The 115,343-nt window shown below is 74.3% G+C and carries 51 protein-coding genes, 1 tRNA gene, 3 pseudogenes and 1 riboswitch (2 of these 56 cut by a window edge); of the genes and pseudogenes, 29 read left to right on the top strand and 26 right to left on the bottom strand.

Annotated features, from left to right (window positions below):
• Nucleotides 1-13,553: the 5' portion of a type I polyketide synthase gene (locus tag ACLJT4_RS15545; RefSeq protein ID WP_411123179.1), read on the bottom strand. Its footprint begins 6,799 nt before the window's first position; only the first 13,553 of its 20,352 coding nucleotides appear in the window; its start codon is at nt 13,551-13,553; its stop codon lies beyond the left edge, outside the window.
• 252 nt (nt 13,554-13,805) lie between these two features.
• On the opposite strand from ACLJT4_RS15545, the gene ACLJT4_RS15540 reads away from it, so the two are divergent.
• Nucleotides 13,806-14,996 carry a cytochrome P450 gene (locus tag ACLJT4_RS15540; RefSeq protein ID WP_411122910.1) on the top strand — a complete coding sequence of 397 codons (1,191 nt, stop codon included), beginning with the start codon at nt 13,806-13,808 and terminating at the stop codon, nt 14,994-14,996.
• 425 nt (nt 14,997-15,421) lie between these two features.
• Here the strand turns inward: ACLJT4_RS15540 and ACLJT4_RS15535 are convergent.
• The 8 genes and pseudogenes from ACLJT4_RS15535 to ACLJT4_RS15500 form a co-directional block, all read right to left on the bottom strand.
• Nucleotides 15,422-22,084: pseudogene (locus ACLJT4_RS15535) on the bottom strand (SDR family NAD(P)-dependent oxidoreductase); the annotation flags it as partial.
• Nucleotides 22,085-22,124: 40 nt separating this feature from the next.
• The gene (locus ACLJT4_RS15530) at nt 22,125-27,506 is read right to left on the bottom strand and encodes an SDR family NAD(P)-dependent oxidoreductase (RefSeq protein WP_411122909.1); all 5,382 of its coding nucleotides are present in this window, start codon (nt 27,504-27,506) and stop codon (nt 22,125-22,127) included.
• Between the two features lie 11 nt (nt 27,507-27,517).
• Entirely contained in the window at nt 27,518-56,014 is a 28,497-nt protein-coding gene (locus tag ACLJT4_RS15525; protein ID WP_411122908.1) for a type I polyketide synthase, read from the bottom strand.
• Nucleotides 56,015-56,365: 351 nt separating this feature from the next.
• A complete protein-coding gene (locus ACLJT4_RS15520) occupies nt 56,366-57,073 on the bottom strand; it encodes a LuxR C-terminal-related transcriptional regulator (RefSeq protein WP_044373465.1) in 708 nt (235 codons plus the stop codon).
• A gap of 346 nt (nt 57,074-57,419) precedes the next feature.
• Entirely contained in the window at nt 57,420-60,128 is a 2,709-nt protein-coding gene (locus tag ACLJT4_RS15515) for an AAA family ATPase (protein ID WP_411122907.1), read from the bottom strand.
• A 3-nt stretch (nt 60,129-60,131) separates the two neighbouring features.
• The gene (locus tag ACLJT4_RS15510) at nt 60,132-62,924 is read right to left on the bottom strand and encodes an AAA family ATPase (RefSeq protein WP_411122906.1); all 2,793 of its coding nucleotides are present in this window, start codon (nt 62,922-62,924) and stop codon (nt 60,132-60,134) included.
• Nucleotides 62,925-62,940: 16 nt separating this feature from the next.
• Nucleotides 62,941-65,838, bottom strand: coding sequence for an AAA family ATPase (locus ACLJT4_RS15505; RefSeq protein ID WP_411122905.1), 2,898 nt, complete (start codon nt 65,836-65,838; stop codon nt 62,941-62,943).
• Between the two features lie 396 nt (nt 65,839-66,234).
• The gene (locus tag ACLJT4_RS15500) at nt 66,235-67,263 is read right to left on the bottom strand and encodes a GDP-mannose 4,6-dehydratase (protein ID WP_016577845.1); all 1,029 of its coding nucleotides are present in this window, start codon (nt 67,261-67,263) and stop codon (nt 66,235-66,237) included.
• 374 nt (nt 67,264-67,637) lie between these two features.
• On the opposite strand from ACLJT4_RS15500, the gene ACLJT4_RS15495 reads away from it, so the two are divergent.
• From ACLJT4_RS15495 to ccrA, 3 genes are read left to right on the top strand one after another with little or no spacing between them, the layout of a single operon-like run.
• Entirely contained in the window at nt 67,638-69,446 is a 1,809-nt protein-coding gene (locus ACLJT4_RS15495; RefSeq protein WP_411122904.1) for an ABC transporter ATP-binding protein, read from the top strand.
• Entirely contained in the window at nt 69,424-71,232 is a 1,809-nt protein-coding gene (locus ACLJT4_RS15490) for an ABC transporter ATP-binding protein (protein WP_411122903.1), read from the top strand. The genes ACLJT4_RS15495 and ACLJT4_RS15490 overlap by 23 nt, the downstream gene beginning before the upstream one ends.
• A gap of 42 nt (nt 71,233-71,274) precedes the next feature.
• Nucleotides 71,275-72,624, top strand: a complete 1,350-nt coding sequence (gene ccrA / locus ACLJT4_RS15485) for a crotonyl-CoA carboxylase/reductase (protein ID WP_411122902.1) — start codon at nt 71,275-71,277, stop codon at nt 72,622-72,624.
• Nucleotides 72,625-72,702: 78 nt separating this feature from the next.
• Here ccrA and ACLJT4_RS15480 read toward each other — a convergent pair whose 3' ends face one another.
• Nucleotides 72,703-73,914, bottom strand: coding sequence for an FAD-dependent monooxygenase (locus ACLJT4_RS15480; protein WP_411122900.1), 1,212 nt, complete (start codon nt 73,912-73,914; stop codon nt 72,703-72,705).
• A 207-nt stretch (nt 73,915-74,121) separates the two neighbouring features.
• On the opposite strand from ACLJT4_RS15480, the gene ACLJT4_RS15475 reads away from it, so the two are divergent.
• Nucleotides 74,122-74,195, top strand: a tRNA-Met gene (locus ACLJT4_RS15475).
• Nucleotides 74,196-74,250: 55 nt separating this feature from the next.
• Here the strand turns inward: ACLJT4_RS15475 and ACLJT4_RS15470 are convergent.
• The 6 genes from ACLJT4_RS15470 to ACLJT4_RS15445 form a co-directional block, all read right to left on the bottom strand.
• The gene (locus ACLJT4_RS15470; protein ID WP_411122899.1) at nt 74,251-75,261 is read right to left on the bottom strand and encodes a DUF418 domain-containing protein; all 1,011 of its coding nucleotides are present in this window, start codon (nt 75,259-75,261) and stop codon (nt 74,251-74,253) included.
• A 124-nt stretch (nt 75,262-75,385) separates the two neighbouring features.
• The gene (locus ACLJT4_RS15465; RefSeq protein ID WP_411123178.1) at nt 75,386-76,021 is read right to left on the bottom strand and encodes a response regulator; all 636 of its coding nucleotides are present in this window, start codon (nt 76,019-76,021) and stop codon (nt 75,386-75,388) included.
• A 71-nt stretch (nt 76,022-76,092) separates the two neighbouring features.
• The gene (locus ACLJT4_RS15460; RefSeq protein WP_411122898.1) at nt 76,093-77,313 is read right to left on the bottom strand and encodes a sensor histidine kinase; all 1,221 of its coding nucleotides are present in this window, start codon (nt 77,311-77,313) and stop codon (nt 76,093-76,095) included.
• Between the two features lie 98 nt (nt 77,314-77,411).
• The gene (locus tag ACLJT4_RS15455) at nt 77,412-77,933 is read right to left on the bottom strand and encodes a universal stress protein (RefSeq protein ID WP_411122897.1); all 522 of its coding nucleotides are present in this window, start codon (nt 77,931-77,933) and stop codon (nt 77,412-77,414) included.
• 16 nt (nt 77,934-77,949) lie between these two features.
• A complete protein-coding gene (locus tag ACLJT4_RS15450; RefSeq protein WP_411122896.1) occupies nt 77,950-79,194 on the bottom strand; it encodes an SLC13 family permease in 1,245 nt (414 codons plus the stop codon).
• A 165-nt stretch (nt 79,195-79,359) separates the two neighbouring features.
• Nucleotides 79,360-80,397, bottom strand: a complete 1,038-nt coding sequence (locus ACLJT4_RS15445; RefSeq protein ID WP_411122895.1) for a DUF5954 family protein — start codon at nt 80,395-80,397, stop codon at nt 79,360-79,362.
• Between the two features lie 146 nt (nt 80,398-80,543).
• Here ACLJT4_RS15445 and ACLJT4_RS15440 point away from each other — a divergent pair, with 146 nt between their 5' ends.
• From ACLJT4_RS15440 to rodA, 8 genes are all read left to right on the top strand, one after another.
• Nucleotides 80,544-81,062, top strand: a complete 519-nt coding sequence (locus ACLJT4_RS15440) for a nucleotide triphosphate diphosphatase NUDT15 (protein ID WP_411122894.1) — start codon at nt 80,544-80,546, stop codon at nt 81,060-81,062.
• 94 nt (nt 81,063-81,156) lie between these two features.
• Nucleotides 81,157-81,873, top strand: coding sequence for an N-acyl homoserine lactonase family protein (locus ACLJT4_RS15435; RefSeq protein WP_411122893.1), 717 nt, complete (start codon nt 81,157-81,159; stop codon nt 81,871-81,873).
• Nucleotides 81,874-81,944: 71 nt separating this feature from the next.
• The gene (locus ACLJT4_RS15430; protein ID WP_411122892.1) at nt 81,945-82,583 is read left to right on the top strand and encodes a C39 family peptidase; all 639 of its coding nucleotides are present in this window, start codon (nt 81,945-81,947) and stop codon (nt 82,581-82,583) included.
• Between the two features lie 46 nt (nt 82,584-82,629).
• Entirely contained in the window at nt 82,630-82,782 is a 153-nt protein-coding gene (locus ACLJT4_RS15425) for a hypothetical protein (protein ID WP_411122891.1), read from the top strand.
• Between the two features lie 97 nt (nt 82,783-82,879).
• Nucleotides 82,880-83,098, top strand: a complete 219-nt coding sequence (locus ACLJT4_RS15420; RefSeq protein WP_411122890.1) for a hypothetical protein — start codon at nt 82,880-82,882, stop codon at nt 83,096-83,098.
• Nucleotides 83,099-83,281: 183 nt separating this feature from the next.
• Complete coding sequence (locus ACLJT4_RS15415; RefSeq protein ID WP_411122889.1) at nt 83,282-84,931, top strand: APC family permease; 1,650 nt, start codon at nt 83,282-83,284, stop codon at nt 84,929-84,931.
• A 290-nt stretch (nt 84,932-85,221) separates the two neighbouring features.
• Entirely contained in the window at nt 85,222-86,034 is an 813-nt protein-coding gene (locus tag ACLJT4_RS15410) for a class I SAM-dependent methyltransferase (RefSeq protein WP_411122888.1), read from the top strand.
• A 160-nt stretch (nt 86,035-86,194) separates the two neighbouring features.
• A complete protein-coding gene (rodA, locus tag ACLJT4_RS15405) occupies nt 86,195-87,391 on the top strand; it encodes a rod shape-determining protein RodA (RefSeq protein ID WP_411122887.1) in 1,197 nt (398 codons plus the stop codon).
• A 50-nt stretch (nt 87,392-87,441) separates the two neighbouring features.
• On the opposite strand, the gene ACLJT4_RS15400 is transcribed toward rodA, so the two are convergent.
• Nucleotides 87,442-87,885 (bottom strand): hypothetical protein, encoded by a 444-nt coding sequence (locus ACLJT4_RS15400; protein ID WP_411122886.1) that lies wholly within the window; start codon nt 87,883-87,885, stop codon nt 87,442-87,444.
• 283 nt (nt 87,886-88,168) lie between these two features.
• Between ACLJT4_RS15400 and ACLJT4_RS15395 the strand changes: the two genes are divergently transcribed.
• The 5 genes and pseudogenes from ACLJT4_RS15395 (at nt 88,169) to ACLJT4_RS15375 (ending at nt 95,085) form a co-directional block, all read left to right on the top strand.
• Entirely contained in the window at nt 88,169-88,609 is a 441-nt protein-coding gene (locus ACLJT4_RS15395; RefSeq protein WP_411122885.1) for a hypothetical protein, read from the top strand.
• A 57-nt stretch (nt 88,610-88,666) separates the two neighbouring features.
• Nucleotides 88,667-90,151 (top strand): annotated as a pseudogene (locus tag ACLJT4_RS15390) (caspase, EACC1-associated type); the annotation flags it as partial.
• A 258-nt stretch (nt 90,152-90,409) separates the two neighbouring features.
• Nucleotides 90,410-90,904: pseudogene (locus ACLJT4_RS15385) on the top strand (FtsK/SpoIIIE domain-containing protein); the annotation flags it as partial.
• 13 nt (nt 90,905-90,917) lie between these two features.
• The gene (gene eccCb, locus ACLJT4_RS15380; RefSeq protein ID WP_411122884.1) at nt 90,918-94,106 is read left to right on the top strand and encodes a type VII secretion protein EccCb; all 3,189 of its coding nucleotides are present in this window, start codon (nt 90,918-90,920) and stop codon (nt 94,104-94,106) included.
• A gap of 217 nt (nt 94,107-94,323) precedes the next feature.
• Nucleotides 94,324-95,085 carry a GNAT family N-acetyltransferase gene (locus ACLJT4_RS15375; RefSeq protein WP_411122883.1) on the top strand — a complete coding sequence of 254 codons (762 nt, stop codon included), beginning with the start codon at nt 94,324-94,326 and terminating at the stop codon, nt 95,083-95,085.
• Here ACLJT4_RS15375 and ACLJT4_RS15370 read toward each other — a convergent pair.
• Together ACLJT4_RS15370 and ACLJT4_RS15365 are read right to left on the bottom strand one after the other, a co-directional pair.
• Nucleotides 95,072-95,806 (bottom strand): DUF4389 domain-containing protein, encoded by a 735-nt coding sequence (locus ACLJT4_RS15370; protein ID WP_411122882.1) that lies wholly within the window; start codon nt 95,804-95,806, stop codon nt 95,072-95,074. The two genes, ACLJT4_RS15375 and ACLJT4_RS15370, sit on opposite strands and share 14 nt — an antisense overlap.
• A 190-nt stretch (nt 95,807-95,996) precedes the next feature.
• The gene (locus tag ACLJT4_RS15365) at nt 95,997-97,445 is read right to left on the bottom strand and encodes a glutamate decarboxylase (protein ID WP_411122881.1); all 1,449 of its coding nucleotides are present in this window, start codon (nt 97,443-97,445) and stop codon (nt 95,997-95,999) included.
• 602 nt (nt 97,446-98,047) lie between these two features.
• On the opposite strand from ACLJT4_RS15365, the gene ACLJT4_RS15360 reads away from it, so the two are divergent.
• Nucleotides 98,048-99,088 (top strand): alcohol dehydrogenase, encoded by a 1,041-nt coding sequence (locus tag ACLJT4_RS15360; RefSeq protein WP_411122880.1) that lies wholly within the window; start codon nt 98,048-98,050, stop codon nt 99,086-99,088.
• Nucleotides 99,089-99,121: 33 nt separating this feature from the next.
• Here the strand turns inward: ACLJT4_RS15360 and ACLJT4_RS15355 are convergent, their stop codons facing one another.
• Entirely contained in the window at nt 99,122-100,078 is a 957-nt protein-coding gene (locus ACLJT4_RS15355; protein ID WP_411122879.1) for a GlxA family transcriptional regulator, read from the bottom strand.
• A gap of 100 nt (nt 100,079-100,178) precedes the next feature.
• On the opposite strand from ACLJT4_RS15355, the gene ACLJT4_RS15350 reads away from it, so the two are divergent.
• Nucleotides 100,179-100,493: a cupin domain-containing protein gene (locus ACLJT4_RS15350; protein WP_038517683.1), complete on the top strand. Its 315-nt coding sequence runs from the start codon at nt 100,179-100,181 to the stop codon at nt 100,491-100,493.
• A 261-nt stretch (nt 100,494-100,754) separates the two neighbouring features.
• Nucleotides 100,755-102,047: a cytochrome P450 gene (locus ACLJT4_RS15345; RefSeq protein WP_411122878.1), complete on the top strand. Its 1,293-nt coding sequence runs from the start codon at nt 100,755-100,757 to the stop codon at nt 102,045-102,047.
• 106 nt (nt 102,048-102,153) lie between these two features.
• Here the strand turns inward: ACLJT4_RS15345 and ACLJT4_RS15340 are convergent, their stop codons facing one another.
• Together ACLJT4_RS15340 and ACLJT4_RS15335 are read right to left on the bottom strand one after the other, a co-directional pair.
• Nucleotides 102,154-102,666, bottom strand: a complete 513-nt coding sequence (locus tag ACLJT4_RS15340; RefSeq protein ID WP_411123177.1) for a GNAT family N-acetyltransferase — start codon at nt 102,664-102,666, stop codon at nt 102,154-102,156.
• A gap of 535 nt (nt 102,667-103,201) precedes the next feature.
• The gene (locus ACLJT4_RS15335) at nt 103,202-104,599 is read right to left on the bottom strand and encodes a DUF5685 family protein (protein ID WP_411122877.1); all 1,398 of its coding nucleotides are present in this window, start codon (nt 104,597-104,599) and stop codon (nt 103,202-103,204) included.
• A 293-nt stretch (nt 104,600-104,892) separates the two neighbouring features.
• Between ACLJT4_RS15335 and ACLJT4_RS15330 the strand changes: the two genes are divergently transcribed.
• Nucleotides 104,893-105,309 (top strand): hypothetical protein, encoded by a 417-nt coding sequence (locus tag ACLJT4_RS15330; protein WP_411122876.1) that lies wholly within the window; start codon nt 104,893-104,895, stop codon nt 105,307-105,309.
• 6 nt (nt 105,310-105,315) lie between these two features.
• On the opposite strand, the gene ACLJT4_RS15325 is transcribed toward ACLJT4_RS15330, so the two are convergent.
• Together ACLJT4_RS15325 and ACLJT4_RS15320 are read right to left on the bottom strand one after the other, a co-directional pair.
• The gene (locus ACLJT4_RS15325) at nt 105,316-106,185 is read right to left on the bottom strand and encodes a bifunctional 5,10-methylenetetrahydrofolate dehydrogenase/5,10-methenyltetrahydrofolate cyclohydrolase (RefSeq protein ID WP_411122875.1); all 870 of its coding nucleotides are present in this window, start codon (nt 106,183-106,185) and stop codon (nt 105,316-105,318) included.
• 27 nt (nt 106,186-106,212) lie between these two features.
• Nucleotides 106,213-106,300: riboswitch (ZMP/ZTP riboswitch) on the bottom strand.
• Between the two features lie 69 nt (nt 106,301-106,369).
• A complete protein-coding gene (locus ACLJT4_RS15320; RefSeq protein ID WP_411122873.1) occupies nt 106,370-107,446 on the bottom strand; it encodes a hypothetical protein in 1,077 nt (358 codons plus the stop codon).
• Nucleotides 107,447-107,620: 174 nt separating this feature from the next.
• Here ACLJT4_RS15320 and ACLJT4_RS15315 point away from each other — a divergent pair, with 174 nt between their 5' ends.
• A complete protein-coding gene (locus ACLJT4_RS15315) occupies nt 107,621-108,019 on the top strand; it encodes a hypothetical protein (RefSeq protein ID WP_016575582.1) in 399 nt (132 codons plus the stop codon).
• A 75-nt stretch (nt 108,020-108,094) separates the two neighbouring features.
• On the opposite strand, the gene ACLJT4_RS15310 is transcribed toward ACLJT4_RS15315, so the two are convergent.
• Nucleotides 108,095-108,526, bottom strand: coding sequence for a hypothetical protein (locus tag ACLJT4_RS15310; RefSeq protein ID WP_411122872.1), 432 nt, complete (start codon nt 108,524-108,526; stop codon nt 108,095-108,097).
• 156 nt (nt 108,527-108,682) lie between these two features.
• Nucleotides 108,683-109,303, bottom strand: coding sequence for a TetR family transcriptional regulator (locus ACLJT4_RS15305; protein WP_411122871.1), 621 nt, complete (start codon nt 109,301-109,303; stop codon nt 108,683-108,685).
• Between the two features lie 143 nt (nt 109,304-109,446).
• Here ACLJT4_RS15305 and ACLJT4_RS15300 point away from each other — a divergent pair, with 143 nt between their 5' ends.
• The 6 genes from ACLJT4_RS15300 to ACLJT4_RS15275 form a co-directional block, all read left to right on the top strand.
• A complete protein-coding gene (locus ACLJT4_RS15300) occupies nt 109,447-110,637 on the top strand; it encodes a cytochrome P450 (RefSeq protein ID WP_411122870.1) in 1,191 nt (396 codons plus the stop codon).
• 5 nt (nt 110,638-110,642) lie between these two features.
• On the top strand, nt 110,643-110,861 hold the full coding sequence (locus tag ACLJT4_RS15295) for a ferredoxin (RefSeq protein ID WP_411122869.1): 219 nt from the start codon (nt 110,643-110,645) through the stop codon (nt 110,859-110,861).
• A 342-nt stretch (nt 110,862-111,203) separates the two neighbouring features.
• Complete coding sequence (locus tag ACLJT4_RS15290; protein ID WP_016574133.1) at nt 111,204-112,253, top strand: hypothetical protein; 1,050 nt, start codon at nt 111,204-111,206, stop codon at nt 112,251-112,253.
• A gap of 56 nt (nt 112,254-112,309) precedes the next feature.
• On the top strand, nt 112,310-113,578 hold the full coding sequence (locus ACLJT4_RS15285; protein WP_411122868.1) for an FAD-dependent monooxygenase: 1,269 nt from the start codon (nt 112,310-112,312) through the stop codon (nt 113,576-113,578).
• A 115-nt stretch (nt 113,579-113,693) separates the two neighbouring features.
• Nucleotides 113,694-115,145 (top strand): MFS transporter, encoded by a 1,452-nt coding sequence (locus ACLJT4_RS15280; RefSeq protein WP_411122867.1) that lies wholly within the window; start codon nt 113,694-113,696, stop codon nt 115,143-115,145.
• A 44-nt stretch (nt 115,146-115,189) separates the two neighbouring features.
• On the top strand, nt 115,190-115,343 hold the beginning of the coding sequence (locus ACLJT4_RS15275; protein ID WP_411122866.1) for an FAD binding domain-containing protein. It continues 722 nt past the right edge of the window; only the first 154 of its 876 coding nucleotides appear in the window; it begins with the start codon at nt 115,190-115,192; its stop codon lies off the right edge, out of view.

The raw sequence follows: 115,343 nt of genomic DNA, 5'->3' as shown, positions 1-115,343 counted from the left end.
TGCACGGACTCCATCACGGCCGCGGCGTCGGCGGGGGGTGTGACGAGGACCGTCGCCGGCACGGTCGGGCCGGTCAGGTCCGCGAGGGTCCGCAACGGCTCGCCCTGCGGTCCGGTGCCCGGTTCGATGCGTTCACCGGTGAGCGGGACGGGGACCCAGTCGACCGTGAAGAGGCTGTCCCGGTCGGCGGCCTGTACCTGCGCGGCCGAGAGCGGACGCGCCACCAGGGAGTCCACGGAGGCGACCGGGGCACCGGAGGTGTCCGCGAGCACCACGGACATGCCGTTCGCGGTGGTGCGGATCCGGACGCGGAGGTGGGAGGCCCCGGAGGCGTGCAGGGCGACTCCGCTCCACGAGAAGGGGACGCCGGTCACGTCCCCGTCGCCGGCTGCCGCCGCGTGCAGGGCGGCGTCGAAGAGCGCGGGGTGCAGGCCGTAGGTGCCGCCGTCCGTGCCCTCCGGGAGGCTCACCTCGGCGTAGACGTCCGCGCCGAGCTTCCAGGCGGCCCGCAGGCCCCGGAACACCGGGCCGTACGTGAGCCCCGCGTCGGCGAGCGCGTCGTAGCAGTCCGCAGCGTCCACCGGCTGGGCGCCCGGCGGGGGCCAGGCCGCGACGTCGAAGGCGACCGCTCGGGCCCCCGAGGTCACCGCACCGTTGGCGTGCAGGGTCCAGGGGCCCTCGGTCTGCCGGGCGTGCACCGACGCCGAGCGGCGGCCCGACTCATCCGGTTCGCCCAGCCACACCTGCACCTGCACTCCGCCGCCCGAGGCGGGCAGTACCAGCGGGGCGGCCAGCGTCAGCTCCTCCAGCAGGTCGCAGCCGACCTCGTCGGCCGCCCGGAGCACCAGCTCCACCAGCGCCGTTCCGGGCACCACCACCGATCCGAGCACCACGTGGTCCGCCAGCCACGGATGGGCGGACGACGAGAGCCGTCCGGTGAACAACAGCCCCCCGGAACCGGCCAGTTCGACCGCGGCGCCGAGCAGCGGGTGCGCCGGGGAGTCCAGGCCCGCGAACCGCACGTCGCCGGAGCGCGCCACCCGACCCGACGGCCAGAACCGCTCGTGCTGGAACGCGTACGTCGGCAGGTCCACCCACCGCGCACCCGTACCGGCGTACAGCGCCGCCCAGTCGACGCCGGCGCCGTGGACGTGCAGGTGCGCCAGGGCACCGAGCAGCGCCGTCTCCTCGGGCCGGTCCTTGCGCAGGACGGGGGCGAGCACCACGTCGTCCGGCAGTGACTCCTCGGCCATCGCCGACAGCACGCCGTCCGGACCGAGTTCGAGGAAGCGCGTCACGCCTTCCTGGTGCAGCGCCGCCACCCCGTCCGCGAATCGCACCGCCTCGCGCACGTGCCGGACCCAGTAGTCGGCCTGGCGGAGCTGTTCGGGCTCGGCCGGGCGGCCGGTCAGGTTCGAGACGACGGGGAGCGTCGGCGCGCCGAAGGACAGCCGCGCCACCACGGCGCGGAACTCGTCGAGCATCGGTTCCATGAGCGGCGAGTGGAAGGCGTGCGAGACCCGAAGCCTGCTGGTCTTGCGGCCCTCCCCTTCGAAGTGCGCGGCCACGGCCAGCACGTCGTCCTCCGCACCGGAGACCACGACCGACGACGGACCGTTGACCGCCGCGATCGACACCTCCGGCGTCAGGTGCGGAAGGACCTCCTCTTCCGTCGCCCTGATCGCCACCATCGCCCCGCCCGTGGGCAGTTGCTGCATCAGGCGACCCCGGGCCGCCACCAGCGCGCACGCGTCCGGAAGGGAGAAGACCCCCGCCACGTGTGCCGCGGCGACCTCGCCGATCGAATGGCCGGCCACGAAGTCGGCGCGCACGCCCCACGCCTCCGTCAACCGGTACAGCGCCACCTCCAGCGCGAACAACCCGGCCTGGGCGTAGGCGGTCTGGTTCAACAGGTCCGCGTCCTCGCCCCACACGACGTCCCGCAGGGGACGGTCCAGGTGCTCGTCCAAGGCGGCGCACACCGCGTCGAACGCCGCCGCGAACACCGGCTGACTGTCATACAACTCCCGTCCCATGCCGAGGCGTTGGGACCCCTGGCCGGAGAACAGGAAGGCCGTCCTGCCCGCGCCGGTCGTGCCCTCCACCAGGCCGGCGTCGGCCTCGCCGACCGCGAGGGCGGACAGGGCGAGCACCAGCGCCTCGCGGTCCTGGCCCCACACCACCGCGCGGTGGGGGAAGCTCGCCCGTGCGGTCACCAGGGAGTGGCCGATGTCCCGCGCGGAGCGCGCGTCGCGGCCGGCGACGTGGGACAGCAGACGGGCCGCCTGGCCGCGCAGTGCGGCCTCGCTCCGGCCGGAGAGGACCCACGCCAGCGCGCCGGGCTCCTCCTCGGCGACGTCAGGTGCGGCGTCGTCCGCGATCGGTTCGGGCTGCTCCAGGATGACGTGCGCGTTCGTCCCGCTGACGCCGAAGGAGGAGACGCCCGCGCGGCGCGGGCCCTCGCCCTGCGGCCACTCGACCGCGGAGGCCAGCAGCTCCACCGCACCGGCGCTCCAGTCCACATGGGACGACGGCGCGTCGACGTGCAGCGTCCGCGGCAGCACACCGTGCCGCATCGCCAGCACCATCTTGATGACACCCGCCACACCCGCCGCGGCCTGGGCGTGACCGATGTTCGACTTGATCGAACCCAACCACAACGGCCGGTCCACCGACCGATCCTGCCCGTAAGTCGCCAGCAGCGCCTGCGCCTCGATCGGGTCACCCAACGTCGTGCCCGTACCGTGCGCCTCCACCGCGTCCACGTCCGCAGCCGACAACCCCGCACTGGCCAACGCCTGCCGGATCACCCGCTGCTGCGACGGACCGTTCGGCGCCGTCAGACCATTCGACGCACCGTCCTGGTTCACCGCGGAACCCCGCAGCACGGCCAGCACCCGGTGCCCGTTGCGGCGCGCGTCCGACAGGCGCTCCAGCACGAGCATGCCCACGCCCTCACCCCAGCCGACGCCGTCCGCGCCGTCGCCGAACGACTTGCACCGTCCGTCCGCCGCCAGGCCGCGCTGCCGCGAGAACTCCACGAACATCGTCGGGGTGGAGAGCACCGTCACGCCGCCGGCCAGGGCCAGCGAGCACTCGCCCGAACGCAGCGCCTGCGCAGCGAGGTGCAGCGCCACCAGCGACGACGAGCACGCCGTGTCGACCGTCACCGCCGGGCCCTCGAAACCGAAGGTGTAGGACACCCGGCCCGAAGCGACGCTGGCCGCGCTGCCGTTGCTGCGGTAGCCCTCGAACTGGTCGGCGACCAGGAGCTGTTCGTAGTCGCCGTACATCACGCCGGCGAAGACACCGGTCCGGCTGCCGCGCAGCGACGTCGGGTCGATGCCCGCCCGCTCGATGGCCTCCCAGGTGGTCTCCAGCAGCAACCGCTGCTGGGAGTCCGTCGCCAGCGCTTCCCTGGGGCTCATCCCGAAGAACCCGGGGTCGAACTCCGGTGCCTCGTGGAGGAAGCCGCCGGAGTGGCTGTACGAGGTGCCGATGGCCTCGGGGTCGGGGTTGTAGAGGGACTCCACGTCCCAGCCGCGGTCCGTCGGGAAGTCGGACACCGCGTCCGTGCCCTCGGACACCAGGCGCCACAGGTCCTCCGGGGAGGCGACGCCGCCCGGGTAGCGGCAGCTCATGCCGACGATCACCACCGGGTCGTCGGCCGCTGCCAGCGGGTTCGGGCCCGCGGGCACCGGCGCGTCCTGGTCGTGGGCGCCGAACAGCTCGTCCAGGAGGAAGTCGACGAGCACGCCCGCCGAGGGGTAGTCGAACACCGCGGTGGACGAAAGGCGCATGCCGGTGGCCGCGTTGAGCCGGTTGCGCAGCTCGACGGCGGTCAGGGAGTCGAAACCGAGGTCCTGGAAGGCACGGTCCGGGTCGACCGTCTCCGGGCCCGCGTGGCCCAGGACGACCGCGACCTGGGCGCGCACCAGGTCCAACAGGGCCTCGCGCCGTTCCACCGTGCCCAGCGCCGACAGGCGCTCCACGAGGCCGGCGACCGCGGCGGAGCCGGCCACCGTCGAGCGGCGGACCCGGGTCCTGACCAGGCCGCGCAGCACCGCCGGCACGTCGTCCTGCTTCCGCAGTGCGGCCAGGTCGAGGCGGACGGTCAGGACGAGCGCGTCGTCGGCGGCCAGCGCGGCGTCGAAGAGCGCGGCGCCCTCCGCGGGGCTGAGTGCGGGCATGCCCGCACGGGCGATCCGCTGGAGGTCGGCGTCCGTCAGCGTGCCGGTCATGCCGCCGTCCTGCGACCACGGGCCCCACGCCAGGGACGTGGCGGGCAGTCCGGCCGTGCGGCGGTGGTGCGCCAGGGCGTCCAAGAAGGTGTTGCCCGCCGCGTAGTTGGCCTGTCCGGCGCCGCCCCAGAGGCCGGAGACGGACGAGAAGAGGACGAACGCGGCGAGGTCCAGGTCCTTGGTGGCCTCGTGCAGATGCCAGGCGGCATCCACCTTGGGCCGCAGGACCGCCGCCAACCGCTCGGCCGTCAACGACCCCACCACACCGTCGTCGAGAACACCCGCCGTGTGCACCACCGCACCGATCCGATGCCCGGAAACCAACGCCCCGACAGCACCCCGATCCGACACATCACACGCCACGACCGAAACCTCGGCACCACACCGACCCAGCTCCGCCACCAACTCCTCAACACCCTCGGCATCCGGACCCCGCCGACTGACCAACAGCAGACTCCGCACCCCGTGCTCAGCCACCAAATGCCGCGCCACCACACGCCCCAGACCACCGGTACCACCAGTGATCAACACCGTCCCGGCGGCGTCCCAGGGGGCGCCGGTCCGGGCCCGCGTCACCGGCGCCCGTTCCAGCCGCGCCGCCAGCACCGCGCCGTCGCGCAGCAGGAGCTGCGGCTCGTCCGCGGCCAGGGCCCGCGGCAGGACCGCGGGGTCCGCGTCGGGGCCGAGGTCCACCAGGCCGAACCGGCCCGGGTGCTCCGACTGCGCCGACCGCACCAGGCCCCACACGGTGGCCCCGGTGAGGTCCGTGCCGTCCACCGCGCCGCGCGTGGCGAACACCAGCCGCGAGGTGGCGAACCGCTCGTCCGCCAGCCAGGACTGGACCAGCGCCAGCGTCTGGGCGGCGGTGGCGTGCGCCGCCTCCACCACGTCGTCGGGGGCGGCCGTCACCGGCACCACCACCGCGCCCGGCAGCTGTCCGGCCTCGGCCAGGGCCGCCAGGTCCGGGTAGCTGTCGAACGGTGCGCCGGGCAGGGAGCCGAGCAGGGCCACGGACTCCGCGGCCCCGGCCGGGGGAAGCCGGACCGGGTTCCACTGCAGGCGGAACAGCGCGTCACGCCCGATCCGGTCCGCGGCGCCCGCCGACTGCTCGGTGGCGGGCGCCCGCAGGTCGAGGGTGCCGATGGAGGCGACCGGCTCGCCGGAGGTGTCGGCGACCTCGACGGACAGCGTGTCGCCGCCGTGCTGGACGATCCGGGCGCGCACGGCCGCGGCGCCGGAGGCGTGGAGCGAGACGCCCTCCCACGAGAAGGGCAGCACGCCCCGGTCCAGGCCGTCGAGGGCCCAGGCGTGCAGGGTCGCGTCCAGGAGCGCCGGGTGCAGACCGTACGCGGACGCGTCGCCCTCGGCGACGTCGGGCAGGGCGACGTCGGCGAACACCTCGTCGCCCCGGCGCCATGCGGCGCGCAGGCCCTGGAAGTGCGGTCCGTAGTCGTATCCGCTCGCGGCCAGTTGCGGGTAGAGGCCGGTCAGGTCGACGGGTTCGGCGCCGGCGGGCGGCCAGGACTCGGCCTGGAAGTCGTAGCCGGCGTGGGCCGCCTGCTCGCCGGGCGTCAGCACGCCGCTCGCGTGCTGGGTCCACGGCCGGTCGCCGTCGCCTTCCGGACGGGAGCGGATGGTGACCGGCCGGCCGCCGGCCTCGTCGGCGGGGCCGACGTGCAGTTGCAGCTGCACGCCGCCGTGCTCGGGCAGCACCAGCGGGGCGGCCAGGGTGAGTTCCTCGATCCGGTCGCAGCCCGCCTCGTCGGCGGCCCGGACGGCGAGTTCGACGAAGGCCGTTCCCGGCAGCAGCACCGAGCCGTTCACCGCGTGGTCGGCCAGCCACGGGTGCGACTGGAGCGACAGGCGTGAGGTGAACAGCAGCCCGGCGCCGTCGGACAGTTCCACGGCGGCGCTCAGCAGCGGGTGCCCGGCCGCGTCGAGGCCGGCCGCGCCGAGGTCGCCGGTGGCGGTGCGGTCGGGGACGGGCCAGTAGCGCCGGTGCTGGAAGGCGTACGTCGGCAGGTCGACGGCGTGCGCGTCGGTGCCGGCGAAGAGCGCGGCCCAGTCGACCGCGGTGCCCTGCGCGTGGAGCTGGGACAGGGCCGCGAGCAGCGTCGGCTCCTCGGCGCGGTCCTTGCGCAGCGCGGGGACGACCGTGGTCTCGTCCGGCAGCGACTCGCGGGCCATGGCCGCGAGGGTGCCGTCGGGGCCCAGCTCCAAGAAGCGCGTCACGCCCGCGTCGTGGAGGGCGCGGATGCCGTCCGCGAACCGTACGGCCTCGCGGACGTGGGTGACCCAGTAGTCGGGGGTGCGCAGGTCGTCCGGGGTGGCCGGGGCGCCGGTCACGTTGGAGACGACGGTCAGGTGCGGCTCGTCGTACGTCAGGTTCTCCGCAACGGCGCGGAAGTCGGCGAGCATCGGTTCCATCAGCGGCGAGTGGAACGCGTGCGAGACCCGCAGCAGGCTGGTCTTGCGGCCCTCGCCGGCGAAGTGCGCGCGGACCGCCTCGACGGCGTCCTCGGCCCCGGAGACGACCACGGACGACGGGCCGTTGACGGCCGCGATCGCGACGTCGTCGGTGAGCCGCGGGCGGACCTCGTCCTCGGTGGCCCGGATCGCCGCCATGGTGCCGCCGGCCGGCAGCGCCTGCATCAGCCGTCCGCGGGCCGCCACCAGGGCGCAGGCGTCGGCCAGTGAGAACACGCCGGCCACGTGGGCCGCGGCGATCTCCCCGACCGAGTGCCCGGCGACGTACTCCGGCCGCACTCCCCAGGACTCCACCAGGCGGAACAGCGCGACCTCGACGGCGAACAGTGCGGCCTGGGCGTGGCCGGTCTGGTTCAGCGGTTCCGGGTCCTCGCCCCACACCACGTCGCGCAGCGGGCGGTCCAGGTGCGCGTCGAGGCCGGCGCACACCGCGTCGAACGCCGCCGCGAACACCGGGTGGGTGCCGTACAACTCCCTTCCCATACCGAGGCGTTGCGCCCCCTGGCCGGAGAAGAGGACGGCGTCCTTGCCGTCGTGCGCGGTGCCCGTGGTCAGTGCGCCGTCGGCGCCGCCCTCGGCGAGGGCGGCCAGGGCGCGCACCGCGGTCTCGTGGCTGTCGGCCGCGACGGCGGCGCGGTGGCCGAAGGCCGTCCGCCCGGCCAGCGTGAACGCGAGGTCCGCGAGCCGCGCTTCGGGCGCACGGTCGAGGTGGGCCAGCAACCGGGCCGCCTGGTCCCGTACCGCACGGTCGGACTTGCCGGACAGCAGCAGGGGGACCGGCGTCACGGGGGCGACCGACGGCGTCTCGTCCTCGGTCGGTTCGGCCTGCTCCAGGATCACGTGCGCGTTGGTGCCGCTGACGCCGAACGCGGAGACGCCGGCGCGCCACGGGCGGTCCGTCTCGGGCCACGGCAGCGGCTCGGTGAGCAGCTCGACGGCGCCCGCGGTCCAATCGACGTGCGGGGTGGGCGCGTCGACGTTCAGGGTGCGGGGCAGCACGCCGTGGCGGAGGGCCAGGACCATCTTCATGACGCCGGCCACGCCGGCGGCGGCCTGGGTGTGTCCGAAGTTGGACTTCAGGGTCCCCAGGAGCAGCGGACGGTCCTGCGGACGGTCCTGCCCGTACGTGGCGAGCAGTGCCTGGGCCTCGATGGGGTCGCCGAGCCGGGTGCCCGTGCCGTGCGCCTCGACGGCGTCGACGTCGGACGCTGCCACTCCCGCGTTGGCGAGTGCCTGGCGGATGACGCGCTGCTGGGACGGGCCGTTGGGCGCGCTCAGTCCGTTGGAGGCGCCGTCCTGGTTGACCGCCGAGCCGCGGACGACGGCGAGCACCTGGTGCCCGTTGCGCCGGGCGTCCGAGAGCCGCTCCACGAGCAGCAGTCCGACGCCCTCGGCCCAGCCGGTGCCGTCGGCCGCCGCCGCGAACGGCTTGCAGCGGCCGTCCTCGGACAGGCCGCGCTGCCGCGAGAACTCCACGAACGTCTCCGGCGTCGCCATCACCGTCACGCCACCGGCGAGCGCCAGCGAGCACTCGCCCGACCGCAGCGACTGCACCGCCATGTGCAGGGCCACCAGCGACGACGAGCACGCCGTGTCGACGGTGACGGCCGGGCCTTCGAAGCCGTAGGTGTACGACACCCGGCCGGAGACCACGCTCATCGAGTTGCCGGTGAGCGAGTGGCCGGTGACGTCCTCCCGGCCGGCGTTCAGCACCGAGCGGTAGTCCTGGGTGTTGGTGCCCACGAAGACGCCGGTGCTGCTGCCCCGCAGGGTCTCCGGGTCGAGGCCGGCCCGTTCGAGGACCTCCCAGGACGCCTCCAACAGCAGCCGCTGCTGCGGGTCCATGGCGAGGGCCTCGCGCGGCGAGATGCCGAAGAACTCGGCGTCGAAGTCGGCCGCCTCGTAGAGGAAGCCGCCCCCGCGGGCGTAGCTCGTGCCCGGGTGCTCGGGGTCGGGGTGGTAGAGCCGGTCGAGGTTCCAGCCCCGGTCGTCGGGGAGGACGGAGATGGCGTCCCGGCCCTCGGCCAGCAGCTCCCAGAGGTCTTCGGGCGACTGCACGCCGCCGGGGAACCGGCCGGCCATGCTCACGATCGCCACCGGCTCGTCGAAGGCGGCGACGGTCCGTTCCACGACGGCCGTGGTCTGTTCCGTGCCCAGGACCTCGGCGAGCAGGTACGCGGTGACCGCGCTGGGCGTGGGGTGGTCGAACAGCAGGGTGGTGGGCAGGGCGAGGCCGGTCACCGTGGCCAGGCGGTTGCGCAGCTCGACCGACATCAGCGAGTCGAAGCCCACGTCGCGGAAGGCCCGCCGCGCCTCGATGCCGTCCGCCGAGTCCAGTCCGAGGGTCTTCGCGGCCTCCTCCTGGACCGTCTGCAGCACCACTCGTTCCCGCTCGTCGGCGGAGAGCGCGCCGAGCCGGCCGCCGAGCGGGGAGGAGTCCGCGCGCGCGGACTCGGGCGCGGCGGCCAGGACGCGGCGCGCCTCGGGCAGGTCGGCGAGGAGCGGACTGGGGCGGACCGCGGTCAGGGCGGGGGCGTACGCCGTCCAGTCCACGTCGGCCACGGTCACGTTCGTCAGCCCCTGGGCCAGTGCCTGGCGGAGGGCGGCGAGCGCGGAGGCCGGGGCCATGGGGATCAGTCCGTCGCGGCTCACCCGGTCGGCGACGTTGCTCTGCGTCGCCATGCCGAGGTCCGCCCAGGCGCCCCAGGCCGTCGCGGTGGCCGGCAGTCCCTGCGCGCGCCGGTGCTCGGCGAGCGCGTCGAGGAAGGTGTTGGCGGCGCTGTAGTTGGCCTGCCCGGCGTTGCCCAACGAGCCGGCGATCGAGGAGAACAGCACGAACAGTTCCAGGTCGAGGTCCCGGGTGAGTTCGTGGAGGTTCAGGGCGGCGGTGGCCTTGGGGCGCAGCACGGCCTCGAAGCGTTCGAGGGTCAGCGCGTCCAGCATGCCGGCGTCCATGACGCCGGCGGCGTGCACGACGCCGGTGAGGGGCGTCTCGGCGGGGATGTCCGCGAGGACAGCGGCCAGGGCGTCGCGGTCGGCGGCGTCGCAGGCGACGATGGTGACCGGGGTTCCCCGGTCGGTGAGTTCGGCCGCGAGTTCCGGTGCGCCGGGGGCCGCCAGACCGCGGCGGCTGGTGAGCACCAGGTGTTCCGCACCGGCCTCGGCGAACCAGCGCGCGAGTTCGGTGCCGAGCGCACCGGTGCCACCGGTGATCAGCACCGTGCCGTGGGCGGTCCACCCGGCGCCGGAGTCGCCGCCGGGGGCGATCCGGGCCAGGCGGCGGGCGAAGGTCCCGGCGGCGCGGATCGCGACCTGGTCCTCCGCCCCGGCGAGCACGTCGAGGAGGCCGGAGACGGCCCGGGCGTCCGGGGTTTCGGGGAGGTCGACGAGTCCGCCCCAGATCCGCGGGTACTCCAGCGCAGCCACCCGGCCGAAGCCCCAGAGCTGCGCCTGGAGCGGGTTGGTGAGCGCGTCCCGGTCGTCGACGGCGACGGCGCCGCGGGTCGCGCACCACAGCGGGACCTGCTTGCCGGAGCCTTCCACGGCGCGCAGCAGGGCGGTGGTGGCGGCCAGGCCGCGCGGTACGGAGGTCAGGTGGGGGTGCGGGCGCTCGTCCAGGGCCAGCAGCGACAGCACGCCGTCGATCGGGCCGTCGGGCCAGGCGAGGGGCTCGGACGGGTCCTCGGTGCCGGTGAGCACCAGCACCTCGGTGTGCAGCCCCTGAGCGCGCAGCGCGTCGAGGAGCCGGGCGGTCCACGGGTCGTCGGTGACGCTGTCGGGCAGCGCGACGAGCCAGTTCCCGGTGGCGGTGAAGCCGGTGCGGGCGGTGACCGGGGTCCAGCCCGCCCGGTAGCTCCAGCCGTCCGCCACCGCCTGGGTCCTGCGCTGCCTGCGCCATGCCGAGAGCGTGGGCAGGAGGCTGCCGAGCGAGTCGACCGTGCTGCCGTCGATGGCCAGGACGGCCGAGAGTCCTTCCAGGTCCTCGCGTTCGACGGCTTCCCAGAATCCGGCCTCGCCGGCCTCGGCGGCGTCGGCGACGGCATCGGGTCCGCCGGTGGCCGCGTCGGCGGCGTCCAGCCAGAACCAGCGGCGCTGGAAGGCGTAGGTCGGCAGCTCGACACGGTGGGCGTCGAGCGGGCCGAGCAGAGCGGTCCAGTCGACGGGGACGCCGTGCGCGGACAGGGCGGCGACGCCCTCGGAGAGGGACTGGGCCTCGGGGTGGCCGCCGCGCAGGAGGGACAGCAGGAGCGGCCGTTCGAGGGTGGTCAGGGAGTCCTGGACCATCGTGGTGAGCACGCTGGTGGGGGCGAGTTCGACGAACGAGGTGACGCCCTCGGCCTCCAGGGTGCGCACGGTGTTGCAGAAGCGGACGCCCTCCCTGATCTCCCGGACCCAGTAGTCGGGGGTGCGCAGGTCGTCGTCGACGGCGAGTTCCCCGGTGACCGTGGAGACGACCGGGATGCGCGGGGCGTGGTACTCCAGGGTCTCGGCGACCCGCCGGAAGTCCTCCAGGATGCTGTCCATGCGCGGGCAGTGGCCGGCGACCCGTACCTTGATCCGCTTGACCCGGCGCCCCTGGCCCTCCCAGTGGGCGGCGACGTCGGCGACGACGTCCTCGTCGCCGGCGATGACCTGGGCCTGCGGTCCGTTGACCGCGGCGATGGTGGCGCGGTCCTCCTTGCCGGCGAGGGAGGCCCAGATCTCCTCCTCGGTGGCCTGCACGGCCACCATGGCGCCGCCCGGGGGCAGCGTCGCCATGAGGGCGCCACGGGCCGCGACGAGCTTCGCGGCGTCCTGGAGGGAGAGGATGCCGGAGACGTGGGCGGCGGTGAGCTCGCCGACGGAGTGGCCGGCGACGAACTGCGGTGTGACGCCCCAGGATTCGACGAGCCGGAACAGCGCGGTGGCGAAGGCGAAGAGCGCGGGCTGGGTGTAGTCGGTGCGGTCGAGCAGGGCGGCCTCGTCCGTGCCCTCCTCGGCGAAGACGATGTCGCGCAACGGCCGTTCGAGGTACGGGTCGCATGCGGCGCAGACCGCGTCGAAGGCCGCGGCGAACACCGGGTATGCGGCGTGCAGTTCGCGTCCCATGCCCGTCCGCTGGGGGCCCTGGCCGGTGAACAGGAACGCGGCCGGCGCCTGGGCGGCGACGCCGGTCACCAGCCCCGCCGCGGTGCGGCCCTCGGCGAGGGCGTCCAGGCCGCGGAGGAAGGCGTCGCGGTCGCCCGCGACGACGGCGGCGCGGTGCTCCATGAGGGACCGGGTGGTGACCAGGGAGTGGGCGACGTCGGCCGGTTCGAGGGCGGCACGGGCGCGGACGTGGCGGCCGAGTTGCGCCGCCTGGGCCCGCAGGGCCTCGCCGGTCCGCGCGGACAGGACCCAGGGCAGCACGCCCGGCCGGGCGGCCGGCGCGGGCGCCGGCTCGGACACGGCCTCGGGCTCGGGTGCCTGTTCCAGCACGACGTGGGCGTTGGTGCCGCTGATGCCGAAGGACGAGACGGCGGCGCGGCGCGGGCGGTCCGACTCCGGCCAGGGCTCGGGCTCGGCGAGGAGCTTGGCGTTGCCCTCGCTCCAGTCGGCGTGCGGGGTGGGCGCGTCCATGTGCAGGGTCTGCGGCAGCACGCCGTGCTGCATCGCCAGGACCATCTTGATGACGCCGGCGATGCCCGCGGCCGACTGGGTGTGCCCGATGTTGGACTTCATGGAGCCGATCAACACGGGCCGGTCCGCCGGGCGTTGCTGTCCGTACGTGGCGAGCAGGGCCTGCGCCTCGATGGGGTCGCCGAGCCGGGTCCCGGTGCCGTGGGCCTCCACGGCGTCGACGTCGGCGGAGCCGAGCCCGGAGTCGGCCAGTGCCTGGCGGATGACGCGCTGCTGGGACGGGCCGTTGGGGGCGGTGAGCCCGTTGGAGGCGCCGTCCTGGTTGACGGCCGAGCCCCTCAGCACCGCGAGCACGGGGTGGCCGTTGCGCACCGCGTCGGAGAGCCGCTCGGCGACCAGCAGGCCGACGCCCTCGCCCCAGGCCGTGCCGTCGGCGGCCGCGGCGAACGGCTTGCAGCGGCTGTTGGCGGCCAGGCCACGCTGACGGGCCAGGTCCACGAACATCTGCGGGGTCGACATGATCGTCGCGCCGCCGACCAGGGCCAGGTTGCACTCGTCCCGCCGCAGCGACTGCGCCGCCAGGTGCAGCGCCACCAGCGACGAGGAGCACGCGGTGTCCACGGTCAGGGCGGGGCCTTCGAGGCCGAGGACGTAGGAGATCCGGCCGGAGGCGACGCTGATGAGGTTGCCGGTGAGCAGATGCCCGCCGGTCTCCTCCGTCCGCTGCGTGCTGTCCGCGTCGTAGCCGGCGTGGTTGGTGCCGACGAACACGCCGGTGTGGCTGCCCGCGAGGGACTGCGGGGCGATGCCGGCGCTCTCCACGGCCTCCCACGCGGTCTCCAGCAGCAGCCGCTGCTGCGGGTCCATGGCGAGCGCCTCGCGCGGCGAGATCCCGAAGAATCCGGGGTCGAACTCGCCCGCGTCGTAGAGGAATCCGCCCTCGTGGGCGTACGTGGTGTCCTGGCGCTCCGGATCGGGGTCGTGGAGCCCGTCGAGGTCCCAGCCGCGGTTCCCGGGGAAGGCGCCCATCGCGTCGACTCCGCCGTGGAGCAGCTCCCACAACTCCTGCGGCGACCGCACGCCGCCGGGGAAGCGGCAGGCCATCGACACGATCGCGATGGGTTCGCGCTGCTTCTGCTCCGTCTCGTCCAATTGCTGGCGAGTCTCTTGGAGGTCCGCGATCGCGCGCTTGAGGTACTCGCGAAGCTTCGCCTCGTTCGACATCAGAATGCCAACCCCTCATGGAATGCCGGTTCTGGGGCACAGAGCGACGACACTCACGTCTGACCCACTGTTCCCGGTCATCCTCAACCGAGGCGTACTGCGGGTTTCCGTAGTCTCACCGGCGCGACGGCAGATCCGCGCCACGGCGGCCAAATAGCGCTAAGAGATTCCGGGTCACCTGGCCACTAGCGTCGCGCTTCCGCGCGTACACGCACCGTGCGCGGCGCTCTACCGCACTTCTGAAAGGGATCTTTCATGACCGCCCCCCACCGTGATCTGCCGTCCCTCGACCTCGAACCGCCCGGCTTGCTGCGCGTCAGCCCGCTCCTGCGCGACCTCCAGGAACGGGGGCCGGTCTGCCTGGTGCGTACCCCCGCCGGGGACGAGGGCTGGCTGGTGACCCGTCACACCGTGCTCAAGCAGCTGCTGAACGACGAACGCATCGGCCATTCGCACCCGGACCCGGCGAACGCGGCACAGTACGTGCGCAACCCGTTCCTGGACCTGATGATCGCCGACACCGACGCCGAGACCGCCCGCCGCACGCACACCGAGTCCCGCCGGCTCCTGGCCCCGATGTTCTCCGCCCGGCGGGTGCGCGAGATGGAGCCGCGGGTAGCGGCGGTCGTGGACGCCGTGCTGGACGACTTCACCGCCCAGGAGCCGCCCGCCGACCTGCACGGCGGGGTGTCCGTGCCGGTGGCGAGGACGGTGCTCTGCGACATCATCGGCGTGCCGCCGCAGGGCCGCGAACACCTCACGGCGCTGCTGTCCCAGACGGCCGTGCTCGGGGACCGCGAGGGGGTGCAGCGCACGCAGCGCGACCTGTACGCCTTCGTCGGGGAGCTGGTCCGGCGCAAGCGGGCCGAACCGGGCCAGGACATCATCACCCGCCTGACCGAGGGCGGGCTGTCCGACGAGCGCGTGACGCACCTGGCCGTGGGCCTGCTGTTCGCCGGGTTGGACAGCGTCGTGACCATCATGGACCACGGCGTGGTGCTGCTGGCGACCCACCCCGAGCAGCGGGCGGCGGCGCTGGCGGACCCGGACGTGATGACGCACGCCGTCGAGGAAGTGCTGCGGGCCGCGAAGGCCGGCGGGTCGATCCTGCCGCGCTACGCCACGGAGGACCTGACGGTCGGCGGAGAGACGATCCGGGCCGGGGACCTGGTCCTGTTCGACTTCAGCCTCCCCAACTTCGACGAGCGGGCCTTCGACGTGCCGGAGCGGTTCGACGTCACCCGGAGCCCCAACCCGCATCTGACCTTCGCGCACGGGATGTGGCACTGCATCGGCGCGCCCCTGGCGCGGATCGAGCTGAACACGGTCTTCACCCAGTTGTTCACGCGCCTGCCCGACCTGCGACTGGCGCTGCCGGCGGGCGAACTGGCGGAGAACGAAGGCCGGTTGTCCGGCGGGCTCAGTGAGCTGCCGGTGACCTGGTAGTCGACGCGACGCAACGGCGGGCGGCCCGGTGGGCCGCCCGCCGTTGCCGTGTCACGGCGCCGCCGTCACTCGCCGAAGGTCGCCGCGAGCCAGTCGTCCGCGATCTGGGAGGCCGCGGAGGCGTCGGACCGGACGATGGACAGGTGGTCCGCGTCGAGCTTGACGATCTCGGCCGACGGGATCATCTCGCTCAGCCCTTCGCCGCCGGCCGCGATGCCCGGGTACAGCCGGGTCGCCTGGATGCTGAGCACGGGGGTGTTCATCTGGGGCACGTCGATGCTGTTCAGCAGGTGCATCCACCGCCCCATCGCGGACAGGTTGGCGTTGAGGATCCGGACCTGGGTCGCCTCCGACGCCAGGAAGTTCGCCTTCAGCAGGCCGCCGTAGTCGATGTCCTCGTTCTCCTCGTGCCGGATGCTGAGGGTGTCCAGCAGCACCAGTCCCGCGGGCTTGATGCCCCAGGTGTTCTCCAGCACGCCCGCGGCCGCGTAGGAGAACGCGCCGGCGGAGGAGTGTCCGACCAGGATGAAGGGTTCGCCGTCGCTGGCGCGCAGCGCGCTCTCCGCGATCGTCCGGGCGGCGCACTCGGCCGTGGCCGGCTGCCGGTCCCCCGGGGCGAAGCCGACCAGCGGCAGGGCGCAGACGTTCCGTCGGCCGCGGAAGCGGGCGGCGAACCTGGCGTACTCGTGGACGCCGCCGTTGGCGGTGGGCGTGCTGATGCAGATCAGCCGCGGTGACGCCGGGCCCTCGGCGAGCGTGGTCGGCAGCGGCAGGTCCTCCAGCTCTGCGGTGTTCTCGTAGGACGGGCCGACGCCGCCCATCGCCGACACCAGGCGCCGCGCCTCGCTGATCCGGTCCTCCCTGATGGAGGTGAGGAAGTGCTGCACCAGCCAGTCGTCCTGGTCGCCGGTGCCCGAGCGGGCTCCCCCGGCACCGGCGGGCGCGGCGACCCCGCCCGGCCGCGCGACGAGTTCGCCGTCCAGCCAGGTGGCGAGCTTCTCGGTGGTCCTGTTCTCGAAGACCACGGTCGCGGGCAGTTGCAGACCGGTGGCCGCGGCGAGCCGGTTGCGCAGTTCGACGGAGGTCAGCGAGTCGAAGCCCAGCTCCAGGAACTCCCGCTGGGTCTCGATGCCCTCCGGCGAGGCGTGCCCGAGCACGGCGGCCGCCTCGGTCCGCACCAGGTCGACCAGGACGGCCATCCGCTCGTCCTCGGCCCGGTCCGCGAGCTGCGCGGCGAGGTCGCCCGCCGAGTCGGCGGCGGGCTTGCCGGCGGCGCGCCGGCGGGTGGCGACCAGTCCGCGCAGTACGGGCGGCACGGGGCCGTCGATGCGCAGCGGGCCGGCGGTCCGGCCCAGTGCGACGAGGTGGGCCGCGTCGCACACCCCGGCCGCGTCGAACAGCGCCATGCCCTGCTCGACGGTGAGCGGCTTGGCTCCGTACGCGGCGATCCGCTGGAGGTCGGCGTCGGTCAGGTCGGCGGTCATGCCGCTGCCCTGGGCCCAGGCACCCCACGCGAGGGACTGCGCGGGCAGGCCGTCGGCCGTGCGGAGCCGGGCGAGCGCGTCGAGGAAGACGTTGCCCGCGGCGTAGTTGCCCTGGCCGGGGGCGCCGGTCACGCCCGCGATCGAGGAGTAGAGCACGAACGCGGCCAGGTCGAGGTCCTTGGTGACCTCGTGCAGGTGCCAGGCGGCGTCCACCTTCGGGCGCAGCACGGCCGCCAACCGCTCCGGCGTCAGCGAGGTCACCACGCCGTCGTCGAGGACACCGGCGGTGTGGATCACGGCGGTCAGCGGGTGTGCGGCGGGCACCGACGCCACGGCGGCGGCGAGCTCCTGGCGGTCGGCCACGTCGCAGGCGCGGACGTCGACCTCGGCGCCGTGGGCGGCCAGTTCGTCGCGCAGGGCGTCCGCGCCGGGGGCGTCGGGGCCGCTGCGGCTGAGCAGCAGCAGGTGGCGCACGCCCCGCTCGGTCACCAGGTGGCGGGCCAGCTCGCGGCCCAGGCCGCCGGTGCCGCCGGTGATCAGGACGGTGCCGTCCGGGTCCCAGGCGCGCGGCATGGTCAGCACGGCCTTGCCGGGGTGCTCGCCGCGGTGCACCGCGTCGAACGCCGCGGCGCTCCGTCGGACGTCCCGGGCGGTGACGGGCAGCGGGTGCAGCACGCCCCGGTCGAACAGCGCCAGCAGTTCCTCGAACGTCTCCTGGACGCGCTCCGGGTCGGCCGCGGCGACGTCGACGGTGCGGTGGCGCACGGCGGTGTCCGGGCCGGGCTCGGGGGCGTCGCCGCCGAGGTGCAGGAAGTGGCCGTCGGGTGCGGTCAACCGCAGGGCGGCGGCCGCGGGTTCGCCCGTCTGGGCGGTCAGCACCACGTCCACGCCGCGGTCTTCGGTGGCCGCCCGGAAGCGCTGCTCGACGTCGGTGGTCAGGGCGGCGGCGATGCGGTCGGGCGCCACGCCCAGCTCCCGCAGGGGCGCGCCCCGGCCCTCGTCGGCGACGGCGAACACCTCGGCGCCGAGGTGCCGGGCCAGTTGGACCGCCGCCAGGCCGACGCCGTCGGCGTCCACGTGCACGAGGACCGACTGGCCCGGTTGCAGCCCGGCGAGGTCCTTCAGTGCGTGGTGGGCGGTCAGGAAGGCCAGCGGTACGGAAGCGGCCTGCTCGGGGGTCCAGCCGTCGGGAATGCGGGTCAGCAGCCGCCCGTCGGCGACGGCCACCGGCCCGAAGCCGCCGGGTACCAGGCCCATCACGCGGTCCCCGGGGCGCAGCCGGTCCGCTCCGGGGCCGGTCTCGGTCACCACGCCGGCGGCCTCGACGCCCAGCGGGGCGGTCGCGTCCCGGTGCGCGCCCAGGGCGTTGTCCACGTCCCGGACGTTCACGCCGGCGGCCTGGACCTGGATGCGGACCTGTCCGTCGGTGAGCGGTTCCAGGGCCTGCGGGCACGGCGCGAGCACCAGGTTGGCGAGGCTGCCCCGGGCCGCGGTGTCCAGCCGCCACGGCCCGGCGGGCGGCAGCAGTCCCGCGTCGCTGCCCAGGAGCGCCAGCCGTCCCACCTTGATGACCCCGTCGCGGAGCACGAACTGGGCGTCCTCGGTGGCCAGCAGGCCCGGGAGTTCCGCGAGCAGCGTGGCGAGGTCCCCGTCGGTGTCGTCGAGGTCCAGCAGCGCGATGCGCCCCGGGTTCTCGGTCTGTGCCGAGCGCACCAGGCCCCACACGGCGGCCGCGGCCACGTCCCGCACGGGCTCGCCCTCGGCGGTGGAGACGGCACCCTGCGTGAGGAACACCAGGCGTGCGGAGCCGGACGCCTGCTCCTCCCACTCGTGGAGCAGACCCAGCACCTTGGCGGTCAGCGCGTGCGCGGCGGCGGGCACGTCCTCGCCCGTCCCGGACACGGGGACGATCACGAGGTCCTCGTCGCCGGTCAGTTCCGCCAGGGAGGCGACGGAGGCACCCACGCCGATGTGGTCGGCGCCCAGGGCCACGCTGCGGACGGCGGCGGGCTGCACCTCGGGGGCGGTCACCCAGTCCAACGACAGCAGCGCGTCGTGCTCCGGGCTGCGCCGGGTGGCCACCGGGGCCGCCGCGCCGGCCAGTTGACCGCGCAGTACCAGGGCCTCGGCGGACAGGACGGGGGCGCCCTCGACGTCGACGGCCGCGATGGACACCGCGTCGTCACCGGTCTTCACCACGTGGGCGCGCAGCACCGAGGCGCCGCCGGCGTGCAGTGAGACGCCCTGCCAGACGAACGGCAGGAGCTGGTCGTCGTCGGCGCCGACCCCGGCCATCCGGTGGGTCTGCAACACCGCGTCCAGCAGCGCCGGGTGCAGGCCGTAGGACGCGGCCTCGTCCGCGACCTGGGCCGGCAGTGCGACCTCGACGAACGCCTCGTCGGCCCGCCGCCACACCGCGCGCAGGCCCTGGAAGGCCGGGCCGTACCCGGTGCCGTCGTAGAAGCCTTCCAGGTCGACGGCCACCGCGTCGCGGGGCGGCCAGACCGGGGCACCGAAGTCGGCGATCCGCTCGGTGGTGGTCAGCGTGCCGTTGGCGTGCTGGATCCACGGCTGGTCGGGCGCGTCGGCGGAGCGCGAGTGGACGGAGATCGTCCGGGTGCCCCGCTCGTCGGGGGCGCCGATCAGCACCTGGACCTGGGCGGCGCTCTCCTCCGTCAGCACCAGCGGGGCGAGCAGGACGAACTCCTCGACCCGGCCGCAGCCGACCTGGTCTCCGGCGCGCAGGGCCAGCTCCAGGAATCCGGCGCCCGGGAAGAGAACGTGGTCGCCGATGGCGTGGTCGGTCAGCCACGGGTGGGTCCGGAGCGAGAACCGGCCGGTGAACACGGCCTCGTCGGAGTCCGCGAGGGTGAGTGTCGCGCCCAGCAGGGGGTGGTGCGCCGGGAGCAGCCCGACGCCGGTCACGTCCCCGGCCGAGACGGCGGGCCGGGGCCAGTACCGCTCGTGCTGGAAGGGGTAGGTGGGCAGGTCCACGCGGCGGGCGCCGGTCCCGGCGAACCACTCGGCCCAGTCCACCGGCACGCCCGTGACGTGCAGCCGGGCCAGGGCGGTGAGCAGGGCGGTCTCCTCGGGACGGTCCTTGCGCAGCGCCGGGACGACGACCGCCTCCCCGTCCAGGGTGTGCTGGGCCATCGCCGACAGCACACCGTCCGGTCCCAACTCCAGGAACACCGAGGCGCCTTCGGATTCCAGCGCCCGCACGCCGTCGGCGAAACGCACCGTCTCCCGCACGTGCCGCACCCAGTAGTCCGGCGAGCACAACAATTCCGCGGCGGCGACCTCACCCGTCACGTTCGACACGACAGGGATCCGCGGAGCCTCGTACGACAGCCCCAGAACCACCTGCCGGAACTCCTCCAACATCGGCTCCATCAGGGGCGAGTGGAAGGCGTGGCTGACCTGGAGCCGCTGCGTCTTGCGACCTTCGTCCTTCAACTCCGCCGATATGCGGAGCACTTCGGCTTCGTCACCGGCGAGGACGACCGCTTCGGGGCCGTTGACCGCCGCGATCGACACCCCGTCCACCAGCCGCGGCCGCACCACCTCCTCGGACGCCTGGACGGCCACCATCGCACCACCGGTCGGCAACGCCTGCATCAACCGCGCCCGCGCCGCCACCAGCACACAGGCATCCTCCAACGACAGCACCCCGGCCACGTGCGCCGCCGTGATCTCGCCGATCGAATGCCCGGCGACGAAGTCCGGCCGCACGCCCAGCGACTCCGCCAACCGGAACAGCGCCACCTCGACGGCGAACAACGCCGGCTGGGTGGACCCCGTCTCGTCCAGGCCGTCCGCCGTGCCGAACATCACCTCCCGCAGCCCCTGGTCGAAGTGCGCCAACACCTCGTCCAACGCCGCCGCGAACACCGGGAACCTGGCGGCCAACTCCTTCCCCATACCGGCGCGTTGCGCGCCCTGCCCGGAGAACAGCACCGCCACCTTGCCGTCGACGTCCTGGGCGAGGCCGCGCGCGACCTCGACGGTCCCGTCGTCCCCGGCCAGCAACACCGCACGACGCTCCAGGTGCGCGCGGGAGGTGGCCAGCGAGTAGCCCAGGTCGACGGGGGCGTGGTCGGTCAGCGCGGTGATCTGCTCCAGTTGCGCGGCCAGTGCCTCCTCGGTGCGCGCGGAGACCGGCCACGGCACGGTCGACGGCGCAACGGCCGGCGCCGCGGGCACCGCCTCGCCGTCCTCCTCGTCGCCCTCCCCGGCGACCGGCGCCTGCTCGATGATGACGTGGGCGTTGGTGCCGCTGATCCCGAACGACGACACGCCCGCCCGCCACGGCCGGCCGGCCTTGGGCCACTCCTGAGGCTCCGTCAGCAGGCGTACCGCGCCGGACGACCAGTCGACGTGCGACGACGGTGCGTCCACGTGCAGGGTCGGCGGCAGCACCCCGTGCCGCATCGCCAGGACCACCTTCAGGATGCCCGCCACGCCCGCGGCCGCCTGCGTGTGGCCGAGGTTGGACTTCACCGAACCCAGCAGCAGCGGGCGCTCGGGGTCACGGCCCTGGCCGTAGGTCGCCAGCAGGGCCTGGGCCTCGATCGGATCGCCGAGGGTGGTGCCGGTGCCGTGTGCCTCGACGGCGTCCACGTCATCCGTCGACAGTCCGGCGTTGGCCAGTGCCTGCTGGATCACCCGCTGTTGGGAGGGGCCGTTGGGCGCCGTCAGACCGTTGGAGGCGCCGTCCTGGTTCACGGCCGAGCCGCGCACGACGGCGAGGACCTCGTGCCCGTGCCGGCGGGCGTCGGACAGGCGCTCCAGCACCAGCAGGCCCACGCCTTCGGACCAGCCGGTCCCGTCGGCCGCCTCGGCGAACGCCTTGCACCTGCCGTCCGCGGCCAGTCCGCCCTGCCGGCTGAATCCGGCGAAGCTCATCGGCGAGGACAGCACCGTCACGCCGCCGACGAGGGCGAGCCCGCACTCACCGGAGCGCAGCGCGTGGGCCGCCAGGTGCAGGGAGACCAGCGAGGAGGAGCAGGCCGTGTCGACGGTGACGGCCGGGCCCTCCAGCCCGAAGGTGTAGGACAGTCGCCCGGACAGGACGCTGCCCGCCAGGCCGGTGCTGGCGTGTCCTTCGACGTCCTCGCGGGAGTTCAGCACGACGTTGGTGTAGTCGACGCCGTTCGTGCCGACGAACACACCGGTGTCGGTGCCGCGCAGCGAAACCGGGTCGATGCCGGCGCGCTCCAGGGCTTCCCAGGAGGTCTCCAACAGGATGCGCTGCTGGGGGTCCATGGCCATGGCCTCGCGGGGCGAGATGCCGAAGAAGCCGGCGTCGAACGCGGCGGCGTCCACGAAGCCGCCCTCGGCCGTCGTGCTGCTGCCGCTGCCCCCGCCGGTGAGCGAGCTCAGGTCCCAGCCGCGGTCGGCGGGGAACTCCGCGATGCCGTCGCGTCCCTCGCTGAGCAACTGCCAGAGGTCTTCCGGCGAGCGCACTCCGCCCGGCAGGCGGCAGGACATCCCGACGATGGCGAGGGGCTCCTGTTTGGCGGACTCGGCCTCCCGGAGCCGTTCGCGGGTCTGGTGCAGGTCGTTGGTGACCCACTTCAGGTAATCAACGAGCTCGTGGTCGTTCGGCATGACGAGGAACCTTCCGTGTGAATGGGGGCCGGGTTCAGCGGTCGCTGTGACGCCCGAGTTCGTTGTCGATGAAGGCGAGGATTTCCACCGCACTGGCGGATTCGAGACGTTCGGCGACCCCGGAGCCGTTCTCCTGCGCCGCGGTCCCCCGCCAGGTGTCCAGGAGTTGCGACAGGCGGTTGGCGACGGCGGTCCGCGTGCGGGAGTCGGGCGCGCCGGCCGCGAGTGCGGCGTCGAGCCGATCGATCTCCGCGAGCAGGGCCGGGCCCGCCGCTGTCCGGGCTTCGTCCACGAGCTGCGGGACGAGGTGTGCGGAGAGGGCGAGGGGGGTGGGGTAGTCGAAGACGAGGGTGGCGGTCAGCCGCAGTCCGGTCGCGGTGGCCAGACGGTTGCGGAGCTCGACGGCGGTCAGCGAGTCGAAGCCCAGGTCGTGGAACTCCCGCCGGGCGTCCACCGCCTTGGCCGAGGTGTGCCCGAGTACGGCAGCGGCCTCGGTCCGTACGAGGTCGGTCAGCAGCCGGACCCGGTCCTCCGGCCGTGCCTGCGCCAGGTTCCGGGCGAGCTCGGCGGGGGCGTCGGCGCCGGGGGCGGAGCTCGCGGCGGTCCGCCGGGCGCCCTTGATCAGGCCCCGGAGCACCGGCGGAACGGCGCCGCGGACCCGGGTTCCGGCGGCGACCGGGCCGATCGGGACGAGGTGGGGTGCGTCCGTCGCGGTGGCGGCGTCGAACAGCGCCAGGCCCTGCTCCGCGGTGAGCGGCGGCACGCCGGTCGCCGCGATCCGCTGCATGTCCGCGTCGGACAGTGCCCCCGTCATGCCGCTGGCCTGTGCCCACGCGCCCCAGGCGAGGGACTGGGCGGGCAGGCCCCGGGCGGCGCGGTGCCTGGCCAGGGCGTCGAGGAAGACGTTGCCCGCGGCGTAGTTGGCCTGGCCGGCGCCGCCCATGACGCCGGAGATCGAGGAGAAGACGACGAACGCGCCGAGGTCCGTCTCCCGGGTGAGCTCGTGCAGGTGCCAGGCGGCGTCCACCTTCGGGCGCAGCACGCCCGACAGTCGCTCCGGGGTCAGTGCGGTGACCACGCCGTCGTCCAGCACACCGGCCGTGTGGATCACCGCGGCCAGCGGATGGGCGAGGGAGTCGAGCACCCGGCCGAGCGCGGCCCGGTCGGTGGTGTCACAGGCGGCGATCGTCACGTCGGCGCCGAGGGCCGTCAGTTCGGCGCGCAGCGCGGCGGCACCCGGTGCGGTCTCTCCGCTGCGGCTCACCAGGACGAGGTGCTTGGTCCCGTGCTCGGCCACGAGGTGCCGGGCGAGGAGGCCGCCCAGGCCGCCCGTACCGCCGGTGATCAGCGTCGTGCCGTCCGGGTCCCAGGCGGGGAGGCGGGGGGTGGCGTCGTCGGGTGCGGGCAGCCGGGCGAGCCGGGCGAGGTGCACCGTGTCGTCGCGCACGAGGAACTGGGCGTCGCCGGCGGCCAGCAGGCCCGGCAGCGCGGCCGGGAGGTCCGCGTCCGGCGTGTCCACCAGGGCGAAGCGGTCCGGGTGCTCCGACTGCGCCGAGGCCACCAGGCCCCATACCGCCGCGGCGGCCAGGTCGTCACCGGACACCGCGCCGTCGGTCACGAACACCAGCCGGGCGGCGGCGAACCGCTCGTCCGCCAGCCATGCCTGGATCAGTCCCAGCGCCCACGCGGTCCGTTCGTGGACGGTGCCCGGGACGTCGTCGGCGGTGCCCGGCACCGTGGCGACGACGAGTTCGGGCACGTCCTCCAGCGACGCCAGTCCGCCGGTGCCCAGCGTCACGCTGCGCACGTCGTCGGCGGCCGGTGTCGGGGCGGCCGGCACCCAGTCCAGTCGCAGCAGGGCGCCTTCTTCGGCACCGGTGCCGGCCGCGCGCGCGAGCGGTTTCCTGGCTTCCAGGACCAGGGAGTCCACCGACAGGACGGGGGCCCCCGCGGCGTCGGCGACGGCGACGGCGTACGTGTCCGGGCCGGTCTTCGCCAGGCGTATGCGGACCTCCGACGCCCCGCTGGCGTACAGTTCGACGCCGTGCCAGGCAGAGGGGGCGAGGTCGCCGTCGGGTGCGGCCGCCTGCGTCACGGCTTCCAGCAGCGCCGGGTGCAGGCCGAAGTCCGCCGCGTCGGCGACCTCGTCGGGCAGCACGGCCTCGACGAAGGTCTCGTCACCGTGGCTCCACAGGGCGCGAACCGTCCGGAACACCGGGCCGTGCTCGACGCCCTCGTCGTGGTCCGCGGGGTGCGTCGGCTCGGCTCCGGCCGGCGGCCAGGCGGAGGCGTCGAACGCCGCGGTGCCGTGCGCCGTCCCCCCGGCCGACGATGCGGGCGTCAGCGTGCCGTGGGCGTGGTCCGTCCACGGCCGGTCGGGGGTGCCCGCGGGCTGCGAGGACACCCGGACCTCGCGCTCGCCGTTCACGTCGGGTGCGCCGAGCGACACTTGGAGCAACACGGCGTCGTCGCCGGCCAGTACGAGCGGCTCGGTGAGGGTGAGCGTGTGCACGCGGTCGCAGCCGACCTGGTCGCCCGCGCGGACGGCGAGTTCGAGGAAGCCGGCGGCGGGCAGGACGCACGCGCCGTCCACCACGTGGTCCAGCAGCCAGGGGTGGGTGCGGGTGGACAGCCGGCCGGTGAGCAGCAGCCCGCCCGAGGCCCCCAGGGGCACCGCCGCGCCCAGCAGGGGGTGGTCGGCGGGGAGCAGGCCGGCGCCGGTCACGTCCCCGGTCGACGCGGTCGGCGCGGGCCAGTAGCGCGCGCGTTGGAAGGGGTAGGTGGGCAGGTCCACGCGGCGCGCGCCGGTACCGGCGAACCACGCCGCCCAGTCCACCGCCACGCCCGCGACGTGCAGCCGGGCCAGTGCGGTCAGCAGGGCCCGTTCCTCGGGGCGGTCCGCGCGCAGGGCGCTGACGCACAGCGCGGCCTCGTCCAGGGTGTGCTGCGCCATCGCCGTCAGCACGCCGTCCGGCCCCAACTCCAGGAAGACCGAGGCGCCTTCGTCCGCGAGGGTCCGCAGGCCGTCCGCGAAACGGACCGTCTCCCGCACGTGCCGCACCCAGTAGTCGGGCGAGCACACCGATTCCCCGGTGACCAGGCGTCCGGTCACGTTGGACACGAGGGGGAGCCGCGGCGGTGAGAACGACAGTCCCTCGGCCACCCGCCGGAAGTCCGCCAGCATCGGCTCCATCAACGCCGAATGGAAGGCGTGGCTGACCGCGAGGCGTTGCGTCTTGTGGCCTTCGTCCTTCAACTCCGCCGATATGCGCAGCACTTCGGCGTCGTCACCGGCGAGGACGATCGCCTCGGGGCCGTTGACCGCCGCGATCGACACCCCGTCCACCAGCCGCGGCCGCACCACCTCCTCGGACGCCTGGACGGCCACCATCGCACCACCGGTCGGCAACGCCTGCATCAACCGCGCCCGCGCCGCCACCAGCGCACAGGCATCCTCCAACGACAGCACCCCGGCCACGTGCGCCGCCGTGATCTCGCCGATCGAATGCCCGGCGACGAAGTCGGGGCGGATCCCCCAGGACTCCACCAGCCGGAACAGCGCCACCTCGACGGCGAACAACGCCGGCTGGGTGAACCCGGTCCCGTCCAGGCCGTCGGCGTCCCCGAACATCACCGGCCGCAGTTCCGGCAGTGCGCCTTCGAACTGCGCCAGCACCGCGTCCAGGGCCGCCGCGAACGTCGGGTGCCGGTCGTACAACTCCCGGCCCATGCCGGCGCGTTGCGCGCCCTGCCCCGAGAACAGCACGGCGAGCGGGCGGTCCGTCGCCGCCCGGCCCCGCGCCGCCTCGGTCAACGCACCGTCGGGGCACGGCGCGAGCAGCACCGCGCGGTGCGCGAACGTCGAACGCCCCGAGGCGAGCGAGAAGCCCACGTCCAGCGGTGTCGCCGTGCCGCGGTCGGACCCGATCCGCTCGATCTGTGCCGCCAGTGCCCGCTCGGACTTGGCCGACACCAGCCACGGCACCTCGGTGGGCACCCCGCCCGGTTCCGTGCGGGGCGCGTCGTCGGGGTCGGCCCGTTCGATGATGACGTGGGCGTTGGTGCCGCTGATCCCGAACGACGACACCCCGGCCCGCCACGGCCGGTCGACCCCGGGCCATCCCTGGGCCTCCGTCAGCAGCTCCACCGCACCCGCCGACCAGTCCACGTGCGACGACGGCTCGTCGACGTGCAAGGTCGGGGGCAGCACGCCGTGCTGCATCGCCAGGACCACCTTCATGACCCCGGCCACGCCCGCGGCCGCCTGGGTGTGGCCGAGGTTGGACTTCACCGAGCCCAGCAGCAGCGGGCGTTCGGGGTCACGGCCCTGGCCGTACGTGGCCAGCAATGCCTGGGCCTCGATCGGATCGCCCAGCGCGGTGCCGGTACCGTGCGCCTCGACCACGTCCACGTCGCCGGTCGACAGTCCGGCGCTGGCCAGTGCCTGCCGGATCACCCGCTGTTGGGCCGGGCCGCTGGGCGCGGTGAAGCCGTTGGAGGCGCCGTCCTGGTTGACGGCCGAGCCGCGCACGACGGCCAGGACGGGGTGCCCGTTGCGGCGGGCGTCGCTCAGGCGCTCCACGAGGAGCACCCCGGCGCCCTCCGACCAGCCGGTGCCGTCGGCGGCGTCGGCGAACGCCTTGCAGCGGCCGTCCGCCGCGAGGCCGCCCTGCCGGCTGAACTCCATCAGGGAACCGGGGGACGCCATCACGTTGACGCCGCCGACCAGGGCCAGCGTGCACTCACCGGCCCGCAGGGCGTGGGCCGCCGAGTGCAGGGCCACCAGCGACGAGGAGCAGGCCGTGTCGACGGTCACCGCGGGGCCTTCCAGGCCCAGCGTGTAGGACAGTCGGCCGGACGTGGCACTGGCGGCGATGCCGGTGCCGATGTCCCCGGTGGCGTCGGTCAGGGAACGGATGAGCAGGTGGGCGTAGTCCTGGCCGTTGGTGCCGATGAACACCCCGGTGCGGCTGCCGCGCAGGGCGGTGGGGGCGATGCCGGCGCGCTCGATGGCTTCCCACGAGGTTTCCAGCAGCAGCCGCTGTTGCGGGTCCATGGTGACGGCTTCGCGCGGGGAGATGCCGAAGAAGTCGGCGTCGAAGTCCCCCACGCCGTCGAGGAAGCCTCCTTCCTGGCTGACTGCGTTGCCGCGTTCGTCGACGCCGGCGTCCCGCAGGGCGCCCAGGTCCCAGCCGCGGTCCGTGGGGAAGGCGCCGATCGCGTCCTTGCCCGCGGCCAGCAGCTCCCAGAGGTCGTCGGGCGAGTGCGCGCCACCGGGGTACCGGCAGGCCATCGCCACGATCGCGATCGGTTCGGTGGCCGCGGCGGCGAGCTTGTGGTTCTGCCGGCGCAGGTGCTCGGCCTCCTTCAACGAGGCGCGGAGGGCTGCGACGACGGTTTCACTGGATGTGGTCATGGTCCGCTCTTTCAGCTCTGTCCACGCTCGTGGGAGGAGTTGCCGTCGAACGCCGCCTGCACCAGGTCGGCGACGTCCATGGCGTCGATCGATGCGTCGTAGGCGTCGTCCGCCGTCGTGGTGGCCGCGTCGTCGGAGGCCGCGGCCTGTTCGGCGGCGAGCTTCAGCAGGGGGTCGAGCACTCCGATCTCGCGCAGTCGCTTCATGGGGACGGAGGTGAGGAGGGCCCGGATGCCCGCGGCGTCCGCCTCGTCGTCGGCCGCCTCCTCCTGCCCCGGCCCCTCGTCGGGGACGAGCCGGGCCAGGACGTGGTCCGCCAGTTCGCTGGGGTTGGGGTGGTCGAAGACGAGCGTGGCGGCCAGGGTCAGTCCGGTCGCGGCGCCGAGTTGGTTGCGCAGTTCGACGGCGCTGAGGGAGTCGAAGCCGAGGTCGCGGAAGGCCCGGTCGGCCCCCACGGCGTCGGCCGTGGGGTGTCCCAGTACCGCCGCGGCGCGGCTGCGGACCAGGTCCAGTACGGTCCGGGCGCGCTGCGCCGGTGTCTGGCCCGTCAACTGCTCGCGCAGGGCGTCAGCGGTGGCGCCGGCGCCACTGTCCTGCGCCGCCCGGTCCTCGGTGCCGGCCGGCACGCCGAGCAGCGGGCTGGGCCGTACGGCGGTGAAGGAACGGACGAACCGGTCGCGGTCGAGGTCGGCGACGATCTCGGTGGGCCGTCCGTCCATGACGGCCCGGCGCAGCGCCACGACGGCGAGGTCCGGGTCCAGCGCACGGATTCCGGTGCGCTGGGCCAGGTCGGCCGCCCGCTGGTCGGCCGCCATGCCCTCGCCGCCCCACACGCCCCAGGCGACCGAGGTCGCGGCCAGGCCCCGGGCCCGGCGGTGTTCGGCGAGCGCGTCCAGGTAGGCGTTGGCGGCGGCGTAGTTGGCCTGGCCGAGGTTGCCGACCGCTCCGGAGGACGAGGAGAACAGGGCGAAGACCGCCAGGTCCCGGTCCCGGGTGAGGTCGTGCAGGGCCAGGGCCGAGGCGGCCTTGGCGCGGAAGACGGCCTCGTAGCGGTCCGGGGTGAGGCTGTCGAGGACACCGTCGTCCAGGACGCCCGCGGTGTGGATCACCCCGGTCAGCGGCGCGTCGTCGGGGACCGCGGCGAGGACCGCGGCGAGCGCGTCGCGGTCGGCGGCGTCGCAGGCGGCGAGGGTCACCTCCGTGCCCAGTGCGGTCAGTTCGGCCCGCAGGTCGTCCGCGCCGGGGGCGTCGGCGCCCCGGCGGCTGAGCAGCAGCAGGTGCCGGGCGCCCGCCGCGGCGAGCCGGCGGGCGACCTGGGCGCCCAGGGCTCCGGTGCCGCCGGTGATCAGGACGGTGCCGGTGGGCTCCCACTCCGCCGCGCCCTGCCCGGCCGGTACGGGCACCAGTCGGCGGCCGAGGGCGGCGGAGGGCCGGATCGCGATCTGGTCCTCTCCCCCGGGGGCCGTGAGGGTTTCCGCGAAGCGGGCCGCGGTCCGCTCGTCGAGGGTGTCGGGCAGGTCGATCAGTCCGCCCCAGCGCTGCGGGTACTCCAGGGCGGCGACCCGCCCCAGGCCCCACACGGCGGCCTGGGCGAGCCCGGGCACCGGTTCGGCGGGGGCGGCCGCTACCGCGCCGCGGGTGACGCACCACAGGGGGGCGGCGATCTCCGCGTCGCCGAGCGCCTGGAGCAGGGCGGTGGTCAGGGCCAGTCCCGCGGGGGCCGTCGACGTGTCGCGGCCGGGCCCCTCGGCGAGGGCGAGCAGGGAGACCACTCCGGTGAACTCGCGCCCTTCGTCGACCAGTTGGTGCAGTCGCGCGGCGAGCGCCGCACGGTCCGGGCCGGGCGCTTCCAGGCGCACGGTGTTCGGGCCCAGGGCGGCGACGGCGTCGGCGGCCCAGGCGTCGTCGGACGAGCCGGCGGGGAGCACGGCGAGCCAGGTGCCGGCCGGGGCGGGGGCGGGCTGTGCGGTGAGCGGCTGCCAGCCGATCTGCTGCCGCCACCCGTCGACGGTGTGCTCCTCGTCCCGCCGGCGGCGCCAGTCCGCGAGCGCGGGCAGCACCTTGGCCAGGGCGTCACCGTCGACGTTGAGGGTCGTCTCCAGCGCGGCGAAGTCGGCCTCGCGCACCGCCGACCAGAAGCCGTCGTCCCCCTCGGCCGGGGCCCCGGGGTCGGTGGCGGACTCGGTGGCCGGCCAGTACCGCTGGTGCTGGAAGGGGTAGGTGGGCAGGTCGGTGCGGCGGGGCGCGGTCGCGGCGGTGCCGAACAGCGTGTCCCAGTCGGGGGCGACTCCCTCGACGTACAGCCGGGTCAGGGCGCTGAGCACGGACTCCTGTTCACCGCGGTCCCGGCGCAGCGCCGGTACGGTGACCGGCCGCGCGGGCAGGGCGTCCAGGGTGTCCTGGGCCATGGCGCAGAGCGTGCCGTCGGGGCCGAGTTCCAGGAAGGCGGTCACGCCGCGTTCGGCCAGGGTCTGCACCCCGTCGGCGAAGCGGACCGCCTCGCGGACGTGCCTGACCCAGTAGTCCGGGTCGCACACCTGCTGGTCGGTGGCGGCCCGGCCGGTCACGTTGGACACGAGCGGGATCGCCGGGGCGTGGTAGGTGAGGGTCGCGGCGACCCGTCGGAAGTCCTGGAGCATGGCATCCATGTGCACGGAGTGAAACGCATGGCTGACCCGCAAACGCGTAGTCTTCCGGCCGTCCGCGGTGAACTTCTCCGCCACCTCCGACACGGCGTCCTCGTCGCCGGAGAGCACCACCGACCGCGGCCCGTTGACCGCGGCGAGGCACACGCGCTCGGCCAGGTGCGGCCGGGCCTCCTCCTCGGACGCCTGGACGGCGATCATGGCGCCGCCCGTGGGCAGGGCGTTCATCAGCCGTGCCCGGGCGGCCACCAGCCGGCACGCGTCGTCGAGGGAGAGGACCCCGGCCACGTGCGCCGCCGTGATCTCGCCGATCGAGTGCCCGGCCACGAAGTCCGGGCGGATGCCCCACGACTCGACCAGCCGGAACAGTGCCACCTCGACCGCGAACAGTGCGGGCTGGGTGAAGCCCGTTGCGTTCAGGCGCTCCTCGTCACCGAACATGACGTCCCGCAGGGGGAGGTCCAGTTCCGTGTCCAGGTGTGCCGTCACCGCGTCGAGGGCCTCGGCGAACACCGGGTAGCGGGCGTGGAGTTCACGTCCCATGCCCACCCGCTGCGAGCCCTGGCCGGAGAACAGCACCGCGAGCTTGCCCCGGCGCTCCGCCGCCCGGCCGTGCAGGACCTGGGGGGTGTCGAGGCCGTCGGCGAGCGCGGCCAGGCCGGCGAGGAGTTCCTCGCGGTCTTCGGCGAGGACGGCGGCGCGGTGGGCGAAGGCCGACCGGGTGGTGGCCGCGGACAGTGCCACCTCGGCGACGGTGAGGTCCGGACGGGAGGCCACATGGGCGTGCAGCCGTCGGGCCTGGGCCCGCAGCGCCTCCGGCACGGCGCCCGTCACCGGGACCGGCAGCAAGCCGGCCTGCTCGGGGCGGGCGGGTTCGTCCGTCGTGACCGGTGCGGGCTGCTCGATGATCACGTGGGAGTTGGTGCCGCTGGCGCCGAAGGCCGAGATGCCGGCCCGGCGCGGCCGTCCGGTCTGCGGCCACGCGACCGCTCCGGTCAGCAGTTCGACGCCGCCGGCGGTCCAATCGACGTGCGCCGAGGGCTCGTCGATGTGCAGGGACCTGGGCAGTACGCCGTGCTGCATCGCCAACACCATCTTGATCACGCCGGCGACGCCGGCGGCGGCCTGGGTGTGGCCGATGTTGGACTTCAACGACCCGAGCAGGAGCGGCAGTTCCGGTTCCCGTCCCTGTCCGTAGGTGGACAGCAGTGCCTGCGCTTCGATGGGGTCGCCCAGGGTGGTTCCGGTGCCGTGGGCCTCCACCGCGTCCACGTCGGCCGGTGCGAGAGCCGCGGCGGCCAGCGCCCGCTGGATGACCCGGCGCTGCGAGGGGCCGTTGGGCGCGGTGATGCCGTTGCTGGCACCGTCCTGGTTGACGGCGGAGCCGCGCAGCACCGCGAGGACCTGGTGCCCGTTGCGGCGGGCGTCGGAGAGCCGTTCCAGGACGAGGACGCCGACGCCCTCGGACCAGCCGGTGCCGCCCGCGGCGGACGCGAAGGGCCGGCAGCGGCCGTCCGCGGCGAGCGCCCCCATCTCGCCGAACTCGACGAAGTTCACCGGGCTGGACATCACCGTCACCCCGCCGGTGACGGCGAGGGCGCACTCCCCCGCCCGCAGTGCCTGGGCGGCCAGGTGGAGCGCCACCAGGGACGACGAGCAGGCCGTGTCGACGCTGACGGAGGGGCCTTCCAGACCGAAGGTGTAGGACACCCGGCCGGAGAGCAGGCTCGCCGACTGGGCGGTCTGCGCGTGGCCGAGCTGGCCGGCCTCGGGCCGGTAGTCGCCCGATCCGCCGCCGACGAACACCCCGGTGTCGCCGCCGCGCAGCCCGACGGGGTCGATGCCGGCGCGCTCCAGCGCCTCCCAGGTCGCTTCCAGCAGGATGCGCTGCTGCGGGTCCATCACCATCGCCTCGCGCGGCGAGATCCCGAAGAACCCGGGGTCGAAGTCGGCGACGTCGTAGAGGAAACCGCCTTCGCGGGTGACGGTCCGGCCGCGGCCGTTCCGGTCGCCGCGCAGCAGTCGGTCCAGGTCCCAGCCGCGGTCCGTGGGGAAGCCCCCGATGGCGTCGACTTCGTCCGTGACCAGCTGCCACAAGTCCTCGGGCGAGCTGACCCCGCCCGGGTAGCGGCAGCTCATGCCGACGATGACGACCGGGTCGTCGGTGGTGGCGGCGGACCCCACCCGCAGGGCCGCGCCGTACTCCGCCGTTTCCTCGCCGAGGAGTTCGGCCCGCAGGTGGTCGGCGAGCGCCTCGGCCGTGGGGTAGTCGAAGACGAGGGTCGCGGGCAGTGCGAGACCGGTGGCGGTGGCCAGTTGGTTGCGCAGGTCCACTCCGGTCAGCGAGTCGAAGCCGAGGTCCCGGAACGGCTGGCCGGACGGTACGGCGTCGGCGTCCGCGAACCCGAGCACCGCGGCGACCCGGGTGCGGACGAGGGCCAGCAGGACCTCGGTCCGTTCCGCGGCCGGGCGGGCGGCGAGTTCGGCGCGCAGGCCGGTCGCGGTGCCCGCCGGGCCCGCCTCGGCGGCGGCCGGCTGTGCGAGCGCCGCCTGGGCCTCGGGCAGTTCCGCGAAGAGGGCGCTGCTCCGGTTGCGGGTGAAGGCGGGCGCGAACCGGTCCCAGCGGACGTCGGCGATCGTCACCGTGTCGGTGTCGGTGTCGGTGTCGGTGTCGAGCGAGTGGGCGAGGGCGGTCAGGGCCTGCGCGGAGTCCATCGGCGGCAGGCCGTTGACCCTCAGGTGGGCCGCCAGGCCGTCGGACGCGAGGCCGGCCCAGCCGCCCCAGGCGACCGTCACGGCCGGCAGCCCTCGCTGACGCAACACCCTTGTCACACAGGTGAGTTGGGCGCCCGCCGCGGCCTCGATGACGCGGCCGCCGGCGCCCCACGTCGCGGCGATCGTGGAGAAGAGGACGAACGCGTCCAGGGGACGGTCGCCGGCCGCCGCCTCGGCGATCTCCGCGAGCTGCGCCACGTTGGCGCGCAGGGCGGCCAGGGCGGCGTGCGGCTCCGCCGCGTCGGACGGCTCGTCGGTGTGCACGACGGCGGTCAGCGGTGCCTCGGCCGGCAGCGCGGCGAGCGCGGTCAGCAGTGCCTCCCCGTCGGAGGGGCCGCAGTCGAGCACCGTCACCGGCACGCCCAGGTCGTCGAACGCCGGCCGCGCCGGCGCGCTGTCCGGGGCGGTGGGGTCGGCCAGCACCAGGTGCTGGGCGCCCTGCCCGGCGAGCCAGCGGACGCACTGGCCGCCGGTGCCGGCGGCCGGGCCGACGATCAGGACCGTGCCGGTCGGCTGCCACGGGGTCGCGGGGCCGTCGTGCGCGGCGCGCACCAGCCGTCGCCCGTAGAGGCCGGAGGCCCGCAGCGCGACCTGGTCCTCGGCGCCGATGCCCGCGAGGACGGTGCGGAACCGTTCGGCCGCGCGCCGGTCGAGCACCGGCGGCACGTCCACCAGACCGCCCCAGCGGTCCGGGTGGTCCACGGCGGCGACCCGGCCGATTCCCCACACCATCGCCTGGGCGGGGCTGACCTCGGTCTCCGTGCGGCCCACCGACACCGCGTCGCGGGTGACGCACCACAAGGGGGCGTCGATCCCGGCGTCCGCCAGGGCCGCCACGGCCTCGGTCGGCCAGGCCGGTCCGGCGGGGAGCGCGTCGGCGTACGGGGCGGCGAGCAGCGAGACCGCTCCCGTGAACCCGTCCTCCTGCGCCGCGAGTTCGGCCAGCCGGCCGGTGAGCGCGGCGCGGTCGGTCGGATCGGCCTCGACGAGGACGGCCGTCTCGCCGAGGGCGGCGAGGACAGCGGCGGTCCACACGTCGTCGGTGCCGCCCGTCGGGACGAGCGCCAGCCACCGTCCGGTGAGGGTACCGGGCGCGGTGCCGGCCAGCGGGGTGAAGGTCACCCGGTAGCGCCAGCCGTCGACGGTGGAGCGTTCGACGCGCTTGCGGCGCCAGGCGGACAGGGCGGGGACGAGGGTCGCCAGTGCGGCGTCGTCCAGCTGCAGGTCGTCGGCGAGCGCCGGGAGGTCCGCGCGCTCCACCGCGTCCCAGAAGTCGGCGTCCGCGGAGTCCTGCGGGCCGTCGTGGTGAGGCTCGACGGCCGCGACCTCGGGCCAGAACCACTCCTGCTGGAAGGGGTAGGTGGGCAGGTCCACGCGGCGGGCGCCGGTACCGGCGAAGACGCCCGACCAGTCCACCGCGACGCCCACCACGTACAGCTGGGCGAGCGCGGTGAGCAGCGCGGTCTCCTCGGGACGGTCCTTGCGCAGCGCCGGAACGACGGTCGCGGTCCCGTCCAGGGTGTGCTGGGCCATCGCGGTCAGCACGCCGTCCGGGCCCAACTCCAGGAAGACCGAGGCGCCTTCGGCTTCGAGCGTGCGCACGCCGTCGGCGAAGCGCACCGTCTCCCGCACGTGCCGCACCCAGTAGTCGGGCGTGCACAGCGACTCCGCGGCGGCGACCTGACCCGTCACGTTGGACACGACGGGGATCTGCGGGGCCTCGTACGACAGCTCCTCGGCCACCCGGCGGAAGTCCGCCAGCATCGGCTCCATCAACGCCGAGTGGAAGGCGTGGCTCACCGCCAGGCGTTGCGTCTTGCGCCCCTCGCCGACCAACTCTGCGGCCAGGGCGAGCACGTCGGCCTCCCGGCCGGCGAGGACGAGCGCCTCGGGGCCGTTGACCGCCGCGATCGACACGCCCTCGGTCAGCCGCGGACCGACCTCGTCCTCGGACGCCTGGACGGCCACCATCGCGCCGCCCGCGGGCAGCGCCTGCATCAACCGCGCCCGGGCCGCCACCAACGCGCACGCGTCCGCGAGCGAGAACACCCCGGCGACGTGCGCCGCCGCGATCTCACCGATCGAATGCCCGGCGACGAAGTCCGGTCGCACGCCGAGGGACTCCGCCAGCCGGAACAGCGCCACCTCGACGGCGAACAACGCCGGCTGGGTGAAGCCCGTCTCGTCCAGGCCGTCCGCCGCGCCGAACAGCACCTCCCGCAGCTCGTCGTCGAAGTGCGCCAGCACCTCGTCCAACGCGGCCGCGAACACCGGGAACCTGTCGTACAACTCCCGGCCCATGCCGACCCGTTGCGCGCCCTGACCGGAGAACAGCACCGCCAGCTTCCCGTCGCTCCCGCGGGAGACGCCGCGGGCGAGTTCCCGCATCTCCGTCCCGTCGGTGGCGAGCACCGCGCGGTGGGCGAAGGCCGAACGGCCGGTGGCCAGGGAGTGGCCGACGTCGAGCGGTGACGCCCCGGTCAGTGCCGAGACCCGCTCGATCTGGGCCGCCAGCGCGGCCGCGGACTTGCCCGACACCGGCCACGGCACCAGGCCCGGCACCGTCGTCACGGGCTCCGGCGCCACCGGCTCCTCGGTGTCCGGTGCCTGTTCGAGGATGACGTGGGCGTTGGTGCCGCTGACGCCGAAGGCCGAGACACCGGCCCGCCGGACCTGCCCGGTCGCGGGCCAGTCCTGCTGCTCGGTGACGAGCGCGACCGAACCGTCGGTCCAGTCGACGTGCGAGGACGGGGCGTCGATGTGCAGGGTCTTGGGCAGGACGCCGTGGCGCATCGCCAGGAGCAGCTTGAGGGTGCCGGCGACGCCGGCGGCCGCCTGGGTGTGGCCCAGGTTGGACTTGACGGCTCCGACCAGCAGCGGCCGCGGCCGGTCCGGCCCGTAGGCGGCGATCAGGGCGCCCGCTTCGATGGGGTCGCCGAGGGTGGTGCCGGTGCCGTGGGCCTCGACGACGTCGATGTCGGCGGGGGCGAGGCGGGCGTCGGCGAGGGCCTGGCGGATGGCGCGCTGCTGGGCCCGCCCGTTGGGCGCGGTCAGCCCGTTGGAGGCGCCGTCCTGGTTGACGGCGGTGCCGCGCACGATGCCCCACACCTCGTGGCCGTTGCGGCGGGCTTCGGAGAGGCGTTCCAGGACGAGCACGCCCACGCCCTCGGACCAACTCGTGCCGTCGGCCGCTTCGGCGAAGGGCTTGCACCGCCCGTCGGGGGCCAGGCCGCCCTGGATCGTGAACTCGGTGAAGGCACCGGGGCTGGACATCACCGAGACGCCGCCGGCCAGGGCGAGGGTGCACTCGCCGTTGCGCAGCGCGTTGGCGGCCATGTGCAGGGCGACCAGCGCGGAGGAGCAGGCGGTGTCGACGGTGACGGCCGGGCCCTCCAGGCCGAAGGTGTAGGACAGCCGCCCGGACAGGACGCTGGCGGTGTTGCCGGTCGCGACGTGGCCGCGGAGGTCGGCGGTGCCGGTGCCCTGACGCAGCAGCTCGGTGTAGTCCTGGCCGTTGGTGCCCACGAACACGCCGGTGCGGCTGCCACGCAGGGTGGTGGCGTCGATGCCGGCGCGCTCGAACGCCTCCCAGGAGGTCTCCAGCAGCAGCCGCTGCTGCGGGTCCATGGCCAGTGCCTCGCGCGGCGAGATGCCGAAGAAGGCCGCGTCGAAGAGGCCCACGCCGTCCAGGAACCCGCCTTCGAGGGTGGCGGAGGCACCGTGGGCGAGCGCGTCGAGGTCCCAGCCGCGGTCCGCGGGGAAGCCGCCGATGGCGTCCTCGCCGCGGCTCAGCAGCTGCCAGAGGTCCTCGGGCGACCGGATGCCGCCGGGGAAGCGGCAGTTCATGCCGACGACGGCGATGGGGTCGTCGTCCGCCGCGCGGCCGGCGGGGGCCGGGCCGGCCACGTCCACCGCGGGGAGGGTGCCGAGGAGTTCGCCGAGCAGGAAGTCGGCGAGTGCGGTCGGGGTCGGGTAGTCGTAGACGAGGGTCGCGGGCAGTTTCAGGCCGGTGGTGGCCGTGAGGGTGTTGCGCAGTTCGACGGTGGTCAGCGAGTCGAAGCCCAGGTCGCTGAAGGCGCGGTCGGCGCCGATGTCCGAGGTGCCGGCGTGTCCGAGGACCGCGGCCACCCGGGTGCGCACCAGGTCCAGGACGAAGCCGGGGCGCGCGGTCGGCGAGAGTCCGGCGAGCCGCTGGCGCAGAGCCGGCTCCGGCAGGGCGGCGTGCTCGGCCCCGGTGGGCGTGGTGGCCCGGCGCAGTGCGGGCAGGTCGCCGACGAGGGGACTGGGGCGCAGGGCGGTGAACACCTCCGCGTAGCGCGGCCAGTCGATGTCCGCGAGGGTCAGCGTCGGGGCGCCGTGCTCGATCGCCCGCCGCAGGGCGGTGAGGGCGAGCCGGGGCGGCAAGGGGGTGTAGCCGCCGCGGCGGATGCGTTCCTGGACGCTGGTGCCGTCGGCCGCCATCCCGGTCTCCGCCCAGGGGCCCCAGGCCAGCGAGGTGGCGGGCAGGCCATGGGCGCGGCGCCGTTCGGCGAAGGCGTCGAGGAAGGCGTTGGCCGCCGCGTAGTTGCCCTGGCCGGGTGCGCCGAGGGTGCCGGCCACGGAGGAGAAGAGCACGAACGCGCTCAACTCCTTGTCGCGGGTGGCCTCGTGGAGGTTGACGGTGGCGGTGACCTTGGCGCGCAGGACGGCGCTGAACTGCTCGGGGGTGAGGGTGTCCAGGGTGCCGTCGTCGACGGTGCCCGCGGTGTGGAACACCGCGGTGAGCGGCTGCTCGTCGGGGACGGTGGCCAGGAGCGCGGTGAGCGCGTCGCGATCGGCGGTGTCGCACGCCGCGAGGGTGACCCGGGCGCCCGACTCCTCGATCTCCGCGGCCAGGTCGGCGGCGCCGGGCGCGTCGGCGCCGCGACGGCTGACGAGCAGCAGGTGCGGGGCGCCCGCGGCGGCCAGCCATCGGGCGACGTGTCCGCCGAGGGCACCGGTGCCACCGGTGACGAGCACGGTGCCGGTGGGGCGGAAGGTGCCGGTCTCGGGGGCCGGTTCGGCGCGGTGGTGGGACAGGCGGCGGGCGAAGGCCGCGGTGGCGCGCAGCGCGAGTTGGTCCTCGCCGCCGCTGTCGGTGAGGACGGCGGTCAGGCGGCGCAGGGTGGTGCCGTCGAGCGCGTCGGGCAGGTCGATCAGACCTCCCCAGCGCTCCGGGTGCTCCAGTGCGGCCACCCTGCCCAGGCCCCAGACGGCGGCCTGGGCGGGGCGGGCCGGGTGTTCGGTGCGGTCGACGGCCACTGCGGTGCGGGTCACGCACCACAGGGGGGCCTCGACGTCCGCGTCACCCAGGGCCTGGACGGCGGTGGCCGTCAGCAGCAGGCCCGTGGTCGTGGTGTCAGTGACGTCCTCGGTGTCGTCGCCGGCGGTGGCCAGCAGGGACAGGACGCCCGTGAACGCGCCGTGTTCGGCGGCCAGTTCGCGTATCCGCTCCGTCAGGGCCACGCGCTCCGGGGCGGTGACGACGAGGCGTACGGAGTCGGCTCCCGGCACACCGGCGACCGCGTCGAGCCATTCCGGCTCGCCGTCGGCGGGTGACAGCACCAGCCAGGTGCCGGCGGGGCGGGCGGTGACCGTCGGGGCGGTCAGGCGCTTCCAGGTGGTGCGGTAGCGCCAGCCGTCGATGGTGGAGCGCTCCCGGCTGCGGCGCCGCCAGGCGGAGAGGGCGGGCACGACGGTCGTGAGGGTGTCGTCGTCCAGGTCCAGTGCGGATCCCAGGGACGCGAGGTCCGCGCGCTCCACCGCCGACCAGAAGTCCGCGTCCGCGGCGTCGGCGGGGTGGGCCGGTGCGGCGGCCTCGGCGCTCGGCTCGGGCCAGAAGCGCTGGCGCTGGAACGGGTAGGTCGGCAGGTCGATGCGGCGGGCCGCACGGCCCGCGAACACCGCGTCCCAGTCGACCCGGACCCCGTGGAGGTGCAGCTGGGCCAGTGCCGTGGTCAGGGCCGGGGCCTCGGGCCGGTCCCGGCGCAGGGCCGGGACGGCGGTGGCGCGGGTCTCCTCGTCGGTGCCCTCGCGGACCGCGCCGCTGAGCACCGCGTCCGGGCCGAGCTCGAAGAAGGTCGTCACGCCGTGCTCGGTGAGCTGCCGCACGGCGTCGGCGAAGCGGACGGTGCCGCGGACCTGCCCGGTCCAGTACTCCGGTGCGGCGAGTTCGTCGTGGGTGAGCAGGGTGCCGGTGACGGTGGACACCAGCGGCACGGTGGGTGCCTGGCAGGTGACGTCGCGGACGACGCGGGCGAAGTCCGCCAGCATCGGGTCCATGTGCGGCGAGTGGAAGGCGTGGCTGACGCGCAGTCGCTTGGTGCGGTGGCCGCGCTCCTCGAAGTGCGCCGCGACGGCGTGCACCGCGTCCTCGTCGCCCGAGACGACCAGGGAGGTCGGGGTGTTGACGGCGGCGATCGCGGCCCGGCCCTCGTACGGGGCGAGCGCGGCGGTCACCTCGTCCTCGGTGGCTTCGACGGAGGTCATGGCGCCGCCGGCGGGCAGTGCGGCCATCAGCCGGCCGCGGGCCGCCACCAGGGTGCAGGCGTCCTCCAGGGAGAGGACTCCCGCGGCGTGCGCGGCGGCGAACTCGCCGATGGAGTGGCCGGCGACGTAGTCGGGGCGCAGGCCCCAGGACTCGGCGAGGCGGAACAGGGCCACTTCGAGGGCGAAGAGGGCGGGCTGGGTGTACTGGGTCTCGTCCAGCAGCGCGGCCTCGGGGGTGTCCGGGGCGGCGAAGAGGATCTCCCGCAGCGGACGGTCGAGTTCCAGGTCGAAGCGGGCCAGTACGGCGTCCAGTGCCTCGGCGTAGACCGGGTGCCGGTCGTAGAGCTCGCGGCCCATTCCGGGGCGCTGGCTGCCCTGGCCGGTGAAGAGGAAGGCCAGTCGGCCGTGGTCCGGGCGGCCGGTGAGCAGCCCGGCGTCGGCGGTCGCGTCGCGCAGTGCGGTCAGTGCCCGGGTGAGGGCGTCGTGGTCGTCGATGACGACGGCCGCGCGGTGCTCCAGGGCGGACCGGGAGGTGGCGAGGGAGTGCGCGAGGTCGGTCAGCGGCAGGTCGGGGTGGTCGGCGAGGTGGGACAGCAGTCGGCCGGCCTGGGCGCGCAGTGCCGCTTCGGTGTGCCCGGACAGCAGCACCGGTACGGGGGCGGCATCGACCGCGCCGGTGGGCGGGGTGGCGGTGGTGTCCTCGGACGGGTCCTCGGGGGCCTGTTCGAGGATGGTGTGGACGTTGGTGCCGCTGAGGCCGAAGGAGGAGACGCCCGCGCGGCGCGGGTGTCCGGTGCTCGGCCAGGGCAGCGGCTCGGTGAGCAGTCGGAGGGCGCCGGAGCTCCAGTCGACGTGCGAGGAGGGCCGGTCGACGTGCAGGGTGCGCGGCACGGTGCCGTGGCGCAGGGCCATCACCATCTTGATGACGCTGGCGACGCCGGACGCCATCTGGGTGTGGCCGATGTTGGACTTCACCGAGCCCAGCAGCAGCGGGTGTTCGGGGTCGCGGCCCTGGCCGTAGGTGGCGAGCAGGGCCTGCGCCTCGATGGGGTCGCCGAGGGCGGTGCCGGTGCCGTGTCCGTCGATGACGTCGATGCCGTCGGCGTCCACCTTGGCGTTGGCCAGTGCCTGCCCGATGACGCGCTGCTGGGACGGGCCGTTGGGCGCGGTCAGGCCGTTGGAGGCGCCGTCCTGGTTGACGGCGGAGCCGCGGACGACGGCGAGGACCCGGTGCCCGTTGCGGCGGGCGTCGGAGAGGCGTTCGACGAGGACCAGGCCGACGCCTTCGGCCAGGCTCATGCCGTCGGCCTGGTCGGAGTAGGCCTTGCAGCGGCCGTCGGCGGCCATCGCGCGCTGGCGGCTGAAGCCGACGAACGCGGCGGGCGTGGACATGATGCTGACGCCGCCCGCGAGGGCCAGGGAGCTCTCGCCGTTGCGCAGGGACTGGCAGGCCAGGTGCAGGGCGACCAGGGAGGAGGAGCAGGCGGTGTCCAGGGAGACGGCCGGGCCCTCGAAGCCGTAGGTGTAGGAGAGCCGGCCGGACAGGACGCTGGAGATGGTGCCGGTGATCAGGTGGCCCTCGGCGCTCTCCGGGCTCGCGCCGGAGGCTCCGTAGTCCTGGTAGCTGGCGCCGATGAAGGTGCCGGTGCTGCTGCCGCGCAGGGTGGCGGGGTCGAGACCGGCGTGCTCCATCGCCTCCCAGGACGTCTCCAGCAGCAGGCGCTGCTGGGGGTCCATGGCGAGGGCCTCGCGGGGCGAGATGCCGAAGAAGGAGGCGTCGAACTCGGTGGCGTCGTGCAGGAAGCCACCGCGGGTCGAGTAGGTGTGGCCGGCCCGGTCGGGGTCGGGGTCGTAGAGGCCCTCGGCGTCCCAACCGCGGTCGGTGGGGAACTCGCCGGTGGCGTCGCCGCCCTCGACGACCAGGCGCCACAGGTCCTCCGGCGAGCCGACGCCGCCGGGGTAGCGGCAGCTCATGCCGATGATGGCGATGGGCTCGTCGTCGGCGGCCGCGGTGTACGTGGTGGGGGCGCCGGAGTCGGCCGCGGCCCCGGTGAGGGAGTCGCGCAGGAAGGTGACGAGGGCGCGCGGGTTGGGGTGGTCGAAGACCATGGTGCTGGGCAGCGCGAGCCCGGTGACGGTGGCGATCCGGTTGCGCAGGTCGACGGCGGTCAGCGAGTCGAACCCGACGTCGCGGAAGGCGCGTTGTTCGGAGAGCACGTCGGGCGAGGCGTGGCCCAGTGCGGTGGCGGCCTCGCCGCGGACCAGGTCCAGCAGGAGCCGTTCCTGCTCGACGGGGGCCAGCCCGCGCAGCCGGTCGGCGAACTCGCTGCCGGATTCCGCGGGCCCGCCGGTCTGTTCGGCGAGCCGCTGGATCTCGGGCAGGTCGTCGAAGAGCCGGGTGGGGCGCGCGGAGGTGAAGACGGGGTAGTAGCGCTCCCAGTCCACGTCGGCGACGGCCAGGTGCGTCTCGTCGCCGTCGAGGGCCTGGCGCAGGCCGGTGAGGGCCAGTTCGGGGTCCATGAAGACCAGTCCGCTGCGGCGGATCTGACCGGGGTCGACCCGGCCGAGCTTGAGGTCGTCGGACCAGATGCCCCAGGAGACGGCGGTGGCCCGGGCGCCGCGGGCGCGCCGGTGCTCGGCCAGGGCGTTGAGGTGGGCGTTGCCGGCCACGTAGGCGGCGTGGGCGCCGCTGCCCCACATGCCGGCGGTGGACGAGTACAGGACGAAGGCGTCCAGGTCGTCGCCGACGAGCTCGTCCAGGTGCCGGGCGCCGTTGACCTTGGCGTCCATGACCTTCGCGAAGTCGTCGAGGGTCGTCTCCTCCAACGTCGCCAGTTCGATGGTGACGGCGGTGTGCACGACGGTGCGCACGGTGCGGCCGTCGGCGGCGAGCGCGTGAAGCATCCCGGCGACCGCGTCGCGGTCGGTCAGGTCGCAGGCGACGACGCTGGCCTCGCAGCCCAACTCGGCCAGCTCCCGGACGATGTCGTCGGAGCCGGGGGCCGCCGGGCCGCGGCGGCTGGTGAGCACGACGTGCTCGGCGCCCTGCCGGGCGAGCCAGCGGGCCAGGTGCGGGGCGAGGGTGCCGGTGCCGCCGGTGACCAGGGTGGTGCCCCGCGGCGTCCAGGGCCGGTCCGGCGCCGGGTCGGCGGGGGTGGCGCGCACGACGCGGCGGGCCAGGACGCCCGAGGCGCGGACGGCGAGTTGGTCCTCGCCGGTGCGGCCGGAAAGGACGGCGGCCAGGCGCTCGGCGGCCCGCCGGTCCAGTGCGTCGGGCAGGTCGACCAGACCGCCCCAGCGCTGCGGGTGTTCCAGGGCTGCGGTCCAGCCGAGGCCGTGGATCTGGGCCTGGTCGGGCCGGGTGAGCCGGTCCGCGCGGCCGGTGGAGACCGCGCCCCGGGTCAGGCACCACAGCGGCGCGTCGAGGCCGGCGTCGCCGAGCGCCTGGACGAGCGTGACGGACAGGGCCGTCGCGCGGCTGAGCGCCGGGTGGTGTGGGCTCGGGCCCTCTGCGGCGGCCAGCAGGGACACCACGCCGGTGAGGTCCGCGGCGCCGTCGAGGTCGGCCAGGCGCGCGGTCAGCGTCGCGCGGTCCAGGCAGGCGTCGTCCAGGACGAGGGTGCGGGCCTCGGCGCCGTGCGCGGTGAGGACGGCGGTGATGTCGTCGCCGTCGGTGTCGTCGGTGTCGTCGGTGGTGACGACGAGCCAGGTGCCGGTCAGGGCGGCCGTGGGGAGGGCGGTCAGCGGCTGCCACGTGGCGCGGTAGCGCCAGGAGTCGACGGCCGCCAGGTCGCGCCGGCGTCGGCGCCAGTCGGACAGGGCCGGCAGGACGGGTTCCAGGGCGGCGCGGTCCAGATGCAGGCGGGAGGCGAGGGAGTCGACGTCCGCCTCCTCCACCGCGGTCCAGAACTCCGCGTCGGCGGGGTCCGCTTCGGCCTGGTTCTGGGTCCGGTCGGGGATGGCCCACATCTGCTCGCGCTGGAAGGCGTAGGTGGGCAGCGGTACCCGGCGGGCGCCGGTGTCGGCGAAGACCGCGGACCAGTCGGCGTCCGCGCCCCGGACGAAGGCTTCGGCCAGGGACGTCAGGAAGCGGTCGGTGCCGCCGGTGTCGCGCCGCAGGGTGCCGAGGACCGCGGTCGTGCCGCCGCTCTCCTCGGCGATCGCCTGGACGCCCATGACGAGCACCGGGTGCGAGCTGACCTCGATGAAGAAGCCGTGGCCCTGGCCGAGGAGGTCGCGGACGGCGGACTGGAAGCGGACGGTCTGGCGCAGGTTGGTGTACCAGTAGTCGGCGTCCATGGTGGTGGTGTCCAGCCAGTCACCGGTGACGGTGGAGAAGAACGGCACCTCGGCCGGGCGCGGGCGGACCGGCGCCAGGACGCTGTGCAGTTCCTCCCGCACCCGCTCGACCTGCGCGGAGTGCGAGGCGTAGTCCACGGCGATGCGCTTGGCGCGGACGTCCTCGGCGACCAGTGCGGCCTGGAGGGCGTCCAGCGGGGCGGTGGCCCCCGAGACGACGGTGGAGCGGGGGCCGTTGACCGCGGCGATCGAGAGGTCCTCGTAGGCGGCGAGGCGCGCTTCGACGTCGGTGGCGGGCAGCGGGACGGACAGCATGCCGCCGGTGCCGGCCAGTCCGCGGGCGATGGCCTGGCTGCGCAGGGCGACGACGCGGGCCGCGTCCTCCAGGGAGAGCGCCCCGGCGACGGCCGCCGCGGCGATCTCGCCCTGCGAGTGGCCGACCACGGCGTCCGGCTCGATGCCGTAGGAGCGCCACAGTGCGGCCAGCGACACCATCACGGCGAAGGAGGCCGGCTGGACGACGTCGACGCGGTCCAGCGTCGGTGCGCCGTCGACCTGGCGCAGCACGTCGAGCAGGGACCAGTCGACGAACTCCGAGAGGGCGGTGGCGCATTCGGTCAGGCGCTCGGCGAAGACCGGGGACTCGTCGAGCAGCCGCGCTCCCATGCCGACCCACTGGGAGCCCTGGCCGGGGAAGACGAAGACGGTCTTGCCTTCGGTGTCGGCCGTGCCCTGGACGACACCGGGCGCGGAGCCGCCGGTGGCGAGGGCGTCGAGGGCCGCGCGCCGGGTCCGGTCGTCGGTGCCGACGACGACCGCGCGGTGGTCGAAGAGGGTGCGCGCGCTCACCAGGGAGTGGCCGACGTCGAGGGCGTCGGGCGCCGGTTCGGCGTCGAGGTGGGCGGCGAGGTGGGTCGCCTGGGCGCGCAGCGCGCCCGGGGTGCGGGCGGACAGCGTCCAGGGGACGGCGTCGCCGGCCGGGGGCACCGACGGCGCCGGGGCCGCGTCCTGAGGGCGGGGGGCCTCTTCGAGGATGGTGTGGGCGTTGGTGCCGCTGATGCCGAAGGAGGAGACGGCGCAGCGGCGCGGGCGTTCGCCCTCGGGCCAGTCGTGGGGCTCGTGCAGCAGCGCGACGGTGCCCGGGGTCCAGTCGATGTGGCTGGAGGGGGTGTCGGCGTGCAGGGTGCGCGGCAGCGCGCCCCGGCGCAGGGCCAGGACCATCTTGATGACGCCGGCGACGCCGGCCGCCGACTGGGTGTGGCCGATGTTGGACTTCACCGAGCCCAGCAGCAGCGGGTGTTCGGGGTCGCGGCCCTGGCCGTAGGTGGCGAACAGGGCCTGCGCCTCGATGGGGTCGCCGAGGGCGGTGCCGGTGCCGTGCGCCTCGACGGCGTCGATGTCCTTCGCGGCCAGTCCCGCGTTGGCCAGGGCCTGGCGGATGACGCGCTGCTGGGAGGGGCCGTTGGGGGCGGAGAGGCCGTTGGAGGCGCCGTCCTGGTTGATGGCCGATCCGCGGACGACGGCGAGGATCTCGTGGCCGTTGCGCTGGGCGTCGGAGAGGCGTTCCAGGACGAGGACGCCGACGCCTTCGGCGAGGGTCATGCCGTCGGCACCGTCGGAGAACGCCTTGCAGCGGCCGTCGCCGGCCAGGGCCCGCTGCCGGCTGAAGGCGACGAACGGGTTGGGGTTGGTCATGACGGTCGCGCCGCCGGCCAGGGCCAGGGAGCTCTCGCCGTTGCGCAGGGACTGGCAGGCCAGGTGCAGGGCGACCAGGGAGGAGGAGCAGGCGGTGTCGACGGTGACCGCCGGTCCTTCGAGGCCGAAGAGGTAGGCCAGGCGGCCGGAGAGCACGCTCGGGCTGGTGCCGGTCACCAGGTGGCCGGCGGAGCCGTCCTCGATGCCGAGTCCGTACTCCTGGTAGGTGGAGCCGATGAAGGTGCCGGTGGCGCTGCCGTGGACGGTGGTGGGGTCGATGCCGGCGTGCTCGAACGCCTCCCAGGTGGTCTCCAGCAGCAGCCGCTGCTGGGGGTCCATCGACAGTGCTTCGCGCGGCGAGATGCCGAAGAAGGAGGCGTCGAACTCGCCCGCGTCGTGGAGGAAGCCGCCCTGGGCGGAGTAGGTCGTGCCCGGGTTGTCCGGGTCGGGGTGGTAGAGGCCGGTGTCCCAACCGCGGTTGACGGGGAAGTCGGTGATGGCGTCGACGCCGTCGCTGACCAGGTCCCACAGGTGCCGCGGGGAACGGACGCCGCCCGGGAAGCGGCAGCTCATGCCGACGATGGCGATGGGCTCGTCGAAGCGGCCCGCGGACGTCGCGGCCACGGCCGTCGGAGCGGCCGGGTCGCCGGCGGTGCCCAGCAGTTCCTCGCGCAGGTGGCGGACGAGGGCGGCGGGGGTCGGGTAGTCGAAGACCAGGGTGGCGGGCAGGGCCAGGCCGGTGAGGGCGGCCAGTCGCTTGCGCAGTTCCACGGCGGTCAGCGAGTCGAAGCCGGCGTCGCGGAAGGCCCGCCGCTCCGCGATGGCGTCCGCGGAGTCGTGGCCGAGGGCCACGGCCGCCTCGGCGCGCACCAGGTCGATCAGCAGCCGCGTCTGCTCGTCCTCGTCGAGACCCCGCAGGCGTGCGGCGAATTCCGGCGCGGCGTTGCCGTCCTCGGTGCGGTCGAGGGCCTGGACCTCGGCGATCTCGTCGAAGAGGGCGCTCGCGCGGGCGGCGGTGAAGACCGGGTGGTAGCGCTCCCAGTCGATGTCGGCGACGGTGACCGTGACGTCCTCGTGGAGGACGGCGCGGCGCAGTTCGGTGAGGGCGTTCGCGGGCGCGAGGAAGCGCAGTCCGCGCTTGTGCAGTTCGTCGGTGACGGCCTCGTGGGTGGCCATCCCGGCCTCGGCCCAGGGGCCCCAGGCCACGGAGGTGGCGGGCAGGCCGCGGGCCGTGCGGTGCTCGGCCAGGGCGTCGAGGTAGGCGTTGGCGGCGGCGTAGGAGCTCTGTCCGGCGCTGCCCCACACTCCGGCGATCGAGGAGACCAGGACGAAGAGGTCCAGGTCGTGACCGTCCAGGAGGCTGTCGAGGTGGGCGGCGCCGAGCATCTTGGCGGCCATCGCGTCCGCGGCGTCGGCCAGCGGGGTGTCGGTGAGGGCGGCGTTCTGGCCGACGCCGGCGGCGTGCACGACGCCGGACAGCGGGTGCTCCGTGGGGACGGCGGCCAGCAGGGCGGCCAGTGCGTCGCGGTCGGCGGTGTCGCAGGCCGCGATGGTGACCCGGGCCCCCAAGTCCTCTATTTCGGCCGCGAGTTCGGCCGCGCCGGGGGCGTCGGGGCCGCGGCGGCTGGTGAGGAGGAGGTGGTCGGCGCCGCTGCGGGCGAGCCAGCGGGCCACCTCGGCGCCGAGCGCACCGGTGCCGCCGGTGACGAGCACCGTGCCGCGCGGCGCGGTGAAGGCGTCGGCGGGCGGCAGTTCGGCCTGCGGGTGGCGCACCAGGCGACGGCCGAGCGCACCGGTGGCCCGGATGGCGAGCTGGTCCTCGCCGCCGCGGGTGGCCAACGCGCTGACCAGGTGCTGGGTGGCGGGGGCGTCGAGCGTGGCCGGCAGGTCGATCAGGCCGCGCCACAGCTGCGGGTGTTCCAGGGCGGCGACCCGCCCCAGTCCCCAGACCGCAGCCTGGAGGGGGTTGTCGAGCGGGTCGGCCGGGTCGGTGGCGACCGCGCCGCGGGTCAGGGTCCACAGGGGGGCGGCGAGGTCGACGTCGACCAGTGCCTGGGCCAGGACGAGGCTCAGCGCGAGCCCGGTGGGCAGGTCGGCGCTGACCTCGGTGCCGGGGCGGTCGGCGAGCGGCAGCAGGGACAGGATGCCGGCGAAGGCGCGGTCCTCACGGGCCCGTACGGCGTCGAGCCGGGCGGCGAGTTCGGCGCGGTCGCGGCAGGCGTCGTCCAGGGTGAGGGTCTCGAACTGGGCGCCGTGGCCGCGCAGTGCGTCCAGGATCTCGTCGCCGTCGACGCCGTCGGCGGTGACGAGCAGCCAGGTGCCGTCGAGTACGGGCGCGGCGGCGGCCGTCACGGGACGCCAGGCGACCTGGTAGCGGGTGGAGTCCAGCAGCGCCTTCTCCTGCCGCAGTTGGCGCCAGGAGGACAGTGCGGGCAGCAACGCGTAGAGGGAGGCGTGCTGTTCGTCGCGCAGCCCGAGGAGGGTGGCCAGTTCGGTCGCGTCGCCGCGTTCGACGGCGCCCCACAGTGCGGCGTCCGCCGGGTCGACGGCGGCCTGGACGGAGCGGGCCGGGGCCGGTTCGGGCCAGTAGCGCTCGTGTTGGAAGGCGTAGGTGGGCAGCTCGACGGTGCGGGCGCCGGTGCCGGCGAGGTAGCCGGGCCAGTCGACGGCGGTGCCGCGCACGTGCAGGCGGGCCAGTGCGGTGGCCGCACAGCGCTCCTCGTCGCGGCCGAACCGCAGCAGCGGGACGACGTGCACGTCCGCCGCGTCGCCGAGGGCCTCCTGGGCGGGGGCCGACAGCACACTGTCGGGGCCGACTTCGAGGAACGTGCCGGCGCCGCAGTCGTGCGCGGCGTGCAGGGTGTCGGCGAAGCGGACCGCGCGGCGGGCGTGCGCGACCCAGTAGTCGGCGGAGCGCAGCTCGTCGTCGGTGGCGGGGCGCCCGGTCAGGCCGGAGATGACGGTCACGTCCGGCGCGTGGTAGGTGAGTTCGGCGGCGACCTCGCGCAGTCCGTCGAGCGCGGGGTCCATGAGCGGCGAGTGGAAGGCGTGGCTGACCGCCAGGCGCTTGGTCTTGCGGCCCTGGGCGGCGAAGTGGGCGGCGATCTCCTCGGTGGCGGCCAGGTCGCCGGCGACCACGACGCTGTGGGGGCCGTTGACGGCGGCGAGGGAGACCTCGTGCTCGCGCCCGGCGAGCAGCGGCGCGGTCTCCTCCTCGGTGGCCTGGAGGGAGAACATCGCGCCGCCGGCGGGCAGCGCCTGCATCAGCCGGCCCCGGGCGGCCACCAACCGGGCCGCGTCGGGCAGGGAGAGGACCCCCGCGACGTGCGCGGCGGTGATCTCGCCGATGGAGTGGCCCAGCAGCACGTCGGGGCGGACGCCCCAGGTGCCCAGCAGGCGGTGCAGCGCGACCCCGAGGGCGAACAGCGCGGGCTGGGTCCACTCGGTGCGGTCCAGCAGCGCGGCCTCGGGGCTGCCCTCGGGGGCGAACAGCACGTCCTTGAGGGGACGCTCCAGGTACGGGTCGAGGGCGGCGGTCACCTCGTCGAGGGCCGCGGCGAACGCGGGGAAGCGGGCGGCGAGTTCACGGCCGGCTCCGGGCCGCTGGCTGCCCTGCCCGGAGAACACCACGGCGAGCTTGCCCGCGCCGCCGACCTCGCCCTCGGTGACGGCGGAGGTGGGCCGGTCGGCGGCCAGGTCGGCCAGTGCGCGCAGCAGGTCGTCCCGGTCGCCGACGACGACGGCGCGCTGGTCGAAGGCCGAGCGGGTGGTGGCGAGGGACAGCGCGACGTCGACCGGGTCGAGGGCGGGCCGCTCGTCGAGGAAGGACCGCAGGCGGGCGGCCTGGTCCCGGAGCGCGGCCCGGCTCGTGCCGGACAGCGTCCAGGGCACCACGGCCGGGGTGCGCGCGGGCTCCTCGCGCCGCTCGGGGACGGCCGCCGGCTCCTCGACGATGAGGTGGGCGTTGGTGCCGCTGAAGCCGAAGGAGGAGATGGCGGCGCGCCGCGGCCGGTCGGCCTGCGGCCAGGGCGTCTCCTCGGTGAGCAGGCGCACCGCGCCGGCGTCCCACTCCACGTGGGAGGACGGCTGGTCGGCGTGGAGGGTGCGGGGCAGCACGCCGTGGCGCAGGGCCAGGACCATCTTGATGACGCCGGCGACGCCGGCCGCGGCCTGGGTGTGGCCGATGTTGGACTTCACCGAGCCCAGCAGCAGCGGCTGTTCGGCGTCCCGGTCCTGGCCGTAGGTGGCGAGGAGGGCCTGGGCCTCGATGGGGTCGCCGAGGGTGGTGCCGGTGCCGTGGCCCTCGACCGCGTCGATGTCCGTGGTGCTCAGGCCGGCGGCGGCCAGCGCCTGCCGGATCACCCGCTGCTGGGACGGGCCGTTGGGGGCGGTGAGGCCGTTGGAGGCGCCGTCCTGGTTGACGGCGGAGCCGCGGACCACCGCCAGCACCTGGTGCCCGTTGCGGCGGGCGTCGGAGAGGCGTTCCAGGACGAGCACGCCGACGCCCTCGGACCAGCCGACGCCGTCGGCGCCGTCGGAGAACGCCTTGCAGCGGCCGTCCGGGGACAGGCCGCGCTGCCGGGAGAACTCGATGAGCGCACCCGGCGTCGACATCACGGTGACGCCGCCGGCCAGGGCGAGCGTGCACTCCCCCGCGCGCAGCGCCTGCATCGCCCAGTGCATGGCGACCAGCGACGACGAGCAGGCGGTGTCGACGGAGACGGCGGGGCCTTCCAGCCCGAGGGTGTAGGAGACCCGGCCGGAGACGACGCTCGGGGCGGTGCCGCTGCCCTGGTGGCCCTCGAACTGCCCGCCGGCGAGGACGGTGGCGTAGTCGTTGTACATCACGCCCGCGAACACGCCGGTGCGGCTGCCGCGCAGGGACGTCGGGTCGATGCCCGCGCGCTCGACGGCCTCCCAGGACGCCTCCAGCAGCAGCCGCTGCTGGGAGTCGGTGGCCAGGGCCTCGCGGGGGCTCATGCCGAAGAAGGCGGGGTCGAAGTCGGCGGCGCCGTGCAGGAATCCGCCGAAGCGCGAGTAGGAGGTGCCGGTCCGCTCCGGGTCCGGGTCGTAGAGCGCGTCGAGGTCCCAGCCGCGGTCGGTGGGCAGGCCGGAGATGGCGTCGGTGCCCTCGGACACCAGCCGCCACAGGTCCTCGGGCGAGGCGACGCCGCCCGGGTAGCGGCAGCTCATGCCCACGATGACGATGGGGTCGTCGTCGGCGGCGGCGCGGGGAGCACGGGCCGCGGTGGCGGCCTCGGAGCCCATGAGTTCGGCCAGCACGTGCGTGGCGAGGGCGTCGACGGTCGGGTAGTCGAAGATGACGGTCGCGGCGGTGCGCAGCCCGGTGGCCGCGTTGAGCCGGTTGCGCAGTTCGACGGCGGTCAGCGAGTCGAAGCCCAGCTCGCGCAGGGGCCGGCGGGCGTCGATGTCGGCGGTGCTGGCGTGGCCGAGCACGCCGGCCACTTGGCCGGCCACGAGGTCGCGCACGACCTCGTGGCGGTCGGTCTCCGCGAGCCGGGAGAGCCGCTGCACGAGGGTGACGGCCGCCTCCGAACCGGAGACCACCGAGCGGCGGGCCGGGCCGCGGACCAGGCCGCGCCACAGTGCCGGCACCTCGCTCTGGAGGCGCAGCACGGACAGGTCGAGCCGGGTCGGCAGCAGGACGGCGGCGTCCGTTGCGGTGGCGGCGTCGAAGAGGGCGGTGCCCTGTTCCACGGTGAGTGCGGGGGTGCCCAGGCGGGCCATCCGCGCGAGGTCCTCGTCCGTCAGGCCGCCGGTCATCCCGGCGGTGGGCTCCCACGGGCCCCAGGCCAGGGAGAGTCCGGGCAGGCCCTGGGCGCGGCGCAGCTGGACGAGCGCGTCGAGGAAGGCGTTGGCGGCGGCGTAGTTGCCCTGGCCCGCCGTGCCCACGGTGCCGGAGAGGGAGGAGAAGACGACGAAGGCGGCCAGGTCCAGGTCCCGGGTGGCCTCGTGGAGGTGCCAGACGGCGTCGGCCTTGGGGCGCAGGACGGTGCTGAGCTGCTCGGGGGTGAGGGACTCGATGACGCCGTCGTCGAGGGTGCCGGCGCTGTGCACGACGGCGGTGACCGGGTGCGCGGCGGGCACCCCGGCCAGCAGCAGGTCCACGGCGGCGCGGTCGGCCAGGTCGCAGGCGGCGATGGCCACCTGGGCGCCGTGTTCGGCCAGTTCGGCCACGAGTTCCCGGGCGCCCTCGGCGTCCGGGCCGCGGCGGCCGACGAGCAGCAGGTGCCGCACGCCGCGCTCGGCGACCAGGTGCCGGGCCATCACGCGGCCCAGGCCGCCGGTGGCCCCGGTGAGGACGACGGTGCCCTCGGGGTCCCACTCCGCGGCGGCCTGCGGCGCCTGGGCGCGGGCGAGGCGCGCGGTGAGCACGTCGGTGCCGCGGACGGCGGTCTGCGGCTCGTCGAGGGCCAGGGCCCGCAGCAGCGGCTCGGCGGCGGGTTCGTCGAGTGCCGGGTCGAGGTCCACCAGGGCGAAGCGGCCGGGGTGTTCGTTCTGCGCGACGCGCACCAGGCCCCAGACGGCGGCGGCCACCGGGTCCGGCGCCTGCCCGTCGTCAGTGGCGACGGCGCCGCGGGTGACGAAGACCAGTCGGGAGGCGGCGTACTGCTCGCCGGCCAGCCAGTTGCGCAGGCACTCCAGGACGTGGGCGGTGCGGGCGTGCACCGAGCTGACGACCTCGTCGCCGTCGCCGGCCGCACCGGCGACGGGGGCGAGCACCACTTCCGGGGCGCGTTCGGCGTCCACGCCGGGCAGCGCCGTGACCATCAGGTCCGGCGACGCGAGGGCCTGCTCCAGGCCGAAGAGGTCCGGGCCGAGGACGGCGAGGGCGGTGGGCGCCTCCTGGGCGGGCTGGCGCGGTGCGGTCCAGCGCAGCTCGAACAGGGCGTCCCGGACCAGGGAGTCGGTGGTGCCGAACCGTTCGTCGGGCATGGAGCGCAGCACGAGCGAACCGACGGAGGCGACGGCGGCACCGGTGGTGTCGGCGACGGCGAGCGCCATCGCGTCGTCGCCGACCGGGCTCAGCTTCACCCGGACCGTCGTCGCCCCACTGGCGTGCAGGGTCACGTCCTGCCAGGAGAAGGGCAGGCCGCCGCGGGCCCCCTCGCCCAGGTCGGCGAAGGCCGCGGCGTGCAGCGCGGCGTCCAGCAGGGCGGGGTGGATCCCGAACGACGCGGCGGACTCGGCGGCGGATCCGTCCGCGTCGGGCAGGGTCACCTCGGCGTAGACGTCGTCGCCGCTGCGCCAGGCGGCGTGCAGGCCCTGGAAGAGGGGGCCGTACCCGAAGCCGGTGTCGGCGAGCCGGTCGTAGAAGCCGTCGAGGTCGAGCGGCCGGGCGTCGGCGGGGGGCCAGACGGTGGCGTCGAAGCCGGCGTGGTGCTCGCCGGCGACGAGGGTGCCGGAGGCGTGCTCGGTCCAGGGGAGCTCCTCCGGCCCGTCGGGACGGGAGTGGACGCTGACCGCGCGGCGGCCCGTCGCGTCGGGCCCGCCCACCCACACCTGCACCTGGACGCCGCCCTCCTCGGGCAGCGGCAGCGGGGCGGCCAGGGTGAGTTCCTCCACCCGGCCGCAGCCGGCCTCGTCCCCGGCGCGCACGGCCAGTTCCAGGAAGGCGGTGCCCGGCAGCAGGACCGTGCCGCGCACGGCGTGGTCGGCGAGCCAGGGGTGGGTGCGCCGGGACAGGCGTCCGGTCAGCAGCAGGCCGTCGGAGTTGGCGACGGACACGGCCGCGGTCAGCAGCGGGTGGTGCGCGGCGCCCAGGCCGGCCGCGCGCACGTCGCCGCCGGCGGGCAGGCTCTTGGGCCAGTAGCGGCGGCGCTGGAAGGCGTAGGTGGGCAGCTCGGTGCGGCGGGCGCCGGTGCCCTGGAAGTAGGGCTCCCACTGGACGGTGACGCCGCGGGTGTGCAGGCCCGCCAGTGCGGCGGTGAGGGTCTCGGCCTCGGGGCGGCCCGGGCGCAGCACCGCGAGGGTGGCGGGCACGCGGTCGGCGGCGTCGGCGGATGCGGGGGCGTCGTCGGCGGTGTCGGCGGCGGCCAGGCAGGTCTGGGCCATGGCGGACAGGACACCGTCGGGGCCCAGTTCGAGGAAGGTGGCGGCGCCGTGGCCGTGGAGCCAGTCGAGGGTGTCGGCGAACCGCACGGCGTGCCGGGCGTGGTCCACCCAGTAGTCGGGGGAGGTCAGCTGCTCGACCGTGGCGAGGGTGCCGGTGAGGCCGGAGACGACCGGGATGACGGGTGCCTGCGGGGTGAGGCGGGCGACGACGGTGCGGAACTCCGCCAGCATGGGTTCCATGAGCGGAGAGTGGAAGGCGTGCGAGACCCGCAGCCGCTTGGTCTTGCGGCCCAGCGCGTCGAAGTGCGCGGCGACGGCGTCGACGTCCTCGACGTGGCCGGCGACGACCACGGCGGTGGGTCCGTTGACCGCGGCGATCGAGACGCGGTCCGCCCGGTCCGCGAGTTGGGGCAGGACCTCGTCCTCGGTGGCTTCCAGGGAGACCATGGCGCCACCTTCGGGCAGCGCCTGCATCAGGCGGCCGCGGGCGAGCACCAGGTCCGCGGCGTCGGCCAGCGTGAAGACGCCGGCGACGTGCGCCGCGGCGATCTCTCCGATGGAGTGGCCGGCGAGGAAGTCCGGCGTGAGGCCGAAGGACTCGGCGAGCCGGTACAGCGCCACCTCCAGCGCGAAGAGCGCGGGCTGGGCGTAGCCGGTCCGGTCGAGCAGGGCGGCGTCGGGCGTGCCCTCGGCGGCGAACAGCACGTCCTTCAGGGGCCGTTCGAGTCCCTGGTCGAGGTGGCCGAGGACCTCGTCGAGGGCGGCGGCGAAGACGGGGAAGCGGGCGGCGAGTTCGCGGCCCATGCCGGGCCGCTGGGAGCCCTGGCCGGCGAAGAGGAAGGCGAGCTTGGCCCGGGTGCGGGCGGTGTCCTGCACCAGGCCCGGGGCCGGTGTGCCGTCGGCGAGCGCGGTGAGGACGGCGCGGGCCCGGTCCAGGTCGGCGGCGGTGAACGCGGCGCGGTGTTCGAGGCCGGAACGGGCCGTGGCCAGGGAGTGGGCCACGTCCACGGGCGCGATGTCGGGGTGCGCGGTGAGGTGGGCGAGCAGCCGCGTCGCCTGGGCGCGCAGGGCCTCCCGGGTGCGGCCGGAGACGAGCCACGGGACCACGCCGGGCGCCATGGGTTCGGCCGCGTCCTCCGGGCCCGCCTCGGGGGCCGGGACGGCCGGGGCCTCTTCCAGGATGGTGTGCGCGTTGGTGCCGCTGAGCCCGAACGAGGAGATGCCGGCCCGGCGCGGCTGTTCGCCCTGCGGCCAGGCGACCTGCTCGGTGAGCAGGCGCACGGACCCTTGGGACCAGTCGACGTGCGAGGTCGGCGCGTCCACGTGGAGGGTGCGCGGGAGCAGGCCGTGCCGCAGGGACAGCACCATCTTGATGACGCCGGCCATGCCGGCCGCCGCCTGGGTGTGCCCGAGGTTGGACTTGACGGAGCCCAGCAGCAGGGGGTGTGCGGCGTCCCGGCCCTGGCCGTAGGTCGCCAGCAGTGCCTGGGCCTCGACGGGGTCGCCGAGGGTGGTGCCGGTGCCGTGCGCCTCGACGACGTCGACCTCGGCGGCCGAGAGCCGCGCGCTGACCAGCGCCTGCTCGATGACCCGTTGCTGCGAGGGGCCGTTGGGCGCGGTCAGCCCGTTGGAGGCGCCGTCCTGGTTGACGGCGGAGCCGCGGATGACGGCCAGCACCTCGTGCCCGTTGCGGCGGGCCGTCGAGAGGCGCTCCAGGACCAGGACGCCGACGCCCTCGCCCCAGCCGGTGCCGCCCGCGGAGTCGGCGAAGGAGCGGCAGCGCCCGTCGGCGGCGAGCCCGCCCTGCCGGCTGAACTCCACGAACGTGGTGGGGCTGGACATCACGGTGACGCCGGCGGCCAGCGCCAGGGAGCATTCGCCCTGGCGCAGGGCGTGGGCGGCCAGGTGCAGGGCGACGAGGGAGGACGAGCAGGCGGTGTCGACGGTGACCGCCGGCCCCACGGTCCCGAAGAAGTAGGCGAGCCGGCCCGAGAGGACGCTGGTGGCCGTGCCCGTCAGGGCGAAGCCCTGGACGTCGTCGTCCGGGCCCACCCGGTACTCCTGGGGCATCGCGCCCACGAACATGCCCGTCCGGCCACCGCGGACCGTGGCCGGGTCGATACCGGCCCGTTCGAAGGCTTCCCAGGAGGACTCCAGCAGCAGTCGCTGCTGCGGGTCCATGGCGAGGGCCTCACGGGGCGATATCCCGAAGAAGGAGGCGTCGAACTCGGCCGCGTCGTGCAGGAATCCGCCGGAGAACTGGCCGGCGTCCTCGGCCAGCATCTCCCAGCCGCGGTCGTCGGGGGAAGCGGTGATGGCGTCCCCGTCATCGGCCAGCAGGGACCAGAGCTCCTCGGGACTGCCCACGCCTCCCGGGAAGCGGCAGCTCATGCCCACGATCGCGATCGGCTCGCGGGCCGCCGCCTCCAACTCACCCACCCGCTGCCGGGAGCGCCGCAGATCGGCGCTGGCCCGCTTGAGGTAGTCGCGGAGCTTCTGTTCCTGATCCATGTTCGCCACGTTCCAACCCATCTCAAGACCGTCGGACAGCAGAGGATTTCGCTGTGGGCAGCTAGTACTGGGGACGGCTGTGCCACAACGACGGAGTTATCTGCGTGCCCTGCACGAGGCAGCTCGACTTCCCGCACGCCACGTGCCCAGTCTCTACGGGGGTGGTCAGGGAATTCCGTAGAGTCGGCGGAGCCCGGGGTCGACCGCGCGCGGACGGGCCGGGGCGCCGCGCATGCGCGGCGGCGCTCCCGGCACCAGGTGTGTTCGCGGTTCGCCTTCCGAACGGGCCGGGTGCCAAAGGCAGCCCTCGGCCCGCGCCCGCACGGCGAACCAACAGAATGCGGGGCGGTGTTACTTGATGAAGTCGTCCACGACGCGGGGCGGCCAGGTACCCACCGTGAGCACGCCCATCGCATAGGCGCGGGAGACCAGGGCCGCGCGGTTGGGGGCCTTCAGTTTCCGCAGCAGTCCGGTGACGTGGTACTCCACGCCGTGCTGGCTGAGATACAGCCGGGAGGCCAGCGGAATCGTGGACAGACCGGCCGCGATTCCCTCCAGAATTCGCGCGTCGATCTCGCTGAGCAGTTTCCGTTTCGGTGTCACCATCGCGTCGTCGGCCGAATCCCGACCGGACCGCATCACGACGAGCACCGCGGAGGGGTCGGGTCCGTATCCGCGCACGGCGGCGGCGGTGAGACTGCCGTTGAACACGTCACCGGTCGGCCGCAGCGCCACCACGGGCGTGGCGAACCGGTCCCGGCGGCCTTCCAGGAGCCGCTCGAACTGTCGCATCAGCGGCTGCCGCACGCTGGGGTGGACCAGGTCGCGGAAATTGCGTCCGAACACGTCGGGAGCCGTGGTCGAGGAATCGGAGGGGAGCGGGGCGATGACATCTGCTGGGGACGTGGCGGGGCTCGCGAATTGCCGGAAGAAGTCCTGATTGGCCTGACGGATCGTCAGAGCGGGATCCAGCACGGAAATGCATATGCTCGACCGCTCCTCCCCCCGGACCGCCGCGCCGACCGAACCGGCCGAACTGGGATCTTCCGATAACTGCAGAGATTCCACCAGAGCAGAGAACCTCAAGGGACCGACATCCTTTCCAACCCCCGCTGGCAAATCAGAATTTCGAGAGAGACGAGTGAGAAGGAGAATCCAGAGATTGAGGCGAGGCAGGGGATCGGATGGCCCGACATCCGCCGGGATGAAATTTCGAACTCCCCTGCACAATCGACACTAAGGACCCGTCCGGACAAGCGTCAACGCCCATCCGGCCCTCATCCCTAATCCTGTGGTCCGACGCTCCGCACGGTACGGTCCGCCCCCGAACTTTCGGCGGCCGAACACTCCGCACCCCTTACCGCCGGTACGCCCGTACCCTGCGGGACGTCCGCCAACGGCGCGCTCACCGTGCCGCGAACATCTCGGACGCGCTGCGGCCGCCCAACAGCTCACGGCGCCCCGCGACGCCCAACTTGCGGTAGCACGACGTCAGGCGCTTCTCCACGGCCCGGGTGCTCACGCCCAGTTCATCGGCGATTTCCTGGTTGGTCAGCCCCCGGCCCACCAACGCGACAACCTGGCGCTCACCGTCGGTGAGTGGTGCCTCCTGACTGGGGGCGGCGGTGCCCAGGGCCGCATGGGCCCGTTCGGTCAGCCAGGGTGCGCCACAGGCGGTGGTGAGGTCAACGGCCTCGCGCAGCATCGCCTTCGCTTCCTTGCCGCCACGCACCGCCCGCCCCAACTGGAGCAACGTACGGGCGAGTTCCAGCCGATTGGCCGACGTGCGCAGGACGGCGGCGGACTCGCGCAGCACCGGGACGCCCCCGCCGCCGGGCAGCAGGGCACACAGCCGCAGGGCCCGGCCGAGGGCGGCGGGGGCGGCCCACTGCCGCGCCCAGGCAAGCTCCTCCTCCGCCAGGGCCAGGGCCGGTCCGACCTCGCCCAGGCGCTGGTGGAGGACGATGGCGCGGGGCCGCCAGGGGAAGAGGGTGGAGTTGCGCCAGTCGGCCGCTTCCAGTTGGCGCCCACAGGCCAGGAGGGACTCCAGCGCGTCGGCGTCGCGGCCACCGCGGGCGTCAAGGGAGGCCGCGAGGAGTTGCCGCATGGCCGTCATGGCGAGGTTGGCCGGCCAGCGCTTCGCGGAGTCCGCCAAGAGGCCCTCCATCAACGAGGTGTTGCCGGTCTCCATGGCCACCGCGGCCCGGATGACCCCGGCCGGCTCGCGCCAGTCGGCGTCGGCCAGTCGGGCGGCCCGGCCGGCCTGTTCGCCGGCCTGGGTGAGGCGTCCGCAGGCGAGCTGGATCAGGGCGTTCTCGGCGTGCACGCCCGCGTTCGGCCGGTCGGCGTGCTGCTCGCCGGACAGCCGGGTGTTGATGCCGTCCACCGCGTCGGAGGCATACAGGGCCAACGCGACCAACGGGAGTGTGGTGCGGGGGTACGCCGAGGCCACCGGCTCGCGTTCCAGGATCCGGCCGGCCAGGGCGGCGATGTCGGGTGCCGGCAGGGCGCCGGACAGGACCGCCGCGTTGATCAGGACGGCCGCCAGTTCGCGGGCGCCGCTGGTCTCCAAGGGGGGCGCGGTGCCGAGCGCGCGCAGGCGGTCCACCGCCCCGGCCAGCTCCGCCGGGTTCTCCTGCCCGGCGTGCCACAGGCGCGCTTCCAGGCGCAGCGCGATCTCGCAGGCGGCCCCTTGGTGGGGCCCGGCGGGCTCGAAGTCCTCGGAGACGTTGCGCAGGAGGTCGACCGACGCGGGGGTGGCCTCGCCGAGGAGACTGGGCGGGATGAGCAGCGTGGCGGCCGCCCGGTCGGTGGCCGACGACAGCAGCCGGACGGCCTGGCTGACGTGGCGTTCGCAGGCGGCGGGGTCGGTGCCGCGTTCGGCCTTGGCCAGCTCGATCAGCAGGTGGGCGCGTTCGCCGTCGCCGGCGCTGCTCTCCAGCAGCGCGCGCCGCAGGTAGCGGGCGGCGGTGTCCGCCCCGCCCCGGCGCAGGGCGGCGTCCGCGGCCGCCCGCAGGACCCCCATGGCCCAGGGCCGGTGGGTGGCGGTGACGCCCACCAGGAGGTCCGCTATGTTCTCGGCCGGACGGCCGGCGTGGTGGAGGATCTCGGCCGCGGCGACCCGGGCCTCCTCGCACGCGGCGATGGTGAGACCGGATTCGACGGCGTCGCGCACGACGCGGTGGAGGAAGCGCGGCGTGTCCTGGCGGGCGAGCAGGCCGAGGCGGCGCAGGGCGCGCAGGGCCCGCTGGTAGCTGATGGTGTCCAGCCGCGCGTGGTGCTGGATGAGGTCGGGCTCGCCGTGATCGCCGAACGCCGCGATGGCCGCGGCCAGGTCGCGGACCGGGCCGGGCTGGGCGTGCAGGCACCCGGCCAGCCGGTCGCGGAGCTGGGTGGGGCGCACGGTGCGGACCCGGTCGACCTGCTCGGGGGTGGGACGGTGGCCCTCGACGGCCTGGTCGCGCAGGACGGACTGGAGGAAGAGGGGGTTGCCGCCGCAGGTGTCGTGGCACGCCTGGGCGTAACACGCCGCGGCGACTTCGCCCAGGTGGTGGTGGATCAGGGCCCGGGTGCCGTCGAGCGAGAGCGGGGCGAGCTGGAGGAGGTCGGCGGCGTCGGCGAGGTCACCGACGAGCGGGTGCTCGGCCCGGGGGTCGCCGTCCCGCAGGGTGCAGACCAGGGCCACCCGCATGCCGTGTGCGCGCCGCACCAGGTAGGCGAGCCAGCGCAGGGAGGGCAGGTCGACCCACTGGAGGTCGTCGACGAGGAGGAGCACCGGGACGGTGGCGCTGGCGTCGGCCAGGAGCGATCTCAGGCCGTGCAGCACGGCTTCGGAGTCGGGCGCCTCGTGGTCGCCGAGGGCGGGCAGTCCGTCGGACAGGAGGGGCCCGAGAAGTTGATGGACGATGCCGTAGGCGAAGTCCTGCTCCATGGGGGCGGCATTGGCGCGTAACACCCGTAAGTCGCCCGGCGGTGCGGCGCCGGCCTCCTGGAGGAGCGTGGACCGGCCGATGCCCAACGGGCCGGTCAGCAGGAGGACCGAGGACCGGCCCTCCCGCGCCTGACGCACCGCGGCGTCGATCCGGGCCAGTTCGGATTCCCGCTCGTACAACATCGGTCATGTCCCTTCCATCAGCCGGTACCGCGACCGGAGTTCCTCGCGCGAGGCGACGCGGAGCTTCTTGTAGGTGCTGCTCAGCCGTAGCTCGACGGTGCGCCGGCTCACCGAGAGCTGTTCGGCGATCTGGCGGTTGCCCAGGCCGCCGCAGGCCAGTTCGGCGGTCTGCCGCTCGGCGGGCGAAAGGACGGCCCACTCCCTGTCAAGAATGGACACCTCGGGGTCGGCGGTCGGTTCCAGTCGGTCGGCCAGCGACCGCACGCGTGCGGCGAGGCGGCTGGAGGTGCGGGTGACGCGGTGGTCGGACAGCTCGGTCAGCAGTCGGGCCGCGGCGACCCGGTCGCCCTTGGTGGCTTCCTCGGTGGTGAGGTCGGCCAACGCCCAGGCGTGGGCGAGGTGGTTGGGTCCGATCGGAACGGTGGTGGAGGCGGCGGTTCCGGGGCGGTCCAGGGCCCTGGCGCACAACTCGGCCAGGCTCACTGCGCTGGGGGCGCCCCAGCGGCGGGCCAGGGTGAGTTCCTCGTCGATCAGACGCCGGGCCTGCTTCAGGTCGCCGAGGCGCAGGCAGGCCAGGGCGGCCAGTGAACGCCACGGCAGCACCGCGGGGTTGGGCCACTGTCTGCGCACCAGCCACCGTCCGCTCTCCTTGAACAGCTCGACGGCCTCGGCCCAGCGTCCTTCGTCGGCCGCCACTCGCGCGCGGATGAACAGCAGCAAGGGCCAGTGGACGCTGGTTTCGGTGTCGGGCGGGGTGGGCGCGGCCGTCAGCGCGCGGGCCTCGTCGTGCCGACCGCTCTCCATGGCGATGACGCAGCGCACGGCCATGAGGTGGGGGGCCGCGTAGGGGTGCCAGGCGACGGCGGGCAGCGCCCGTTCGGCGGAGTCGATGGCGCGTTGGGCCGCGTCCACCCGACCGCCGCGCAGGTGCAGGTCGGCGCTGAGGACCAGGGCGCGGGCCAGGGGGGCACGGCTGTGGCCCCGGCGCAGTTCGGCGACGAGGGCGTCGAGATGGCCCTCGGCCTCGGCGGCGGCGTCGGTGAACCACAGTGCCCTGACGGCGACCAGACGGGGCATGACGGGCACGGAGCTGCCCGCTTCCAGCGCCCGGCGGGCCAGTTCGGCGGCCCGTTCGCGGTGCTGGCCGAGGGTGGCGAGCTGCCCGGCGCGGATGCCCGCCTGGGCGGGGGCCAGGGGGTGTTCGGGAAGGGCCGGGACGCCGGGTGCGGGGACGTCGCGGACCTCGGGCCGGCAGCGGACGGCGTACCAGTACAGCGCGATCAGGTCGTCGCGCTCGCGGCCCTGGGCGGTCTCCAGTGCCTCGGCGGCGACGCAGCGGCCCCACGAGTCGTCGCCGCGCGCCAGTCCCATGTCCAGGGCCCGGACGCGCAGGTGGGACCAGGTCTCGCCGTCCCCGGGGCTCTTCACGACGGCGGCGAGCCTGCGGTCGCTCGCCACCGGCGCGGCCACGGCCTCGGCGCTGGCCAGGTCGAGGCCGATCCGGGCGCGCTGCTCCGGGCGCTGAGGCTCTTCGAGGGCGCGGTTCAGCCAGGTCGCGGCCCGGGCGAACTCGCTGCGGCGCGCGGCGGCCCCGAAGCTGCCGTACAGCGTTTGGACCGCCCAGGGCTCACCGATGGGAGGTGCGTGGAGCAGGAGGCGGGCGACGTCCTCGTCGGCGGCGCCGGAGCGGTAGACGAGGCGGGCGGCGCGGGCGTACAGGCCGGCGCGTTCGGCGACCGGTGTGTCCTCCAGGACACGGGCCCTGGCGACCGGCAGGTGGATGCGTTCGAAGGGGCCGTCGGGGACGGTGAAGCCGGCCGTTTGCAGCGCCGAGCGCAGCCGGGACTCGTGTGCGGTGCGCACCCCGGCCAGGTGGCAGATCCGGGTGAAGTCCAGCAGGTCGCCGGCGACGGCCAGCGCCCGTAGGACGGCGATGGACTCGTCGGTCAGGCCCCGCAGGGCGCGCGCGCAGCGGTCGCCGATGATGCTGGTCATCACGGTGCGCAGCTGCGGCACGTCGGCCGCGGTCGGGCGCTGGCCGGCGTCGGCGAGGCCGTGCAGTGCCGCGTGCAGGATGGCGGGGCTGCCGTAGGACGCCTCGGCGGCCGCGGCGGCGAACGCCTCGTCGCAGGGGGCGCCGAAGATCGTGCCGGCCAGCGTGGCGACCGCGCGGGGGCTCAGTCCGGGGACGAGGAGGTGGCGGGTCAGTCGTCCGGCGGCGGAGGTGCCGGCCAGCCAGTCGGGGCCGTGCCGGTCCACTCCGGTGCGGCCGACGAGCAGGGCGAGGGGGACGCCCGCGGACATCCGCCGCACCAGTGCCTGGAGCCAGCGCCGGGAGTCGGGGTCCAGCCACTGGGCGTCCTCCACCGTCACCAGGGTGGGGCGGCGGCGCACGGTGTGCAGGAGTTCCCGGAGTCCCGGCAGGCCGTCGGGCTCGGGGGGCCCGCGCAGCACGCGGAGCGGACCTTCGGCCTCCGGTCCCAACTGGCTGAGGAGTTGGATGACCGCGCCGTTGCGCAGGTCGCGCTCGGTCAGGGAACCGGTGGCGCGCAGGACGCGCACCGACCGCTTCTCGGCCAGCCGGCCGGCCCAGCGCAACAGGGCGTTGTGGCCGAAGCCGGGGCGACCGGTCACCACGACGACGGCGGGTTGGCCTTCGCCGATTTCGGCCATCGCCTGCTTCAGCTGCGCCTGCTCCGCCTCCCGTTCGAGCAGGGCCGGGTCGATGCGCAATCGCGCCGTCCAGGTAGATCCGGCGTATGACTGTTCGCCGTGCAGTCCCGCCACAGGCTCCATCCCGGTCCGCTCGCCCTCAATCCTGTCCGCCCGACGGTGGTGCCGCCCCCGGCGCCCGTGCCCCGCGTTCCCCCGAGGAGCGCAGGACCGCGGAGAGCTGGGCCCGCTCGGCGATGCCCAACTTGCGGTACACGCTCGTCAGGTGCATCTCGACCGTGCGCACGCTGACGTAGAGCGACTGCGCGATCGAACGGTTCCCGGCACCGCCGGCGGCGAGGCTGGCGACCGTGCGTTCCATGCCGGTGAGCAGGTCCAGCGGCGAGGCGGTCAGCTTCCGCATGCGGCCGCCCGCGGCCACCAGGGCGTCGCGGGCGTCCTGGCCCAGTGCGAGGGCGCCGCAGCGCTGGGCCAGGCCCGCCGCGGTGCGCAGGTGCTCGCGCGCCTCGCGCCGGTCGCCGGCGGACAGGAGCGCTTTGCCCAGGGCGAGTTCGGCGCGGGCGTGCTCGACGCGGGCCGGTGAGGCGGCGAGTTCCCGCACCGCCTCGCCCAGCAGTTCCACGCCGCGTGCGCCGGGGGTGGCCACGCCGCGGGCCAGGGCGGCCAGCCCGAGGACCCGGGGCGTGCCCCACTGCCGGGCGAGCCGCTCGCCGTGTGCGGCGGGCTCCTGGGCGTCCTTCGTGCGGCCCAGTTCCGCGAGGACGCAGGCCGCCTCCATCCACCAGGGCAGGAACGCCGGCTGGTGCACCTCGGCCTCCGCCAGCGCCCGGCCGCATGCGCGGAACAGCGTCAGTGCGCCCTCCGGGTCCCCCAAGGCGCGCCGGGCCCGCCCCAGGACCATCAGGTAACGGGGGTAGGTCCACACGTACTGTTCGCGCCAGGCGGGCTCGGTACCGGCGAGCAGCCGTTCGGCGTCCGCGGCCTCGCCCCGGTCCACCAGGACGCCCGCCAGGGCCAGACGCGGCATGACCAGCGTCCCGCTCCACCGCTCCGACCCACTGAGCCGGACCGCCGTCCGAGCGTCCGCGAGGGCGTCCGGGAGGGCGCCGACGCCGTGCTTGAGGACGGCGCGGATGGACAGGGCCAGGGCGTAGGTCCAGATGGCGGAGTTCTTCCGGCCGTGGCGCAGGACCCGGTCCAGGGAGTGCAGCGCCTCCTCGGTGCGGTCGGCGAATCCGAGGACGAGCGCCGAGTTGATCAACGTCCATCTCTTCAGGCGCAGTTGGGGGCTGGCGGTGGCGCGCAGCGCCTGCTGCAGGGCCGGTTCGGGCGGCCCGCCGTCGAAGGCCGTCAGGATCCCCATGGCCGCCAGCTTCTGGCACTGGGCGGGGGTGTCGCCCTCCGGAAGGCTCATCATCGCGGCCCGCTTGCGGGTCGCGGCGATGGTGCTGCGGCCGTGCGAGCCGACGATCAGGAACACCGCCTCGACGAGTGTGCGCAGCTCCCGGTCGGCCGGCGCGGGGTCGGGGCCGAGCTCGGCGTCCAGCGCGTCCAGGACGTCTTCGAGGATCTTCAGGGCGACGGAGCACTCGCGCGCGGCCAGGCCGGTCGTGCCGAACTGCGCGGCGATCCGCGCCCGGGTGCGCACGTCGACGCTCGGCGCCAGCGCCTCGCGCAGCAGGCCGACCGCCTCGGGCGGGTCCGTGTCGGCCAGCACCCTCGCTAAGCGGACGCGGATATCGATGCTGTCGGGGTCCACTTCCAGCACCCGGTACAGGTAGCGGGCCGCGGTCTCCGGCGCGCCGCGCTCCTCGGCGCAGGCCGCGGCCTCCAGCAGGACGCCCGGCATCCACGGTTCGTCGATCGCGGGCAGCCGCAGGAGGTGGTCGGCGACCTCTTCGGCGGGCCGGCCCGCATCGCTCAGGAGCAGGGCCGCCCGCGCGTGCAGGCCGGACAGCACGTGGGCGTCCAGGGGCGCGAGCACCGCCGCGCGCACCGCCCCCTCCGCGAGGCGGCCGTCCGCGGGCACCAGCCCGGCCTCGCACAGCACCTTCCGGGCGTCCTCGACGGCGTCGGCGGGGACGCCGGCGAGCGGACCGACGTGGTCGGCGCCCCGCTCGCCGAGGACGGCCACCGCCCGTGCGACCTCGCCGATCCAGGGCGGCTGGCGGTCCAGGAGTTCGCGTGCCCAACCCGCCAGGACGCGACCGGCGGTCTCGGCGATCCGGTCGGCGCCGCCCACCCCCGGCCCGGCCCCCGCGGCCCGCAGTTCGCGCAGCAGTCGGCCCAGGAGGCGGGGGTTGCCGCCGGTCGCGGCGCGGGCGCGGGTGACGAAGACGGGGGCGGCGGGCACCGGGAAGAACTCCCGCACGACCTCGGCGACGTCCCTCTCGGTCAGCGTCGACAGGCGCAGCGTCGTGGTGCGGCAGTCGGCCGTCAGGTCCGCGAGGGCGTGGTGCGTCGGGATGCCGCGGGTGAGGGCGGTGGCCTCGGACTGCCGGGCGAGGACGAGGAGGAGGGGGCGGTCGGCGGATCGGCGCAGCAGGAATTCCAGCCAGCGCAGGGAGAGTTCGTCGCAGTGCTGGGCGTCGTCGAGGGCCAGGACGAGCGGGCGGCGGGCCAGTACGTCGGCCGCGTGCCGGTGCAGGGCGTGGAACGCCTGCTGGACGGCGGGAGCGTGCGGGGGTGCGCCGTCCAGCGCGCCCGGAGCGAGCGCCCGAACGGCGGTGTGGGTGGCGTCGTCGAGGAAGGCGCGCCGTGCGGTCGGGCCGAGCAACGCGCGTAAACCGCTGAAGGAGGTGCCCGCCGCATCCGGCAAAGAGAGGCCCCGCAGAACCGTGGCGCCCCGACAGGCGTCCCCCTTGAGGAAGGCGCGGAGGAGGGCGGATTTGCCGATTCCGGCCGGGCCGGTCACGACCACCGAGCGGGCGTGCCCGGACAGCGCTTCGCGGGCGCGGCGGTCGAGCTCCCGCACGGCATCGCCTCGGCCCACCAAGGTGCTGCCTATATCAGGATCTACGCTCCGACTCCGCACCATAGGACTCCTCGCACCTCGGAGACACAACGGATGTGACGGGGCGTCATCCCATCGATCCGTAAATCACCCTAAAGAGTGATGTCTGAGAAGCGTTAGAGTACATGAGCTTCAGCACATGTGGCATGCGACACGCCGCCGCGGCACCTCCACCCCCCGAGGGGAGATGATCATGCTGCGGCGGTTGCCATCGTGGCATCGGCTCCTTCCTTCGTGCGCTGGCGGCAGGGGTATGGCCGATCCGGCCCGGTGCTCCGCGCGCCCATCCCACCGGGCGGACCGCGGGAAGATCCGTAGAGTCCGCACGCACCGTGCCGGTGCGGCGCCCGGGCCGCACCGCGCGGCACGGGACGCCCGGAGTCCGCGCCGCGCGTCAGGCGCCCCGTACGGCCGACCGGACTACCAGCTGTTGGCCATCAGGTCCCCGAACTCCCGCTCGCGGGAGACCTGCTGAAGATCGGAATCGACCATCATGCGCATCAGTTCGGGGAAGTCGACACTGGGCTCCCAGCCGAGCTTGGCGCGGGCGCGGTCGGCGTCCGCACAGAGGATCTCCACCTCGGCGGGACGCACCAGGGACGGGTCGATGCTGACGTAGTCCTCCCAGTCCAGGCCCACGTGCTCGAAGGCGATGCGCACGGCGTCCCGGACCGAGTGCATTTGGCCGGTTCCGATCACGTAGTCGCCCGGTTCGTCCTGCTGGAGCATCAGGTGCATGGCGCGGACGTAGTCACCGGCGAAGCCCCAGTCCCGCACGGCGTCGAGGTTGCCGAGGGACAGCTTGTCCTGGTAGCCGAGCTTGATGCGGGCGACCGCGAGGGAGATCTTCCGGGTCACGAACTCCGCCCCACGACGCGGCGACTCGTGGTTGAACAGCATCCCGGACACCGCGTACATGCCGAAGGACTCGCGGTAGTTGCGGGTGATGAAGTGCCCGTAGATCTTCGCGACGCCGTACGGGCTGCGCGGCCGGAAGATGGTGGTCTCGCACTGCGGGGTCTCGGCGACCTTGCCGAACATCTCCGACGAGGACGCCTGGTAGAAGCGGATCTGGCTGCCGTCGGCGGTGCGCGAGCCGTTCAGGCCGCTGACCATCCGGATCGCCTCCAGCATGCGCAGCACGCCCATGCCGTTGACCTCGGTGACGAGTTCCGCCTGCTGCCAGGACATCGGCACGAAGGAGATCGCGCCGAGGTTGTAGACCTCGTCCGGCTGCACCGTGTCGACCGCCGACACCAGGCTGGCCTGGTCCATCAGGTCGCCGTTGACGAAGGACAGGTCGGAGACCAGCCGGCTGACCCGCGACTTCCGGGGATTGGCCTGGCCGCGTATCAGACCCCACACCTGGTAGCCCTGGCCGAGCAGGTGCTCGGCCAGATAGGAGCCGTCCTGCCCGGTAATTCCGGTGATCAGCGCACGCTTGGACATCTCATTCCTTTCCTTCGCTGAGAAACAGACCGCCCAAACGCAGAGCCGAGTCTGCTACTTGACCTCTCGGCGTCGAATGGCGTCGAATGCGCCACGGTCCAGACGCCGGGTAAGCGAACGCTTCCAAGGAGCCGGTCACGGCGTCAAGCAATTCCGGTAACACTACGGAATTCCGGAGTCCCCACCACCGGTTTGCGCATGAGCAGTTCGGGACGGGGCACCCGATCGGAACGGCCCACCGGGCCCTGCTCCAAGAGACTACGGATTTTCCGGTGCGCGGTGCGTTGCACTGTGCGGACGTGCCCCGCCCAGGCCCGGTGGGCGCCTCGTTGGCGCCGCCGACCGGACCTGCCCGTCTCCTGGAGCGTCGCCCGGTGCTGCTCAGAATCCTCCGAACCCGACTGCGCCCCCATCGGCGCGCCGTCGTCCTGTTGGCACTGCTGCAACTGCTCCAGATCCTGGCCACGTTGGCCCTGCCGTCGCTGGGCGCCGCCGTCATCGACAACGGCGTGCTCAAGTCCGACAGCGGCTACATCGTCGAGCTGGGCCTGGGGATGCTGGCGCTGGCGGTCCTCCAGATCGCGGCGTCCATGGGCGCGGTGTCGCTGAGTGCGCGGACGGCCATGGCCATGGGCCGCGACCTGCGCTCGGCCGTCTTCCGCCGGGTGCTGGACTTCTCCGCCCGCGAGGTCGGGCAGTTCGGCACCCCGTCGCTGATGACGCGCACCGTCAACGACGTCCAACAGGTGCAGATGCTGGCGCTGTCGGCGTTCGGCGTCGTCGTGTCGGCGCCCCTGATGTGTCTGGGCAGCATTGCGCTCGCCCTCCAGCAGGACATTCCGCTGGCACTGCTCCTGGTGGTGCTGATGGTGGCCGTCGGAATATGTTTCGGCCTCATTCTCGGCCGGACCGATCCGTTCTACGACCGCATGCAGAATTACTTGGACCGGGTCAACGGACTGTTGCGCGAACGCATCACGGGAGTCCGCGTCGTACGCGCTTTCGTACGCGACGGACACGAAAGCGAGAGATTCGGCCGAACCAATTCCGAACTGTGTGACGTCTCGTTGCACGTCGGCCGGCTGCTGGCCACCATCGTCCCCGTCGTGCTGCTGGTCCTGAACGCCTTCATGGCGGCGGTGGTGTGGTTCGGGGCCCACCGCATCGACGCCGGGGCCATGCGGTTCGGGGCGCTCAGCGCGTTCCTCAGCTACCTGACGCTGATCACGATGTCGGTGGTGATGGTGACCTTCGTGTGCCTGGCGATGCCGCGGGCCAGGGTGTCGGCCGAGCGCATCCAGCAGGTGCTGACGACCGAGCCGAGCGTGACCGCGCCGCCCCGACCGGTGCGCACCGCGCCCGCGACCGGCCAACTGGAGCTGCACGGAGCCGGGTTCCGGTACCCGGGAGCGGCGGAGCCGGTGCTGAGCGGGATCGACCTGAGCGCCGGCCCCGGCGAGACGGTGGCGATCCTCGGCAGCACCGGCAGCGGCAAGACCACCCTGCTCAACCTGGTGCTGCGGCACTTCGACGCCACCGAGGGCCACGTCCGGGTGGGCGGCGTCGACGTCCGCGAGCTCGACGCGCAGACGCTGCGCCGCACCGTCGGCTTCGTCCCCCAGCGGGCGTACCTCTTCTCCGGCACCATCGCCAGCAACCTGCGGTTCGGCAACCCCGACGCCAGCGACGAGGCGCTGTGGCACGCACTGGAGATCGCCCAGGCCCGGGACTTCGTCGAGCGGCTGCCCGCAGGGCTGGACGCCCCGATCGCACAGGGCGGCACCAACGTGTCCGGCGGACAGCGCCAGCGGCTGGCGATCGCCCGCACCCTGCTGCGCCGGCCGGACGTCTACCTCTTCGACGACTGCTTCTCCGCGCTGGACAACGCCACGGACGTCGCACTGCGGGCCGCCCTCGCCCCGGAGATCGCCGGTGCGACGGTGCTCACCGTGGCCCAGCGCGTCAGCACCGTGCAGCACGCCCAGCGCATCGTCGTCCTCGACGGGGGCCGGGTGGCCGCCACCGGGACGCACCGGGAACTGCTACGCACCAGCGCCGCCTACCGGGACATCGCCCAGTCACAACTCACGTCCAGCAACGGCGACTTCGACGCCCCCGCACAGCGCGCCGCGAGCGCCCCGACCCCTCAGGAGGCCGTCCATGGTCGCGGCGGACAGCTCTAGCCGCGTGCGGCGCGGCACCGCCCGTCGCACACTGGGCCTGCTGCGGCCCCACCGTGGCCTGGTCGCCGTGGCGGTCGCCCTCGGCATCGGCGGCGTCGTGCTCAACGCGGCGGGCCCGATCCTCCTCGGCCGGGCCACGGACCTGGTCTTCGACGGCATCCGGCACGCCCACGGCGCCACCGGAGTCGACTTCGACGCGATCGCCCGGGTGCTGCTGATCGCGCTCGTGCTCTTCGTCACCGCCGCCCTGCTCACCCTGTTCCAGGGCCGGCTGGTGGCGGCCGTCGTGCAGCGGGTGGTCTTCGCGCTGCGCCAGTCCGTGGAGACCAAGCTCGCCCGCCTGCCGCTGCGGTACTTCGACCGCCACCCGGCGGGTGACGTGCTCAGCCGGGTGACCAACGACGTCGACAACCTCCAGCAGACCCTCCAGCAGACCCTCAGCCAACTGATCACGGCGGTGTTCTCCGTGCTGAGCATGCTGGTGCTGATGCTCGTCATCTCGCCGCTGCTGACCCTGATCATGGTGGCCTGCCTGCCGGTGTCCGTCCTGCTCGCGGCGCGGATCAGCCAGCGCGCACAGCCGCGGTTCGCCCGTCAGTGGTCGGCCACCGGAGCGCTCAACGCCCACGTGGAGGAGGTCTACACCGGCCACGCGCTGGTCAAGGGCTTCGGGCGGCGCGAGCAGGCCGAGCGGGCCTTCGACGAGCAGAACGAGGCCCTCTACCGCGCCAGTGCCCGGGCCCAGTTCGCCTCCGGCGCGATCGAGCCGTCGATGATGTTCGTCTCCAACCTGGGTTATGTCGCCGTGGCGGTCGTCGGCGCACTGCGCGTGGTCGCCGGGACCCTGTCCGTCGGCGACGTCCAGGCGTTCATCCTGTACTCCCGGCAGTTCAGCCAGCCGATCGTCGAGGTCGCCGGCATCGCCGCGCGCCTGCAGTCGGCCCTCGCCTCGGCGGAGCGGATCCACGAGCTGTTGGACGCGGACGAGCAGACCCCGGACGCCGACCGCCCGGCGCGGTTGCCCGCGGTCCGCGGCCACGTCCGGTTCGAGAAGGTCGACTTCCGCTACTCCCCCGACACCCCGCTCATCGAGGACCTCTCGCTCACCGTCGAACCCGGCCAGACCGTGGCGGTCGTCGGCCCCACCGGCGCCGGCAAGACCACCCTGGGCAACCTCCTGATGCGCTTCTACGACACCGACGGGGGGCGCATCCTCCTCGACGGCACCGACATCACCACCCTCACCCGTGAGGACCTGCGCTCCCACTTCGGCCTGGTGCTCCAGGACGCCTGGCTGTTCTCCGGCACCATCGCCGAGAACATCGCCTACGGCCGCCCCGACGCCACCCGCGAGGAGGTCGAGGAGGCCGCCCGCGCCACCTGCGCCGACCGCTTCATCCGCACCTTGCCGGACGGCTACGACACCGTCCTGGACGAGGAGTCGACCAACGTCAGCGCCGGCGAGAAGCAACTGATCACCATCGCACGGGCCTTCCTCGCCCGCCCCTCCATCCTGCTTCTGGACGAGGCGACCAGTTCCGTCGACACCCGCACGGAGGCCCTCATCCAGCGCGCGATGCGCTCGCTGCGCGCGGGCCGCACCAGCTTCGTCATCGCGCACCGCCTGTCCACCATCCGCGACGCGGACCTGATCCTCGTCATGGACGGCGGCCGCATCGTCGAGCAGGGCACCCACGACCAGCTCTTGGCCGCCGCCGGCCCGTACGCCCGCCTGCACGCGGCCGTGGGCCCCCGCGTCGGGCTTGAGGGCGCCGCATCCCGCTGACCGGTGCCCCCTGAGGCACCCTCCCGAAGGAGCCATTCCGCCATGCCCGACAGCCACGCCCTGAGCGAGCTGCTCGCCACGATCAACGCACCCGACCACACCCCCGAGGACATCGCCGCGCTTCCCGTGCCCGAGTCCTTCCGGGCCGTGACCGTCCACAAGTCGGACACCGAGATGTTCCGCGGCATGCCCAGCGCGGACAAGGACCCGCGCAAGTCCCTGCGCGTCGACGAGGTCCCGGTGCCCGAACTGGGGCCCGGCGAGGCCCTGATCGCCGTGATGGCCAGCTCCGTCAACTACAACACCGTCTGGTCGTCCCTCTTCGAGCCGCTGCCGACCTTCGGCTTCCTGGAGCGCTACGGGCGCACCTCGCCGCTGGCCGCCCGCCACGACCTGCCGTACCACATCCTCGGCTCCGACCTGGCCGGCGTGGTGCTGCGCACCGGCCCCGGGGTGAACGTCTGGAAGCCCGGCGACGAGGTCGTGGCGCACTGCCTGTCGGTGGAGTTGGAGAGTCCCGACGGGCACGACGACACCATGCTCGACCCGGCTCAGCGGATCTGGGGCTTCGAGACGAACTTCGGCGGTCTGGCCGAGATAGCCCTGGTCAAGGCCAACCAGCTGATGCCCAAGGCCGACCACCTCACCTGGGAGGAGGCCGCCGCTCCGGGGCTGGTGCACTCCACCGCCTACCGTCAGCTGGTCTCCCGCAACGGCGCCGGCATGAAGCAGGGCGACAACGTGCTGATCTGGGGCGCCAGCGGCGGCCTGGGCTCGTACGCCACCCAGCTCGCCCTCGCCGGCGGGGCCAACCCCGTCTGCGTGGTCTCGAACGAGCGCAAGGCCGAGGTGTGCCGGGCCATGGGCGCGGAGGCGGTCATCGACCGCTCGGCCGAGGGCTACCGCTTCTGGAGCGACGACGACACCCAGAACCCGCGGGAGTGGAAGCGGTTCGGCGCGCGCATCCGGGAGTTGACCGGGGGCGAGGACGTGGACATCGTCTTCGAGCACCCGGGCCGGGAGACCTTCGGGGCGTCCGTCTACGTGGCGCGCAGGGGCGGCACCATCGTCACCTGCGCCTCCACCTCCGGCTACCGCCACGAGTTCGACAACCGCTACCTGTGGATGCACCTCAAGCGCATCGTCGGCACCCACTTCGCCAACTACCGCGAGGCGTGGGAGGCCAACCGCCTCGTGGCCAAGGGGAAGATCCACCCCACCCTCTCCTGCACCTACCCGCTGGCCGACACCGCGCTCGCCGTCCACGACGTGCACAGCAACGCCCACCAGGGCAAGGTCGGCGTGCTGTGCCTGGCCCCCACCGAGGGCCTGGGCGTGCGCGACGAAGAACTCCGCGCCCGGCACATCGACGCGATCAACCGGTTCCGCTGACCGCGCCGGCTCCCCCGTCCCGGGGCCCTTCCGACCCGCACCGCGCACCGGCCCGGCGGAAGGGCCCCGCCCCTGCGCTCACCCGTCGCGCCGTGCCGCCATCGGGCGGTCCGGCAGCCGGAACGCGTCCGCCGGCGGGCTGAACACCGCACCCGCGACGTCACCGAACCGGTTGGCCAGCGGACTGGTGGCGGTCCGCAGGCCGGCCCAGACCAACGAGCGCTGCCGTCGGGTGTGCGGGTAGACCATCCGCGGGATCCCCGGCCGGAGTTGCTGCGCCTTCTCGACGAACGGCCGCATGGTCGCCTCGTAACGGGCGAACGCGGTGTGCGGATCGGCGTGCTGGACGAGCTCGCCGGCCAACACGTAGGCGCCGGTGAGGGCCAGGGTCGTGCTCATGCCGCTCATCGGCGAGGCGCAGTGGGCGGCGTCCCCGAGGAGCGCGATCCGGCCGCTGCTCCAGCGCGGCAGCCGCGCCTGACCGAGCGCTTCGAAGTACAGGGGCGCGTCGTCGAGGGCGTCGAGGATCCGCGGGGCCTCCCAGCCGACGTCGGCGAACGTCGCGCGCAGGACCGTGACGACGCCCGTGCGGTCGAGCCGGTCCAGGCCGCGCACGGAGCTGAGCACGTTCAGCCCGGCCCGGATCGTGCCGACGTCGTCCGGCCGCAGGGTCACCGCGCGGCCCCGGTCGCAGATCAGCCACCGCCACCGGTCGTTGTCGGCTTCGGTGCGCGGAATGGTCAAATAGGCGCTGTAGACACCGAGTTCGTGTACCTGCGCATCCCCTAACACCATCGTGCGGGTCCGCGAGCGGAGCCCCTCGGCGAGGACCACCGCGTCGAACCGGCGGGCCGGTCCGCGGCGGAACTCCACGTCCACGCCGCGCCCGTCGTCGTGCAGCGCGGTGATCTGGTCGCCGAAGACGTAGGCGGCTTCGGCGGACGAGTGGTCGTACAGGATCTGTCCGAGGCGCCCGCGCAGGATCTCCAGTTCGGCGGTGCCGCCCGAGGTGTCGTCGGTACCGGCGGCGAATCGGGCGACCGGCCGGCCCCGCTCGTCGACGAAGTCCAGGCCCGTCTCGTGGGTGTGGGCGGCCCGCACCGCCTCCTCCAGGCCCATCCGGCGCAGGACTTCCCGGCCGGTGCCACGGACGTCGATGTTCTGTCCCTCGTCGCGCAGTTCGTCGAAGCGTTCCACGACGGTGACGTCCCAGCCGGCCCGGGCCAGCCAGGAGGCGAGGGCCGGCCCCGCGATGCTGGCACCGGAAATCAGGACGCTCGGGGTACTCATGGTGACTGGCATTCCTCTCTGGCGCACGACTGCGAGGCCGCACGGCATCGCGTGCACATCCCTACCCGCACGGCGCCCCCGGCACGACGTCGAGGCCCCGCCGAAGATCCCCCGGCTTCCGACAGGCGGCACGGCGGCCCCGACGGGCCGGGCGCAAGCGCCGATTCGACCGGGCCCCCGCCGTTGCCGTACAGTTCAGCATGCCGACGCGGGGTGGAGCAGCTCGGTAGCTCGCTGGGCTCATAACCCAGAGGTCGCAGGTTCAAATCCTGTCCCCGCTACTCAAGAAGTGAAGGCCCGGTGGATCCCACCGGGCCTTCACTGCGTCCCGGACCGTCAGCGGCGGTTGGGGACGCGCTCCCACCAGGTGACACAGCGCAGGCACCACTCCACCGGGCCGTACCGGAAGCGGGCCAGCCACCAGCGGCTGACGAGCGTCTGCACGACGAGGATCGCCAGGGCCAGCACCATCGCCGTGCCCCAGTGCAGGGAGTGCCGCAGGCCCAGCACCGGGGCGGCCGCGACGACCAGGAGCGTGGCGGTCAGGTAGTTGGTGAGCGCCATGCGACCGAGCGGTTCGAGGACCGCGGACAGCGGCGCGCCCAGCGGGGTCCGCAGCAGCAGGAGCAGGGTGACGGCGTAGGCACCGGCGGCGAGCAGCCCGGCCCCGGCGGCGATCCGGGTCGCGTGCGCGTCGGCCGGATCGACGGCGTGCTGCCACCAGACGGCCGCCGCCGCGAGCGGCACGAGTCCGGCGAGCACCGCGGCCAGCCGGCCGGTGCGGTGGTCCAGGGCACGCGGCAGGCCCAGCCGGGCCACCGCGAGGCCGAGCAGGAACAGGCCCGGAATGGTCGCGATGCCGCCCGAGGCGACCGTCACGGAGGCCAGGGTGAGCACGGCGCCGGCCCCGAGCACGAGCGGGGTGGGCAGCCAGGTCGCGGGCAGCAGCACCAGCAGTCCGAAGATCGCGTAGGGGGTGAGCGCCTCACCGGGGTGCAGCAGCTGGTGCGCCGCCCCCAGGAGGCCGAGCGCGACCAGGCGCCGCACCAGGAGCAGCCGCGGCCGGTCCGAGCGGCGGGCGGCGCCGTCGAGGAAGAGCGCGAAGCTGATGCCGAAGAGGAACGAGAAGATCGGGAAGAAGCGCTCCTGGACGGTGAGGTCCAAGAACGCACGGATCGGGTGCAGCACCCCGGGGCTCGGTCCGAAGGCCATGGCGGTGATCTGCGGGACGTTGACCAGGAGGATGCCGCACAGCGCGAAACCACGGAGGGCGTCGAGGGCGCGGATGCGGTGGCGGTCGGGCGCCGGGGCCGGAGCGGGCGGCGCCGTGGTGGTGGTCTGCTGCATGGCACCACCGTCGATCGGCGGGAGTGCCCGGCGCCTCTGCCGTTCGGCCGGAGCCGCCCGCCGTCCCTCGGCCGAACGGCCGACCCGACGCCGGCCGGGCGCGGACGGCGGCGGACGGCGCCGGTCAGCGGGCGCGCACGGCGCCCGTCTCCCAGGCCCAGGCGGCGATCTCCACGCGGTTGCGGACGCCCAGTTTGGTCTGGATGCTCCCGAGGTGGGTCTTCACGGTGCCGAGCGAGACGTAGAGCTCCTGGCAGATCTCCTGGTTGGTGCGCCCCCGGGCCACCAGCCGGGCCACGTCCATCTCGCGGTCCGTGAGCGGCCCCGCGGCGCTGGCGGCGGCGCCCGGGCCGGTCGCCGCGTCCGGGTGCGGGCCGAGGCGTTCGAGCAGGCGGACCGTGACCGACGGGGAGACCAGCGCATCGCCCCGGGCCGCGGCACGGACGGCCTCCACCAACAGGCCCGGGCCGGCGTCCTTCAGGAGGAAGCCGCAGGCGCCGCCCTGGAGGGCACCGTAGACGTAGTCGTCCTGGTCGAAGGTGGTGACCACGACGACCCGCAGCGGGTCGGTGGCGTCCGGGCCGGCGAGGATCCGGGTGACGTCCAGGCCGTCCAGCTTCGGCATCCGGACGTCCACCAGGCAGACGTCGGGCCGCAGGCGCCGGGCGGCCTCCACGCACGCGGCGCCGTCGGCGACCTCGGCGATCACGTCGAGGTCGGGTTGGGCGTCGAGGATCAGCCGGAAGCCGGTGCGGACCATCTCCTGGTCGTCGGCGATGAGCACCCGGGTCGCACGGGCCGGCTGCGCGGGTGGGGACGTCGGGGAAGGGGTCACGCGTCCGATCGTGCCATGCCGGCGTCGTCCGGTCGGGGGTCCAGCACCGGGAAGGTCGCGGTCAGCTGCCAGCCGCCCTCGGGCGTCGGCCCGGCGGTCAGCGAGCCGCCGACCGCCTCGGCGCGCTCCCGCAGGCCGACCAGGCCGAAGCCGCTGCGGCCGCCGGCGGGGGCGGCGGCGCGGTCGACGGGTCGGTCGTTGCGCACCTCGACGGCCAACTGCCCGGCGCGCAGGGCTGCGCGGACGGCGACGGTCACCGTCCCGGGCGCGTGCCGGCGCACGTTGGTCAGGGCTTCCTGCACCGCTCGTTGGACGGAGGTCTCCACTTCGGGCGCGAGGCGGGCCCGGCGGGCGGCGGCGTCGATCCGGACCGTGACGTCCGGGCCGCCGCCCCGGGAGAAGTCGGCGGCCAGTTCGGCCAGCGCGGCGTACAACTCGCCGGGCCGCACCGCGCGGCCCTCCTCCTCGCGGAGCACCCGGACCAGGCGGCGCATCGAGTCCAGCGTCTCCAGCCCCGCCTTCTCGATGCCCGCCAGCATGGTGTCGACGCGCTCGGGGGCACTCTCGCGGATGGTGCGGGCGGCCTGGGCCTGGATGACGATGCCGGTCACGTGGTGGGCCACGAAGTCGTGCAGGTCGCGGGCGAGTTCCAGCCGTTCGCTCTGGCGGACGGCGGTGACGGCGCGGGCCCGTCGGGCATCCAGGGCACGCAGGTAGCAGCCCAGTCCGAGCAGGGTGCCGACGGCGACGGTGAGGGCGAAGGCGTAGTTGACGAGGTCGTTGTAGTGCCACATCCGCAGTGGGGCCGCGACGACGGCGGTGCCGAGCGCGGCGCACAGGGCGACCGCAGCCGGCGGCGGTTCGGCCCGCCGGGCGGTGCGGGCGAGCAACGCCAGCAGGGCCACGGTCTCCGGCAGTCCCCAGCTCCCGGCGGCGCTCCGGTGGGGCAGGAGGGCCAGCACGCCGGTCACCGTCCAGGAGGCGGCCGCCGCGGCCGCGGCCCGCCGTCGCACGGTCGACCAGCCGTCGGGCGCCAGCAGCAGCCCGGCGTAGAGCGGTGCGGTGGCCAGCGGCACGAAGTCCGCCACGTGGTGCGGGTAGCCGGTCAGCGGTTGGACGCTCACCCAGTCGGCCAGCCAGGCCAGGACGAGGACCGGACAGAGCGCGACGGGGGCCGCCCACCGGGTGCGGCGCGGGAAGGGGGTGCGAGGTTCCACGCCGGCAGGTTACGCACGCGCCGGCCCGCCGCGGGTCGGCCGAACGGCCGACGTGGCCGGCGTGCCCGGCGGGACCGCGCCGGACCGGCCGTCGTCCGTCAGGCCGGCTCGGGGGGCGGTGGGGGTGGCAGGGTGTCCAGGTCGGGGGCGGGTTCGGGCCAGACCAGGAGGACCGGGCAGGGCGCGTGGTCGACCACGAAGCGGCTGGCCGGGCCCAGGCTGTGCGGACCGAGGTGGCTGCGGTCGCCGTCGCGGGCGAGGATCAGCAGGTCGGCGCCGTCGGCGGCGGCCACCACCGCGCGTTCGGGCCGGCCGGTGCGTTCCCGGCGGGTGCACGGGCGGGCGAGACGGTCGGCGGCGGTGCGCAGCAGCGCGTCGGCGGAGGCGGCGGCCAGGTCCTCCACGCGGGCGCCCGGGTCGCTGCCCCAGCCCTCGGGCGGGTGGTGCCCCCGGCGGTGGCCGCGGCCGAGCAGCCCCACGTAGGCGCCGTGGGCGGCGGCCGGGGCCTCGGGGCCGCTGGTGTGCAGCAGCACGATCTCGGCGTCTTCGGGGGCGTGGTCGCGGGCGGCGTCCACGCAGGCCGGCCAGGTGCCCTCGACGATCCAGACGATGACGGTCACGAGTCGGCCTCCGTGCTCAGGCTCCGAGGACGTGCAGCGACAGCCACAGTGCTACCACGGAGGCCACCAGTGCCGCGGGTACCGCGAGCACGCCGAGCAGGGTGAATTCGCCGAGCGCCACGTCGGTGCCGTGTTCCCGGACGATGCGCCGCCACAGCAGGGTGGCGAGCGATCCGGCGTAGGTGAGGTTGGGGCCGATGTTGACGCCGAGCAGGACGGCGAGCACCGCGCCCGGCCCGGCGGGGGCGGTGAGCGGTACCAGGACGAGGGTGGCGGGCAGGTTGTTGATGACGTTGGCGAGGACGGCGGCGAGCGCGGCGAGGCCCAGGAGGGCCGGCAGGGCGCCGCTGTGCGGGACGAGGTGGGCGAGGCCGGCGGCGAGCCCGTTGTCGACGACGGCGCGGACCACGATGCCCAGCGCCAGGACGAAGGCGAGGAACGCCGGGGCGGCGGAGCGGAGGATCGCGGCGGGAGTGGTGCGGCGCCGGGCCAGGGCCCGGGCCGACAACACCAGCGTGCCGGCCAGCGCCGCCCACACCGGGTTGAGCCCGAGGGCCGAGGCGAGCACGAAGCCGGCCAGCGTGCCGGCCACGGTGACCAGGGCGAACAGCGGCAGTTGGGGGGCGTCCGCAACGGCCGGTGCCAAGGCGCCGGCGTCCAGGTCGGTGGCGAAGAACCGTCGCAGCACCACGTATTCGACGGCGATCGCGGCCAGCCAGGGCAGCGCCATCAGCCCGGCGAACCGGGTGAAGCTCAGACCACTGGCCGCGAAGGCCAACAGGTTGGTGAGGTTGGAGACCGGCAGCAGCAGCGAGGCGGTGTTCGACAGGTGGGTGCAGGCGTAGACGTGCGGTGCGGGCCGGGCGCCCAGGCGGGCGGCGGTGGCGAACACCACCGGGGTGAGCAGCACCACCGTCGCGTCCAGGCTCAGGACCGCGGTGACCACCGACGCGACCAGGAACACCTGTGCCAGCAGCCGGTGCGGGCGGCCCCGCGCGCTGCGCGCCATCCAGGCGCCACAGGCCCGGAACAGCCCCTCGTCGGCGCAGAGCTGGGCGAGCACCAGCACCGCGGCGAGGAACCCGATGACCGGCCCCAGCCGCTCGGCCTCCGCCCGCACGTGCGCCGGCGACACCGCCCCGACCGCGAGGAGCACACCGGCCGCCGGGACCGCCACCACCGCCTCCGGCCAGCCCCAGGGCCGCACCACCGCACAGGCCAGGACGACCACCAGGAGTCCGACGGAGAGCGCTTCGGCCAACGACGCGTTCAGGATCGGCTCCTCGCGGACGGATGAGGCGACGCCTCGAAGAAGGGGTGCTAAAGGGGGGTAACGGTAACTTCCCGACTCGGATCCCCGGCCGGCCACCCGCCGGACGCGCCCCGAGGACCTCCGTAGGCCGGCTGGCCCGGTGGCCCGGCCGGCTCAGCTGTCGTAGTGCAGCGTGCCGTCCTCGTCCATGGTCGGGTGGATCTGCGTCGGCCCGTAGTCGTCGACGTCGGACGGGCGGGGCGGTTCCGGGCCGTCGGGGCCGGTGCGCACCATCCGCTCGATGCGGCAGATCTGGAACGCCCGGTCGCCCACCCGCACGTCGTTGGCGCGGCCGGCGGCCTTGAACTCGTCGGCGGCCCGTGCGTACTGCTCCCGTTCGGCGTCGCTGAACTCGTACAGCCCGGGCCAGAATTCGACCATGGCGTCGGCGAGCAGCCGCCGCGCCGCGTGCGGCGTCGGCATCAGCGCGCCCCTCGGCTGCCAGCCTCCGGAGCGGCGTTCGGCCACGCCGAAGCCGACCGGCAACAGGACGACGTCCGGATAGTCCGTGCGGGCGCGCTCGGACTCCTCGCGGACGGCGGCGGGGAAGCCCTCCCCCGGATAGGCGAAGCCCTGGAGCGCCACCTTCATGGCGGCGGCCATGGGGCTGGTCTCCCGGCCGGGGACGAGCGCGAAGTCCAGGTCCGGGGACGGGGGGTCGCTGCGGCCCTCCCAGGTGCGGTCGGCCGGTTCGGGGTCGGTGGGCCGGGGTGGTTCCAGACCGGTGCGGCCGGTGCGCACGAACTCGTCGCCGCGGACGATCCGGTAGCGGGCGCCGCAGACCGTCAGGTCGTCGAGCGGCTCGTGTTCCAGGCGCGTCACCGCGGCCAGCAGTTCGCGCCGCACGGCCGGGTCGTCGGTGTCGTCCTTGGCCGTGAACCACAGGTGGGAGTTGAGGGTGTCCCGGGCACCCTGCGGCGTGTCGTCCGCCACGGGTTTCAACAGCCGCCATTCCCCGGCGCGTTCGGGGTCCTGCGGAGGGTTGGCCGGGGTGCGGACGGCCACCCCGAAGACCGGCCCGCGGAGCGCGAGGTCCGGATAGCGGCGGGACGCGTCCACGGCATCGGCCTCCACGACCCACTCGGTCGGGTCGTCGCGCCGCACCAACTCCCGGTGGAGCCGGTCGATCTGTCGCTTCCAGTCATCGGTCATGAGCGCATTGTGGTCGGCGCGCGTCGCGGATTCGGCCGGAACGGTGGAGGTGCCGCACACCTGCGGGTGAATGTGCGGGAAAGTGTTGCCGTCCCGGCATCGGGGCAGGTCGTGCAGGAGCCGAGAGAGGGACGGGAAGGGACGGGATGGGCAGCGGAACGGGCACGGGTACGGGTGCGGGTGCGGTCACCAGCCGGCAGCGGGGGGACCGACCCCCGCAGGCGCACGCGACGTTCGGGGTCGGCGTCATCGTGCTGGACGCGGGCGGGCGGATGCTGCTCGGTCTGCACCGCGCGGGGACCTGGGAGTTGCCCGGCGGAAAGGTCGATCCGGGCGAGGGCGTGCGGTCCGCCGCGGCCCGGGAGCTCCGGGAGGAGACCGGCCTGCACACCGATCCGGACGAGGTGCGGATCTTCGCCATGCTGCACGACGACGTCGACGGCCTGAACCGCATCACCATGGCCTCGCTCGTCACCCGTTTCGACGGTACGCCGCACGCGGCGGAGCCGCAGCACATCAGCCGCTGGGAGTGGCACTCCCCCACCGCGCTGCCCGGGCCGCTGTTCACGCCGTCCGCGCAGATCCTCACCGTGTGGCGCCCGGAATTGGCGATCACCGCCCCGCCGGCGCACCGGCTCGACGTGATGTGCGTCGGGACGACCTGACGGACCGCAGCGGTCACCGTCGGCCCCGGGGTCGGCGGTGACGACCGGGCGCAATCGGCTGCGGGCGGCGGGCCGGCCCGACGAAGATGGGGCCATGCAGACGACCTCGACGCACACCGCGGTGCACCGCCTCGACCTCGGCTACTTCGTACGGCCGGCGTCGGAGACCGACAGCCCCGAGCCACGGGTGGAGCCCGTGCTCGCCTATCTGGTGGAGCACGACCGGGGACTGCTGCTCTTCGACACCGGCGTCGGAGCCGCCGACCCGGAGACCGAGGCGCACTACCGCCCCCGGCGCCGCCCGCTCCAGGCCGCGTTGGCCGCCGTCGGCGCGTCCCTGGCCGACATCTCGGTCGTCGTCAACTGCCACCTGCACTTCGACCACTGCGGCGGCAACCCCCTCCTGGCCGGGAAGCCCATCGTGGTGCAGGCCGTGGAGCTGGCCACCGCGCGGCGCGGCGGCCACACCTTCGACGAGCTGATCGACTTCCCCGGCGCGCGCTACGAGGAGCTGACCGGCGAGGCCGAGATCTGGCCGGGCGTGCGGGTCGTCCCGACGCCGGGCCACACCGACGGGCACCAGTCGCTGGTCCTGCACCGCCCCGACGGCACGGTGGTGCTGGCCGGGCAGGCCCGTGACGTCGCGTCGCACTACGCCGCCGACCACCTGGCCCGACAGGCCGCGTCGGACGGCGTCGAGCCGCCGCTGCCGGAATACCCCCGCTGGCTCGACCGGCTCGCCGACTTCGCGCCGCGCCGGGTGCTCTTCGCGCACGACTGCTCGGTCTGGGAGCCGCCGCGCGCCGGATGACGGCCCCGGGTGCCGGTCGGCGGCGGCGCCCCCTTCCCGGCGGGCCGCGACGCCCGTCGATACCCTGCACCATGACCGCGAACGCCACCGTCATCCACCCCGTCCCCTACCACGCGCAGTGGGCCTCGCCGGAACTCGTCCCCGCGATCCTGGCCGGGACGCTGCCGGCGGCCGAGGACCCCCGCTGGCCCGAATACGGGGCCGAGGACCCGCAGGAGTACGCCTGGTGGTCGTGGCGCCTGTGCGGGATGGCCTGTCTGCGGATGGCGTTGGAGTTCTGGCGGGGGTCCGCGCCCACCGCCATGGAGCTGGCCGCCGAGTGCCTGGACGCCGGCGCCTACGTGCGCCGCGGGGACGGCCTGGACGGCCTCGTCTACGCCCCGTTCGCCGCCTACGCGACCCGCCGTTGGGGCCTGGTCGCCGAGTCCCGGCCCGACCTTCCCCGGGCGGAGATCCCCGCGCTGGTCGGCGCCGGCCGGCTCGTCCTGCTCTCGGTCCACCCCAGCGTCCGGGACGCCGACCCCCGGCCGCCGCGCCGGGGCGGGCACCTGGTGCTGGCCGTCGGCGTCACACCGGACCACGTGGTGATCCACAACCCGTCCGGACTCCCGGGCCGCTCCCAGGAGTTCGCGCACGTCGACTGGGAGCGGTGGGAACGGGTGTACGCGGGGCGCGGCGTCGTCCTGGGGCTCCCGGACGACGAGCGGTGAGCGAACGCCCCCGGCAGTCGCTTGAGCAAGCGGTCACGTCGGCGCGGTGATCGGGTTCCCCTCGAAGCCCCCCACGTATCGGGCCGCGCTCGGCGCGGCCGTGGAGTCCTCGGGGGCGCACGCGGAGTTCGACGGGCCGGACTCCCCGGGCGGGGGCGCCCACGAGGCACTGCGGGTCCTGCGCGCCGTCAAGCCGTGAGGTGAGCCGGCGCGGCATCCCCGCCCCGTGTGGGTGATGGCCAACTCCCCTGCCGACCAAGGAACATGGAGTCAGGAACGGCGGAGGGGGTGGTGGCGTGCGGGAGAGCGGCAACCCACCGGAGCGGCGGCGCGTCCCGTTGGGCGCCATCGGTCTGGTCCTGGCGCTGGCCGTCAGTGTGGCCGGGGTGGCCTGGGCCGCCGGTCTCGACGAGACCGGCGTGGAGGTCGCCCCGTCGAGCGGCGACGCCGGCGGGGCCGCCGCCGCCACACCGGGACCGGCGACGCCCCGGCCCGCCGCGCCGCCCCGCCCGTAGCGCCGGCCCCGGCGGACACCGCCACCGGTCGGACCACGCCGCGCCCGGCGCGGCGTGCCCGACGTCTCCGCGACCCTCCTGAAATATTGGGGCAAAAGGTACGTGCGCCCACTCGGGCCTCCGCAGGCCGTCGGGCGCTTCGTCACCGGACGCACCCGACGCAGCGGAACGAGGGCACGCCCCATGGAGATGCACCAGCCGCCCGCACCCGCCGCACCCCGGAACCCCGGCCTGCGGCGTGAGATCGGACTGATCGGGCTGATCTGGACCTCGGAGGGGTCCATCATCGGATCCGGATGGCTGTTCGGCGCGCTGTTCGCGGCGCAGGCGGCGGGCACCGCGGCGCTGGTCTCCTGGGGCATCGGGGCCGTCGCCATCGTCATCCTGGCCTTCGTCCACGCCGAACTGGGGGCGATGTACCCGGTCGCGGGCGGCACCGCGCGCTTCCCGCACTACGCGTTCGGCAGCGCGGCCGGCGCCTCCTTCGGCTGGTTCTCCTGGCTCCAGGCGGTCACCGTGGCGCCGATCGAGGTGATGGCGTCCCTGAACTACCTCAGCGTGCACGCCCCCTGGGTGCAGACGGGCAAGAACCACCTCACCGGCGCCGGCTACGGACTCGCCGTCGCCTTCATGGCGTTCTTCGTCGTCGTCAACTTCTTCGGCGTCCGGTGGCTCGCCCACACCAACAGCGTGGCGACGTGGTGGAAGGTGGCCGTCCCCGTCGTCACCATCGTCGTGATGGGCGCCGCGGCCTTCCATCCCGACAACTTCGGCTACCAGGGCTTCGCGCCCTTCGGCGCCAAGGGGATGCTCTCGGCGATCAGCACCAGCGGCATCATCTTCGCGCTCCTCGGTTTCGAGCAGGCCGACCAGTTGGCGGGCGAGAGCCGCAACCCGGCACACGACATCCCGCGGGCGGTGATCGGCTCGATCCTGATCGGTGTGCTGGTGTACGTGGCGCTCCAGGCGGTGTTCATCGGGGCGCTCCCGCACAGCGCGTTCGCCCACGGCGGCTGGGCCGACCTGACGTTCGCCGGCAAGGCCGGGCCGTTCGCCGGCCTCGCCACCTCCGTCGGGCTGGGCTGGCTGGCGACGCTCCTCTACATCGACGCGGTCATCTCGCCGTCCGGCACCGGCCTGATCTACGTGACGGCCACCTCCCGGGTGTCGTACGGACTGTCCCGCAACGGCTACGTGCCGGTGGTCTTCGAGCGCACCACCAAGCGCGGCGTCCCGTGGTTCGGTCTGCTGGTCGCCTTCGTGATCGGGCTCGTCGTCTTCCTGCCGTTCCCCACCTGGCAGAAGCTGGTGGGCTTCGTGACGTCGGCGAGCGTGCTGATGTACGCCGGCGCCCCGCTCGCCTTCGGGTGCCTGCGGAAGCAGGATCCCCACCGGCCGCGTCCGTACCGGTTGCCCGGTGGGCTCTTCTGGGCGCCGGTGGCCTTCGTCGTCGCCAACTTGATCATTTACTGGGCCGGTTGGGACACGCTGTGGCGGCTGGGCGTGGCGATCGTCCTGGGCTATCTGGTGCTGGGAGGTTCGGCGCTGCTCAAGCTCAACCCCAAGGCACCGCACCTGGACTGGAAGCACGCGCAGTGGCTGCCCGTGTACCTGCTGGGCATGGGGGTGATCTCCTGGCAGGGCGGCTTCTGCAGCACCGGTCCTGCCTCCAAGGTGGCGTGCGGGGCGACGGACGCGCTGCCGCTGTGGTGGGACATCGCGTTGATCGCCGCGTTCAGCCTCGTCGTCTACTTCTGGGCGCAGGCGGTCCGGTTGCCGGACGAGCGGACCCGGGAGTACATCGGGTCGGTGGAGGTGGTCCCCGGGGGCTGAGCGCCCCGGCCGCGGCTCCTTGGGGTCGGCGGGCTCGAAACCCGTACGGAAACCGGGCCCGGCGCGGCCGGGATCACCCCCGTGGCGGGACGCCGCCGGGTGCGGGGCGCGGGTCCCGGCGCGGCCCGGCGAAGGGGGCGGCGGGCCCCCGGACCGTGCGTCAGGCGGGCCGTGGCGCGGTCGGGCCGCTCCTGCCGCCCCGGGCGTCCGGCGCACTTCCCGGTAGCTTCCAGGAGTTGGGCGGCGCCGGACCCGGGGGCGCCGGACGGACGGCGGTTACGGGAGGACGCATGGACGCGGTGGACGGATGCGCGGAGCCGGAGCGGGCCGGCGGCGGGCCGGGCGGGGCGCGGCACGTCCGCACGGTGGAGGACGTGCTCCGGCTGATGGACGGACTGTTCGCGCCGGCGGCCGACCGCTGGACGGCGGGCGCGGGGGCCTGGTGGGACGCCTTCTACGCGGACCGCGACCGTCCGGTGCCGTTCTTCGCGGCGAAGCCGGACGAGAACCTCGTGGGGTACCTCGACCGCGGGCTGGTCACCGGCGGCCGCGCGCTGGACCTGGGCTGCGGGCCGGGGCGCAACGCCCTGCACCTGGCCGCCCGGGGCTTCGAGGTGGACGCCGTGGACCTCTCCCCCGCCGCCCTCGCCTGGGCCGAGGACCGCGCCCGTGCGGCCGGGGCCGCGATCCGCTTCCACCGCGGGGACGCCTTCAGCGCCCTCGCCGACCCGGAAGCGGCCGCGGAGCACGGGTTGCACGGCCGGTACGACCTGATCTACGACTCCGGGTGCTTCCACCACCTGCCGCCGCACCGCCGGATCAGCTACCTCGCCCTCCTGGACCGGGCCTTGGCGCCCGGCGGTCATTTCGGCCTCACCTGTTTCGCGGCCGGGGCGATGGGGTCGGAACTCCCGGACGCCGAGCTGTACCGCGGCTCCGGCCTGCACGGCGGCCTGGCCTACACGCCCGGGGCGCTGCGGGCGCTCTTCGCCGACCTGATCGAGGTCGAACTGCGCCGGATGCGGGACGAGCCCCCCGCATCCGCTTCGTTCGGGGAAGCCTTCCTGTGGACGGCCCTGTTCCGGCGCCCGGTGCGGGGCTAGGGCGGTCCGCCATCGGGCGGGTGGCCCCGCTGCCGGCCGTGGCACGCCGGTGGTCCTCGCCGTCGAGCCGTCCGCACCGACACACCGTACGCTTTCATACTTGCGCAAGTTTGAGGAGTACTGTCTGCCTGTCGTGGCTCCGTCCGGACAGGAGGTCCCGGTGAGCGCCGTCAGCTTTCCCGTGCGCGGTACCACCCGCGCCAAATCGGTCTGGGGCCGGATCCTCGGGCGGGGATCCCTGGCCCGCAGACTCGACTGGATGTTGTTCGGCGCGGCCTTCGCGCTCTCGGCGATCGGCGCGCTGCTGGTCTTCTCCGCGACCCGCGGCCGGATGCAACTCAACCAGGGCGACCCCTACTTCTTCGTCGTCCGGCACCTCGTCAACACCGGGATCGGGCTCGCCCTCGGCGCGGTCACCCTCTGGTACGGCCACCGGCGGCTGCGCGACACCGCGGCCCTGCTGTACGCCGTGACCGTGCTGCTGGTGGCGCTGGTACTGACACCGGTCGGCGCCACCATCAACGGATCCCGGCGGTGGATCGTGATCGGCGGCGGCATGTCGATCCAGCCCGCCGAATTCGTCAAGGTCGCCGTCGTCATCGCGATGGCGGTGGCACTGACCTCACGGGTGGACGCCGGCGACCTGACCCGGCCGGACCGGCGGGGCATCGTCCGGGCGCTCGCCCTGGGCGGCTTCCCGGCGCTGCTCATCCTGCTCACCCCGGACCTCGGCCAGGTGTTGGGCATCGCGGCGATCGTGCTGTGCATGCTGGTCGTCGCGGGCGCACCGAAGCGGTGGATCCTGGGGCTGCTGGGCGTCGGCCTGGTCGGCTGCCTGGCGGTCTGGCAGTTCCACCTGCTGGACCAGTACCAGATCAACCGGTTCGCCGCGTTCGCCGATCCGGCGCTCGATCCGTCCGGCGTCGGCTACAACACCAGTCAGGCCCGGATCGCCATCGGCGCCGGCGGCCTGACCGGCTCGGGGCTCTTCCACGGCGCCCAGACCAACGGCCAGTTCGTGCCCGAACAACAGACCGACTTCGTCTTCTCGGTGGCCGGGGAGGAACTGGGCTTCCTCGGCGCCGGCCTGATCATCGCGCTGATCGGGGTGGTGCTGTGGCGGGCCTGCCGGATCGCACGGAACTGCCCGGACCTGTACGGCACGGTCACCGCGGCCGGCGTCGTGGGCTGGTTGGCGTTCCAGGCGTTCGAGAACATCGGGATGAACCTCGGCATCATGCCGGTCACCGGCCTGCCGCTGCCGTTCGTCAGCTACGGCGGGTCGTCGATGTTCGCCGGGTGGGTGGGCATCGGGCTGCTCCAGTCGATAAGGACGCAGCGGGTGATGTCGGCCTGAACGTCCGGGCCGGTCCGGGCGGGGCGGCCCGGCCGGCGCCGGTCGGACGACTACCGGGCGGCGAACAGGGCCCGCAGGTGCCGGCCGTTGGCGACCGCCACGACGCCCAGCAGCGCCAGCCCGCAGACGCCCTGCTCCACCTTCAGCCACACCGGGAACGGGCCGGGCACGGCGACGAGGACGGCGATGGCCAGCGTCATGACGGCGGCCACGATCCGCAGCCTGCGGTAGGCGCCGCGGGAGCCACCGGCCGCCCGGACGGTGAAGGCGCACGTCAGCAGCGCGCTGACGACGACGATGCTGGTGCGCACCCAGACCGCGTCGTTCACGACGGCGGCGTCGTCGCGGAGGAGGAAGACGGCCGCGAGGGTGAGCGCGCTGAGCGCGAGGTAGCCGCCGACCAGCAGCTTCATGCCGCGGAAGGCCCTGATGCTGCGGGGGTGTTGCAGCGCTTCGGTGGGAACCGCGCTGGGGCGCGGGCTCCGGGCGTTCATGGTGGGGTCCCTTCTGCCGGTCGCAGGGGCGGCGCCCCTGCCTGCGATCCCCTCCAGCATCCGGCCGCCCAGGCCGCCGTTCGTCGGTCTGGCGGACGACTCCGTCGGCGCCGCGCGTCAGGGAGCGGTGCGGGGCAACCCGTACGGGCCACCACCGAGGCGTCTCGGGGTCACCGCGCCGCCGGCCGCAACTGGCGTGCACTGCAGCAGTGTTGAGACATCCCAACACCCCCCTCCGGGCGCGGCTGCCTCTAGAATCCTGCGGTGACGCGAAAGGTGGCTCATGACGATCACGGGGGACGTCACCGTCGTCGTGCACGACGAGGACGCCGATGACGAGGAACTCGACGCACTGACACGGCAGTTGCAGGTGGAACTGCTCCAGCTCGACCTGCCCGACGTGGTGCGCCCGGCGACGACCGGCGCGACCGGCGGCAAGAGCGCGCTCGTGACGGCGCTCGGCACGTTGGTGCTCAGCGGCGGCTTCTCGGTCGCCGTCCTGCGGTCGGTCACCCGCATCGTGCAGGACGTGCTCCGCCGCAGCGGAGCCCGCAAGGCCGTGCTGGTCAGCGGCGAGCACCGGCTGGAGATCCAGGGGGCGTCGAAGAAGACCACGGACGCGGCGGTGGAGGCGTGGCTCCGGATGGTGGCCGACGGCACCGACACCGCACCGGGCGAAGCGGCGGGGCCGACGGCGCTGGAGGGCCCCACGGGGGACGCGTGATGGCGCGCCCGGACCGCGCCGCGGCAGGCCGGGCAGCGCGGCCCGCGGGAGGGACCCGTGGGTGAGCGCCGCGCCCTGCTGATCGCCACCGAGCGCTACCTCGACGACTCGCTGCCCCAGCTGCGCTCCCCCGTCCACGACGCCCGCAAGCTCGCGGCGCTCCTCGAAGACCCGGACATCGGCCAGTTCGACGCCGTCCAGGTGCTCGTCGACGAGTCCAAGGCGGTCATCGAGGAGGCCGTCGAGCGGCTCTTCACCGACCGCGAGGTGGACCTCGCCCTGGTCTACCTGTCCTGCCACGGCCTGAAGGACCGCCGGGGGCGGCTGCACTTCGCCACGGTGCGGACCAACCGCGAGATGATCCGCGCCAGTTCGGTCTCGGCGGAGTTCATCAAGGAGTCGATGGAGTACAGCCGCGCGCAGCAGAAGATCGCGCTGTTGGACTGCTGCTTCTCCGGTGCGTTCGGCACGTCCAAGGGCGACCCGGGACTCGACGACATCCCCCGGCAGTTCGTGGACCACCGCGGCAGCTACGTGATCACCGCCGCCAACTCCGTCCAGGAGGCGCTGGAGGACGAGTCTCCGGGCGGCGGGCCGACCGCGTGGAGCTCGGTGTTCACCCGCGCCGTGATCGACGGCCTGCACACCGGCCGCGCCGACCTCGACGAGGACGGCTGGGTCACGGCGCAGGAGCTGTACCAGTACGTGTCCGACACGGTGGCCCGCACCCACGAGCAGAAGCCCACCTTCTTCGGCAGCGACATCCAGGGCGGCAGCCACCTCCGGCTCTCGAAGGCGTCCCCGCACGCGCACCGGCCGTTCCCCGGGCTCGCCGAGACCGACGGCCCCTCGCCGCTCGCCACCGTGGACCAGTTGCTGCCGCCGCTGGCGGTGACCCCCGACCGCGGCCTCTCGGCCGAGGAGTGGCGCAACAACGGGCAGTTGATCACCCCGATCGGGCGCTCCCACCGGGCCGAGGGCCGCCGGGTCCAGACCCACTTCGTGGACCTGTCCGGCGGCGCCGGACACGTGGCCGTGGCCGGTGGCCCGCGCAGCGGCAAGACCCTGCTGCTGCAGACGCTGGTGACCTCGTTGGCCCTGACCCACACCCCGCACGAGGTCGAGTTCCACTGCATCGACCTCGGCGGCGGCGGACTGCGCCGGCTCAGGCACCTGCCGCATGTCCGGGGCTTCGCGCAGCGCCAGGACCCGGACGGGGTGCACCGGACGGTCGCCCGGGCGGTGGCCCTCAACGCCCGCCGGGAGCACGACTTCGAGCGGCTGCCGGCGATCGACTCCATCGAGGCGTACCGCGGGGCACGGGCCCGCGGGCTGCTCGCCGACCAGCCGGTCGGCGACCTCTTCCTGGTCGTCGACGGGTGGGCGGAGTTCGCCGAGGACTTCCAGGACCTGGCGGCGGCCCTGCGCGGCATCGGGACCACCGGTCTGCGCCACGGCGTGCACCTGATGGTCAGCACGTCCCGCTGGGCGGCCGTCCCCCGGCCGCTGCTGGAGGTGATGCTGACCCGTTTCGAGCTGGCGCTCAGCTCCCCCGACGAGTCGTTGATCCAGCCGGAGCTGGCCGCCAGGCTCACCCCGGCCACGCCCGGTGTGGCGCTCTGCAACGACCGGGCCGAGAAGCGGTACGTGCACGTCGCGCTGCCGCGCACGGACGGGGCGGCCTCGGTGCACGACCTGGCGACGGCCGCGGCGGAGCTGGGCGCGCGGGTGCGCGGCGGCTGGGCCCGGTTCGCGGCGTCGGAGCCGGCTCCGGCCCCGACGCCCGCCGCCCGCGACGCCTTGCCGTTCACGGACCTCCTGGCCATCGAGGACGCCGGCGCCCTGGATCCGGCCCGACAATGGCGGCCGCGCCGCCCCGAGGAGCGGCTCCGGGTGCCGATCGGCGTCGACGTGCAGGGGCAGCCGGTCCTCCTGGACCTCAAGGAGGCGGCCCAGAACGGGATGGGGCCGCACGGGCTGTGCGTGGGCGCCACCGGCTCCGGCAAGTCCGAGCTGCTGCGCACCCTGGTGATGGCGCTCGCCGTCACGCACTCCTCCGAGCACCTGAACTTCATCCTGGCGGACTTCAAGGGCGGGGCGACGTTCGCCGGCCTGTCGGAGCTGCCGCACGTCGCGGCGGTGATCACCAACCTCGCCGACGACACCGCGCTGATCGACCGGATGCGGGACGCGATCAGCGGCGAGCTGCAACGCCGCCAGGAACTGCTGCGTACCGCGGGGAACTACGCCAACCTCACCGGCTACGAGCGCGCCCGGGCCACGGGACTTCCGATGGGTCGCCCGGGCGGTGGCCCTCAACGCCCGCCGGGAGCACGACTTCGAGCGGCTGCCGGCGATCGACTCCATCGAGGCGTACCGCGGGGCACGGGCCCGCGGGCTGCTCGCCGACCAGCCGGTCGGCGACCTCTTCCTGGTCGTCGACGGGTGGGCGGAGTTCGCCGAGGACTTCCAGGACCTGGCGGCGGCCCTGCGCGGCATCGGGACCACCGGTCTGCGCCACGGCGTGCACCTGATGGTCAGCACGTCCCGCTGGGCGGCCGTCCCCCGGCCGCTGCTGGAGGTGATGCTGACCCGTTTCGAGCTGGCGCTCAGCTCCCCCGACGAGTCGTTGATCCAGCCGGAGCTGGCCGCCAGGCTCACCCCGGCCACGCCCGGTGTGGCGCTCTGCAACGACCGGGCCGAGAAGCGGTACGTGCACGTCGCGCTGCCGCGCACGGACGGGGCGGCCTCGGTGCACGACCTGGCGACGGCCGCGGCGGAGCTGGGCGCGCGGGTGCGCGGCGGCTGGGCCCGGTTCGCGGCGTCGGAGCCGGCTCCGGCCCCGACGCCCGCCGCCCGCGACGCCTTGCCGTTCACGGACCTCCTGGCCATCGAGGACGCCGGCGCCCTGGATCCGGCCCGACAATGGCGGCCGCGCCGCCCCGAGGAGCGGCTCCGGGTGCCGATCGGCGTCGACGTGCAGGGGCAGCCGGTCCTCCTGGACCTCAAGGAGGCGGCCCAGAACGGGATGGGGCCGCACGGGCTGTGCGTGGGCGCCACCGGCTCCGGCAAGTCCGAGCTGCTGCGCACCCTGGTGATGGCGCTCGCCGTCACGCACTCCTCCGAGCACCTGAACTTCATCCTGGCGGACTTCAAGGGCGGGGCGACGTTCGCCGGCCTGTCGGAGCTGCCGCACGTCGCGGCGGTGATCACCAACCTCGCCGACGACACCGCGCTGATCGACCGGATGCGGGACGCGATCAGCGGCGAGCTGCAACGCCGCCAGGAACTGCTGCGTACCGCGGGGAACTACGCCAACCTCACCGGCTACGAGCGCGCCCGGGCCACGGGACTTCCGATGGAACCGCTGCCGTCCCTGGTGATCGTGGTCGACGAGTTCAGCGAACTGCTCACCGTCAAGCCGGACTTCATCGACATGTTCGTCCAGATCGGGCGGATCGGCCGCTCGTTGGGCGTGCACATGCTGCTCGCCTCGCAACGCCTGGAGGAGGGCAGGCTGCGCGGCCTGGACACGACCCTCTCGTACCGGATCGGGTTGCGGACGTTCTCGGCGGCCGAGTCGCGGGTGGCCATCGGGGTGCCGGACGCCTACCACCTGCCCGCGGCCCCCGGCAGCGGCATCCTGCGGTACGACGGCGAGGTCACGCTGCGGTTCTCGGCCGCGTACGTGTCGGGCGTCTACCGGGCGCCGGGAGCGACCGCCGGGCCCGGAACGGGCGAGGACCACGGGGACGCCCTCGCCGACAGCGTGCTGGACGTCCTCGTCCGGCGCCTGGAGGGCCAGGGCCCGCCGGCGCACCAGGTCTGGCTGCCGCCGCTGGAGGTGCCGGCCACCGTCGACCAGCTGCTGCCGCCGCTGGTGACCACCCCGGAGCGCGGGCTGCACCCGGCCGACTACCCGGCGCTGGGCAAGCTGGTGGCGCCCGTGGCCCTGGTGGACAAGCCGTTCGAGCAGCGCCGCGACGTCATGTACCTGGACTTCTCCGGAGGGGCCGGGCACGGGCTGTTCGTGGGCGGTCCGCAGTCCGGCAAGTCGACCGCGCTACGCACGACGATCGCCGCGTTCGCGCTCACCCACACCCCCCGCGAAGTGCAGTTCTACTGCGTGGACTTCGGCGGGGGCGGCATGCTCGACCTGGCCCGCCTGCCGCACGTCGGCGGGGTCGCCACCCGGCTGGAACCGGACCGGGTGCGCCGCACGATCGCCGAGGTCAGCGGGATCCTGGGGCGTCGGGAGGAGTTCTTCCGCGCGCACGGCATCGACTCCGTCGCCACCTACCGCCGGCGCCGGGCGGCCGGGGAGTTCCCGGACGAGGCGTGGGGCGACGTCTTCCTGGTGATCGACGGTTACGGCACGTTCCGGTCGGACTACGAACGGCTGGACGACGCCCTCCTCGACCTGGCCGCACGCGGCCTGGGCTTCGGCGTCCACCTCGTGCTCAGCGCGACCCGGTACTACGAGGTCCGCCCGGCACTGCGCGACCAACTGCTCAACCGGGTCGAGCTGCGGCTGGGCGACCCCATCGACTCGGAGTTCGACCGCCGGGAGGCGAACAACGTGCCGGTCGGCCGACCCGGCCGGGGTCTGTCGCCGGAGCGGCTGCACTTCCTCGCCGCGCTGCCGCGGCTCGACGGCGTCCCCGAGACCGACGACCTGGGCGTCGCGCTGGGCGAGCTGGCGTCGGTGGTGCGGGCCGAGTGGCCGGGGCCGGTGGCGCCGCCGGTGCGGGTGCTGCCCGCGGTGTTCCCGGCGGCCGAACTGCCGGCACCGACGGCGGACGAGCCCGGCATCGCGTTCGGCATCGACGAGACCGACCTGGCTCCGGTCCGCATCGACTTCGAGACGGACCCGCTGCTGGTGGTCTACGGCGAGACCGAGTCGGGCAAGTCGTCGCTGCTGCGGCTGCTGCTCGGACAGCTGGCCGCGCGCTACCCGACCGACGAGGCCCTGATGGTGGTCGGCGACTACCGCCGGAGCCTGCTCGACGACCTGCCCGACGACCACGTCCCCGACTACTGCACCGCCGCCCCGCGGCTCGACGGGGCGCTCGCCGGGCTCGCCGCGTCGCTGGGGAGGCGGATGCCCGGACCCGACGTCACCCCGGAGCAGCTGCGCAACCGCACCGGGTACGACGGCCCGGACGCGTTCGTGATCGTCGACGACTACGACCTGGTGGCGACCAACAGCGGCAACCCGCTCCGGCCGTTGCTGGAGTACCTGCCGTTCGCCCGCGACGTGGGGCTGCGCCTGATCCTGGCGCGGAGCACCGCGGGCGCCGGCCGGGCGCTCTACGAGCCGCTGTTGCAGCGCGTCACGGAGCTGGGCGCGCAGGTCCTGCTGTTGTCCGGCGACGCGGCGGAGGGCGCGCTGGTGGGGCCGCACCGTCCGGCGCGGCTGCCACCGGGCCGGGCCCAGTTCATCGTCCGCCGCCGCGAGCCGCGACTGGTGCAAACGGCCTGGTTACCGCAGGGTTAGGGCCGGTCGGTAGCCGTCCGGCGAGGAGGATTTGCCCCCTCCCGGGGGCGGTGTGCCACAGTGGGATCTCCGGCCGGCCGGGCGTTTCGCCGCGCGCGCGACGACGGTGGCCGCCGGACTCCCGACAACCCCATCCCCAGCACGACGGTTGCGGCCGTGCCCTGCCCGGATCCTGCCCGTCCGTCCTTCCCCGAGCGACTTCTTCCCCCAGAGAGCGATGCAGGCGACGACTCTTCTTCCCCGGACCGCGGACCTGTTCACCCAGGGCCTGGAACAGCAGGCCGGCTCCGCCCTCCTGCGCTTCGGCGCCGCCCGGCCGCGCCCGGACGGCCGGATCAGTTGGTCCGGCGACGGTGCGGTGGCCTGGCTCGACGAGCCGCGCGGCCATGTCTGGAGCGTCGGCGAGCCCACCGCGGCGGCCGGCCTCGTCCTGCGTGCCTCCCATCAACTCCCCCAGAAAGTGCGGGAGTTCACCGGGCCGCGGGGCACCGAGGCGTTGCTCGCCCGACATCTGCCGGTGGCCGAGCCGATCGCGTGGGTCTTCCGGTGGACGCTCGCCGAGCCGTCGGTCCATCCTGCCGAGGAGCGGGTGGTGGAGCTGGACCCGACGCACCACGAGGAACTGCTGACCTTCCTCAACGCGCACAGCCCGGCGCACTCGACCGGGCCCGGCTCCGCGGACGTCAGCCTGTGGGCCGGCATCCGCGGCGCGGACGGGCAGCTGGTGGCCTGCGGGGCGCTGAGCATGCTGCGGGACAGCGGCGCGCCGCTGATGGCGTCGGTCGCCACCGACGCGGCGCAGCGCGGCCAGGGCCTGGGCGCGGCGCTGACCTCGTGGCTCACCCGGTACGCGGTCCGCCGGTACGGGTTCTGCACGCTGTGGCAGCTGGCCGACAACGCGCCGGCCGACCGGCTCTACACCCGCCTCGGCTACCGCAACGAGGACCCCTGCGTGGCCGGGCGGATCACCGGGCACTGACCGCCGGGGCGTGCCGGCGCGGCGGCCGGTGGCGCAGGCGGTTCCGCAGCCGGCCGGAGCGCCGGCCGGTGCTCTCCGGGCGGAGCGGCGGGAGGGCGTCGGTCAGGAAGAACAGGTACGCCAGGACCTGGATCACCCAGCGGTCGAAGGCGACCAGACTGCGGAACTGGCCACGCGGGTAGTGCCCGGTCCGTAGGAGCGTGGCGGCGGGCGAGCTGAGGATCAGGACGGTCAGGGCGGCCAGCGCCAGGACGGCGGACAGCCCTCCGATCCACCACACCAGTCGGAAGACCAGGGCGACCAGCACCACCAGCAGGAGCTGTGGGAGGGCGCGCAGCCGCGAGAGGAGCAGCCCCGGGCCGCGGGGCAGGTGCGCCGGACGGTCGACGTACAGGCGGGCGGGATAGTCCGCCGCGGCGCGGAGGGTGAAAGGCGGGTAACGGTCGGTGGCCAGTGCCCCGTAGGAGTAGTAGGCGACCCGCCAGGCCCAGCGCAGCACGCCGGTGGAGAAGGCGAACAGCCATCGGGGGTAGCGGCCGGTGACGAAGATCGCCGGAAGCGCCAGCACGGTGGCGACCAGCAATCCGAGGCCCAGGGCGGTCAGCGCGACGTGGTGCGGGATGAGCAGCAGCCACTTGACCGCCCAGAGCCAGCGGGACAGCGGTTCGTCGAGCTCCGCCTCGACCCGTACCGGCTGGTATTCCTCGGCGCTCGTCGACATGGTCGTCAGCCCCTTCCGCCCTCGTGGCCCCATCCGGCCGGAGCGTGCCCGCTACCACCAGCGTGACCGAGTCCGGCCGGTTTGGGGAGGGCCCCCGGCCTGGTGCTTGTGGGGCGGAGGGGCCGCCGTCGGCTGCGGCCCCGCCGACCCGGCCCGCTGGCCGTGGGTCGGGGCGGCGGGTCGGCCGGGGTCAGTCGCGGACCGCCTGCTCCGGAATGGCCGGCCGGCCGGCCTGCTTGGTCTCGGCGCCGTGGGCGAAGCCGCCGGCGTCGGCGGCGTCGCGGTGCGGACGCTGCTGGGCCTGGAGGCGCGGCAGGACCCGCCGCAGGTCGTCCAGGAACAGGTCGCCGAGGTCGTGACCGAAACCGTTGCGGATCACGACACGCAGGGCGGCCAGGTCGGTGCGGTTGGCCGGGAAGGTGTAGGCCGGGACCTGCCAGCCGCGTTCGCGGAGCGCGGCGGAGACGTCGAAGACGGTGAAGTTGGTGACGTCGTCGCTCATCCGGAAGGCGAAGACGGGGAGCTGGCTGCCGTCGGTGAGCAGGGTGAACGGCCCCATGGCGGCGATCTCGGCGGCGACCCGGGTGGCGACGTCCCGGCTGGTCTGCTGGACGGCGCGGTACCCCTCGAAGCCCAGGCGCAGGAAGTTGTAGTACTGGGCGATGACCTGGGCGCCGGGCCGGGAGAAGTTCAGCGCGAAGGTGGGCATGTCGCCGCCCAGGTAGTTGACGTGGAAGACCAGGTCCTCGGGGAGCGCGTCGGCGTCCCGCCACAGCGCCCAGCCGACGCCGGGCATCACCAGGCCGTACTTGTGGCCGGAGGTGTTGATGGAGGCGACCCGCGGGAGGCGGAAGTCCCAGACGAGTTCGGGGTCGAGGAAGGGGGCGATCATCGCGCCGGAGGCGCCGTCGACGTGCAGCGGGACGTCGATGCCGGCGCGTTCCTGGAGGGCGTCGAGGGCGGCGGAGATCTCGGCGACCGGCTCGTAGGCACCGTCGAAGGTGGAGCCGAGGACGGCGACGACGCCGATGGTGTTCTCGTCGCAGAGTTCGACGGCCTCCTCCGGGGAGAGGATGAAGCGGTCGCCCTCCATGGGCACGTAGCGCGGCTCGACCTCGAAGTAGTTGGCGAACTTCTCCCAGCAGATCTGGACGTTGATGCCCATCACCATGTTGGGACGCTCGGTGGACTTGCCCTCGGCGCGCCGGCGGTGCTGCCACCGGCGCTTGAGCGCGAGCCCGGCGAGCATCGCCGCCTCGCTGGACCCGGTGGTCGAACAGCCCACCGCCGCATGGGAGTCGGGGGCGTGCCACAGGTCGGCGAGCATGTGCACGCAGCGCGCCTCGATCTCGGCGGTCTGCGGGTACTCGTCCTTGTCGATCATGTTCTTCTCGGCGCACTCGGCCATCAGGCGCTGGGCCTGCGGTTCGGCCCAGGTGCTGACGAAGGTGGCGAGGTTCAGCCGGGCGTTGCCGTCCAGCATGAGTTCGTCGTGGACGATCTGGTACGCGGTGTCGGGATCCATGCCGTCGCCCGGCAGCTCGTACCGGGGGACGTGGACCGGCTGCTGACTGAAGACCGGGTTGACGGCGAGGTTGCGGCTGGCGTCGCGGTGCTGGTGCGGGCGCTTGAGTGGCATGGTGAGCGTGTCCTTCTCGGGTTCGTACCGGACCGTTCGGCGGACGGTCCGGTCGGCCCTCCCGCCCGGCCGGGCCGGTCCGCGCGCGGCGGCCAGGGTAACGGGTGTGACTGTGCGGGGGTGGCGGCTTGCGCCACGGTGGTGCGACGGACGGCAGGAGGGGCGATCCCCCGCGGAATCGGAGCGGGCAGCACTACTCGTTCCCCGTCGGGCGGCCCGCACGGGTCCAGTTCCCGCCGTCCTCACGGCACCCACCCGAACCGGATGAAACGGACGGAGCGGACTGGAACGCGCGCCCCTCTTCCCCCTGCACGCGGTCCGCCACGCACCGTGGTTCCCGCTCGGCGCGCGTGATCGGCCGTGAACTGGTGTGCTGGTGGAAGGAGGCCGTTGCCCCAGTACGCGGCGGCGCCGGCAGCCGGCCGAGCCGCACGCACGCGCAAGAGACCCATACGGGAGACACGCAGGGAAGCCGGGGCGGGAACCGACGCGCGGGCCCCCGGCGGGCGCGACGGCGTGGACCCGCGGACGAGGCGGGCCCGCGGCGCGCGGGACCCGGCCGGGACGCCCCGCACCGGCTCCGGCAGGCGGGAGAGATCCAGATGAGCAGCTACCGAGTCGCGCAGGTCGGTGCCGCCGGCGCGCCCTTCGAGATCGTCGAGCGTGAGGTGCCACGGCCGGGCCCGGGGCACGTCCGGGTCACCGTGGACGCCTGCGGGATCTGCCACAGCGACGCCATGTTCGTCGACGGCGCGCTGCCGGGCGTCCGGTTCCCGCTGGTCACCGGCCACGAGATCGCCGGCCGGATCGCGGAGGTCGGCGAGCACACCAACGGCCGGTGGAAGGTCGACGACCGGGTCGCGGTGGGCTGGTTCGGCGGCAGCTGTCACCACTGCACCCCCTGCCGGCAGGGCGACTTCATCGTGTGCGAGCACTTGAAGGTGCCGGGCTGGGCGTACGACGGCGGGTTCGGCGAAACGGTGATCGCCCCGGCCGATGCGCTGGCGCGGATCCCCGACGGCCTGGCGGCGGCGGACGCCGGCCCGATGGCGTGCGCCGGGGTCACCACCTACAACGGGCTGCGGCGCAGCACGGCCCGGCCGGGCGACCTGGTCGCCGTCCTCGGCCTCGGCGGCCTGGGGCACTTGGGCGTGCAGTTCGCCGTGGCGATGGGCTTCGAGACGGTCGCGATCGCCCGCGGTGCCGACAAGGCGGACTTCGCCAAGCAGTTGGGCGCGCACCACTACGTCGACAGCACCGCCGGCACCTCCGTCGCGAACGCCCTGCAGTCCCTGGGCGGCGCCCGGGTGGTGCTGGCCACCGCCTCCAACTCCGCCGCCATCTCGGCGACCCTGGAGGGATTGGCGCACCGCGGTGAGCTGGTGGTCATCGGTGCGGACACCGAACCGCTGGCGATCAGTCCGACGCAGCTGCTGATGCGGGCCCGGGTGGTCCGCGGCCATCCGTCCGGTACCGCGCAGGACGTCCAGGACACGATGGAGTTCTCTGCGCTCCAGGGCATCCGGCCGATGATCGAGACGATGCCGCTGGAGCACGCCAACGAGGCGTACGGGAAGATGCTCGCCGGCACGGCCCGGTTCCGGATGGTGCTCACCCACACGGAAGCCGGACGCACACGCTGACGCCGGCGCCCGCCCCCGCCCCAACCCCCGCCGTCACGCCCCGGCGCGGAACGCCCTGCGGTACGCGCCGGGTGTCGTCCCCACGGCGCGCAGGAAACGTCGCCGCAGGTTGGTGGGCGAGGAGAGGCCGACGCGGCGGGCGACGGCCGCCAGCGGGAGGTCGGTGGACTCCAACAGTTCCCGGGCCGCGGCGATGCGGCGGGCGAGCAGCCACTGTCCCGGGCTGACCCCGAGCTGGTCGGCGAACCGGCGGGCGAGCGTGCGCGCCGACACGCCCTCGCGCGCGGCCAGTTGCTCGACCGGCAGCGGTTCGCCGAGCCGGGCGGTCATCCACTCCAGGAGGGGCGCCAACGAACCGTCCAGCTGGATCGGGTGCGGCGGCGCCGTGTACTGGAGCTGGCCGCCCTCCCGGTGCGGCGGCATGACCATGCTCCGGGCCACCTGTGCGGCGTAGCCGGCCCCGTGGTCGGTGCGGACCAGGTGGAGGCAGAGGTCGATGCCGGCCCCGGCCCCCGCGCTGGTGGCGACGTCACCGTGGTCCACGTACAGCACGTCCGGGTCCACCTGGACGGCCGGGAACAGCGCGGCCAGTTGGTCGGCGCGGGCCCAGTGGGTGGTCGCGCGTCGCCCGTCCAACAGCCCTGCGTGTCCCAGGGCGAAAGCCCCGGAGCAGATGCTGACCAGCCGTGCGCCTCGGTCGTGCGCCCGGCGCAGTGCGCGGACGACCGCGGGGGTGGGCGGGTCCTCGGGCGGGAGCCACCCGGGGACGACGACGGTGTCGGCGCGGTCGAGGGCGTCCAGCCCGTCCGGCACGAACATGGCGTACCCGGCGAGGGTGGCCACCGGACCGGGCCGTTCCGTACACACCCCGAAGGCATAGCGGACCGGGATTCCGGTCCGCTCGATCCCGAACACCTCGGCCACGCAACCGAGCTCGAAGGTCGACTGCGGTGGGCGGACGAGGGCGACCACACGATGGGCAGCAGGCATGTCAAGAAAGTACCGCAGGATGTCTTTTCTGACACTCGGCTGGTCGGCGCCGTTCCGTGAGGCTGGGCGCATGGCAACGAAAGAGAACACGGACGACGCGATGGCCGGCTACGTGTGGAGTGCGGTGGCCCAGGCGCCGACGCGCGAGTTGTTCCCGGGGATCCGGCTGCGCCCGCTGTGGAGCGGGGCGAACGGCGCCCAGGCACAGGTGGTGGAGCTGGACCCGGGCTCGTGCTGGGAGGGGGTGGACGTGCACGCGCCCGGCCCGGAGGAGGTGTTCGTGGTCTCGGGCGTCTTCAACGACGGCGAACGGGACTACCCGGCCGGCTCGTTCATCCACGCACCCGCCGGGTCCTGGCACGTCCCCCAGACGCGGACCGGCTGCACGCTCTTCGTCTTCTATCCCGAGGGGTAGCGACCGGCTACACCGACTGCCCCTCATCGACCGACGCGCCGCCGCCCGGGCTTCCGCTCGGGCGGCGGCACCTTTGCGTCCGGGGCCGGCCGAGCATCGGCATCGGCATCGGCATCGGCATCGGCATCGGCATCAAGTAATGCCACACCTGGCGCCAGACATGGCGCCAAAAGTGTGCCATCATGGCGCCGGGGCCTCCGCGGCCCACCCCGATCGCCCACGCGATCACTCAACTGCGCCTCGCGATGGAGGACTTGCCCCATGTCGCACGATTCCTCGACTCCCCCGGCCCCTTCCCCGATTCCTTCCCCGGCCCCGTCGACGCCCGTCGCGCCCGCACCCGCGGGCACCCCACGGCCCGAGCCGGAGCCGCTCGCCGCACTGCCGGTCACCCGTCCCGCGGGGTGCCCGTTCTCCCCACCCGCCGCGTTCGCGGAGCTGCGGGCGGAGCAGCCACTGCGCCGGATGCGGTACCCGGACGGGCACCTCGGCTGGCTGGCCACCGGACACTCCGTGGCCCGCGCGGTGGCCGCCGACCCCCGGTTCAGCTCCCGCTACGAACTGGCGCACCTGCCGTTCCCGGGCATGGCCGACGTCACGCTCCCGCCGGCCCCGGTCGGCGACCTCACCGGCATCGACCCGCCCCACCACACCCGCTACCGACGCCTGCTCATGGGGAAGTTCACGGTCCGCCGGATGCGCGAACTGACCTCGCGGGTGGAGCAGATCACCGCCGAACACCTCGACGCCATGGAGCGGCAGGGCCCGCCGGTGGACCTCGTCGCGGCGTTCGCGCACCCCGTCCCGGCGCTGATGATCTGTGAACTGCTGGGCGTGCCCTACGCCGATCGCGACCGCTTCCAGCACCACGCCATGGCGGCGTCCGGCACCGGCGGCTCGCTGGAGGACCAGTACGCCGCCATGGCCGCGCTCCAGGAATTCGTCCGGGAGCTGGTGCACCTCAAGCGGGCACGGCCCACCGACGACCTGCTCAGCGACCTGACCACCAGCGATCTCAGCGATGAGGAACTGGCGGGCGTCGGCAGCTTCCTCCTGGGCGCCGGGCTGGACACCACCTCGAACATGATCGGGCTCGGCACCTTCGCCCTGCTGTCCCATCCGGAGCAGGCGGACGCGCTGCGCGCCGATCCCGGTCTCGCCGACCAGGCGGTCGAGGAGCTGATGCGCTACCTCACCATCACCCACACCGGCATCCGGGCCGCGCTGGAGGACGTCGCACTGGACGGGCAGTTGATCAGGGCCGGGGAGTCGGTCACCCTCGCGGTCCAGGCAGCCAACCGCGACCCGGAGCGCTTCCCCGACCCCGACCGCCTGGACCTGCGGCGCAGGGCCACCGGCCATCTGGCCTTCGGCCACGGCATCCACCAGTGCCTGGGACAGCAACTGGCCCGCGTCGAGATGCGGGTGGCCTTCCCGGCGCTGCTCACCCGCTTCCCGTCGCTGCGCCTGGCCATACCCCCGGAGGAGGTGCCGCTGCGCACCGACCCGACCATGCACGGCGTGCAGCGGCTCCCCGTCGCCTGGGACGCGTAGGAGGGCCCGCCGCAGCGGGCCCGGGGACGCGCCCGCCCGCACCCGACGGACGAGCACGCCCCGACCCGTCAGGGGCCCGACGCCCCAAGGAAGGGCGAACGCCCCGTCAGAGGCCGAACGCCCCGGCGTAGCGGATCACGCCGCTCGGCACGGGCACGGACGCGTCCAGGACGAGGGCCATCAACGCCTCGTCGGGGACCTCGAACGGCGCCCGGATGCCGAAGCGGGAGGCCGGGACGAAGCCGAACCGCGGGTAGTACTCGGGGTGGCCCAGCACCACCACCAAGCGCTCGCCGTGCGCCCGGGCGGCGGCGAGCGCAGCCCGGATGGCGGCCGTCCCCGCGCCCTGGCGCTGATGGGCCGGCAGCACCGCGCACGGTGCCAGGGCCAGCGCGGGCCGGCCGTCGATGTGGCAGCGGGTGAGCAGGGCATGCCCCGCGAGGGTGCCGTCCGGCGCCCGGGAGACCAGGGAGAGGCCGTCGATCCAGGCATCGGCGTCCGCACGCAGGGCGTCGACCAGGTCGGCCTCGTCGGCGGTGGGGAAGGCCGCGAGGTTGATCTCGCGGATCGCGGCGGCGTCCTCGGCGGTCTCGGGGCGGGTGGTCCAAGTGGTGTTCATGGTGGTTCCGTTCGAAGCGGTGGAGGGGGCGAGCCGGCCGGCGGGCGGGAGATCGCACGCGTCCCGCGCGTGCGGGCTCGAACCGTAGTCCGGGGCGGGGGTGCGCGGGCGCAACGCCGGGGCGCCGGCCGGTCGCGGCATGTGCCGGGCGCAGGCGTCCGAGCCGGCGCCCTGCCGGGACGGGGCGCGGAGCAGGCTGAAGGAGGCGTCGATCACGGGATCGACGCGAAGAGGTGGGGACAACGGAGAGACCCTTGGTGGAAGGGGCCCCGATGCGTGCCCGAGCAGGACCGCCCGACCGTCACGCGGTCGGGCGGCCGCCGGCAGGCGGGGTGCTCAGGTCAGACCCGGGGCCCGGAGAGGAGGATGGTCCGGGCACCGCACGTGGCGGTGGTCTCCGTGACAGTCATCAACTCATCTCTCCTTCGGTCCGTCGTCCTGGTCGCGTGCCTCGGCCGGCACGGCGGGCCGACGCTAACACGCCCGGCGATGGCCCCACCAACGGTTTTCCGGCCCGCCCCGTCCCTCGGCAGTCTCAGCAGTCGCAGCAGCAGCCATCGCAACAATCGCAGCCGTCGCAGCACCCGGAGCAGCAGTCACAACCATCACAGCAATCGCTGCAATCGCACGAATCACAGCTGTGGCAGCAGCCCTCGCGCTTCTTCCCGGACCACGGGCCCTCGAACTCCGATGCACAGCACACCTTGCAGGTGCAGCACAGCCCGATGGCGAGCGCACAGCCCGTCCAGAAGCCGCGGGGCTTCCTCGGCGCCGGCGAGGTGAACCGCGGCAGCTGGCCGTCCCCGCCGCCCGCCCCGCCGTGCCCCCCGTGACCGCCGCCGTGGCCGCCCCCCGACCCACCGGGTGGCACCGGCCCACCGCCGGCCGGGGTCTGCGGGACGTTGAGGTGCTGCCGCCCGTTGGCATACGGGCCACCGGCCGGCGGTTGCCCGTACGGGGACACCCCGACGCCACCGTTCCCGTACGGGTCCTGCGCGTACGGGTTGTCGGCGTACGGGTTCCCGCCCTGGGGATCGTGGGGGCCGGGCACCGCCCCGTGGGCCTGATGGGAGCAGGAGGACGTGCCGAAGGCCCGGTCCACCGAGCGCCGCAGCTCGTGCACCAGCAGCACGTGGACCAGTGCGGAGTCGGCGAACTCCACGTCGCGCAGGGCGAGTCGGACGCCGTGCAGCGCGTCGTCGCACAGCCGGCGGGCCTCGGCGAGGCCGGCGCCGGTGGCCGTGATCGGGTTCCAGGCGCCCTCGGCGGCGTCCGCGGTCCGGTCCTCCACGGCGTCGAGGAGGTGGGCCAGCCGGCCGAAGAGCCGGCCGGCCTCGGCGAGCGGCGCGGCGTTGCCCGGCCGGCCGGCCAGGACCGCGGTGTGCGCGAAGGCGGCGGCGGTCGCCGTCTCGGTCGGTTCGGTGATCACCGTCAACGGCGTACCGGGCCCGGCCGCCTGCTCGATGCCCACCTGCCGGTCGACCGCGTCGACGAGGACTGCGGTGTCGAAGCCGAGCCGGGCGCCACCGCGCGCACCGGCCCGGTCCCAGCCCGCGGCGACCCGGCGCGCGGCGACGGCCATCGGGCGGCGGCGCAGCACGCCGTTCCCGTCGGCCACGTGGTCACGGATCTTCGCTGAGGCGAGGACCAGGGAGACCGACGCCGCCAGGCGCGCCCCCTCGCCCCGGGCGACCGAGGCGGTGCGCATGCCGCGCAGCGGGCAGGGGCCGGCGGTGCGGCGCCGCAGCTCGGTCCGGCCGGACTGGGCGTCCGTCAGCACGGACACGATCAGTCCGTCGTAGTTGGTGACGACCCGGGCGAACTGGCCGTGGTCGGCGCGCAGTGCGAGGCACAGGCCGCACAGATGGGCCATCCACTCCGTCTTGAGACCTTGGGACAGGCGATGGGTGCAGGGCCTGACGATTCCGAACATGTAAGAACAAACCCCCCGTGTGTCATGAGCACGCGCCGATGGCGGCGGCGGCAGGGAATGCTACCCATCGGGCCGTTGACCTGCGCACACACCCTGCGCGCCGAGCGTCACCCACGCCGTCACGACGCCCCCGACCGGAGGCGGAACCGCCACCGCCGTCCCCCGTTTCACTCTTTCTGCTGATACCGCGGCCGCACCCCGGGTGGAAGCATGATCGCGCCGTCGCGCGGACGACCCGGCCGGGAGCGGGCCCGGCACCCAACTCGCAACCCATTCAAGGATCTTGGAGCGTCATGAAGGCGATGAGGCAGCTGACCGCGGTGTGCGTCGCGGGTGCGGTGCTGAGTACGGGTACGGCCTGCGCCTGGGCACAGGCCGCCCCGGCCCCGACCGCCCACCGCGTCGAGCTCACCGACCGGGACGCCGGCCGGGCGCTCACCGTGCACCCCGGGGACGACGTCGAGGTCCGGCTCACCGGCGTCCGCGACCGCGGCACCACCTTCGCCTGGAACGCGCCGGCCTCCGATCACCCCGCGGTGCTCCGGCGGTCGACGCTCGGGCGGACGCCGACCGGGGGCGTCACGGCCCGCTTCACCGCCGGCGACCGGGGCGGCACCGCCCTCACCGCACGGCGGTCCTGCCGTGCGGCGCCCGGCTCCCGTTGCCCGCACGTGGTCGCGACCTGGCGGGTCACGGTCACGGTGCGGTGAGCGGCGTCAGCCCGCGGCCCCCGACTGCCGGGTAGCCGCGTCCACGGTCTGGGCGAGGAGGGTGGCGATGGTCATCGGGCCGACCCCGCCCGGCACCGGGGTGATCAGGCTCGCGACGGCCGCCGCCGAGGCGAAGTCCACGTCGCCGACGTTGCCGGCGTTGTAGCCGGCGTCGACGACGACCGCCCCGGGCTTGAGCTGGTCACCGTGCAGGAAGCGGGCGCGGCCCACCGCGGCGATCAGCACGTCGGCCTCCCGAACGTGAGCGGCGAGGTCGGCGGTGCGGGAGTGGCAGTAGGTGACGGTCGCGTTCCTCCCCAGCAGCAGCATCCCCGCGGGCTTGCCGAGGATCGCGCTGCGGCCGACGACCACGGCGTGCTTGCCGCCGAGGTCGACGTCGTAGTGGTCCAGGAGGCGCATGATGCCGCCGGGGGTGCAGGAGGCGAAGCCCGGCATGCCCAGGCTCATCGCGGCGAAGGAGTGCGCGGTGACGCCGTCGACGTCCTTCTCGGGCGCGATCGCCTCGAAGGCGGCCCGCTCGTCGACGTGCGGGCCGACCGGGTGCTGGAGCAGGATGCCGTGCACACCGGGATCGGCCGACAACCCACCGATGGTGTCGACGAGTTGGGCGGTGCTGGTGTCGGCCGGGAGCGCCACGTGCCGTGACTGGATGCCGGCCTTGGCGCAACGGTTGCGCTTCATCCTCACGTAGGTGACCGAGGCGGGATCCTCGCCCACGAGGACCGTGGCCAGACAGGGCGCCTGTCCGGTGCGCGCGGTGAGCGCCGCGGCACGCTCGGCGGTCTCCTCGCCCAGACGGCGGGCGAGCGCGCCGCCGTCCATCAGGCGGGCGGTGGGGGACGTGGTCTGCGACATGGCGCCTCCTGAGCGTCGTACGTCGTACGGAATCGCCCAGGCGCACGGCAGTGACCACACCGGTCGAGCCGCTCCACGGTGGTACTCCACCCAAGCGCCAGTCACGGCTCGTCCCCCAGCTTAGGCGATGGCCGGACCGGGACGGGAACGGGTGTTCGCGGGCGACGGCACGGGTCACCCGAGGTCAGGGGGGCGGTTGGCCCGGACTTGAGGTGTACGGCGAGGTGGCCGCCTCCCATTGACTGAGGATGCCGTCCCAGTCGTGCTGGGCGACGGTGACGGCACTGGGATCCCAGGCAGGGGCCGCGGCCATCGGCGGCGGCTGGGGCGCCCAGGCCGCCTGGGCGTCCTGCGGCGCCCAGGCGCCGTAGGTGCCCTGGGGTGCGGTCCACGGTGCGGGATGGGCCGGCGACGCCCATGAGGCGTGCGGCTCGTACGGAGGTTGCGGCGGGGCCGTCGGGGCCTCGGTGCGGGCGAGTTGACCGGTGTCCGCGGAGGCCGCGGCGGGGCCGTCGGCCATCCGGCGGTGCCGGCCGATCCGGTCCGACGAGGCGGGCCTGGAGGTGTGGGTCCCGACGGCGAGTTGGTGCGCCCGGGCGGCCAGGATGGTCACGTCCAGGCCCAGTTCGGCGGCGAGCGCGCTGAGGTCGGCGCCGGTGTGGTGGCTGTGCACGAGGACCGCGTCCAGCGCCGGCGACCAGGCCGGTTCGGTGACGGGCGTGGGCGCGGGGGCCGGGGCGGGCGCCGGGGCCGGGGGCGGGGTGGCCGGTGCCGGCCGCGGGGGGATCCGGGAGGCGTTGTCCGGTGGGGCGACCGGGGCGGCGGGCACCGAGGTCGCACTGCCGGCGGTGGTGGCGCGTGGCCAGCCGTTGCCGATCGCGGCCGCGGCGGCCGCGGCTGCCGCGGCGGCGGCCGGCGAGGCGGGTCGGGGCGGTTCGGGCGCCACCGGCTGCGGCGGGGCGTCGGCCCGGCGCGCGGCGCGGCGCTCGCGGGCGGACTCGTCGAGCAGGCTCTTGGCCACCGCACGGGCGTCGTCCTTGCCGACGGTGCGGCGGGCCAGGCGCACTTCGCGGGCGTCGAGGCCGAGCAGGTCGGCGACGACTTCGTCGCTGCCGACGGTCACCGCGAAGGCGGCCAGGGTCCGCGAGCGGCGGGCCTCGGCCTCGTCGAGGAGCCCTTGCGTCCGGCGGACCTCGTCATCGCTGATGCAGAACGCCTGCGCAAGTACCGCGTGGCGCTCCCACAACTCCCTCGGTTCCATGACAGCGACAACGGTTTTTAGCCGGTATTGGTCCGGTTCTCAATGAGAGATCACTGCAAGAGGTGATATTCCCTGTATCGTGCGCAGCGCTTTAGGATGTTATGAGAGGGACTGCCCGGGGCCGACCGGGGCACGCACAGTGACCGATCGCCGGGACGAATCGTTTCTACGGCCATGAGTGCTCCCTCATCCGTCACGGTCGCCGGCCACGGCCAGACCGCCTTCGTCCCCGGCGCGCCGGTGGACCAGCCCGCCCGGCCCGGCATGGACGCCCGCGCCGCAGCGCCGCGGATCAACGCCGAAGTCGTCCGGCAGACGCCCGTGTACGCGGGTCTGGTGAGGATCTGGACGGAGCGGGCCGCGACGGTGCCCGGCGTCGCCGATCCCGAGTGGCAACGGCTGGTTTCGTACCGGGCGTTGATGGAGGAGACCGAACTCGCGCTCACCGCGCTGCGGCCGCACCGGGCCCCGGACGTGCTCCCACCGCGCCGGGCGATCCCAGGGCCGACCGCCCCGTACGCGACGGAACTGGCTCCGGTGCACCACGGGTTCCGGCCACTCGCCCACCCGTGATCGCCGGGGCGTCGCCCCGCACGCAGGAGGGCCCGGGTACCGGACCCGGGCCCACCACGGTGGCGACGCTGCGGCCTAGAGGAGGCCGAGGAAGTCGAGGCCGAGCAGGCCGGTGCGCCCCAGGCCCTCGGCGCGGCGCCCCTCCTCCTCGTTGCCCCGGCGGCGCGCGTCGTCCTTGCGGCGCTCGGCGTCACCGCGGCGGCCGTACTCCTCGTCGCCCCGGCCCATGTCATCGTCGTCGTCGTAACGGCGCTTGTCTGCGGTGCGCCCGTAGTCGTCGTCGTACCGGCCGTGCCCGTGCCGGCCTTCGCGCACGACGCGGTGCCCCTTCCGGCCTTCGTGGCTGCCGCCGTGGGCCTGTCGACCCTTCTGGTGGCACTGGCTGTGGCCGGAGCACAGCGCCGCCTGCGCGCCGCTGGAAGCCGCGGTCGCGGCGCCCGCCGTCGGGACCACCAGGGCGGCGGCGATGCCGGCCACCGCGAGCCCGCGGGGAATCGAACGAAGCATTGTTCCACCTTTACTCAGCTGGGCAGAAAAGGAACATTCTCCTGCAAGCGCGACAATAAGTCGGCCACCCAACCCCGCGTGGCGACCCGCCGGAGGGTCACCGGAACGCAGCACGAGCCGGACCGCACTGGCAGCACCACAACCACCCGGACGACGTCACTCCGCCTTCGGCGCCCCCTCCAGCAGGGCGGCCAGCGCCTCCCCCACGAGTCGGCAGACGGCATCCGGATCGGCGCTGGCCAACGGCTCCTTGCCGACCACGACCCGCATCAGGCCGATGCCCAGGAGCCAGGACAGCGCCAGGTCGCCGCGGAGCGCACCGTCGTCGGCCCGGGAGAGGGTGGCCAGCACGTCGGCGTACTCGTCACCAAGTCCCCGCAGCGCCTCGCCGATTTCGTCGCTGCCGCCGATCGAGCGGAGACAGACCTCCAGCGAGCGGTCGGTGCCGGGGCCGGCGCCCTCGGCGAGCATGCCGCGCAGGGCCACCTCGAACAGTCGCTCCGGCGGGGTGGCGCGCAGCTGTTCCTGGCCGCCGCGCGCCATCACCTCCCCGAACAGGGCCTTCTTGGAGCCGAAGTAGCGGAACAGCAGGGCCTGGTTGACGCCGGCCCGGGATGCGATGTCGCGCACCGTGGCGCGTTCGTAGCCGCGTTCGGCGAAGAGGTGTGAGGCCGCGTCGAGCAGGAGGCGCCGGGTGCCCTGTGCGTCCCGGCGGTGCTCGCCGGTGGCGCCGCCGCAGGGGGCCACCTCCACCGCTCTCCTCGTTGCCTCCGGCATCGTCGCTCTCCTTCCCGTCGGTCCGTCCGATGGTCGTCGTGGCCCGCCGTAGCGGATCAGGACGACGGCTGCAATCCATCGTTGACCACCCCGAGCGTGCGTCCTACGGTATGTAAGCAGGTGCTTACACAAGGGAGGTCACCGTGACCACAGCCAAAACAGCACCCCTCTCCTACCCCTTCAACATCGCCGAGAGCCTTGACCTTTCGGCGGAGTACGAGAAGGCGCGCAATCGCCCCGGTCTGCTCAAGGTCCAGATGACGTACGGCGAACCGGCCTGGCTCGTCACGCGGTACACGGAGGCCCGGTTCGTCCTGGGCGACCAGCGGTTCAGCCGGGCCGAGGGCATCCGGCACGACGAGCCCCGACAGTCCGAGGGCAGCCGCAACAGCGGCATCCTGAGCATGGACCCGCCGGACCACACCCGGTTGCGCACCCTGGTGGCGAAGGCGTTCACGGTCCGTCAGGTCGAAAAGCTCCGGCCGCAGGTGAAGGAGCTGACCCGGGAGCTGCTGGACGAGCTGGAGGCGGCCGGACCGCCGGCCGACCTCGTCGACCGGTACGCCCTGCCGATCCCGGTCGCGGTGATCTGCCGGCTGCTCGGCGTGCCCACCGAGGACCGGCCGAAGTTCCGGATCTGGAGCGACGCCGCGCTGTCGACGAGTTCCCTGACCGCCGAGGAGTTCGACGCCAACCGCGAGGAGCTCCGCGCCTACATGGGCAACTTGATCGAGCAGCACCGGCGGGAGCCACAGGACGACCTGATGACCGCGCTGATCGACGCGCGGGACGTCAACGACCGGCTGACGGAGCTGGAGCTGGTCGACCTGTGCGTGGGCATCCTGGTCGCCGGCCACGAGACCACCGCCACCCAGATCCCCAACTTCGTCCTGGCACTGCTGGACCACCCCGACCAACTGGCCGTGCTGCGCGAGCAGCCCGACCTGATCGGGGGCGCCGTGGAGGAATTACTGCGCTTCGTCCCGCTGGGCAGCGGCGCGGGCCAGCCGCGGTACGCCACGGAAGACATCGATGTCGGCGGCACGCTGGTGCGGGCCGGCGAGCCGGTACTGGTCGCCATGGGGGCGGCCAACCGCGACGCCCTGCGGTTCGACGGCCCGGGGAAACTGGACATCCGGCGGACCGGCAACCAGCACCTCGGCTTCGGCCACGGCGTGCACCACTGCCTGGGCGCACCGCTGGCCCGGCTGGAGCTCCAGGAGGCGCTCTCGGCGCTGATCACCCGGTTCCCCGGGCTGCACGTGGCCGGGGACGTGGAGTGGAAGACCGAGATGCTGGTGCGCGGTCCGCGGGTCCTGCCGGTGGGGTGGTGAGCGCGGTGGCGTGGAAGGTGGCGGTCGACCCGGCGCTGTGCATCGCCTCGGGTTCCTGCCCGGCGATCGCGCCGGACCTGTTCGTCCTGGACGGGCCGCACGCCCGGGTGGTGCAGGAGGAGATCGCGGAGGACGAGCGGGCGCTGGACGCGGCCGAGGTGTGTCCGGCGATGGCGATCACCGTGCAGGACGCGTCCGGACGGGTGATCGGGCCCCGGCCGTAGGGTTTGCGGGAAGAGGGGGCGGGGCGCGGCCGGGGGCGCGTCCCGCTTCGCGCGTCCACGCGCCCATCGGGCGGACCGGAAGGCCGTACTGACGGACGTTCAGGGGCCGAAGCGGGCCAACTCGGCGCGCACCCCTTGCCAAGCCGAGATCGTACGTGTTCGGATTATCTCCGTCGGGATGCCCCCCGCACCCTCGCATCTCCGCAGTTCAGCGCATGCCCGAAGACCCGAGGCGACGGGCCGGCAGCGCCCCGCCGGAAACGGGGCGGTGCCGCGCCCCCGCCGGTACCCGCACGCGTCAACGACCACCCAGCCCCCGAACTCGCTCTCCGGAGGGTCCTCGTGTTCGACCTCTCGTCCGTCGACCTGCTCGACGCCTTCACCCGTCAACTGCGGCTGTGCAAGCTGCGCGACGACGAACATGTCGTGGTGCTGGCCGAACCGGGCAGCCGCGGCGACTACGTCGCGGCGGCGTTCGGCGCGGCCAAGGCGTGCGGTGCGCACGTCATCGCGGCGACCGTGCCCGGCGGCACCCCCGCACCGATGCCCAGCACGCACACCGGCGCCGGCCCCGGCCTGACCTCCGTCCTCAACGACACCACCGCCCAGGACCTGCTCAAATCGGCCGACCTGGTCGTCGACCTGACCCGCGAGGGCTTCATCCACGCCCCGGTCCAGCAGGAGATCCTGCGCGCCGGCACCCGGATCCTCTTCGTCTGCGACGCGCCCGAGGTGTTGATCCGCAACCTGCCCGAGGAGGAGGACAAAGCCGAGGTGCTGCGCGGCGTCGAGCTGCTCAAGCGGTCGGCGCAGATGCGGGTGCGCTCCGCCGCCGGCACCGATCTGACCGTCCAACTCGCCGGTTCCCGGCCGGAGTTCCAGTGCGGCTTCGCCGACGATCCGGGCCGGTGGGACCACTGGCCGAGCACCATGGTGCTGTGCTGGCCGGAATTCTCCGACGGGCAGATCGTGCTGGCGCCGGGCGACATCCTGCTGCCGTTCAAGGAGTACGTGCGCGAGCCGGTGACGCTGCGGATCGTCGACGGGCACATCGAGAAGGTCAGCGGCGGCGCCGAGGCCGAGTTGCTCACCACGTTCTTCGCGGACTCCCGGGACACCTGGGCGCGCAGCCTGTCGCACATGGGGTGGGGGCTGATGCGCACCGCCGACTGGTTCGCCACCGCGATGTACGGCAAGGACGAGCTGATGGGCATGGACGCCCGGGCCTTCGCCGGCAACTTCCTGTGGTCGACCGGCCCGCACCCGGTCCTGGGCCGCGAGTCCTACGCCCACCTCGACATCGCGATGCGCGGCTGCTCGGTCACGGTCGACGGGACGGAGGTGGTGGTCGACGGCCGGCTCGCCGAGGACCTCGGACCCGCCGGCGGCTGACCGACCGGCCGCATCCGCTGCCCCGTCGTGCGCGAGCGCAACGTCCTGGAGGAAGAGTGGCGCCCAGTCAGTCCTACGAAGTCACCATCGCCGGCGGCGGTCTCGGCGGCCTGACCGCGGCGCTGGCCCTGCGCCAGCGCGGTCTGCGGGTCACCGTCCTGGAACAGGCACCGCAGCTCGGCGAGGTCGGTGCCGGCATCCAGACCGCGCCCAACGCCAGCCGGGTGCTGCTCGGGCTGGGCCTGCGCCGACAGCTCGAAGCCATCCACACCGAACCGCTCGACCAGGTGCGGCGGCGCTGGCAGGACGGCAGCGTCGTGGCGCTCACCCCGCTCGGTCAGCACTGCAAGGACCGGTTCAACGCCCCCTACTGGCACTACCACCGGGCCGATCTGCACCGGGTGATCATGGATGCCTGTCTGGATCCGACCGGTCCGGGCCCGGCGGTGGCGATCCACACCGCGAGCCGGGTCGTCGAGTTGGACCGCACCCGGCCCGAGCGGCCGGAGGTGACCACCGACGACGGGCGGCGGTTCGCCGGGGACGTGCTGATCGGGGCCGACGGCGTCCGCTCGCGCGTGCGGGAGCTGATGGGCGCCCCCGACACCCTGCTGTTCTCCGGCGAGATGGCCTACCGGGCGCTGGTCCCGGGCGAGCTGATCGCCGCCGACCCGGCCACCCGGTGGCTGGTCGACCGCTTCCAGAGCACGATCTGGTACGGCCCGGAGCGGCACCTCGTCCACTACCTGATTCGGGGCGGCGCGTACCTCAATGTGGTGGCATGCGTGCCGTGCACCGAGGAGGTCGCCGAGAAGTGGACCGTCGCCGCGTCCCCACAGGACCTGGTGGACGCCTTCCCCGGCTGGGACGACCGGGTGTCGGCGATGCTCTCCAAGGCCAAGGAGAACGTCAGTTGCTTCGCCCTCTACCACCGGCGGCGGGACCCCGTCTGGACCGACGGGCACGTGGCGCTGCTCGGCGACGCCTGTCACGCCATGCTGCCCTACCAGGCGCAGGGCGCCTCGCAGGCGATGGAGGACGCCGCGGTGCTGGCCGAGGAGTTGGGGGCGGTCACCGTCTCGGGGGTGGCGGACGCGCTGCGCCGGTACGTCGACCGGCGGGCCAAGCACGCCGGGATGGTGCAGGAGGCGTCATGGCAGAACAAGACCTTCTACCACTTCCCCGACGGTCCCGAGCAGCGGGCCCGGGACGCGCAGCTGCGGCGCTTCGACGGGGAGTCGGACCTGTCCTACGACTGGCTGTGGCGCGGCACCCCGCTCAACGACCCGGACCAGGTGGCCTTCTCCTACCCGTTCGCCCGCTGACGCCTCCGCACGCCCGCCGGGTCCCCGTCCCGGCGCCCCCGGGTCCCCACCCCGGTGTCCGCACGGGCGCGGGCAGGCCGTCCGCGTCCGGTCCGTACACCCACCTGGAGCGCATGTGAAAACCGGCGATCAGATCGTCCAGGAACTCCCCTGGAAGTGGGGCGTCCAAGGCAAGGTCTTCCTCATCGGTGGCCTCGGCTATCTCTTCGACGCGTACGACATCGCCCTCAACGGCTTCCTGATGCCGCTGCTGGGCGAGCACTTCCACCTGGCGCCGGCCGACCGAGGGCTGGTCGCCACCGCCAACCTGGTGGGGATGGCCGTGGGCGCGGTGGCCTGGGGCGCGGTGGCGGACCGGCTCGGGCGGAAACGGGCCTTCAGCGTCACCCTGTTGATCTTCGCGTCGTTCTCGGTGCTGGGTGCCTTCGCCCCGACGTACCCGGTGTTCCTGGTGCTGCGGTTCGCCGCCGGGGTGGGGCTCGGCGGCTGCATCCCGGTGGACTACGCGCTGGTGGGTGAGTTCGCGCCGCGCCGGTACCGGGGGCGGGTGCTGACCGCGCTGGACGCCTGGTGGCCGATCGGGGTGACGCTGTGCGGGCTGGTCTCGACGGGACTGCTGCCGGCGGCGGACAACTGGCGGTGGATGCTGGCGGTGATGAGCGTGCCGGCGCTGCTGCTGTTCTGGGTCCGCCGGGGCGTGCCGGAGTCGCCCGTGCACCTGGCCGGGCAGGGCCGGGAGGCGGAGGCGCGGGCGGTCATCGACGCGCTGGTGGCCCGTACGGGGGCGACGCCCGAGCCCTACGCGATCCCCGCACCGGTGGCCGGTTCCGGGGCGCGGGGGCCGCGGGCGGTGGGCGAACAGCTGGTGCGGATCTGGGCGTTCAGCCCGCGGATCACCTCGGCCGCCTGGCTGCTGTTCGCGGCCGTGATGCTGGTCTACTACGCGGCGTTGAGCTGGTTGCCGTCGATCCTCAAGGACCAGGGGCTGGGCAGCACCGCCGCGTTCACGGGCACCACGGTCATGAGCGGCGTCGGCATCGTCGGGGTGCTGGTGTCCACCGCGCTGGTGGACGTGATCGGCCGCAAGTGGCTGATCGGTCTGTCGGCGCCGCTGGCCGCGCTGGCGCTGGTGCTGTTCGCGCTGGTGCGCCGGGAACCGGCAGCGTCGGTGGCGGCCCTCGCGGTGTTCGGCTTCCTGATGCAGTTGGCGATCCCGGCGCTGTACGCGTACGTCGCCGAGCTGTACCCGACCCGGCTGCGGGCCAGTGGCTTCGGCTGGGCCTCCTCGGTCAGCCGGGTGCTCACCGGCTTCGCGCCGCTGCTGTTCGGCTCGGTGCTGTGGCCGGTGCTGGGGCTGCCGCTGACGTTCGGGGTGCTGGCGCTGGCGGTGGTGGCCGCGGTCGGCTGGACCGCGGTGGCCGCGCCCGAGACCAAGGGGCGGGCACTGGACGACGCGCCGGCACCCGACCGCACCGCGGCCCCCCACACCGCCGTGCCGGCCGCCGCCACCGGCACGGCGGACCCGCCCGGCACCGCCCTGACCGCGCCCCGCCGCCGCCCCTCCTGACCCCGCCCCGCCGGGAACCGCCGCACGACACGAACAGGATCCGCATGAAACCCGCCCCCTTCCGCTACCACCGGGCCCGCGACGTCCACGGCACCACCCGGCTCCTGGCCGAACTGGGCGAGGACGCCAAGGTCCTCGCCGGCGGCCAGAGCCTGGTCGCGATGATGAACTTCCGGCTGGCCCGCCCCGACCACCTCG

The organism is Streptomyces sp. x-19 (genome assembly GCF_046549115.1).
In the GTDB taxonomy this organism is placed as follows: Bacteria; Actinomycetota; Actinomycetes; order Streptomycetales; family Streptomycetaceae; genus Streptomyces; species Streptomyces albulus_C.
Note: the sequence above shows the minus strand (reverse complement) of the source record. Positions and strands in the feature narration are given on the sequence as shown.

Bases quoted from the DNA above. Each gene is read 5' to 3' on its own strand.
- ACLJT4_RS15395 (WP_411122885.1), top strand. From the start codon at position 88,169: ATGACGATCACGGGGGACGTCACCGTCGTCGTGCACGACGAGGACGCC.
- ACLJT4_RS15540 (WP_411122910.1), top strand. From the start codon at position 13,806: ATGACCGCCCCCCACCGTGATCTGCCGTCCCTCGACCTCGAACCGCCC.
- ACLJT4_RS15345 (WP_411122878.1), top strand. From the start codon at position 100,755: ATGTCGCACGATTCCTCGACTCCCCCGGCCCCTTCCCCGATTCCTTCC.
- ACLJT4_RS15320 (WP_411122873.1), bottom strand. From the start codon at position 107,446: ATGGAACCGAGGGAGTTGTGGGAGCGCCACGCGGTACTTGCGCAGGCG.
- ACLJT4_RS15530 (WP_411122909.1), bottom strand. From the start codon at position 27,506: ATGACCACATCCAGTGAAACCGTCGTCGCAGCCCTCCGCGCCTCGTTG.
- ACLJT4_RS15415 (WP_411122889.1), top strand. From the start codon at position 83,282: ATGGAGATGCACCAGCCGCCCGCACCCGCCGCACCCCGGAACCCCGGC.
- ACLJT4_RS15435 (WP_411122893.1), top strand. From the start codon at position 81,157: ATGCAGACGACCTCGACGCACACCGCGGTGCACCGCCTCGACCTCGGC.
- ACLJT4_RS15330 (WP_411122876.1), top strand. From the start codon at position 104,893: ATGAAGGCGATGAGGCAGCTGACCGCGGTGTGCGTCGCGGGTGCGGTG.
- ACLJT4_RS15310 (WP_411122872.1), bottom strand. From the start codon at position 108,526: ATGCTTCGTTCGATTCCCCGCGGGCTCGCGGTGGCCGGCATCGCCGCC.
- ACLJT4_RS15510 (WP_411122906.1), bottom strand. From the start codon at position 62,924: ATGGAGCCTGTGGCGGGACTGCACGGCGAACAGTCATACGCCGGATCT.
- ccrA (WP_411122902.1), top strand. From the start codon at position 71,275: ATGCCCGACAGCCACGCCCTGAGCGAGCTGCTCGCCACGATCAACGCA.
- ACLJT4_RS15335 (WP_411122877.1), bottom strand. From the start codon at position 104,599: ATGTTCGGAATCGTCAGGCCCTGCACCCATCGCCTGTCCCAAGGTCTC.
- ACLJT4_RS15500 (WP_016577845.1), bottom strand. From the start codon at position 67,263: ATGTCCAAGCGTGCGCTGATCACCGGAATTACCGGGCAGGACGGCTCC.
- ACLJT4_RS15340 (WP_411123177.1), bottom strand. From the start codon at position 102,666: ATGAACACCACTTGGACCACCCGCCCCGAGACCGCCGAGGACGCCGCC.
- ACLJT4_RS15360 (WP_411122880.1), top strand. From the start codon at position 98,048: ATGAGCAGCTACCGAGTCGCGCAGGTCGGTGCCGCCGGCGCGCCCTTC.
- ACLJT4_RS15365 (WP_411122881.1), bottom strand. From the start codon at position 97,445: ATGCCACTCAAGCGCCCGCACCAGCACCGCGACGCCAGCCGCAACCTC.
- ACLJT4_RS15505 (WP_411122905.1), bottom strand. From the start codon at position 65,838: ATGGTGCGGAGTCGGAGCGTAGATCCTGATATAGGCAGCACCTTGGTG.
- ACLJT4_RS15490 (WP_411122903.1), top strand. From the start codon at position 69,424: ATGGTCGCGGCGGACAGCTCTAGCCGCGTGCGGCGCGGCACCGCCCGT.
- ACLJT4_RS15470 (WP_411122899.1), bottom strand. From the start codon at position 75,261: ATGCAGCAGACCACCACCACGGCGCCGCCCGCTCCGGCCCCGGCGCCC.
- ACLJT4_RS15325 (WP_411122875.1), bottom strand. From the start codon at position 106,185: ATGTCGCAGACCACGTCCCCCACCGCCCGCCTGATGGACGGCGGCGCG.
- ACLJT4_RS15525 (WP_411122908.1), bottom strand. From the start codon at position 56,014: ATGGATCAGGAACAGAAGCTCCGCGACTACCTCAAGCGGGCCAGCGCC.
- ACLJT4_RS15515 (WP_411122907.1), bottom strand. From the start codon at position 60,128: ATGTTGTACGAGCGGGAATCCGAACTGGCCCGGATCGACGCCGCGGTG.
- ACLJT4_RS15400 (WP_411122886.1), bottom strand. From the start codon at position 87,885: ATGAACGCCCGGAGCCCGCGCCCCAGCGCGGTTCCCACCGAAGCGCTG.
- ACLJT4_RS15480 (WP_411122900.1), bottom strand. From the start codon at position 73,914: ATGAGTACCCCGAGCGTCCTGATTTCCGGTGCCAGCATCGCGGGGCCG.
- ACLJT4_RS15315 (WP_016575582.1), top strand. From the start codon at position 107,621: ATGAGTGCTCCCTCATCCGTCACGGTCGCCGGCCACGGCCAGACCGCC.
- ACLJT4_RS15355 (WP_411122879.1), bottom strand. From the start codon at position 100,078: ATGCCTGCTGCCCATCGTGTGGTCGCCCTCGTCCGCCCACCGCAGTCG.
- ACLJT4_RS15375 (WP_411122883.1), top strand. From the start codon at position 94,324: ATGCAGGCGACGACTCTTCTTCCCCGGACCGCGGACCTGTTCACCCAG.
- ACLJT4_RS15370 (WP_411122882.1), bottom strand. From the start codon at position 95,806: ATGTCGACGAGCGCCGAGGAATACCAGCCGGTACGGGTCGAGGCGGAG.
- ACLJT4_RS15410 (WP_411122888.1), top strand. From the start codon at position 85,222: ATGGACGCGGTGGACGGATGCGCGGAGCCGGAGCGGGCCGGCGGCGGG.
- ACLJT4_RS15430 (WP_411122892.1), top strand. From the start codon at position 81,945: ATGACCGCGAACGCCACCGTCATCCACCCCGTCCCCTACCACGCGCAG.
- ACLJT4_RS15350 (WP_038517683.1), top strand. From the start codon at position 100,179: ATGGCCGGCTACGTGTGGAGTGCGGTGGCCCAGGCGCCGACGCGCGAG.
- ACLJT4_RS15440 (WP_411122894.1), top strand. From the start codon at position 80,544: ATGGGCAGCGGAACGGGCACGGGTACGGGTGCGGGTGCGGTCACCAGC.
- ACLJT4_RS15445 (WP_411122895.1), bottom strand. From the start codon at position 80,397: ATGACCGATGACTGGAAGCGACAGATCGACCGGCTCCACCGGGAGTTG.
- ACLJT4_RS15305 (WP_411122871.1), bottom strand. From the start codon at position 109,303: ATGCCGGAGGCAACGAGGAGAGCGGTGGAGGTGGCCCCCTGCGGCGGC.
- ACLJT4_RS15465 (WP_411123178.1), bottom strand. From the start codon at position 76,021: ATGGTCCGCACCGGCTTCCGGCTGATCCTCGACGCCCAACCCGACCTC.